Annotated in this window: 104 protein-coding genes, 1 other RNA gene and 1 pseudogene (1 of these 106 cut by a window edge); 52 read left to right on the top strand and 54 right to left on the bottom strand. The window is 66.8% G+C overall.

Annotation, left to right across the window (positions count from 1 at the left end; all coding sequences use genetic code 11):
* Positions 1–277: 277 nt before the first annotated feature.
* The gene (locus C0541_RS21795; protein ID WP_429001358.1) at positions 278–634 is read right to left on the bottom strand and encodes a hypothetical protein; all 357 of its coding nucleotides are present in this window, start codon (positions 632–634) and stop codon (positions 278–280) included.
* Positions 635–1,045: 411 nt separating this feature from the next.
* Between C0541_RS21795 and C0541_RS18445 the strand changes: the two genes are divergently transcribed.
* From C0541_RS18445 to C0541_RS18425, 3 genes are all read left to right on the top strand, one after another.
* Entirely contained in the window at positions 1,046–1,300 is a 255-nt protein-coding gene (locus C0541_RS18445) for a type II toxin-antitoxin system Phd/YefM family antitoxin (RefSeq protein ID WP_039421286.1), read from the top strand.
* Positions 1,297–1,725 carry a type II toxin-antitoxin system VapC family toxin gene (locus tag C0541_RS18440; protein ID WP_238601369.1) on the top strand — a complete coding sequence of 143 codons (429 nt, stop codon included), beginning with the start codon at positions 1,297–1,299 and terminating at the stop codon, positions 1,723–1,725. The genes C0541_RS18445 and C0541_RS18440 overlap by 4 nt, the downstream gene beginning before the upstream one ends.
* Positions 1,726–2,405: 680 nt before the next feature.
* Positions 2,406–3,203: a YopJ family acetyltransferase gene (locus tag C0541_RS18425; protein ID WP_115051155.1), complete on the top strand. Its 798-nt coding sequence runs from the start codon at positions 2,406–2,408 to the stop codon at positions 3,201–3,203.
* Between the two features lie 1,120 nt (positions 3,204–4,323).
* Here the strand turns inward: C0541_RS18425 and C0541_RS18415 are convergent.
* From C0541_RS18415 to C0541_RS18395, 5 genes are all read right to left on the bottom strand, one after another.
* Positions 4,324–4,530, bottom strand: coding sequence for a hypothetical protein (locus C0541_RS18415; protein ID WP_115051153.1), 207 nt, complete (start codon positions 4,528–4,530; stop codon positions 4,324–4,326).
* Between the two features lie 982 nt (positions 4,531–5,512).
* A complete protein-coding gene (locus C0541_RS21445) occupies positions 5,513–5,932 on the bottom strand; it encodes a hypothetical protein (RefSeq protein ID WP_238601367.1) in 420 nt (139 codons plus the stop codon).
* Between the two features lie 137 nt (positions 5,933–6,069).
* Entirely contained in the window at positions 6,070–6,315 is a 246-nt protein-coding gene (locus C0541_RS21115; RefSeq protein WP_193725979.1) for a hypothetical protein, read from the bottom strand.
* Between the two features lie 643 nt (positions 6,316–6,958).
* A complete protein-coding gene (locus C0541_RS18400; RefSeq protein ID WP_153065002.1) occupies positions 6,959–7,231 on the bottom strand; it encodes a hypothetical protein in 273 nt (90 codons plus the stop codon).
* Between the two features lie 383 nt (positions 7,232–7,614).
* Positions 7,615–7,977, bottom strand: a complete 363-nt coding sequence (locus C0541_RS18395; RefSeq protein WP_161960153.1) for a hypothetical protein — start codon at positions 7,975–7,977, stop codon at positions 7,615–7,617.
* Between the two features lie 1,648 nt (positions 7,978–9,625).
* On the opposite strand from C0541_RS18395, the gene C0541_RS21510 reads away from it, so the two are divergent.
* Complete coding sequence (locus C0541_RS21510; protein WP_115050799.1) at positions 9,626–12,259, top strand: methyl-accepting chemotaxis protein; 2,634 nt, start codon at positions 9,626–9,628, stop codon at positions 12,257–12,259.
* Positions 12,260–12,531: 272 nt separating this feature from the next.
* Here C0541_RS21510 and C0541_RS18375 read toward each other — a convergent pair whose 3' ends face one another.
* From C0541_RS18375 to C0541_RS21110, 3 genes are all read right to left on the bottom strand, one after another.
* On the bottom strand, positions 12,532–13,278 hold the full coding sequence (locus C0541_RS18375; protein WP_115050797.1) for a glucose 1-dehydrogenase: 747 nt from the start codon (positions 13,276–13,278) through the stop codon (positions 12,532–12,534).
* A 306-nt stretch (positions 13,279–13,584) separates the two neighbouring features.
* Positions 13,585–14,445, bottom strand: coding sequence for an alpha/beta fold hydrolase (locus C0541_RS18370; protein WP_115050796.1), 861 nt, complete (start codon positions 14,443–14,445; stop codon positions 13,585–13,587).
* A complete protein-coding gene (locus C0541_RS21110) occupies positions 14,442–14,660 on the bottom strand; it encodes a hypothetical protein (RefSeq protein WP_193725963.1) in 219 nt (72 codons plus the stop codon). Before C0541_RS21110 ends, C0541_RS18370 begins: the two co-directional genes overlap by 4 nt.
* Positions 14,661–14,811: 151 nt before the next feature.
* Here C0541_RS21110 and C0541_RS18360 point away from each other — a divergent pair, with 151 nt between their 5' ends.
* A complete protein-coding gene (locus C0541_RS18360) occupies positions 14,812–15,459 on the top strand; it encodes a TetR/AcrR family transcriptional regulator (RefSeq protein WP_115050795.1) in 648 nt (215 codons plus the stop codon).
* A gap of 442 nt (positions 15,460–15,901) precedes the next feature.
* Complete coding sequence (locus C0541_RS18355) at positions 15,902–17,701, top strand: chloride channel protein (RefSeq protein WP_115050793.1); 1,800 nt, start codon at positions 15,902–15,904, stop codon at positions 17,699–17,701.
* 136 nt (positions 17,702–17,837) lie between these two features.
* Here the strand turns inward: C0541_RS18355 and C0541_RS18345 are convergent, their stop codons facing one another.
* Positions 17,838–18,083: a hypothetical protein gene (locus tag C0541_RS18345; protein ID WP_115050791.1), complete on the bottom strand. Its 246-nt coding sequence runs from the start codon at positions 18,081–18,083 to the stop codon at positions 17,838–17,840.
* 176 nt (positions 18,084–18,259) lie between these two features.
* On the opposite strand from C0541_RS18345, the gene C0541_RS21105 reads away from it, so the two are divergent.
* The 4 genes from C0541_RS21105 (at position 18,260) to C0541_RS18325 (ending at position 19,469) form a co-directional block, all read left to right on the top strand.
* Positions 18,260–18,484, top strand: a complete 225-nt coding sequence (locus tag C0541_RS21105) for a hypothetical protein (RefSeq protein WP_193725962.1) — start codon at positions 18,260–18,262, stop codon at positions 18,482–18,484.
* Positions 18,485–18,608: 124 nt separating this feature from the next.
* A complete protein-coding gene (locus tag C0541_RS18335; RefSeq protein ID WP_115050789.1) occupies positions 18,609–18,842 on the top strand; it encodes a DUF1653 domain-containing protein in 234 nt (77 codons plus the stop codon).
* Between the two features lie 54 nt (positions 18,843–18,896).
* Positions 18,897–19,235 carry a hypothetical protein gene (locus C0541_RS18330; protein ID WP_115051152.1) on the top strand — a complete coding sequence of 113 codons (339 nt, stop codon included), beginning with the start codon at positions 18,897–18,899 and terminating at the stop codon, positions 19,233–19,235.
* A gap of 157 nt (positions 19,236–19,392) precedes the next feature.
* Positions 19,393–19,469: non-coding RNA, sX9 sRNA (locus tag C0541_RS18325), on the top strand.
* A gap of 39 nt (positions 19,470–19,508) precedes the next feature.
* On the opposite strand, the gene C0541_RS18320 is transcribed toward C0541_RS18325, so the two are convergent.
* The 5 genes from C0541_RS18320 to C0541_RS18300 form a co-directional block, all read right to left on the bottom strand.
* Positions 19,509–20,246, bottom strand: a complete 738-nt coding sequence (locus C0541_RS18320) for a DNA/RNA non-specific endonuclease (protein WP_115050787.1) — start codon at positions 20,244–20,246, stop codon at positions 19,509–19,511.
* Positions 20,247–20,837: 591 nt separating this feature from the next.
* Positions 20,838–22,970 carry a methyl-accepting chemotaxis protein gene (locus C0541_RS18315; protein WP_115050786.1) on the bottom strand — a complete coding sequence of 711 codons (2,133 nt, stop codon included), beginning with the start codon at positions 22,968–22,970 and terminating at the stop codon, positions 20,838–20,840.
* A complete protein-coding gene (locus C0541_RS18310) occupies positions 22,967–23,395 on the bottom strand; it encodes a substrate-binding domain-containing protein (protein WP_115050784.1) in 429 nt (142 codons plus the stop codon). Before C0541_RS18310 ends, C0541_RS18315 begins: the two co-directional genes overlap by 4 nt.
* A gap of 11 nt (positions 23,396–23,406) precedes the next feature.
* On the bottom strand, positions 23,407–24,576 hold the full coding sequence (locus tag C0541_RS18305; RefSeq protein ID WP_115050781.1) for a hypothetical protein: 1,170 nt from the start codon (positions 24,574–24,576) through the stop codon (positions 23,407–23,409).
* Between the two features lie 504 nt (positions 24,577–25,080).
* A complete protein-coding gene (locus tag C0541_RS18300; protein WP_115051151.1) occupies positions 25,081–25,491 on the bottom strand; it encodes a Rid family hydrolase in 411 nt (136 codons plus the stop codon).
* 152 nt (positions 25,492–25,643) lie between these two features.
* Here C0541_RS18300 and C0541_RS18295 point away from each other — a divergent pair.
* Together C0541_RS18295 and C0541_RS18290 are read left to right on the top strand one after the other, a co-directional pair.
* Positions 25,644–26,141, top strand: a pseudogene (locus tag C0541_RS18295) (LysR substrate-binding domain-containing protein); the annotation flags it as partial.
* 159 nt (positions 26,142–26,300) lie between these two features.
* On the top strand, positions 26,301–27,359 hold the full coding sequence (locus C0541_RS18290; RefSeq protein WP_238601365.1) for a trypsin-like serine peptidase: 1,059 nt from the start codon (positions 26,301–26,303) through the stop codon (positions 27,357–27,359).
* A gap of 100 nt (positions 27,360–27,459) precedes the next feature.
* Here C0541_RS18290 and C0541_RS18285 read toward each other — a convergent pair whose 3' ends face one another.
* On the bottom strand, positions 27,460–29,310 hold the full coding sequence (locus C0541_RS18285; protein ID WP_115050778.1) for a M14 family metallopeptidase: 1,851 nt from the start codon (positions 29,308–29,310) through the stop codon (positions 27,460–27,462).
* Between the two features lie 314 nt (positions 29,311–29,624).
* On the opposite strand from C0541_RS18285, the gene C0541_RS21505 reads away from it, so the two are divergent.
* The 5 genes from C0541_RS21505 to C0541_RS18265 all read left to right on the top strand — a co-directional run bounded on the left by C0541_RS21505 (position 29,625) and on the right by C0541_RS18265 (position 35,542).
* A complete protein-coding gene (locus tag C0541_RS21505; protein ID WP_274519105.1) occupies positions 29,625–29,747 on the top strand; it encodes a hypothetical protein in 123 nt (40 codons plus the stop codon).
* Between the two features lie 131 nt (positions 29,748–29,878).
* Positions 29,879–30,619 (top strand): ABC transporter ATP-binding protein, encoded by a 741-nt coding sequence (locus C0541_RS18280; RefSeq protein WP_115050775.1) that lies wholly within the window; start codon positions 29,879–29,881, stop codon positions 30,617–30,619.
* On the top strand, positions 30,616–32,052 hold the full coding sequence (locus C0541_RS18275; RefSeq protein WP_115050773.1) for an ABC transporter permease: 1,437 nt from the start codon (positions 30,616–30,618) through the stop codon (positions 32,050–32,052). The genes C0541_RS18280 and C0541_RS18275 overlap by 4 nt, the downstream gene beginning before the upstream one ends.
* Positions 32,052–33,320, top strand: coding sequence for a DUF3526 domain-containing protein (locus tag C0541_RS18270; RefSeq protein WP_115050771.1), 1,269 nt, complete (start codon positions 32,052–32,054; stop codon positions 33,318–33,320). The genes C0541_RS18275 and C0541_RS18270 overlap by 1 nt, the downstream gene beginning before the upstream one ends.
* An 83-nt stretch (positions 33,321–33,403) precedes the next feature.
* On the top strand, positions 33,404–35,542 hold the full coding sequence (locus C0541_RS18265; RefSeq protein WP_115050769.1) for a TonB-dependent siderophore receptor: 2,139 nt from the start codon (positions 33,404–33,406) through the stop codon (positions 35,540–35,542).
* A 191-nt stretch (positions 35,543–35,733) separates the two neighbouring features.
* Here C0541_RS18265 and C0541_RS18260 read toward each other — a convergent pair whose 3' ends face one another.
* The 4 genes from C0541_RS18260 to C0541_RS18245 are packed head-to-tail and all read right to left on the bottom strand — an operon-like array spanning position 35,734 to position 40,496.
* Complete coding sequence (locus C0541_RS18260) at positions 35,734–36,384, bottom strand: DUF2894 domain-containing protein (protein WP_115050768.1); 651 nt, start codon at positions 36,382–36,384, stop codon at positions 35,734–35,736.
* A complete protein-coding gene (locus tag C0541_RS18255) occupies positions 36,381–37,055 on the bottom strand; it encodes an OmpA family protein (protein WP_115050767.1) in 675 nt (224 codons plus the stop codon). The genes C0541_RS18260 and C0541_RS18255 overlap by 4 nt, the downstream gene beginning before the upstream one ends.
* Positions 37,052–39,724 carry a DUF802 domain-containing protein gene (locus C0541_RS18250; RefSeq protein ID WP_115050764.1) on the bottom strand — a complete coding sequence of 891 codons (2,673 nt, stop codon included), beginning with the start codon at positions 39,722–39,724 and terminating at the stop codon, positions 37,052–37,054. The genes C0541_RS18255 and C0541_RS18250 overlap by 4 nt, the downstream gene beginning before the upstream one ends.
* A 10-nt stretch (positions 39,725–39,734) precedes the next feature.
* Positions 39,735–40,496: a DUF3348 domain-containing protein gene (locus tag C0541_RS18245; RefSeq protein WP_161960152.1), complete on the bottom strand. Its 762-nt coding sequence runs from the start codon at positions 40,494–40,496 to the stop codon at positions 39,735–39,737.
* A gap of 346 nt (positions 40,497–40,842) precedes the next feature.
* Between C0541_RS18245 and C0541_RS18240 the strand changes: the two genes are divergently transcribed.
* Complete coding sequence (locus tag C0541_RS18240; RefSeq protein ID WP_115050760.1) at positions 40,843–41,055, top strand: hypothetical protein; 213 nt, start codon at positions 40,843–40,845, stop codon at positions 41,053–41,055.
* Positions 41,056–41,106: 51 nt separating this feature from the next.
* Here the strand turns inward: C0541_RS18240 and C0541_RS18235 are convergent, their stop codons facing one another.
* On the bottom strand, positions 41,107–41,325 hold the full coding sequence (locus C0541_RS18235; protein WP_115050758.1) for a hypothetical protein: 219 nt from the start codon (positions 41,323–41,325) through the stop codon (positions 41,107–41,109).
* 10 nt (positions 41,326–41,335) lie between these two features.
* On the bottom strand, positions 41,336–41,752 hold the full coding sequence (locus tag C0541_RS18230) for a YkgJ family cysteine cluster protein (RefSeq protein WP_115051149.1): 417 nt from the start codon (positions 41,750–41,752) through the stop codon (positions 41,336–41,338).
* Positions 41,753–41,969: 217 nt separating this feature from the next.
* Between C0541_RS18230 and C0541_RS21100 the strand changes: the two genes are divergently transcribed.
* Complete coding sequence (locus tag C0541_RS21100) at positions 41,970–42,137, top strand: hypothetical protein (protein ID WP_193725961.1); 168 nt, start codon at positions 41,970–41,972, stop codon at positions 42,135–42,137.
* A 77-nt stretch (positions 42,138–42,214) separates the two neighbouring features.
* Here the strand turns inward: C0541_RS21100 and C0541_RS18220 are convergent, their stop codons facing one another.
* Positions 42,215–43,378, bottom strand: coding sequence for a zinc-dependent alcohol dehydrogenase (locus C0541_RS18220; protein WP_115050756.1), 1,164 nt, complete (start codon positions 43,376–43,378; stop codon positions 42,215–42,217).
* 263 nt (positions 43,379–43,641) lie between these two features.
* On the opposite strand from C0541_RS18220, the gene C0541_RS18215 reads away from it, so the two are divergent.
* A complete protein-coding gene (locus C0541_RS18215) occupies positions 43,642–44,286 on the top strand; it encodes a DUF4142 domain-containing protein (protein WP_115050754.1) in 645 nt (214 codons plus the stop codon).
* A 271-nt stretch (positions 44,287–44,557) separates the two neighbouring features.
* On the opposite strand, the gene C0541_RS18210 is transcribed toward C0541_RS18215, so the two are convergent.
* From C0541_RS18210 to C0541_RS18190, 5 genes are all read right to left on the bottom strand, one after another.
* Positions 44,558–45,709: a beta-glucosidase gene (locus tag C0541_RS18210; RefSeq protein ID WP_115050752.1), complete on the bottom strand. Its 1,152-nt coding sequence runs from the start codon at positions 45,707–45,709 to the stop codon at positions 44,558–44,560.
* A 126-nt stretch (positions 45,710–45,835) separates the two neighbouring features.
* A complete protein-coding gene (gene glf / locus C0541_RS18205; protein WP_429001357.1) occupies positions 45,836–47,023 on the bottom strand; it encodes a UDP-galactopyranose mutase in 1,188 nt (395 codons plus the stop codon).
* The gene (locus C0541_RS18200; protein ID WP_115050748.1) at positions 47,020–48,204 is read right to left on the bottom strand and encodes a glycosyltransferase family 1 protein; all 1,185 of its coding nucleotides are present in this window, start codon (positions 48,202–48,204) and stop codon (positions 47,020–47,022) included. The genes glf and C0541_RS18200 overlap by 4 nt, the downstream gene beginning before the upstream one ends.
* 37 nt (positions 48,205–48,241) lie before the next feature.
* Complete coding sequence (gene galE / locus C0541_RS18195; RefSeq protein ID WP_115050746.1) at positions 48,242–49,411, bottom strand: UDP-glucose 4-epimerase GalE; 1,170 nt, start codon at positions 49,409–49,411, stop codon at positions 48,242–48,244.
* Between the two features lie 428 nt (positions 49,412–49,839).
* The gene (locus tag C0541_RS18190; protein ID WP_115050744.1) at positions 49,840–50,706 is read right to left on the bottom strand and encodes an SDR family oxidoreductase; all 867 of its coding nucleotides are present in this window, start codon (positions 50,704–50,706) and stop codon (positions 49,840–49,842) included.
* 211 nt (positions 50,707–50,917) lie between these two features.
* Between C0541_RS18190 and C0541_RS18185 the strand changes: the two genes are divergently transcribed.
* The 3 genes from C0541_RS18185 to C0541_RS18175 all read left to right on the top strand — a co-directional run bounded on the left by C0541_RS18185 (position 50,918) and on the right by C0541_RS18175 (position 53,192).
* Positions 50,918–51,103, top strand: a complete 186-nt coding sequence (locus C0541_RS18185; protein WP_115050742.1) for a hypothetical protein — start codon at positions 50,918–50,920, stop codon at positions 51,101–51,103.
* Between the two features lie 580 nt (positions 51,104–51,683).
* Positions 51,684–52,964 (top strand): sigma-54-dependent transcriptional regulator, encoded by a 1,281-nt coding sequence (locus C0541_RS18180; RefSeq protein WP_161960151.1) that lies wholly within the window; start codon positions 51,684–51,686, stop codon positions 52,962–52,964.
* Positions 52,965–53,192, top strand: a complete 228-nt coding sequence (locus tag C0541_RS18175; protein ID WP_161960150.1) for a hypothetical protein — start codon at positions 52,965–52,967, stop codon at positions 53,190–53,192. It abuts the gene before it with no gap.
* Here the strand turns inward: C0541_RS18175 and C0541_RS18170 are convergent.
* Positions 53,186–53,569 (bottom strand): response regulator, encoded by a 384-nt coding sequence (locus tag C0541_RS18170; protein ID WP_115050738.1) that lies wholly within the window; start codon positions 53,567–53,569, stop codon positions 53,186–53,188. The genes C0541_RS18175 and C0541_RS18170 overlap by 7 nt on opposite strands.
* Before the next feature lie 207 nt (positions 53,570–53,776).
* Between C0541_RS18170 and C0541_RS18165 the strand changes: the two genes are divergently transcribed.
* Complete coding sequence (locus C0541_RS18165) at positions 53,777–57,331, top strand: CheR family methyltransferase (protein WP_161960149.1); 3,555 nt, start codon at positions 53,777–53,779, stop codon at positions 57,329–57,331.
* Between the two features lie 269 nt (positions 57,332–57,600).
* The gene (locus C0541_RS18160; protein WP_115050737.1) at positions 57,601–58,173 is read left to right on the top strand and encodes a hypothetical protein; all 573 of its coding nucleotides are present in this window, start codon (positions 57,601–57,603) and stop codon (positions 58,171–58,173) included.
* Between the two features lie 60 nt (positions 58,174–58,233).
* Here the strand turns inward: C0541_RS18160 and C0541_RS18155 are convergent, their stop codons facing one another.
* Complete coding sequence (locus C0541_RS18155) at positions 58,234–59,133, bottom strand: manganese catalase family protein (RefSeq protein WP_115050735.1); 900 nt, start codon at positions 59,131–59,133, stop codon at positions 58,234–58,236.
* A gap of 130 nt (positions 59,134–59,263) precedes the next feature.
* Complete coding sequence (locus tag C0541_RS18150) at positions 59,264–59,770, bottom strand: ferritin-like domain-containing protein (RefSeq protein ID WP_115050732.1); 507 nt, start codon at positions 59,768–59,770, stop codon at positions 59,264–59,266.
* 551 nt (positions 59,771–60,321) lie between these two features.
* On the opposite strand from C0541_RS18150, the gene C0541_RS18145 reads away from it, so the two are divergent.
* Positions 60,322–60,513, top strand: coding sequence for a hypothetical protein (locus C0541_RS18145; RefSeq protein ID WP_115050730.1), 192 nt, complete (start codon positions 60,322–60,324; stop codon positions 60,511–60,513).
* Positions 60,514–60,536: 23 nt separating this feature from the next.
* Here C0541_RS18145 and C0541_RS18140 read toward each other — a convergent pair whose 3' ends face one another.
* Positions 60,537–61,751, bottom strand: coding sequence for an FAD-dependent oxidoreductase (locus C0541_RS18140; RefSeq protein WP_115050728.1), 1,215 nt, complete (start codon positions 61,749–61,751; stop codon positions 60,537–60,539).
* A gap of 320 nt (positions 61,752–62,071) precedes the next feature.
* Between C0541_RS18140 and C0541_RS18135 the strand changes: the two genes are divergently transcribed.
* The 4 genes from C0541_RS18135 (at position 62,072) to C0541_RS18120 (ending at position 66,377) form a co-directional block, all read left to right on the top strand.
* Positions 62,072–63,367: a sensor histidine kinase gene (locus tag C0541_RS18135; RefSeq protein ID WP_115051146.1), complete on the top strand. Its 1,296-nt coding sequence runs from the start codon at positions 62,072–62,074 to the stop codon at positions 63,365–63,367.
* The gene (locus C0541_RS18130) at positions 63,364–64,137 is read left to right on the top strand and encodes a LytR/AlgR family response regulator transcription factor (RefSeq protein ID WP_115050726.1); all 774 of its coding nucleotides are present in this window, start codon (positions 63,364–63,366) and stop codon (positions 64,135–64,137) included. Before C0541_RS18135 ends, C0541_RS18130 begins: the two co-directional genes overlap by 4 nt.
* Positions 64,138–64,172: 35 nt before the next feature.
* Positions 64,173–64,538: a hypothetical protein gene (locus C0541_RS18125; RefSeq protein WP_115050724.1), complete on the top strand. Its 366-nt coding sequence runs from the start codon at positions 64,173–64,175 to the stop codon at positions 64,536–64,538.
* Between the two features lie 243 nt (positions 64,539–64,781).
* Positions 64,782–66,377 carry an APC family permease gene (locus C0541_RS18120; RefSeq protein WP_115050722.1) on the top strand — a complete coding sequence of 532 codons (1,596 nt, stop codon included), beginning with the start codon at positions 64,782–64,784 and terminating at the stop codon, positions 66,375–66,377.
* A gap of 240 nt (positions 66,378–66,617) precedes the next feature.
* On the opposite strand, the gene C0541_RS18115 is transcribed toward C0541_RS18120, so the two are convergent.
* Positions 66,618–67,247 (bottom strand): hypothetical protein, encoded by a 630-nt coding sequence (locus C0541_RS18115; protein WP_238601364.1) that lies wholly within the window; start codon positions 67,245–67,247, stop codon positions 66,618–66,620.
* A 532-nt stretch (positions 67,248–67,779) separates the two neighbouring features.
* Between C0541_RS18115 and C0541_RS18110 the strand changes: the two genes are divergently transcribed.
* Positions 67,780–68,706 (top strand): oxygenase MpaB family protein, encoded by a 927-nt coding sequence (locus C0541_RS18110; RefSeq protein WP_115051145.1) that lies wholly within the window; start codon positions 67,780–67,782, stop codon positions 68,704–68,706.
* A gap of 110 nt (positions 68,707–68,816) precedes the next feature.
* Here the strand turns inward: C0541_RS18110 and C0541_RS18105 are convergent, their stop codons facing one another.
* From C0541_RS18105 to C0541_RS18085, 5 genes are all read right to left on the bottom strand, one after another.
* Entirely contained in the window at positions 68,817–70,886 is a 2,070-nt protein-coding gene (locus C0541_RS18105) for a M13 family metallopeptidase (protein ID WP_161960184.1), read from the bottom strand.
* Positions 70,887–71,037: 151 nt separating this feature from the next.
* Positions 71,038–71,733 (bottom strand): glycosyltransferase, encoded by a 696-nt coding sequence (locus C0541_RS18100; RefSeq protein ID WP_115050716.1) that lies wholly within the window; start codon positions 71,731–71,733, stop codon positions 71,038–71,040.
* Between the two features lie 118 nt (positions 71,734–71,851).
* On the bottom strand, positions 71,852–72,847 hold the full coding sequence (locus tag C0541_RS18095; protein WP_115050714.1) for an aldo/keto reductase: 996 nt from the start codon (positions 72,845–72,847) through the stop codon (positions 71,852–71,854).
* A 223-nt stretch (positions 72,848–73,070) separates the two neighbouring features.
* Positions 73,071–73,640 carry a flavodoxin family protein gene (locus C0541_RS18090; protein ID WP_115050712.1) on the bottom strand — a complete coding sequence of 190 codons (570 nt, stop codon included), beginning with the start codon at positions 73,638–73,640 and terminating at the stop codon, positions 73,071–73,073.
* 93 nt (positions 73,641–73,733) lie between these two features.
* The gene (locus tag C0541_RS18085; RefSeq protein WP_115050710.1) at positions 73,734–74,627 is read right to left on the bottom strand and encodes a LysR family transcriptional regulator; all 894 of its coding nucleotides are present in this window, start codon (positions 74,625–74,627) and stop codon (positions 73,734–73,736) included.
* Between the two features lie 105 nt (positions 74,628–74,732).
* Between C0541_RS18085 and C0541_RS18080 the strand changes: the two genes are divergently transcribed.
* The 4 genes from C0541_RS18080 (at position 74,733) to C0541_RS18065 (ending at position 78,998) form a co-directional block, all read left to right on the top strand.
* Entirely contained in the window at positions 74,733–75,149 is a 417-nt protein-coding gene (locus tag C0541_RS18080) for a DoxX family protein (RefSeq protein ID WP_115050708.1), read from the top strand.
* 25 nt (positions 75,150–75,174) lie between these two features.
* Positions 75,175–76,005 carry a DODA-type extradiol aromatic ring-opening family dioxygenase gene (locus C0541_RS18075; RefSeq protein WP_115050706.1) on the top strand — a complete coding sequence of 277 codons (831 nt, stop codon included), beginning with the start codon at positions 75,175–75,177 and terminating at the stop codon, positions 76,003–76,005.
* Between the two features lie 116 nt (positions 76,006–76,121).
* A complete protein-coding gene (locus tag C0541_RS18070; RefSeq protein WP_115050704.1) occupies positions 76,122–77,366 on the top strand; it encodes a putative DNA modification/repair radical SAM protein in 1,245 nt (414 codons plus the stop codon).
* A gap of 192 nt (positions 77,367–77,558) precedes the next feature.
* Entirely contained in the window at positions 77,559–78,998 is a 1,440-nt protein-coding gene (locus C0541_RS18065) for a UdgX family uracil-DNA binding protein (protein ID WP_115050702.1), read from the top strand.
* A gap of 482 nt (positions 78,999–79,480) precedes the next feature.
* On the opposite strand, the gene C0541_RS18060 is transcribed toward C0541_RS18065, so the two are convergent.
* Positions 79,481–80,038, bottom strand: coding sequence for a fasciclin domain-containing protein (locus C0541_RS18060; RefSeq protein WP_161960148.1), 558 nt, complete (start codon positions 80,036–80,038; stop codon positions 79,481–79,483).
* A 555-nt stretch (positions 80,039–80,593) separates the two neighbouring features.
* Here C0541_RS18060 and C0541_RS18055 point away from each other — a divergent pair.
* The 3 genes from C0541_RS18055 to C0541_RS18045 all read left to right on the top strand — a co-directional run bounded on the left by C0541_RS18055 (position 80,594) and on the right by C0541_RS18045 (position 84,331).
* A complete protein-coding gene (locus C0541_RS18055) occupies positions 80,594–82,231 on the top strand; it encodes a Na+/H+ antiporter (RefSeq protein ID WP_115050700.1) in 1,638 nt (545 codons plus the stop codon).
* Between the two features lie 397 nt (positions 82,232–82,628).
* On the top strand, positions 82,629–83,573 hold the full coding sequence (locus C0541_RS18050; protein WP_115050698.1) for an ABC transporter ATP-binding protein: 945 nt from the start codon (positions 82,629–82,631) through the stop codon (positions 83,571–83,573).
* The gene (locus tag C0541_RS18045) at positions 83,570–84,331 is read left to right on the top strand and encodes an ABC transporter permease (protein ID WP_115050695.1); all 762 of its coding nucleotides are present in this window, start codon (positions 83,570–83,572) and stop codon (positions 84,329–84,331) included. The genes C0541_RS18050 and C0541_RS18045 overlap by 4 nt, the downstream gene beginning before the upstream one ends.
* Positions 84,332–84,931: 600 nt before the next feature.
* Here C0541_RS18045 and C0541_RS18035 read toward each other — a convergent pair.
* Positions 84,932–85,198 (bottom strand): DUF3297 family protein, encoded by a 267-nt coding sequence (locus tag C0541_RS18035; protein ID WP_115050692.1) that lies wholly within the window; start codon positions 85,196–85,198, stop codon positions 84,932–84,934.
* A 166-nt stretch (positions 85,199–85,364) separates the two neighbouring features.
* Here C0541_RS18035 and C0541_RS18030 point away from each other — a divergent pair, with 166 nt between their 5' ends.
* Positions 85,365–85,916 (top strand): DUF6630 family protein, encoded by a 552-nt coding sequence (locus C0541_RS18030; protein WP_115050690.1) that lies wholly within the window; start codon positions 85,365–85,367, stop codon positions 85,914–85,916.
* Positions 85,917–87,052: 1,136 nt separating this feature from the next.
* Here the strand turns inward: C0541_RS18030 and C0541_RS18025 are convergent.
* From C0541_RS18025 to msrB, 5 genes are all read right to left on the bottom strand, one after another.
* Positions 87,053–87,337 carry a DUF4031 domain-containing protein gene (locus C0541_RS18025; protein WP_115050688.1) on the bottom strand — a complete coding sequence of 95 codons (285 nt, stop codon included), beginning with the start codon at positions 87,335–87,337 and terminating at the stop codon, positions 87,053–87,055.
* A 10-nt stretch (positions 87,338–87,347) separates the two neighbouring features.
* On the bottom strand, positions 87,348–87,932 hold the full coding sequence (locus C0541_RS18020; RefSeq protein WP_115050686.1) for a hypothetical protein: 585 nt from the start codon (positions 87,930–87,932) through the stop codon (positions 87,348–87,350).
* Positions 87,933–88,552: 620 nt separating this feature from the next.
* Positions 88,553–89,755, bottom strand: a complete 1,203-nt coding sequence (motB, locus tag C0541_RS18015) for a flagellar motor protein MotB (protein WP_115050684.1) — start codon at positions 89,753–89,755, stop codon at positions 88,553–88,555.
* A gap of 10 nt (positions 89,756–89,765) precedes the next feature.
* Positions 89,766–90,620 (bottom strand): flagellar motor stator protein MotA, encoded by an 855-nt coding sequence (motA, locus tag C0541_RS18010; RefSeq protein WP_115050682.1) that lies wholly within the window; start codon positions 90,618–90,620, stop codon positions 89,766–89,768.
* Between the two features lie 416 nt (positions 90,621–91,036).
* Entirely contained in the window at positions 91,037–91,501 is a 465-nt protein-coding gene (gene msrB, locus C0541_RS18005) for a peptide-methionine (R)-S-oxide reductase MsrB (RefSeq protein WP_115050680.1), read from the bottom strand.
* A 367-nt stretch (positions 91,502–91,868) separates the two neighbouring features.
* On the opposite strand from msrB, the gene C0541_RS18000 reads away from it, so the two are divergent.
* A complete protein-coding gene (locus C0541_RS18000) occupies positions 91,869–92,300 on the top strand; it encodes a hypothetical protein (protein ID WP_115050678.1) in 432 nt (143 codons plus the stop codon).
* A 39-nt stretch (positions 92,301–92,339) separates the two neighbouring features.
* Here the strand turns inward: C0541_RS18000 and C0541_RS17995 are convergent, their stop codons facing one another.
* The gene (locus C0541_RS17995; RefSeq protein WP_115050676.1) at positions 92,340–92,819 is read right to left on the bottom strand and encodes an Lrp/AsnC ligand binding domain-containing protein; all 480 of its coding nucleotides are present in this window, start codon (positions 92,817–92,819) and stop codon (positions 92,340–92,342) included.
* Between the two features lie 148 nt (positions 92,820–92,967).
* Between C0541_RS17995 and C0541_RS17990 the strand changes: the two genes are divergently transcribed.
* Positions 92,968–94,257, top strand: coding sequence for a D-amino acid dehydrogenase (locus C0541_RS17990; protein WP_115050674.1), 1,290 nt, complete (start codon positions 92,968–92,970; stop codon positions 94,255–94,257).
* A complete protein-coding gene (gene alr, locus C0541_RS17985) occupies positions 94,257–95,357 on the top strand; it encodes an alanine racemase (protein ID WP_115050672.1) in 1,101 nt (366 codons plus the stop codon). Before C0541_RS17990 ends, alr begins: the two co-directional genes overlap by 1 nt.
* A 180-nt stretch (positions 95,358–95,537) precedes the next feature.
* Here alr and C0541_RS17980 read toward each other — a convergent pair whose 3' ends face one another.
* Complete coding sequence (locus tag C0541_RS17980; protein WP_115050670.1) at positions 95,538–96,113, bottom strand: DUF3016 domain-containing protein; 576 nt, start codon at positions 96,111–96,113, stop codon at positions 95,538–95,540.
* A gap of 249 nt (positions 96,114–96,362) precedes the next feature.
* Here C0541_RS17980 and C0541_RS17975 point away from each other — a divergent pair, with 249 nt between their 5' ends.
* From C0541_RS17975 to C0541_RS17955, 5 genes are all read left to right on the top strand, one after another.
* Positions 96,363–96,809 (top strand): hypothetical protein, encoded by a 447-nt coding sequence (locus C0541_RS17975; RefSeq protein ID WP_161960147.1) that lies wholly within the window; start codon positions 96,363–96,365, stop codon positions 96,807–96,809.
* A complete protein-coding gene (locus C0541_RS17970) occupies positions 96,796–97,086 on the top strand; it encodes a hypothetical protein (protein WP_115050666.1) in 291 nt (96 codons plus the stop codon). Before C0541_RS17975 ends, C0541_RS17970 begins: the two co-directional genes overlap by 14 nt.
* Positions 97,087–97,193: 107 nt before the next feature.
* Positions 97,194–99,227: a hybrid sensor histidine kinase/response regulator gene (locus tag C0541_RS17965; RefSeq protein WP_161960183.1), complete on the top strand. Its 2,034-nt coding sequence runs from the start codon at positions 97,194–97,196 to the stop codon at positions 99,225–99,227.
* 127 nt (positions 99,228–99,354) lie between these two features.
* The gene (locus C0541_RS17960; protein ID WP_115050664.1) at positions 99,355–99,663 is read left to right on the top strand and encodes a DUF3247 family protein; all 309 of its coding nucleotides are present in this window, start codon (positions 99,355–99,357) and stop codon (positions 99,661–99,663) included.
* A gap of 87 nt (positions 99,664–99,750) precedes the next feature.
* Positions 99,751–101,085: a PQQ-dependent sugar dehydrogenase gene (locus C0541_RS17955; protein WP_115050662.1), complete on the top strand. Its 1,335-nt coding sequence runs from the start codon at positions 99,751–99,753 to the stop codon at positions 101,083–101,085.
* 89 nt (positions 101,086–101,174) lie between these two features.
* Here C0541_RS17955 and C0541_RS17950 read toward each other — a convergent pair whose 3' ends face one another.
* Positions 101,175–101,435: a hypothetical protein gene (locus C0541_RS17950; RefSeq protein ID WP_115050660.1), complete on the bottom strand. Its 261-nt coding sequence runs from the start codon at positions 101,433–101,435 to the stop codon at positions 101,175–101,177.
* Positions 101,436–101,660: 225 nt separating this feature from the next.
* On the opposite strand from C0541_RS17950, the gene C0541_RS17945 reads away from it, so the two are divergent.
* Complete coding sequence (locus C0541_RS17945) at positions 101,661–102,728, top strand: class I SAM-dependent methyltransferase (protein ID WP_115050658.1); 1,068 nt, start codon at positions 101,661–101,663, stop codon at positions 102,726–102,728.
* Entirely contained in the window at positions 102,725–103,438 is a 714-nt protein-coding gene (locus tag C0541_RS17940; protein ID WP_115050656.1) for a pseudouridine synthase, read from the top strand. The genes C0541_RS17945 and C0541_RS17940 overlap by 4 nt, the downstream gene beginning before the upstream one ends.
* Positions 103,439–103,513: 75 nt before the next feature.
* Here the strand turns inward: C0541_RS17940 and C0541_RS17935 are convergent, their stop codons facing one another.
* The 6 genes from C0541_RS17935 to C0541_RS17910 form a co-directional block, all read right to left on the bottom strand.
* The gene (locus C0541_RS17935) at positions 103,514–104,320 is read right to left on the bottom strand and encodes an SDR family oxidoreductase (RefSeq protein ID WP_115051142.1); all 807 of its coding nucleotides are present in this window, start codon (positions 104,318–104,320) and stop codon (positions 103,514–103,516) included.
* A gap of 216 nt (positions 104,321–104,536) precedes the next feature.
* Positions 104,537–105,097: a DUF1415 domain-containing protein gene (locus C0541_RS17930; RefSeq protein ID WP_115050654.1), complete on the bottom strand. Its 561-nt coding sequence runs from the start codon at positions 105,095–105,097 to the stop codon at positions 104,537–104,539.
* A gap of 144 nt (positions 105,098–105,241) precedes the next feature.
* Positions 105,242–106,063, bottom strand: a complete 822-nt coding sequence (locus C0541_RS17925; protein ID WP_115050652.1) for an alpha/beta hydrolase — start codon at positions 106,061–106,063, stop codon at positions 105,242–105,244.
* Positions 106,050–107,789 carry an ATP-binding response regulator gene (locus C0541_RS17920; protein ID WP_115050650.1) on the bottom strand — a complete coding sequence of 580 codons (1,740 nt, stop codon included), beginning with the start codon at positions 107,787–107,789 and terminating at the stop codon, positions 106,050–106,052. The genes C0541_RS17925 and C0541_RS17920 overlap by 14 nt, the downstream gene beginning before the upstream one ends.
* Complete coding sequence (locus C0541_RS17915; protein WP_115050648.1) at positions 107,782–108,246, bottom strand: hypothetical protein; 465 nt, start codon at positions 108,244–108,246, stop codon at positions 107,782–107,784. The genes C0541_RS17920 and C0541_RS17915 overlap by 8 nt, the downstream gene beginning before the upstream one ends.
* 133 nt (positions 108,247–108,379) lie before the next feature.
* The gene (locus C0541_RS17910) at positions 108,380–108,865 is read right to left on the bottom strand and encodes a YajQ family cyclic di-GMP-binding protein (RefSeq protein ID WP_016903460.1); all 486 of its coding nucleotides are present in this window, start codon (positions 108,863–108,865) and stop codon (positions 108,380–108,382) included.
* Positions 108,866–108,971: 106 nt separating this feature from the next.
* Between C0541_RS17910 and C0541_RS17905 the strand changes: the two genes are divergently transcribed.
* From C0541_RS17905 to C0541_RS17895, 3 genes are all read left to right on the top strand, one after another.
* Positions 108,972–109,868 carry a DMT family transporter gene (locus tag C0541_RS17905; RefSeq protein WP_115050646.1) on the top strand — a complete coding sequence of 299 codons (897 nt, stop codon included), beginning with the start codon at positions 108,972–108,974 and terminating at the stop codon, positions 109,866–109,868.
* Between the two features lie 275 nt (positions 109,869–110,143).
* The gene (locus C0541_RS17900; protein ID WP_115050644.1) at positions 110,144–111,151 is read left to right on the top strand and encodes a methionine ABC transporter ATP-binding protein; all 1,008 of its coding nucleotides are present in this window, start codon (positions 110,144–110,146) and stop codon (positions 111,149–111,151) included.
* Positions 111,148–111,482: the start of a methionine ABC transporter permease gene (locus C0541_RS17895; protein ID WP_115050642.1), read on the top strand. It continues 361 nt past the right edge of the window; the window shows 335 of its 696 coding nt (coding positions 1–335); it begins with the start codon at positions 111,148–111,150; its stop codon lies beyond the right edge, outside the window. Before C0541_RS17900 ends, C0541_RS17895 begins: the two co-directional genes overlap by 4 nt.

Here is a 111,482-nt window from a genome sequence, read left to right as displayed (position 1 = left end):
TTCAGTTGCTTACGTTGCCTTACGATTGATTTTCTTAGGCATGGCGCGTTGACGTCAAACTCATAATCCTTTGGGTCCAAGCTCGAATCCTGGTGGGCCCACCAATTCAAAGCAGGCACTTGGACGCGCGTCCAAGTGCCTTTTTTGTGACTCGGTAACTACCGGGAAACGTCGTGTTCTTCTTCGCTGATCGCGTAGTCGGCGTCTTTTGGATAAGCAATTGCGTGTGCGGTATTCATCGNACGCGCGTCCAAGTGCCTTTTTTGTGACTCGGTAACTACCGGGAAACGTCGTGTTCTTCTTCGCTGATCGCGTAGTCGGCGTCTTTTGGATAAGCAATTGCGTGTGCGGTATTCATCGTGCCGCTCCGTTGCGCTTGCTTGCGTAGCCAGGTGAGGACATCAACTGCCGGGTCTTCATGCATGCAGACATGCAACCGGCCCAGCACCACGCTCTGCGCATCGCTGCCCGGCAAGACATCATCGAAGCCGGTGGCTTCGCAGGCGATCAGGACCGGCGGCAGATTGGGCTGCGCGTGGGAATGNGAATGCAGCATGGCCAGCACATAGCCCTGCATCATTTCGAAGCTGAGAGTGACGCCGGTGCAGACGCGGAACTGTTTGCTAGTGCTCATCGCCGCACCTGCGCGCACAAGGGATCGACTGCAGCGATTGCTGCATCGCTGTCGGCAAACGTGAAGGTGTGGATGGCTTTGCGTGCGCTTGCGAGGTGCGCCATCAGACTCAGCCATGCCGCATGACTGCATACGAGAGCGTTGGCGATCAGGGCGATCAGGTGCGCCGCAGACGCGGGCGCTACTTGGGTGTTGTAGGACCGACGTCCCCCCATCCTGAGTAGCGGGCGGGTCACACTTTATTCAGGGTGCGATGCTGTCCTTGGGAGTTTCAAGGCCTTCTTGGCCTGAAATGGCCTTCGATCACGCTTTTCGTTAATTAGTGAAGGACGTCGATGTCTTGAGCAGCCTCTTTCTCCCCCATCAATTTTGTAGTAACGTTACTACATCGTGGTGATTTCGGGAGCGTGCATGACCATCACAACCCTATCCAGTCGCGAGCTGAACCAGGACGTGACGCGAGCAAAGAAGGCCACCAAGAGCGGTCCGGTGTTCATCACGGATCGCGGCAAGCCTGCGCACGTGCTGTTGAGCTTCGAGGACTATCAGCGGCTCACGAAGCAGCGGCGCAATATTGCCGATGCGCTAGCGATGCCAGGCGTCGCGGAGATCGAGTTCGAGCCACCGCGCGTGACTATTGGAGCCCTGCCGGCTGATCTGGAATGATGTACGTGCTCGATACAAACGTGCTGTCGGAGCTGCGAAAAGTAAGTCTCGGCAAGGCCGATGCCAATGTGGCGGCGTGGGCGGAACGTGTTGACGCCGCCGACCTATTCGTATCCGTCATCACAGTTATGGAGCTGGAGCTTGGGGTTCTGTCGATTGAACGCAGGGACCCGGCCCAGGGGGCCACACTGCGCTCCTGGCTGGAGCAGCATGTATTACCCGAGTTCTATGGGCGAACATTGCCTATCGATACCGCTGTGGCGCAACGCTGTGCTCGGCTGCACGTACCAGACAAGCGCGGCGAGCGCGACGCGCTCATCGCGGCGACGGCCCTGGTGCACGGTATGGCGGTGGTCACGCGCAACGCGGCCGATTTCCAGCCGACAGGTGTGACCGTCGTCAACCCGTGGGAGCAGTCGTCATGAACGTCTACGGGTTTAAGATTGTTTCCGATAGCGGTACTCAAGCAGTACAGAGCTGAGTTTTGTCCGTCTTCGCCAAGCNACTACAACCAGCAGATCCCGCACGACAGCCTGGGCGGGCTAACGCCCGCCGAGTTCCGTGATCAACATCAACCGCAGACCTCTAGTTTTGGCTGGCATTGAATTGTGGGGAGTCGACACGAATCGACCATTTTCCATGGCCATGAGATTTCTAGGAAACCCTGGGCGTATCAGGCTGATGCTCAGCCTGTTAGGAAAGGCATGGGTCATCCTCCGCGTCAATGCCTTCGCCGTCCCGGCCAAGTCTTCGGTGAGGCGAAGCGAATCGGAGAACTACTCACCAAACTTGCATTCTAAAGTCACTGCAGGAGATCAACATGGGACTATGCAATTCAAAGAGCGTGGCAGGCTCAGTGGCAGGCTCACCTATAGCAACTTCAACTGAGCATTATCCAACCAGCGCCACAGAGCAGACCACGCCTTTTAGGCCTTCATCTCCCGAGACGTCGATGTCACCCAGCCTGCACGACTTGGCGGCACTCGGCTCTCCCCGAGCAAGGCGGGCCCGCTCGGGGAGAGCCGCCAGTCCCTCCGGCACCGGCAGCATGGCAGGGCGAGTGTCCTTTCCTTCTTCGTCGTCCGGACCTACGCTCGCGGCTCAATTGCAGGACTTCATTGAAGCGCTGGAGCACGCCGAGCTTCAAGGAAAACAATATCCGGCGGCCGAACTCGATCAGAAGTTCCAGCCACAGGTGGTGGCGGCCCAGAATCACATCCACCCCAATCTCGATGTGAAGGTCTTCGATGCGTCGGCATCCGAGCCTAATGCCTTGCGGCAAGCTATTGTCAATACCGGGCGGGGTCAGCGGTGGCGCGCCGTCGTTAATGTGGAGCGGATCCATGGAAAGGGAGCGCCAAGCCATGGCATCGCGGTGGACGTGTCGGGAGGTCGTGGCAAGGTGTCCGTCGTGGCGGTCGACAGCGTATGGGGATGCAACGACACGCTGTCTGTCATGACTGCTGCGTTGAAGGGCGTGAAGAACGCGACGCTGACCATCCTCAACACGGGCACGCAGAAGGATGTCATCAACTGCAAGACCTTCGCCCTGGCGAATGCGAAGGCGATGGCGGATAACGATGACTTGATGGTGGATCTCCACAAGAAGAATTTTAGAGGGAAGATCGTCGGGACGGGCGATACCATGAATGACGTGGACGTCACGATCGCGCGCGGCTCCGACGTGCTCAATGCGAGCTTCTTCCAGCACACGACGTCGAAGGACGTTTTCGACGATCTTCCCGAGCATATCCGGGAACCACTGCAGGAGAGCTTCGACCGGAACTTCCGGGAGATCAAGGCAGGAGGCAAGCGCAGGGCGTACAACACCTCCATCCAGCAGGAGAGGCTCAAGTACCTACGGGATGCGCTGCTTTTCGCTGACGCCGAGTACTGGAGCTAAGCACTCAAGGAACCCACTGGGTGTCCCTGAGATAATTGAGTGTCGGCAGGGATTCGTGTAAAAAACCTTTGTTGATAGCGAGTTAGCTCACTTTTTGCTTTTTTTACCCGAATCCCTGCCGAACCTTGTGTACCAATCCTTATGCGCTGAAGATGCTAGTGCAGGGCACGGCAGTGGTCACCCGCAACGCGCCCAATTTCAGCCGACAGGAGCGACTATCGTCAACCCGTGGGAGCAGTCGTCATGAACGTCTACGGGTTTAAGATTGTTTCCGATAGCGGTACTCAAGCAGTACAGAGCTGAGTTTTGTCNTCGTCAACCCGTGGGAGCAGTCGTCATGAACGTCTACGGGTTTAAGATTGTTTCCGATAGCGGTACTCAAGCAGTACAGAGCTGAGTTTTGTCCGTCTTCGCCAAGCTGCGCTAAGCTACTGTCGCAGCTTACTTTTTTTTTCAGTTGCTTACGTTGCCTTACGATTGATTTTCTTAGGCATGGCGCGTTGACGTCAAACTCATAATCCTTTGGGTCCAAGCTCGAATCCTGGTGGGCCNTTCTTAGGCATGGCGCGTTGACGTCAAACTCATAATCCTTTGGGTCCAAGCTCGAATCCTGGTGGGCCACCAATTCAAAGCGGGCACTTGAACGCGCGTCCAAGTGCCTTTTTTGTGACCCGGTAACTACCGGGAAACGTCGTGTTCTTCTTCGCTGATCGCGGAGTCGGCGTCTTTTGGATAAGCGATTGCGTGTGCGGTATTCATCGTGTCGCTCCGTTGCGGTGGGCTTGCTTGCGTAGCCAAGTGAGGACATCAACTGCCGGGTCTTCATGCATGCAGACATGCAGCCGGCCCAGCACCACGCTGTGCGCATCGCTGCCCGGCAAGACATCATCGAAGCCGGTGGCTTCGCAGGCGATCAGGACCGGCGGCAGATTGGGCTGCGCGTGCGAATGCAGCATGGCCAGCACATAGCCCTGCATCATTTCGAAGCTGAGAGTGACGCCGGTGCAGACGCGGAACTGTTTGCTAGTGCTCATNGAATGCAGCATGGCCAGCACATAGCCCTGCATCATTTCGAAGCTGAGAGTGACGCCGGTGCAGACGCGGAACTGTTTGCTAGTGCTCATGGCCGCACCTGCGCGCACAAGGGATCGACTGCAGCGATTGCTGCATCACTGTCGGCAAACGTGAAGGTGTGGATTGCTTTGCGTGCGCTTGCGAGGTGCGCCATCAGACTCAGCCACGCGGTATGGCTGCATTCGAGAGCGTTGGCGATCAGGGCGATCAGGTGCGCCGCAGACGCGGGCGCTACTTGGGTGTTGTAGGACATACGGGTCTCCTCAGGTTTTGGAAATCCGTCACCCCGACGCCAATCCGGGTGACGGACGGTACGCGGTTGGCGTGCCGGCCTGAGGACCGGTGGGCCTTGCGGCCCCCGCGCACCGCCCGCCATAAAGCTGGCCGGCATGCGCCCGCGACGATGCGGGCGATAAAAAAGCGCCGTGCATCGATCGATGGGCGCTGGTGCGCCTCAGGTTACGGGACGCCAATCCCGGTCGCCGAATGTGCCGCGACGCACGCATGCTCGCTCCGGCCCCTGGTGCGTGTCAACGGGAAAGTGCGGGGGGAGCGTAGCGCATTCACGACGCACGGAATGAGGGGGCGAATCGGAACACCGGTAGGCCCAGAAAATCCGGACCCACTTCGGCTGGGTCAAAACTCCGGCCAACCTGCGCCGTCTGTCGAGCCAGTGACGGACGCGCGCTTGCGCGATGGGTGGGGCGGGACAGCTTTCGCGGCTGTCTTCAACGGCGCTGCCGTCTTTTTGCTGTTGAGCCAGCCATGATTGATGTAGCAGGAGCTGACGGCGACGCCGATCGAGGTTTACACCGTCGACCAGTTGGCGGCATGGAACGCTCGCATCAAGCGCTGCTTTCCACGGACGAGGAAGCAGTCGTAGTCCTGCCCATTGCTAGGCTGCGCTAAGCGAACCTGTACTTGATACGTTGCACGCAGCCATCCAGCGTTTGGCGTAGTCATACGCGGCGCGTTGGTCGGCAAAGGCGACACTGCGACGTTGGTATCGGTGCAACGTGATGCCGCCGGGCTTGGAAATCAGAAGCTCCGGAACGAACGTTCCATCACTGGGAACGATGTGCGCCGTGAGCAGATAATCGCCCACGTGCCGAATTGCGGTAACGCCCAATAGCAATCCTCCTTGATGGGCAGGCACCTGTCTTCGTCCAATATCGATGTCAGACGATTGGCCGTCGATGCTTGCCGGGTGACACGGCATCATTGAAGAAAATGGCTCAATTCGCTATCGGCAATAGGCGAACGTAACTGTAAGTATTTTCCTGACCTGCCGAGGTGGTGCCGCTACCAGTGCCAGGCGTGTTCTCGGCCTCAAGGCTTGGCTTGGTCTTGGGGGGCTTGGCGAGGTGCTCGAATTCCTGCAGGTCGGGGGCAACCTGAGGCCCGCCTGTCGCCATCATGCTGCGGCAGGCCGACTCGGCAGACGGGCGCGCCGCTTTCTGCCGTCGACATGACTGGACGGAGGTGCTGCTGCGGAAGCGCTCGCGGTAATCGCTTGGTGCCACCCCCGGTGAGCGCAGGAAGGCACGACGCGGGGTCTGTTCGTCGGACAGACCTGTCAGCGTCGCAACGCGCTTGATCGGCAACGTGCAGGACTCCAGCAGGCGCCGTGCTGCTTCCAGCCAAAGCGTTTCCACTGCCCTGGCCTGTGCAGATCGAGCACAGCCGGCGCACGGTCGGGCCACGTGCTGCCACCCACGCCACCAGTCCTGCGGAGGCTGGGTACACGTCACCGCGGCACCCGCGCGGCGCCATCAGCGTATCGATCGGGGTGTCATCCAGACTGGCCAGCGCCACAGACATGACCTGCAGCCCGGCGCTGGTGGTCACCAGGCCACCGTGCCCGGATGCGACGGTGATCAGGCGAGTCGGACATGGGCGCCTTGTACCTACAATGCGGAAAATCGGGATATTCGAACGCCAGCGCGACGCCCTTGGCCGTCGCGCGGCCATAACGATGCGTGATGCCATCGAGCACAGTATCCAGCGCCATCACGGGCATCAGATCGGCGGCGATCAACAGCGGAGCGGCACTCCCGCCTTATGTGCGCGATCGGGCAGGATGCGCAACCCTTGACGGTTCACAACGGGTTCGCCAGTGGCAGAGACCAGATACGCCTGGCTGCGGCCTGTCGTCGAGTACGCATCGATCATCAACGCAAGCGTGCCCTCATCGATTCCCTTCACCCCAGGCACATCGCTCTGCCCGCAGCCGTGCAGCCACCGATTGGTGTACAGCACCTTTGCCAGTGGCAGCGCCGTCGTGCCTAGCCGCGGTGCGAGGGCTTCGCTGTCGTGCTGGGCCGACCACGCGATGGCACCAACGCTGCGGACAACTTCCTGCCATGCAGGCTCAATGCGGCTTTGGTCGCTGACAGTCAGGCCGCCAGGTCCGGTCGCCGATCGTGCGACGACGTTGGAATACGCACTCCGCTATTCGAAGCGTGTCTACATTCGAAGCGTGTCTACGAAAGCATGCGCAGGGCTGTGCCTCGCGTCGTCGGGCGCAGCGCTTGTGGTTGCCGCGACTGCAGGGGACAACTGCCCGTGTGCCTGCCTGGTCCTGCGCCTCGCCGGCCTTTGTCAGGCCCGCGAGGGACAGCCTGGCATGGGGTAACGGTTCCCGTTACCCGCGGTCGATCATGGCAGGCAGCAGCGGGTCGTCAGGGAGTGCTGCACAAGCGGGAGCCGTCTTCCTTGGTCAGCGGCTGCTGCTGACGCTTGCCATCCGGAGCAGTGCCTTCGTACACCGCGCAGTTGCTGGCATCCCACTCAAACCGTGCGTCCTTGTACTGATAACGCGCCTGGGCACGCTCAAACGCTTTGACCTCTGCGCTGGGCAGGGCGCCATCATCGATCTTGTGTTCCTTCGCGACCGGGGCGCTCGTGCACGCAGCAAGTGAAAACGCGAGAGCTGACAGGATACCTAGCTTCATAACCACTCCAAATGTGGACGCTGACGTCGGGATGGACGGGAAGCCGGTGCCCCCGTCGCGGCAGCAGACTGTAAGCAGGCCAGGATGAAATTTGTGTGCGAGAAAGATTGCTGAAAAGCGGCTGGCCAAACACGGCCAGCGCTCGTCGGCAAGGCGCGCACGGCGCGCAGGAGCCGGCGTAGACGACGGGTGCCGATTCCAGGCACCGGCCCGGCCCGACGGCTGCGCAGGCAGTTGCCAGAAGCGTTGTACGCGATCCCGACCTGGCGGCGCCTTGCCCGGGCCGGTGGGTTGGACACTGTCCACGACAGGGCCGCGCATTCGACTTGCGTCGCTTGCTGGCGACTTGCGCCCCTGTCGTGCGGATGCAGGACGTTGCCGGCCTACTTCCTGGCGCCACTGGTGCCGCGGTGGATCATCTGCTCGGCGTCGTCCAGGGCCCTGTTGTAGCTGGCGCTCTCACCGGCACTGATGAATCCCTGCTGCTTCGCCCTGGTCGCGGAGTCGGTGCGGACCCAGTTGAGTTTCTTCTCGATCCCTGCCGCTTCGGCACCGGACAGCGTGCCTGCCTTCCGCGCTTCGGCAAGCTTTGCCTTGATCGCCTGGTAACGTGCCGACACCCTGGCGTGCAGCGGATCGGGCGCATGACTCACCGGCTGCCCGGCAAGTGCGAGGTTGACGGGAATGGTTGCCGCGAAAACGGCAAAACAGGCGGCCAACTTCATGATCATTAACTTTTTCTTCATTTTAACGTTTCACCTGTCAGAAAATCGAAAGACGGTTTATTTAACCGGAAAAACCACGCCGCGCCGATTGTAGTCCATCGCCATTGGCCGATGATCTTCCGAAACGTCGGCGCTTCGACACGCCATTGTCTGGACGCGGCCAGGGTGTGGGCGCCAGGTCGCAGGACCTGGATGCGCCCTCAGAAATAGAAGCCGATGTTGAGGTTGAAGCGCGAGTGCCAGCGCGACCGTTCGCCGTCGTCGATGCCGATGCCGTTGCCACCTGCAAACCACATGTCCTTGCCTGCAATCCAATCCAGATAGGTCAGCATGACTCCCTTCTTGATGCTGCAGCCGGTGACGTTCTGTACGGAGGAGCGAACGCCAGGCCCATCGCTGTAGGGCATCGTCTTGCTGAAGTTGTTGTAGCAGGTGACGTCTTCGAGCCATCCTGCCTTGCCGAAGGAATATGCAATGTTGGCGGTGGGCACGTCTGCTTCGGCAGCGATCTCGAACGGGAACAGGAAGGCCGACATCGCGATCCGGTCTCCGGGCACGTCATAGCGGTAACGCGCCCACTGCAGCTGGCTGGTCCAACGGCCGGCGGTCCATTGCGCGTGCACCGCTGCACTTCCGTATCCGTGACGACTGCGGTCCCTGGTGTTCAGGATGTGGCCGTAGAACGCCGAGACACCGAGGGCCGCGGTTCCATGGGTCATCGCATAGCGATGTTCATAGCGCAGATTGATGCGGTGGCGTTCGCGGTATGGATGCGCCGCCGTATCAGCGACGTCGAACGAATAGCGATCGTAACGGGCGCCGTCTCCATATTCGTCGCCCAGGACCCAGCCGATGTGCAGGGTGGTGCTTTCGTCAGTCCGGGTCACAACGACGCCCGGGTCGTAGTCGTCCTCAATGCCGAGGTAGTAACCCNGCATAGCGATGTTCATAGCGCATATTGATGCGGTGGCGTTCGCGGTATGGATGCGCCGCCGTATCAGCGACGTCGAACGAATAGCGATCGTAACGGGCGCCGTCTCCATATTCGTCGCCCAGGAACCAGCCGATGTGCAGGGTGGTGCTTTCGTCAGTCCGGGTCACAACGACGCCCGGGTCGTAGTCGTCCTCAATGCCGAGGTAGTAACCCGATCCGAACCAGAAGCTGTTCGATGCGGTCGGCAGCAAGCCGAATGGCACCTGCTGGATTCCCGCCTTGACGGCGACACGGTCGCTCACGTTCCAACCGACAAATGCATGGTGCACGGCATCGAATCCGTCGTACCAGCGATGCTGGATGGACACGAAGACCGGTCCGGTGCCTGCGTTGAAGTCCACCCTGAGCAGTTCAAGGTCCAGCGGTTGGGACGGCGCGTAGTCCCGCCACCCGTAGTTGAAGCGCACCGCACCACCGAGCTTGGCATAGGGTTCGTTGACTGCTGCGTCCTGGGCAGTTGCGTTGCTGGATGCTGCGATAGGCGCAAGCAATAGCAATAGCTTGAAAAATAGTTTCATCGCGATGTCTGTGGCCGACATTGTTGGGCATATCCCTATCGGCCGTAACCGCTGCGGCCTGAGGACCGCGTAGCGCTCAAGTTCGGGTTTTGAATGTCGATATCCAGCGGAGCAGGGGTGCCGAGCACGGCACGCCAACGTCATTTCGGGAGCATCGATGAGCAGGCCGTTGATTCATCGCAACAGTGTCGCCAGTCGCTTGATGATTGGAACGGGGATCTTGGCGTTGGTGTGCTTTGGCTTGACCGCCGCTATCAGCTACTGGCGCAGTAGCGAGGCGTTGCTTGGATCATCCCGGGAGATGCTGCGCGAAGTGGCGCGTCACGAGGCCAGCGAAATTTCATTGGACGTTGGATCCGCCTTCAACACGGGCGCGACCCTGGCCAATACGTTTCGCATCGAGCGCCAGGCCGATGGTGTGAGCCGCGCATCGGCCGCGTCCGTGTTGCGCGAGCAATTGCGACTGCAAAAGAACTGGCTGGGCATCAGCACGCTGTGGGAGCCCGAGGCGTTCGATGGCCGCGACTCCGCCAATACCAACGCGCCATTTCATGACGCGACCGGACGCTTCATGGTGTATTGGTCGTACCAGAAGGGGGAGCTGGTGCGGGAGGCCCTGCATAGCTACGACAAGCCGGGAGAAGGCGACTGGTACCTGGCCGCCCGCAAGCGCCATGCGCCGGTGGTCCTTGAGCCGTACTACTATCCGGTGGCCGGCGTGGACACGCTCATGACCACCTTGAGCACGCCGATCATGGAGGATGGCCGTTTCCTCGGCACGGTCAACATCACCATCTCTCTGGATGCGTTGCAGAAGCGGGTTGCGACGCTACGCCCGCTTGACGTCGGACAAGCGATCCTGCTGTCGCCGACTGGCGCGGTGATGGCGAGCGCCGACACCAAGCAGGTCGGCAAGAAGATGACCGATGCCCACACCCAGGCCATGCTCGCCCAGGTGCGCTCGGGGCAAGTGAGTAGCGACGAGGCACAGGTGGCCGGCGCTGACTGGCTGCGGGTGTTCGTGCCCTTGCGTCTGGGGGATGCGCCGGAAGTCTTTGCTCTCGGCATCATGGTTCCCAAGCACCACGTCATGGCGCAGGCGCGCTCCCTGCTTCTGGTGATCATCGTGGTGGGCCTGCTCTCGGCTGGCTTGCTCAGCGCCGCGCTGTATGTGTTGTTGCGCCGCCAGGTGCTGGCGCCGCTCGCCGAGGCGGTGCGTGTATCGGCCGCAGTGTCGTCCGGTGAGCTCAATAGCCGGATCGCGCCGCGTCGCCAGGATGAGATGGGCCAGCTGCTGCTGTCGATGGGCACGATGCAGGCGCAGCTACGCGCGGTCATCGAGGCCCAGGACGACATGGCCACCCGACACGATGCCGGCGAGATGAGCTACCGCATGAATGCGGAGCGCTTTCCAGGCGAGTACGGCCGGATGGTGGCCGGCACCAACGACCTGGTCGATGCGCATGTGCAGGTCCAGCGGCAACTCGTAACGGTCATGTCGCGTTACGCGGTAGGGGACATGCAGGCGGATATGCCGCAATTGCCGGGTGAGAAGGCGGCGCTGAGCGATGCGATGGCGGCGACCAAGCGCAACCTGCAGGCGATCAACCGTCAGATTCTCGCGTTGGCGCAGGCTGCAGAGTCCGGGGACTTCTCGACGCGGGGCAATGCCGCTGCGTTCGATCACGATTTCCGCGGCATGGTGGAGGGTCTGAACAATCTGATGCAGACCACCGACATCAACCTTGCCGAACTCTCCCGGCTGATGCAGTCCATTGCTGCCGGCGATCTTACCGCGCGGATGAGCGGCGACTTCCGCGGCGTCTTTGCCCGGATGCGCGACGATGCCAATGCCACTGCCAGCCAGTTGGCGACGATCGTGAGCAGCATCCAGACCTCGGCGGTTTCCATCAAGGGCGCCGCCAGCGAAATCGCTGCGGGCAACCAGGATCTGTCGCAACGTACCGAGCAGCAGGCGGCGAATCTTGAAGAGACGGCCGCATCGATGGAGGAGCTCACCTCCACCGTCAAGCAGAATGCCGAGGGCGCGCGCCAGGCGAACCAGCTCGCCATCGGCGCTGCCAGCGTGGCTGCCCAGGGCGGGCAGGTGGTGAATCAGGTGGTCGAGACGATGAGCGGTATCGAGGCCTCTTCCCGGAAGATTGCCGACATCATCTCGGTCATCGACGGCATCGCCTTCCAGACCAACATCCTGGCCTTGAATGCTGCGGTGGAGGCGGCGCGTGCGGGCGAACAAGGGCGTGGCTTTGCGGTGGTCGCCTCCGAGGTACGTACCCTTGCACAGCGCTCCTCCGGTGCGGCCAAGGAGATCAAGGACCTCATCGACGACTCGGTGCAGCGTGTCGCAGAAGGCTCCGTCCTGGTGCACAGCGCCGGCAGGACCATGAGCGACGTGGTGGCGAGCGTGCAGCGCGTGACCGACATCATGGGCGAGATCTCCGCGGCATCGCAGGAGCAGTCGGCCGGCATCGAACAGGTCAACCAGACCATTACCCACATGGATGAGGCCACCCAGCAAAACGCAGCGCTGGTGGAAGAAGCCACGGCGGCTGCACGCTCGCTCGAGGACCAGGCGGTGCAGCTCACCGATGCGGTTGCCGTGTTCAAGATCGAAGGCAGTGCCGTGGTTGCGGCCGGCCGACGTGCGCCTGCCCCGGTGGTCCAGCACCGTGCACCTGTGCGCGGCAGGCCAGGTGTGGCAACGGCGCGACCAACGGTTCGACCGGTGGACAGCACGTCCAGCGGCGACGGCCGGTGGCAACAGTTCTAGTGCCGGTGGTCCCGATACTGCCTGGGCGGTTGCCAGCGGCTGCAGGAGTCGGGTCCGGAAGACGATCGCAGCCGGGGCGCGGCCCCTGATCGCCCGGAGGGCGTGGCTACTTCGCACAAGGCCCGGCAGTGTCCGGGCCTTGTGCGTGCCTGCCATCGACACTGCTGGTCGCCACGACGCCCTGCAGGCACTGGCGGCAGGTCCAGGCATCTTCCCGGGAGGAGAATGTGCACCCGCTCCCTGCCAGCGCGCAGGCCCGCGCGGGGCACGCGTTACTGGGCGAGCAATCCGCCATCGACGACGTGCTCGTGTCCGGTGATGTAGGACGATTCGTCGGACGCCAGGAACAGGACCAGATGGCTGACTTCGCTGGCCCTGGCGATGCGCCCGAGCGGAATCAGGGCGACGGCATCGCCGCCGCTTTCGTCGGTGCCTTCCACCATCATCGGAGTCTGGATGAAACCTGGATGGACCGAGTTCACACGAATATTGTCTGCGCCATATTCGATTGCCGTCGCCTTGCTCATCCCTCGCACGGCGAACTTGCTGCCGACATAGGCCAGGCTCGGGAAGCCGTAATTGGCTGCGATGCCGGCGATCGATGAAATGTTGACGATCGATCCCACCTTCGCCTTCAGCATGGAGGGGATGACCGCCTTCATGCCAAGGTAGACGGCAGTCTGGTTGATCGCACAGACCTTGAGGAAATCCTCTTCGGCGATGTCCGCAGTCCTGGCGATGGGACCCAGGATCCCGGCGTTGTTGACCAGAATGCTCACGTTGCCGAATGCGCGCTCCGTTTCGGCCACCACGTTCTGCCAGGCGTCCCAACGGGTGACGTCCTGCTGGATGAAGCGAACCCGCTCGCCCAGCTCCGAGGCCAGCGCACGGCCTCCCTCTGCATTCACGTCGGTAAACACCACGTGTGCACCCTCCTCGACGAAGTTGCGCACATGGGACGCGCCCATGCCCTGTGCGGCACCGGTGACGATTGCCACTTTGCCTTGCAGTCTGCCCATCGTTCATCTCCTGCGGTCGTGTGGCCCTGCGGCCTCCAGTGCGCCAGTCCGTGGAAATATAGATGATGCGTCAACTAAGTGGTGGTGCGAAGGCGAGCGGCATCAGGCGTCGAGGCGAAGCGGGAGTTGGCTCAAGACCCCGGGGCACGGCGAGGCTGCAGGCGCCGACGCGTCCGGAATCGCCACCTGCCGATGGCCCCTCAGCCGCTGGGGCATAGTCAGCCCGCGGGGCGGGAGGGGCCGCTCCGCTCGCAGCGCGCCGATCCCGCCGGGCGCCTCGTCAACAAACGCTGTACCCGGGCAGTGTCATCCGCCGGGGGCCTGCCCGGCCCATGCCGCGATCCGTTGTGCGATCGCCTCGGGAGCCTCGAGGTGGAGGAAGTGACCCAGGTCCGGCACGACGTCCATCACGCGCTGCGCGGCGAAGCGCTGCCGGTCGTCCACCTGCGCAGGCAGAATGCAGCCGTCGTTGGCGCCGTGCAGCTGCAACATGGGCACCGTGATCGGCCTGGACATGCGGCGCGTTGCCCCAAGCATGCCGGGGCGCGCCATGGCGCGGTAGTACTTCAGCGGCGCGGGCATGCTTGCCCGCAGGTGCTCGTGCAACTCGGCCTTGAGCGCAGGCGCAAGCGAGAAGTCCGGCGACCACCGACGCCAGAGGCGGTCGATGAAGGCAAGATCGTCCGCGGTGGCGATCCAGCCGCTGCCCGGCAGTTGGAAGAGCCCCATGTACGCGCTCATGCGCAGCTGGGTGAGGTTGGTCAGCTGGCGCATGAAGGTGAGCGGGTGCGGGATCGCGAGTGCGACCGCACGCGCGATCCTCGCCGGCGCAGTGGCGCAGGCGTCGTACGTGATCAGGGCGCCCCAGTCGTGGCCAATCAACTCGACGGGCCGTCCGGGAGACCAGCGGTCGATCAGTGCGAGCACGTCGCCGGTGAGTGCTGCGAAGTCGAACGGCCCGTTGGTTGGAGACGGCGCGTAACCGCGAAGCCAGGGGGCGAGGACGCGACGTCCCCGGCGGCCAAGCTCGGCAAGAAAGGGCCTGGCGGTCGGTGGATGATCCGGGAAGCCGTGCAGGACGATGGTCGGTTGGCCATCGGGGTCTCCCCCCTGCAATGCGTGGAAGCGGCCGTGTGGCAGGTCGAAGGTGACGGATTCGAAGTTCATCGGTGTCTCTCGGAGGCGCATGGATGGCTGGCGGAGATGCCCGTCGTCGCGCCCTGCCACGCTGCGGTGGTGACCGGGGACATGCCGGGATGGGCCGGGTCGCCTGCGGTGTAGCCGCCGGGCCTGCTGGATTGCTGGCGGACGGCGACCTTGCGGCGGTGCCGTGCGGCGGCGAGACCTGCGAAGCTGCCGGCAACGAGGATGACGTCATCCATGGAGCGGGGTTCCGGATTGCGGACGGGAGGGGCTGCCGGGCCGGGCGAGGCCGGTGGATCCTGGAACCCGGTCGGTGCGCGGCTTGTGATATACGGTACTTATTGGTATCCTAATTACAGAATTAGGATACTGTCAAGGACTTCAATTCACGTGAGCGAACCCAGCCGAGGCCGGCGCGGCCGGCCAGCCAACGAAGCGCTTGGCCAAACCATCGTCGACGCCGCCTACGAACTCTTCGTGGAACTGGGCTTCCAGGCGACGACGCTGGACAAGGTCGCCCAGCGGGCGAAGATCTCCAAGCTCAGCATCTACCGGCACTTCGAGAGCAAGGAGGCGCTGTTCAGCGCGGCCATCGCAGACCGATGCCATCAGTTTGCCCCGCAGATGTTTTCTGAAAGCGTCGCTGGCTCGGCCGAAGATCAGTTGATGGCGGTTGGGTCGTCGCTGCTGCGCACCCTGTTGAGTCCGGACGTACGCAGCGTCGAGGCCATGGTCATGGCCGACAAGACGAACCAGGCCTCGCTGAGCAGGCTCCATTACGAAGGCGGCCCGGCGTATGTCATTGCCCAGATCGAGGCGCTGCTGCGTCGGTTGCACGACGACGCGGTACTGAGCGTGCCCGATCCTCACGGGTCGGCGCGCCTGTTTGCCGCGCTTTTCAAGGGATGCGACCTGCTGATCGTCGCGCGCTTCGATGCGCTCAAAGCAGAAGACAGCCATGAAATCGAGTCCTACTGCCGGTCGGCTGTCGGAATGTTCATTGCCGCCCATGGCGGCAAGGGCCATGCGGCTGGATAGGCTGGCTCTACGCTCTGTAGGCGTTTGACTTGAAGCTGCCGGGAACCTGCGGGGAAATCAGCTGCGCCCTGGCGGTTCTGCCGTCGGCAGCGCATGGTCGTGGCGGTCGTCGTTGCCAGGGTCACGAGCCACCCGGCGTTTGTCGCCGGGTTCCCACGCTGTGTGCATGCGGTACTGCAGGTCGATAACGCGTCGCCGGCGATCGCGTGTACCGCCCGCTCACGGACGACGCGTCACTCGCGTACACCTCCATGCGCGCTGCAGCGCCGCGCGGGAGCACGCCGCTGCGTGCTGCGCTATCCCCATGGAGGCGACTGCGCAGAGGCGCAGCGGCAGCGGCCGGCCCAGACTGCGGCAGGTCAGCATGCCTGCTGCACACTAGGCGGTATCGCTGGCGTCTCCCGTGCGCCGGCACCCTGATCCGGCGGATCGCTGGTCTTCCATGCAGCCACTTCCCCACAACCCCGCACATGTCCCGCACCCGGCGGCCGCACCCTGGCGACGGCCGCTGGAGGGGGTGCGCCGGCGGTTGCGTGCCAACGATCTGTGGTTCATCGGGCTGGCGGCGCTGGTCGGGCTGATCGCGGCGGCACTGATGGTGGTGCAGGCCGGCATCGCGCATGCGCTGCAGGCCTGGCTGTATGCACTTGCGCCGGGCGAGCGGCTCAGTACCGCCGAATCGATCACCTTCACCCAGCTGCTGGCGTTGCCGCTGGGCGGGCTGTTGGTGGGGCTGGTGGCCTTGCTGGCGCGGCGGCGCAAGCGGCCGCTGGTGGATGCGGTGGAAGCCAATGCCCTGCACGGTGGGCGCATGTCGATGCGCGACAACCTGATCGTCGCAGTGCAGACGCTGCTGTCCAATGGCTTCGGCGCGTCGGTGGGGCTGGAGGCGACCTATACGCAGATGGGCGCGGGTGCGGGCTCGCAACTGGGCCGTGTGTTGCGGGTGCGCCGGGCCGACATGCGCACGCTGGTCGGCGCCGGCGCGGCCGGCGCAATCGCCGGTGCGTTCGGGGCGCCGCTGGCCGGTGCGTTCTACGCGTTCGAGATCGTGATCGGCGCCTATACGCCCTCGGCGCTGGCGCCGGTGGCGGCGGCGGCATTGGCCGGTGCGTTCATGGCCAACGCGCTCGGTGCCGCGCCGTATTCGTTGCCGGCGGCGGTGGCCTATCAATTGCAGCCACGCGACTATGCGATCTACATCGCGCTGGGGCTGACCTGCGCGTTGATCGGCATCGCGGTGATGCGGCTGGTGGCCGGCATCGAACGCGCGGCGGGGCGGATCGCGCTGCCGATCTGGGGCCGCCCGGTGGTGGGCGGCTTGCTGTTGATCCCGTTGGCGATGTACTCGCCGCAAGTGCTGTCGTCGGGACATGGTGCCCTGCATCTGGACCTGACCAACAGCAGCACGCTGCAGGTACTGGCCGGCTTGCTGGTGCTCAAATGCATCGCGTCGGGTGTCTCGCTGGGCTTCGGCTTCCGTGGCGGCCTGTTCTTCGCCTCGTTGTTCATGGGCTCATTGGTGGGCAGCCTGTTTGCGGTGTTCCTGAACCTGCTGGTTGGCGCCGCGGCGGTGGACATCACCAGTGCCTCGTTGGTCGGCATGGCCGCGTTGGCGGCGGCCATCGTCGGTGCGCCGATGACGATGGCCATGCTGATCCTGGAAGGCACGCACGACTTTGTGCTGGCGAGCGCGGTGATGGTGGCGGTGCTGGTGGCCAATACCGTGGTGCGCCAGGTGTTCGGCTATTCGTTCTCCACCTGGCGCCTGCATCTGCGTGGCGAGAACATCCGCAGCGCACGCGACGTGGGCTGGGTGCGCAACCTGTCGGCCGGCAAGATGATGCGCAAGGATGCCAACCACACTGCGCACGACACCACGGTCAGTGAGTTCCGCCGGCGGTTCCCGTTGGGGTCCACGCAACGCGTGGTGCTGGAAGACGCCGCCGGCCACTACGCCGGCGTGGTGCCGCTGGCGGTGCTGTATGCCGACAACGTGCAGGCCGATGCACCGGTAAGCGACTACGCCAGCCACCGCGACGCGGCGTTGCTGGCCGATACCGACATCGTGGCGGTGATGAAGGTCTTCGACGCCACGCAGGCCGACGAGCTGGCGGTGATCGATGCTCAACGCAAGGTGCTGGGGGTGTTGTCGGAAAGCTTCGTGCGCAAGCGCTATGCCGAAGAACTGGAAAAGCGCGAGCGCGAACTGATGGGCGAGCGGGTGGTGGGCGATGACTGAGCCACGCGCTGCCGGCAGCGGCTGAAGCGACCGGCCGCGTGGCGCCCGGCATGGCAGTGCGTAAAGGCAGCGGGCGCAGGGCGCCGAGGTTGCGGCCGCCGGCGTGACTCACACCGGCGACACGCCGATCGCCCCCCTAGGAACCCATCGGCACGATGGCGCGCGCCTGCAGCGGGGTCGCCGCGCTCTGCTGCTCGTGCGCGACCAGCTCGGCCATTGGCGTGGCCGTGTGGCGTGCATGCTCGTCCAGCAACGCGGACAGACGGCGATGGCAGTCGCGGAAGGCCAGCGCGGAGGCCGGCATGTCGCAGGCATCGAAGGTTCTGGCCTCGGCCTTCCAGGCGGCGAGCAGGTCTTCCAGGTTGCGGATCAAGCTCGGCATGCGGGTGACTCCGTGGGCGTTTTCGTCAGTACGGCCACAGGCGCCGGCCGGATGCGGTGGCGCCCGTTGGGCGCATGCGTGGCCGCCATGGGGCGTTGCGATCGTGCAGGACACACGTGCGCGTCACATCGGCCGGAGGAGGGTGGCCGTGCGGTCTTTCACCGCTGGAGCTGACCATGAGCAATGACGAAAACGGCAATCGTGGCGTGGACGATCCGACTCCGCCCAATGGCGTCAAGGCGCCGGGCAGGGAGCATGCGCCGATCCAGGAAGGGCCCGCGCAGGACAGCGAGATCGATGACGACGATGGCATCGAAGACCCGGTAAAGGACGATGACGACCTGGGCGACGAAGACGGAGAAGACGACGAGGATGACGAGGACGAGGACGACGACCAGTAAGCGCGTGGTCGCATTGCATGCGGCCGTGCAGCGTTGACCCCGGCATGCGGCCGGTCATGCGGCATGCGCTGGCCTCGGCCGGCCATGCTGCCTAGACTGCAGGATTGCCCTTCCTGTGACCTCCATGGACACCGCGTTGCCGCCATTGCCCCATATTGCGCTGGGCCAGTACCGCCATTTCAAGGGCGGCCGTTATGAAGTGCTCGGCGTCGTGCGCTGCAGCGAAACGCTGGCCCCAATGGTGCTCTATCGCCCGTTGGACAGCGACGTCGGTCTGTGGGTGCGGCCGTATGCGATGTTCGTCGAGCAGGTCGAGGTGGAGGGTGTTGCGCGTCCCCGCTTTGCGCAGGTGGAATAGGCGCCGCTTGGCCTGTCCGACGCGATGCGCCTGTCCGCAGCCGCCGCGATGGCAATGACGGCCGCCGCCAAGCCCGTCACTACGCCCGATGGCCGGTATCTGATCGTACGTGGTCGCCTGTGGCGCACCGCCAACCCGCAGCTGCGCGAGGACGTGCGGGCCGGGCTGGTCGGCGCGTTGATGGACGCGCGACGCGCGGTCAAGGCGGCCAGGCGCGATGACGACGCCGGGCGGCTGGCCGCGGCGCGAGCGGCGGTGGACCGCGCCAAGACGGCGCTGGGAGAGCGCGGCCCGGTGTGGTGGAGCGATGGCGCAAAGGACTTCAATCGGCATCTGGTCAGGAACACGCCATACGCCGACTGGTTTGCGGCGCTTGCCACGGCCGATGCCTGAGTGCGCGCTGCTGCGGGCCAGGCGTGGCGCTGCCTGCAACGACAAGGCCCGGCAATCCCGGGCCTTGTCTGCCGGATCACCTGCCCAGCGATGGAGTGCGGCTGAGCAGGCTGCTGCGCTCAGCGCCAGGTGGGTACGGCCGGTGCCCGGCATCGGCAAGGGCCATTCGGACACTCCGGTGCCGGATGCGCCGTCCGTACCCACCTGAGGACTGCTCGCAACATGGTGTCAGCCGCTCTTGATCGACGTGGCTGGAGAAGCGGGCAGCCGCCCTCAACCCAGGTCGCAATTGCTCGGCTGCGGCCAGGTGGTGGCGGGCAGCATGGCCTTGACGGCGGCCGGTGCGGTGATGCCGATGGTGCTGGCGCCATAGAGGTCTTCCAGTTCGTCGATGCTGACGATGTAGCTGTCCAGCGAACCGAGGTTGGCGCTGTTGGGAATCAGCCAGCTGATCGCGCGGGTGCCGCCGCCCGGGTTGGCGGTGATGATCGTCTTCCAGAAGAAATCCGGGGTGCGGATGCCGTGGCTGCTCAGGAAGTAATCGTTGGTGGTGTCGCTGTAGATCACCCCGCCGTAGACCTGCACGCTGGCGATGTCGCGGTAACACTCGGCCACGTTTTCGGCGCGCACCCAGATGCCCTGGTTGAAGCTGGCCACCTGCGGCACGATGTTGGACATGAGATTGGCGCGACGGATGTAGGTCGCGTTGTAGTCCATGTGGTTGGAGGTCACCAGGTGGCCGCGGTCGTAGCCGGTGCGCACGCTGGCGTAGGAGGCGGTGGAGGTCTGGCCGGCGCAGCCGCTGGGCAGTTCGGTATCCAGGTTGAAGCCGGACGGACGCGCCGCCGAGCCGGTATCGGCCTGCAGGACGTACTCATAGCGCAATGCGGTGTGGTTGGTGCAGTCGTAGCGCAAGGTGTAGCCGCCCTTGTTGAGGGTGACGACCTGGGCGTTTGCGGTGGCACTGACCGCGGTGAACAGCAGAACGGCGAAGAAAGTCCGGAAGCGCATGGGTGTGAATCTCCTGGAAATCGATCGGACGCACGAGGCCACCGCCGGCTGCCGGGGGGCAGATCGACGCTCAGCGGAACGTGCGCTGGAAGGGGGACGATTGGCTCGCTGTCTAGCGAGCGCGACAGCTATCGCATGCAAATGTTGCTTGGTGGTGACGTAGGCGTGAGGAATGTGCAGTCGCGCCATTTTTTCCGGCTAAACCGTGACCGGTTACACGCATTCGGTGGCTGAAAGCCGGCCGGCGATAAGTGCCCGGTTATGCCAGGCGTGCGCGGACGCCGCCATGGCCCAGGTCGTTTGTATCGGCGCGCCGCTGCGCCATCGGGCACCGGGCGGTAGCCGGGGTCGGACAACCACCCACGTGCAGGTCGGGACATGCCGGCCTCCGGCCTCCGAAGCAGGCGCACGCCACCGGCCACGCAGTGGCGAGCATCGGCCTGCGCGGCCGCGGCGCCGCAGACGCGCGGCGGGTCTTGCGCCGCTGCCGGACCGCCATCGGCCGGGCTGCCGGCCGACACGAACAGCCCCCTTCTGCAGTCCATGCAGAAGAGGGCTTCGGGCGCGTCGCGGGACGATCCAGTCGGTCGACTATGCGGCGTCGCGTTCCAGCTGCTGCGCGCTGGCGGGCTCCAGCTGGAACAGCGAGACCAGCTGGGTCAGGGTGCTGGATTGCTTCTCCATCGCCCGGGCCGCGGCCATGGCTTCTTCCACCAGCGCTGCATTCTGCTGGGTGGTTTCGTCCATCTGGATCACGGTCTGGTTGACCTGCTCGATGCCGGCCGACTGCTCGGTGGAGGCGGCGGTGATCTGCCCCATGATGTCGGTGACCCGGTTCACGCTGGCGACGATCTCGGTCATGGTGGTGCCGGCCTTGTGCACCAGCACCGAGCCTTCGGCCACCTTGCCCACCGAGGCGTCGATCAGCTCCTTGATCTCCCTGGCCGCAGCGGACGAACGCTGCGCGAGCGTGCGCACTTCCGAGGCGACCACCGCAAAGCCGCGGCCCTGTTCGCCGGCACGCGCTGCTTCCACTGCCGCGTTCAGGGCCAGGATATTGGTCTGGAAGGCGATGCCATCGATGACGCTGATGATTTCGGCGATTTTCTTCGAGGAGGTTTCGATGCCCGACATGGTGCCGACGACCTGGCTGACCACTTCGCCGCCCTTGGAAGCCACACTGGCCGCACTGCGTGCCAGTTCGTTGGCCTGCAGCGCATGTTCGGCGTTCTGCCTGACGGTGGAGGTGAGTTCCTCCATCGAGGCGGCAGTCTCTTCCAGGTTGGCCGCCTGCTGTTCGGTACGCCGCGACAGGTCCTGATTGCCGGCGGCAATTTCGCCGGCCGCGGTATCGATCTCCGACGAGGAATGCTGGATACGCCCGACGATGTCGGTCAGGCGATCCACCGTGGTGTTGGCATCGTCGCGCATGCGCGCGAACACGCCGGCAAAGTCGCCGTGCATGCGCGTGGTCAGATCGCCGCCGGCAATCGCCTGCAGCACCTGCGACACCGCACCCAGGCTCTTGTCAGAGCTGCTCATCAGGTGATTGAGGTCCACCACGATCTGGCGGAAGTCGTGCTCGAACGCGGTCTCGTCGCCACGTGCGCTGAAGTCGCCGGCCGCCGCCGCCGATGCCAGGCGCTTGATCTCGCCGTTGATCGACAACAGGCTGGCCCGCACATCGTTGATCGACTGACTGATCACCGCCTTCTCGCCCGGCAGCGGCTCCAGCTGCTGCGACAGGTCGCCGGCGGCATAGCGTTCGGTCAATGCGACGATCTGCATCGTCACCGCGATATGGCTGGACACCAGCGCGTTGCTGGCACGCACCATGCTGCCGAATTCGCCGGGAAATTCCTGCTCGGCGATGCGGTGGCTGACCATGCCGGCCTCGTGCCTGTCGCCCATGTCGGTCTGCGCCTGGATCACCCGACGCAGCTGGCGCTGCATGCTGTCCATCGCCTGCAGCAGCTGGCCGACCTCGTCGTTGCGGTCGATCGAGATGCTGTTGTCCAGCTTGCCCGAGGACACTGCATGCGCAATGCCCACCGCACGGTGCAGCGGTTGGGTGATGGCGCGTGCCACGATCCAGCCGAAGGCGATGCACAGCAGCGCACCGACCACGCCCAGCACCAGCCCGCCGATGCTTGCCGCCACCGAGCTGTCCACCGCTTCCTGCACGGTGCCGCGGAAGCGTGCGTCGGCGCGCTTCTGCATGGCGGTCAGGGTGGAGCGGTAGGTCTCCAGTGCCGGTGCCATGGCGCTCATCTGCGCGGCGTCGGGTTCGCGCTGCTCCACGAACGCGGCGGCCACGCCCTGGGCCAGGCGGTAGTAGTCGTCGAACTGCTTGCCCAGCCGGGCAAGCTCCCCGGCATTGGCCGGATCGGCCTTCTGCAGTTTCACGTAGGAAGCGTGGATCTCTTCGGCCACCGGTTTGGTGGCCGCCAACATGTCGGCATCGCCGGCGGCCGCTGCGCCATTGAGCCCGTTGATGAGCTTGTCCAGCGCCGCCACATTGCGCGTCATCGCATCGAGCATGGGGAAATGCACGTCGCGCACCGCTTCCAGGCGGTCGTTGTTGCGGTGAAATACCAGCGTACTGAAGGCCACATAGCTCGATAGGCAAACGATCGCCACCGCGGCCGGCATCAGGATTTTCCAGAACAACGGTAGCGACAGAATACGTTTCATGACGTGAGTCTCGAGCAGGTGGCGGGTCACGGCTTCAGGACGACCTTGACGCTGGCGTCGACTGCGCTGGCACTGATGTAACCGATGGCGCCCGGTGTGGCAGCGACAGCCTTCTTGACCGCGTCGTCGCCGCTGACACGCTTGGGACGCTGCGCCTTGCCGGTGAACATCAACTGCGACCAGTACGACTTCAGCTGCGCCGCGTCGCGCGAGGCCACTTTCTTGTAGAACTCATCGCGGGTGGCGACGCCTTCTTCCTGGTCGATCGGCACCGCGGCGCCGCCACCGGGCAGGCTGTTGGATTTGGCCAGGAAGATCTGCGACACCTGCGCGGCGCTGAGGCTGTCCGGGCCGCCCTTGGCCGCCATCACCACCACGACATCGGCATTGGCGCCGAACGCGGTCAGCGACAACGCGGCAAGCAGGGAGACTGCAAAACACTTGGAAATGGTCATGGGAGGCCCTCTTAGAACACGAAGTCGACGGAGGCCGACAGCAGGTTGTAGCTGCCGCCCGGACGGAAGCCCGGCTGGATGTTGTTCAACGAGCCGAACGAGCCGGCGTTGTTGCTGATGTGGCTGGCCTGCAGCTTGAACGCAACGCTCTCGCGCGCGTCCCAACGCAGCGCGGCGGTGAAGCTGTGACGGCCGTTCTCGGCCTGCGCCAGTGCGCGCGTCATCACGCCGACCGGATCCTGGCCGGCAGCGATGTTCGGACCCTTGCGATCGACATTGGCATAGGTGATCGACGGCGTCAGCGTGCCGAAGCGACCGCCCACGCTGAGATAGCCGGAGGTGGTCTTGCCGTTGAGCGACGGCGAGTAATCGGCGCGGATCACTTCGCTGCGCAGGAACCAGTTGCCCGGATCGTAGGCGTAGCCCACGCTGGCAAAGCTGCCATCCACGCCATAGGTGGTCAGGCGATCGGCCAGCGCGGGATTGATGCGCTGGTAGACCGAGAACAGGCGATCCAGCGCGGGGGTGTCGAAATCGGTGGTGCCCACGATGTAGGCGGCACGGAACGTCGACGCACCCGATTCCAGGCCCAGCGCCAGGCCACGCATGGCGTACACATCGGCCTTCTTCGAATTGATGCGGCCATAGAAGCCCTGCACGCTGACCACGCTCTCGCCTGCGTTGATGGTGTACACGCCTTCGACGCCGTCCATCGGCAGCAGGTAGTTGTAGACCTCGTACGGCGGGCGCACCCACGGGGTGGCATAACCCACGCGCTGGTATTCGGAGAGCATGTACAGCGGCGCGGTGATGCGGCCCAGGCGTGCGGCGAACTGCGGGCCGAACTGGTACTTCACATGCGCCAGCGTGACCTTCGGGTCGTAATCGCCGCGCTCGGCGTACTCACTGGTCACCTGCAACACACCGGTGAACTTCTCGGTGAAGTTGGCATTGACCTGGCCGGCGATGCGCGAGTCCGGGCGGGCCGAGGTGGAGTGGCTGGCGCCGGCGCCTTCTTCGGTCTGGATGTCGGGCGTGAAGTCGGCCTGGTCCTCGCTCGAATGCACCACGCCCAGCGTGCCGAAGCCGCTGAAGGAAAACATCGAGTCCTGCTGCGCGTAGGCGCAGGTCGACGACGCCAGGGCGATGGCGCCACTGAGAAGCTTGACGGTCAATTTCATTGAAAATCTCGGCTGAGTGGTGATGGACCCAGCGCCATCGAAGGCGCGCAGGCAGAACAGTGATGGGCGTCGCAACGTCCTGACTTGCGGTAACGGCCGCCTGCAACGTTGCTTTAGCAAGATTTTTACAACCTGGATTGACCGATTAAGAATCCGCGGCGGTGCAACACGTATGCGATAGTTCAGTCCTATCGGAGCAAGTGATCTGCGCATTTGAAGCAGCTGGCATGGATGATTGCGGACACGATCGTCCGCATCGGTGGGCCGGTGGCGTGTCGGCGCAAAGGTGAGGCAGCAATGCGGGCCAGGGCCGGTTGCATGCGCCCGGAACAGGCATTGCGGCGCCAGGCGCGCGCGCAAGCAAACGCCACGCAACGGCAGGCCGGGCGTGGCGTTCTTGATGGACCTTCAGGGGTGTGGCAGTGACCGATCGCCGGGGGGCTGTTGCCATCGACCGCGGTGTCGGCCGCATGCGCGCGCAGGCAGGCGCGCGACCGGAAACGGTTACTGCTGCGGCACCGGCAGCTTGACCACCACCTTGATCTCGAACCGGAAACCGGCCAGCCAGGTCACGCCCACGGCGGTGACGGCGGTGACGGCGGGGTAGGGCGCCGCGCCCCAGTAGCTCACCCACGTGTTCCACATGGCGTCGAAGACCACTTCCGGGTCGACCATGAACAAGGTGACGTCGACGACATCCTGCGAGGTGCAGCCGGCCGCTGCGAGGACCGCATCGAGATTGTCGAAAGCACGGGCGATCTCTGCGGCCAGCTCCGGTTCCGGCGAGCCGTCCTCGCGGCTGCCGACCTGGCCTGCGACGAAGAGCAGGCCGTCGGCGCGGACCGCCGGCGAATAGCGATGGCGCTCATACAAGGCGTGGCGGCCCGGCGGCAAAACAACGTCACGTGTGGCCATGGAGGTCTCCTTCAAAGTACGACAGAACCGAGCTCCACCCTAAACGCGTGGCCGCGTGCGATAAATCCGCAGCCTTGACCAACACTGTTTGTAGAATCCAAACAATCTGGGTGCGGGAGTGGCGATGGATCGGTTCGATGCGATGCAGGTGCCAGTCGTTGATCGCGCGCCACGTGGCCGACCTGCAGGCCGGCGTCTACGCCGCGCCCGCGTATCTGCAGCGGCTGGGCATGCCCACCCATCCGTCCGAGCTGGAAAACACCCGGCATCGCTGCGTCGGCTTCATGCGCTGGGGCACTACCACGACGGTGCCCTATGTGATGCAGCGGGGCGACGATGCGGTGCGCGTCCATGGGCGGCATGTTGTGGCCGCCGACGATGGCAATGCGTACCTCGCCGCCGGGCTGGCGGGAATGGGCGTGCTGTGGCTGCCGGTGTACATGGCCAACGCGCATGTCGCCAGCGGCGAGCTGGTCCCGGTCTTTGCAGACGGGCAACTGGAGCCGATGCCCTTGTCGATTGCGTTCCCGCCCAACCGCCACGTCAGCGCAAAGTTGCGGGTGTTCATCGATTGGGTTGTTGCCTTGATGGCCGAGCATGCGCCATTGATGCCGCCTTCGCCGCACGCACATGGCAAAACAGTCGCCTGAGCGCATTGGCCAGCGTTTTATACAACGTGTGGCGCGCCATCCATTGCGCTGGCGTTGCGCGGGTTATAAAAAAACAATGAAAAACGGTAGATGACCGTCTGGCTAGATAAAGTACTTTGGCTCGAATCCAGGTATTACCAGGATTAAAGTGCGGTTTTAATGATTGTTTTGTTATGTGATGCGAATTCGGAAAAGGGCAGTGGAAACATGAAACATTCCAGCCGCTGTGCTGGTTGTATCCGACGCCTGACATTGTATTGGGCGAATAAAAACTATCTGGAATTGGATGTGATGAAATTAAAAAGTATATGGCGCCGCGCGATACAGTGCGTGTTTGCCGCATTGGCTGTCGTGTCCATGCATTCGGTTGCCGCAGAGAAACACGAGGTCGTGGTGAGCTCGGTCAGCGATGAGGAGCAGCGTGCTGCCATCGCCTACTGGACACCTGCACGGATTGCCGAGACCTTGGCGCAGGAGGGTGATGCGTCGCGGGGCAGTTCGCCGCGCACTGGTAGGCTGGTGCCGCAACGCGTTGACCCGGCCGGTGGAGTTGAAATGATGTCTACTGGGCACCTGTTTTTTCTGGCCAACGGCAGGAATTCGCTGTGCACAGCCAATGCGGTCGAGTCGGCGACGAAAAGCGTTATCGCAACCGCCGGGCATTGCGTGCAGACGCCCACCAATCGTCCCGGCGGCCCACGTATCGAGCATCTGGTCTTTCTGGCGCATTATCGCAACGGGGAATGGGCTGGCCGCTTTCCTGTCCGCAACATTTTTACGGTGACAGGATGGAGTGCCCGGGGTGAGGCTGGATTCGACTTCGCCTTCCTGAGCCTTGCACATGACAATGACGGCTCGCGCGTCGGTGATCTAGTTTTGGCGTCGCCGATCCGCTTCGCACCGCCGCCGACGCTCGGAAATTTTTATCTCTACGGTTATCCAAACGCGATCGCCGGCGGCGAGCTTCCGCAGAAATGTTCTGGCGGCGCGATTGAAAGCCCGTTGTTCGAGCCCGGTCCGGAACTGCGCATCGTGCGCGACTGCCTGAATTTCTCGGGCGGCGCGTCGGGTGGCCCGGTCATGCAGACATTGCCGGACGGCACCTACCAGACCGGCAATGTCAAAGGCTACAGCCCAAGCGCGGGCGGTACCGTGACCTTTACGTACTGGGAAAACGCGGCGCATGGCGCATGGGATCGTGCACAACACGACCAATAGCCTACTGCGCGATCCATGAGGTCAGGCGACGTGCCGGGTTCAGTCTGGTTGCTTCGGTCGGAAGTACCTGCTGCGCCAGGCTGCACTCGGCAACGTCGCTTCATTGGTCCACTTCGCGTCGCACCGGATAACGCCATCCGGTGATCGCCGCGAACGGCGAGCGCGCATAGATCCATTGCAGCCGCGCATCGCCATCGGCGCGGAAGGCGGCATCGTCTGCGAGCTTGCGTTCGAAGGCGGCGCGCAGGCCGGCGTCGCTGCGCAGCATGCGCTCGCTGAAGTCCACCAGCTCGGTGCCGTACAAGCCGCTATCGGGGCTGCCGGCATTGCGGAAACGTCCGCTGGCCAGCAACGAGTCGCTGCTGGCCGGCTCCAGCAACGCGGCCGCCAGCATGCGCATCGGTTGGTCGGCAGGCACGCGGCTGCTGCCGGCGGCGAAGGTTTCGTCGGCTTCGTCGGGCTGCGGTATCTGGGCGTGGCCCTGTTTCACCACGCGGATCTGCTGCACCTTGAGCTGACGCGGCTGCTGCAGGCGCTCGTAGGCGATGCCGTGGGCCTGCAGCAGTGCGACCACATCGTCGTTGCCGGGCGGAATCCACCACGCCAGCGGGTAGCGTACCGCCTGGGTCTGGCGATAGCCGATCACCGGCATGGTCCAGGTTTCGTCGCGGCCTTCCCAGCGCAGTTCCTGCCGGCCGGTTACCGGCGAGAACGCGCGGGTGTAGGTCACGCCCTGGAACGGTACCTGGGCGATCGGCTGCGGCAGGCGTTCCCAGGCCACCATCAATTCCTGCGGGCGGGCGGCGCGATCGGCGTGCTTGGCCGCGTCGATCTTTCTTGCATCGCGGGCAACCACGCGCAGTGCCGCTTCCAGCAGCACATAGTCGCCCAGCACGCGCTGCCGGTACGACTTCAGGCGGTGGTTCTCCACCAGCACGGTCGGGATGCCGGCGAAGTCGCCATATCCGGTGGAATAGCGCGGGCCTTCCGGCGCGTAACGCAGGCCCGAGCGCGGCGCGTCTTCGTCGATGAGGCTGGGATAGATCGCAGGTGCATGGCCCTGGCTGCGCAGCGCGGTGTTCACCGCCGGCGTGAAGCGTTGTTGCAGCCAGTCGGCGGTGGCACGCGAGCGTGCGTAGGTGCCCCAACCGGCGAAGGTGAAGGTGATGTCGTACTGATGATCCAGCCCGCCGCTGACATGCAGGTCGACATACAGCGCCGGATCGAGGCTGTGCAGCAACGCGACCATCGCGCGGGTTTCCGGCGCTTCCAGGGTGAGGTAGTCGCGGTTGAGATTGATGCCGCGCGTGGTGGTGTTCCAGCCCATCTGTTGCGGGCCGCGCAATGCTGCGCCGATCAGCGGGCCGCGTTGCTCGTGGCCATCGGGATTGAGGATCGGCACGAACACCAGATCCACCTGGTCGAGCAAGGTGTGCTTGCCGCGTTGGGCGATATCGCGCAGCAACATCAGGCCGGCATCCTTGCCATCGATCTCGCCGGCGTGGATGCCGGCCTGCGCCAGCACCACCGGCTTGCCGGGCGCGCCCTTGTGCGCGCGGACCAGCAGCAGGTCGCGGCCCTCGCTGCTCTTGCCGAACACCTCCAACGACAGCAGCGGCGAGGCGGCGACCAGGCGTTCCAGCCAGGCGCGGGTTTCGTCGTAACCGGGCGTGCTGGCGAAATCGCTGCGCTCCGCCGGCGTGCTCCACGGATCGTCCGGCGTGGCGATCAATGCCTCGCTGGCGCCATGCCAGGCGCGCACCGGCGGTAGCGGCGCGCTGCTGTCGATGGAGTGCGCGCTGACCTGTGCGGCGCTGAACAGGGTTGCGGCGAGCAGGCCGGCCACGGCACGCGGGGTGCCGCGGGCCGTGGCCCCGGCCAGGGTGTTGTCGGATGCGCGTGCGGCAATGCGCGAAGCGTGCGGGGCAGAAGGGGGCGTATCGGAAGTCATGTGGGACGTACGGGATCTCGGTGGAGGGGGAAGACGTAGCAAGGCTTGCTGATCCTGGAGGGCTGCGCCGGCACGGCGGCGTCGCTTGAAGAGCGCTGTGCCGCATCGAGGTTCCAGCTGCGCGCGTGCGTCCGGGTGCGGGTAAGGGCGCAGCTGCGCATGGCTAGGGATGACCCCAACAACTGCAGCAAGCAGTAGCGTGTTTGCGTAATACAGTAACATTTGGGCGGCGACGCTCGCGCGGCCGCATCCGGCAGCCCTTGTCTCATGGTGATTGCTGCCGGGGCTGCAGCGGCTGACAAGGCCGACCCTCGATGGACGCCATTGCGCAGCCGCCCGCCGCGCTGCCAGCTTCGATGCAGCAGGCGATGGACCCGCTGCACATGTCGATCGCGGTGGTTGCGGGGCCGCAGTGGTGCGCGCCGCCGTCGCGATAGCGGTCGCCAAGAAAGGATGGCGGTCGCCACAGAAGGAATGGCGGCGTCCGCCCGCCGCTGCGGGCTGGCGCGCATTCCAGGCACCAATCGCAATGTGATAACGTATCATTTCATTGAACTGCTGCCTTCCCATGCTTTCCAGTCCCCACGCCGCTCCGGCGATCTCGATCAGCAATCTCCATGTGGCCTATCGCGGCCGCGCCGTGCTGCAGGGGCTGGACCTGCAGGTCGCCCCCGGCAGCGTCTACGCCTTGCTGGGCGGCAATGGCGCCGGCAAGTCCTCCACGCTTGCCAGCCTGCTCGGTTTCGTCAAACCCGGCGCCGGCAGCCTGCGCATCGATGGCATCGACCCGGTCGCCGACCCTGGCGCCGCGCGTGCGCGGCTGGCCTATCTGCCGGAAAACGTCGCGCTCTACGAGCATCTGAGCGCGTTGGAAAATGCCGACTACCTGCTCGCCCTGGCCGGCCAGCGCCGCAGCCAGGCCGAGATCGGCCAGGCGCTGGCCGCTGCCGGTCTGCAGGGCGAGGCCTGGCGCCAGCGGCTGGCGGGGTTTTCCAAGGGCATGCGCCAGAAGGTGGCGATCGCGGTGGCCACGCTGCGCCGGGTGCCGGTGTTGCTGCTGGACGAGCCCACCTCCGGCCTGGACCCGCGCGCCATCGCCGACTTCAACCGGCTGGTGGGCAGCGTGCGCGAGCGTGGCGGCGCGGTGCTGATGGTCACCCACGACCTGCTCGGCGCAGTGGAGGTGGCCGACCGGATCGGGTTCCTGGAACACGGGCGTATCGCCGAAGAGACCGGCGCCGGCGACAGCGGCTTCGACGTACGCACCTTGCATGCGCGCTTTGCGCGTGCGCCGGATCGCGCTGCATGAGTGCGGTGCTGCTGGTCGCGCGCGAAGAACTGCGTTACATGGCGCGCAACCGTTCCGCTGCCATCGGTGTGGTGTTGCTGATGCTGCTCACGCTGGTGGCGGCATTGACCGCTGCGCATCATCAGCGCGAGGTGGCCGCGCTCCGCGCGCGCCAGCAGCTGGCCGCGCAGCAGGCCTTCGAGGCGCAGCCGGACCGCCACCCGCATCGGGTGGTGCATTACGGCCATTTCATCTATCGCCCGCTGCCTGCATTGGCTGCGTTCGATGCCGGCGTGGACGCGTTCACCGGCAACAGCATGTTCCTGGAAGGCCATCGCCAGAACACCGCCAACTTCGGCGATGTGCGCCAGAGTTCGTTGCTGGTGCGCTTCGGCCAACTGACGCCTGCGTTCGTGCTGCAGGTACTGGCGCCGCTGCTGCTGGTGTTCCTGGGCTATGGCGCGGTGGCGCGCGAGCAGGAGACCGGCACCTTGCGTGCGCTGTTGTTGCAGGGCGCCACGCGCCGGCAATTGTTCGGCGGCAAATACCTGGGGCTTGCCGCGGTGGCGGCGGCCTGTCTGTTGCCGGCACTGGCCGGGCTGCTGCCGGTTGCGTCGGTGCCGGGCCAGGCGCTGCGGGTCGCACTGCTGGTGCTGGCGTATGCGGTGTATCTGCTGGCGTGGTGCGCGCTGGTGCTGTCGGTGTCGATGCTGTGCCGGCGCGGCCGCGATGCGCTGCTGGTGTCGCTGGCGATGTGGGTGTGGCTGGCGCTGCTGGTGCCGCGCCTGGCACCGGACGTGGCCAGTGCGGCGTATCGCCTTCCGACGCGGCTGGAAACCGATGTGGCGATCCAGCGCGACCTGCGCACGCTCGGCGACAGCCACAACCCGGATGACCCGCACTTTGCGCAGTTCAGGCAGCAGACGCTGGCGCGCTATGGCGTGCAGCGGGTGGAAGAGCTGCCGGTGAACTACAAGGGCCTGCTGGCGCTGGAAGGCGAACGGCTCACCGCGAGCCTGTTCGAGCGCTATGCCGCGCGCGATTCGGCCATCCAGCAGCAACAGAATCTGCTGGTGCGCACCTTCGCCCTGCTGAGCCCCACGGTGGCGCTGCGCACGTTGTCGATGACACTGGCAGAAACCGACCTGCGCGCGCACGAGCGGTTTCTTGCGCAGGCCGAGCATTACCGCTACACGCTGGTGCAGCAGCTCAACCAGCTGCAGGCCGATGCGGTGAGCATGGCCGACGACACCGCGCAGGATGCCGGCGCCGACCGACGCAAGCGCATCTCCTCCGCGCACTGGCAACGGATCCCGGTGTTCGCGTTCCGGCCGCCGGCCACCACGGAAGTGCTGCGCAACGCAGGCGCCGCGCTCGGCCTGGTCGCTGCCTGGCTGCTGGCTGCGCTGTGCATGCTGGTCGCCACCGGCCGACGTGTGGGAGTGACGCGCTGATGCTGCTGTGGAAATACGAACTGCTGTTGCTGCTGCGTGCACGCGCCGCCGTGGCCGGACTGGTGTTGCTCGCGGTATTGACCGTGTGCAGCCTGCTCTCCGGCCAGCATGTCGTCGCCGCGCAGCGCGCCAACATCGCGCGCATCGCGGCGCTGCAGCAGGAGGACATCGCCGCAGTGCAGGACTATGTGGCGCGCTCCAACGACGCCGGCAGCGCGGCCTACTACAGCTTCCACCCGACCTGGGACCTGCCCGCGCCGTTGGCATTTGCCGCGGTGGGCATGCGCGATGTCTCGCCCTACATCCTGCGTGTGCGCGCGCTGGGCCTGGAAGCGCAGATCCACGATGGCGACAGCTACAACCCGGAGCTGGCACTGGCCGGGCGCTTCGACTACGCCTTCGTGCTGGTGTTCCTGCTGCCCTTGTTCGTGATCGCACTGTTGTTCGATCTGCGCTCGGGCGAGCGCGAAGCCGGACGCGCGCGCATGCTGGCGGCGCTGCCGGGTGCGGGCACGGCGTTGCTGGTGCGGCGCGTGGTGGTGCGTGCGGCTGCCGTGCTGATGTGCCTGAGCGTGCCGTTCGTGATCGCGGCAAGCGTCAATGCGGTGCCGCCGTTGCAACAACTGGCGGTGCTGGCACTGACCTGCGCCTATCTGTTGTTCTGGGTGCTGCTGTCGGTGCTGGTCGGGCGCATCCATTGGCGCCCGGCCGCGCATGCCACCGCCCTGGCGACCTGCTGGGTGGTGCTGGCGCTGGTGGCACCGGCACTGGCGCATGTGGCGATCAACCAGGCGGTGCCGGTCAATCAAGGCAGCGAGATCGCGCGGCTGCAGCGCGAGGCGGTCAACCATGCCTGGGATATTCCACGCCAGGACACCATGCGGGCCTTCTACGCGCAGAATCCGCAGTGGGCCGATTCGGCACCGCTGACCGCGGCGTTCCACTACAAGTGGTATTTCGCCTTCCACGAAAACGGCGATCAGCAGGTGGCACCGCAGGTCGCGGCGTATCGCCAGGGCCTGCAGCGCCGCGAAGCGCTGGCGCAGCGCGTGGCCAGCGTCTTGCCGCCGGTGGCGCTGCAGGCCGCGCTGACGCGCCTGGCAGCCACCGACATGCGTGCGCAAGTGGCGTATCAGGATCGCATCCGCGCCTATCACCGTGCGCTGCGGACGTTCTATTACGGCTATCTGTTCCGCGACCGGCCATTCACGCGCGAGGACTTCGGGCGCGCGCCAGGTTTCGATGCGAGTGCCGATCCCGCGCCATAGCGGCTGCGTTTCACCCCTCAACCTTCGTTGTCTCACGTGCGACCCGGGCCCAGCGTGCCCGGGTGCTTCAGGAGTCCTGCCCGATGTCCACGCCGCGCCGCCGTCTGTCCAACACGCTGCCCTTGCTCGGTGCACTGAGCTGCGCAGGCGTCAGTCCATTCGCCGAGGCTACCGAGCCGCAGGCGCGCGACCTGGATACGGTGCAGGTGCGCAGCCAGTACACGCCGTACCGTGCCTTGAGCGTGACCGGTGCCACCAAGACCGATGCGCCGCTGCGCGATCTGCCGATCAGTGCGCGCGTGCTCGATCAGACCTTGCTGGAAGATGCCGGCATCACCGATCTGGCCGGTGCGCTGGAGCTGGCCAGCGGCATCACCAAGGCCAACAACCTGGGCGGGTTGTGGGACAGCTACTCGATGCGCGGCTTCACCGGCGACCCGAACTTCAGCTCGGACTACATGGTCAACGGCTTCAATGCCAGCCGCGGCTACAACGGCCTGCGCGACGGCGCCAACACGCAGAGCATCGAGGTGATCAAGGGCCCGGCCTCGGCGTTGTACGGACGCGGCGAGCCGGGCGGGGTGGTCAACATCGTCACCAAGAAGCCGCTGTTCCAGCCGCAGCACAGCGTGGACCTGTCGGCGGGGCGCTTTGACAGTTATCGCGCTGCGCTCGACAGCACCGGCGCGCTGGGCGAGAACCTGGCCTATCGGCTGAATGCGATGCACAAGGACCAGCACAGTTTCCGCGACACCGTCGACAGCGACAACACGCTGCTGGCGCCCTCGCTGCTGTGGATGCCGACGCCCGATACCACGGTGTCCTACGAGCTGGAGTTCGTGCGCATCCATGCGCCGTTCGATCGCGGCGTCACCGCCATCGATGGCGATGCCAATCGGCTACCGGCCGGGCGCTTCCTGGGCGAGCCGCGCGATGGCGCTATCGACCTGCATTCCACCGGGCACCAGGTATTCGTGGTGCATGGCGTGAACCAGACCTGGTCGCTGCAGGGCGGGGCGACCTATCGCGACAGCGGCATGCGCGGGTTTTCCACCGAGCCGTGGACGCTGCAGGCCGACGAGCGCACGCTGCGCCGCGAGCGCCGCTACCGCGATTACCAGGGCCGCGACATCGCCGCGCGTGCCGAATTGCTTGGCAGCTTGCAGATGGGTGGCGTCACCCACAATGTGTTGTTCGGCGTGGATGGCAATCGCTTCGACGACAGCCGCTTCCAGCAGCGCGCCCGCTCTGCGGCCACGCCATACAGCATCGACGTGCTTGCGCCGCAGTACGGCGTTGCGCAGCCGGGGCGGCTGGCCACGATCACCGACACCGAAGAGCGCCAGCAGGTGTGGGGCGTCTATGCGCAGGACCAGCTCGATCTGGGCGCGCGCTGGAAGGCCTTGCTCGGCCTGCGCTACGACCACTACCGGCAGGATCTCGACAACCACTTGCGCGGCGCCACGCAGCGCGCCTCCGACGGTGTGGTCAGCCCGCGTGCCGGCGTGATCTTCCATGTCGACGCGGCGCTGTCGTTGTATGCGAGTGCTGCGGCCGGCTTTCGTCCCAACAGCGGCGTGGGTGCGGACGGGCAGAGCTTTGCGCCGGAGAAAAGCCGCTCGCTGGAAACCGGCCTGAAATACGTGCAGCCCGGCGATGGCCTGGAAGCAACGCTGGCCGCGTTCCGCATCGACAAGAAGAACGTGCTGAGCCTGGATCCGGCCGACACCAGTTTTTCGTTGCCGGTGGGCCAGATGCGCAGCCAGGGCGTGGAGCTGGATCTGCTCGGGCGGCTGACCCCGCGCCTGGCCGCCTCGGTCGGCCTGGCCTATACCGACTCGCAGGTCACGCGCAGCAGTGAGGCCGCCGCCGGCACCGGCCTGGCCGAGGGGCGCCGCTTTCCGAACGTGCCACGCTTCAGCGGCAATGCCTTCGTCAACTACGCGCAGCCGTTGACCGGCAAGCGCACTGCGGCGGTGGGCCTGGGCGTGTCGCATACCGGTGAGCGGCTGGGCTCGGTGGATAGCAATACCGGCTTCGTGCTGCCTGCGTACACGGTGTGGCGCCTGGTCGGCCATTACGACCTGAGCGAGCGCCTGCGCCTGTATGCCAAGGTCGAGAACCTCAGCGACCGCCGCTACGCCGCGTTCTCCTACAGCGAGCAGTGGGTGTATCCCGGCGCGCCGCGCAGCTGGACGGTGGGGGTGCGGCTGCGGTTTTGATCCGCGCCCGCAGGTGATCGACACCAACTGGCGATGTCCGGGCATGCGTGCTCGATGGACCATTCCAGCGCCGGTCGGCGGATGCGGACGAGGCCGACCAGCGCACTGGCCGCGATCGTGCTGGACAGGTGCGCCATGCCGGTTTCAGCCAGCGGCGCGCGCGTGCAACACAGCGTGCGTGGTGGGTCGCGCTAGCTGCGCCGCGTGGACGGACGCTTGCTGCGTTTCTTGCCCGGCGCCACGGCTGCGGTGTCCTCGCTGGCCAACGCGCCGCCGTTGTGCAGCTGTTCCAGCCACGACAGCGCATCGACATAGCCGAGGAAGTGCTGCAGATAGCCCGGCGAGCACTCGCGCATCAGGCTGATGCAGCGGTGCACCAGCACGCTGGAATTGAGCGGGCCGGCGTCCTTGGGGGCGTCCTGCAGCGACTGCCGCACCTGGCTGGCGGTGCGCACCGTGGTCCAGGTGCGACGGAAATCCTCCAGCGCCGGCAGCTCGGGAAACGGCGTGGCGTCGGCCGTGGCGGTCTTTCTGCTGTCCACTTCCATCAACGCGGCATGGCCTGCCATCTGCTCGGCCAATGCGCCCAGCGCGCTGCGTTGCAGTGGCTGCGCGGGATCGCCGGCCACAGGACGACGCGCAGCCTGCTTCACCGTTGCCGCATACGCATCGACCAGCGTGCCCAGCCTTTCTTCCAGCACCTGGCGCACTGCCTCGGCCTGGGTGCCGGCCCGCGCGGCCAGCGTCTCCATCAGGTGGAAACGCACCGGGTCCAGCTGGTCGGCACCCTGGCTGCGCCAATGCTGCAGGCGCGCGTGCGCGGAGGTCGCCTGCGTGCTCATCGCGTGCCTGCGGCCGCCGTGGGCTTGGCGGCAGAAGACGCACGCGACGTGGCAGGGCGCGCGATCGGTGCGATCTCCACGCGGCGGTTCCTGGCGCGGCGTGTTTCGTCGGCATTGGAATCCACCGGCTGCTGCGAGCCGAAGGCCGCGGCGAACACCGATCCGGCCGGCACGCCTTCGGCGATCAAGGCACGGGTCACGGTGAGCGCGCGTTGCGCGGAGAGTTCCCAGTTGTCGGCGTAGCGACGGTTGCCGCCCAGCACCGGGCGGTCGTCGGTGAAGCCGCTGACCATCAGGATCTCCTCGCGCGCGGCCAGGTACTCGGTCAACGGCGCGGCCAGCGTCTTCAGCACCTCGCGGCCTTCCGGCTGCAACTGATCGGAATTGAAGGCGAACAGCACATTGCCGCGGATGCCGATGCGGCCATCGACCAGGGTGACGCGGCCGGCGGCCAGGGGCGCGGCCAGCGCCTGCTCCAGCGTCTTGCGGCGCTGCGCTTCGGCCTGGCGTTGCCTGACCTCTTCGTCCAGGCGGCTGGACAGCTGCAGCTGCACACCGATCACCCCGACCAGGATCAGCACGAACGCGCCCAGCAGCACCGACATCAGGTCGCCGAAGGCGGCCCAGATCGGTGTGCCGGATTCGCCGTCGATGTCGATCTCGTCGCTCATGCCGCGCTGGCCTCGCCGGCAGCGGCCTCACCGGCATCGCCGCGGCCGCGGTCGAGCTGGCGCAGTTCTTCGATGATCTGCTTCTGCGACAGCATGCTGAGGTCCACCACCTCGCGCGCCTGCGCCACGTAGTACGCCAGTTGGTCGTCGCTGCGCGCCAGCGAGGCATCCAGGGCGCTGGCGACGTGCTGCAGGCGTGCGTTGAGCTCGCTGGTGGAGCCGCTGAACAGCTGCACCGCCACGCCGAAGGCTTCGCCCAGGCTGGCCACTTCCACCGCGCTGCCGCTGACATGCGCGGCCACCGCGCCGAGCTTGCCGGTCTCGCTGCCGATCTGCTCGGTGAGCTGGGTGCCCACGCGTTGCAGCAGGTCGGCCGAGGTGGTGACCAGCGCATCCACCGCTGCGCGTTGTTCGGTGGAGGCGTGATTGACCGCGTTGAGCAGGGTGTCCAGGGTGGCGAGCAGCTTGCTGCGTTCTTCCAGCATGGCGGTGTCGCGCACCATGCTCTCGGACAGGTTCTGGCGCAGCTCGGCCACCACATCGGCGGCGGCCTTGGGTGCTTCGGAAGCGATCTGCATCAGGCGCGCCACCTCGCTGATGGTGGCGCTGGCCTGTGCCTGCGCCTGCGTGGACAGCTCGCTGGCGGTGCTGGCCAGGGTGTCGCAGATCGCCTGCTGCTGCTGGGTGACGCGTTCGCCGGTGCGTTCCCACTGGGTGGTCAGCTCCGCGCTCATCGCGGTGAAGCGCTCGCTCCACAGCGCCAGGCGCTGGGTGTCGCGCGCTTCCAGCGCGGCCTGCAGGTCGGTGTGCGATTGCTGCAGCGTGCCGACCAGGGCGGCGGCATGCGTGTCGAAGCTGGCGGTGGCGGCCGCCAGCGCGCCCTGGTGCTGGCTCGCCAGGGCGGCGCTGGCGTCGCGTTGTTGCGCCAGCGCGTCGTTCCAGGCATTGGCCGTCTCGCTGCTGGACTGATCCATGCGCCTGGACACCGCATCGACCAGGGCGCTGGAGCGTGCGTCGAAGGTGCTTGCGAACTGGCTCAGCGTGCCCTGCAACTCCTGCGTCAGCAGGTGATTTGCGCGCTGCTGTTCGGCCACTGCCGCGGTCCAGGTGGCGGCTGCCGCCGCAGTGCTGTTCTCCAGCCCGCTGCTCAGGCCGTCGAGTTGTTGCTGCACGGCCTGCTGCACGCCGTCCTGCAGCGCGGTGGTCTGCTGGGCGAGCTGTGCGAGCGTGGCGTGCAACTGCGCACTCAACGCTGCGCCTGCGCGCTGCTGCTCGGCGAGCACTGCTGCCCAGTGCTCGGCAGCGGCGGCGGTGCTGCGTTCGAACCCGTCATTGAGCGCGGCCAACTGCTGCTGCACCGCGTGGGTCACGCCATCCTGCACCGCGATGCTGCGCTGATCGATCTGCGCCAGCGTGGTCTGCAACTGCTCGGTCAACGCGTGCTGCGCATGTTCCTGTGCAGCCAGCACGGCCTGCCAGTGCTCGGCGGCCGTCTGCGCACTGTGCTGGAAGCCGTCGTTGAGCGCGTGCAACTGCTGCTGCACGGCGGTGCCGACGCCGTCCTGCACGGCAGTGGTCTGCTGTGTGATCTGCTCCAGCGTGGTCTGCAGCCGCGTGTCGAGCGCTTGCTGCGCGCGTTCCTGTGCGGCGAGCGCGCTGGTCCAGTGCGCGGCTGCGGCACTGGCGCTGTGCTGGAAGCCGCTGGTGATGCCGTCCAGTTGCTGCTGCACGGCGTGGGTGAGGCGCTCGTGCAGGGCGGCAGTGTCGCGCGCGATGCTGGTCATGGTCGCTTCCATTGCCGGCTGCAAGGCCGCGCCCACCGCGCGTGCGCTTTCTGCCACGCCGCTCTGCAGCGATTGCTCCATCGCCGTGGCCAGGCGTGCGTAGGCCGCCTCGCTTCGGGCGTGGAATTCGGCCTGCTGCGCGGCCAGGCGTTCGTCGGCGGCAATGCTCTGCTGCTCGATGCTGTGCATCAGCGTCTGCAGGCGATCGATCAGCGTCGGCATCAGTGCGCTTTGCTGCTGCTGCAACTTGAACACTTCGCCACGCTGGTGCGCGTCCGAGTGCGGATGCAGCTCGGAGGCGATCTTCAGATCCAGCCGCTGCACTGCCTGCAACCGCTCGCGCCGGCACAGCGCCGACAACAGCCCCAGCATCGCGGAGGTCGCCACGCCGGCGATCGAGGTGCCGAACGCAAACGCCAGGCCTTCCACCGGTGCGGCCAGCGAGCCGCGGATGGCCTGCAGGTCGGTGGCGCTCTGCAATGCAAAGCCGGTGCCCTTGAGCGTGGCCATCATGCCGAGCAGGGTGCCGAGCATGCCCAGCAACACCAGCAGGCCGACCAGGTACGGTGTCAGCACCGGTGCCGGCAACGCCACGCGCTCGCCCTTGATGCGCAGGCGCACCGCGTTGCGCAGGCTTGGATGCAGGCGCTCCAGCCACTCGCCCAGCGCCGCCGGTGCGGTGGTCAACGCGGCAACGGCATCGTCCAGCGTGGCGCTGGCCTGGCGATAGCGATACAGCTCCAGCGCGCCGGCCACATAGCAGGCGCCGATCACCGCTGCGACGCAGGCGCCCAGCGGATTGGAGCCCAGATAACCGATGCCGACCCAGCAAACCGCCAACAGGCCGACGACAAACACACACAGGTGAACGAGAGTTCTGAACATGAGGTCCCAGTTAGCGGGTACGAAGCGCTGCGAGCAGGCCTTCGATCGGGTGAAAACGGACATCCAGCTCGGCGAGCAACACGCTCTGCATGTCTTTGCGAAACACATCCAGCCAGCCGTCGGAGACCGCGCGTGGCGCGGCGTCGCCGTCGGGTGGCGGGTTTGGCGCCTGCGCGGCATCGCGCAGACGCTCGAAATGCGCACCGAGCAGGGTCGGCACATGATTCAGCAGGGTCTGCTCGCGCGGGCTCAAGGTCAGCTCCATCACCGCATCCACCTCGGCCAGCCGCGCCATCTGCCCGGACTCAAGGGCCAGCATGTCGCGCAGGCGGCCACGCAGGTCGCCGGTGGCGGTGCGCATTGCGCGTTGCATGGCCAGGTAGTGGTGGCGGAACGGGGCATAGTCGGGTGCAGGTGCAGGTGCAGGTGCCGCTGTCGCGGCGTCGCTGTCGGCAGCGGCGGCGCTGCGCGCATCGCGCCGCACGCGCGCGACCACGGCATCCAGATCGACCACGCTGCTGGTCGCCAACCCGGTGCGTACGCGTGCGCAGGCCTCGACGTCGAGCCGGCGCGTCTCGGGCAGCGGTTCGATCTCCGGCAGCTTGCCATCCAGCGCCCTGGACACGGCGACCGCGCGCGTCCAGTCGATCCATTGGCTGAGCCGGTCGGCGAGCGCATGGTTGGACTGGGCAACGTGGGCATCGGTGAGGCGAGCGAGCAGGCGAATGAACGCCGGGCCCGACAAGGGCGCCCGTGGAGCAGCTTTCGCCATTGGTCCGGTCAAAGACCGCGCATTTTACACGGGAATGTGCGTGGTTCGGCGACCGGGCCAGGGCGCGGGAGCGCCTGCCCGCAGGTGGGGCTGGCGGCATTCAGCCGTGCTGGTGTGGGGTGGGCGGGCGCCTGTCCACAACCGCTGGCGGCGATTTGGTGCTGCCAGGGGGCGCCAACGGCACGCGCGCACGACCGCGCCGCAGCCGCGGGATGGCACGCATCTGTCGCCTGGGTGGCCCTCGCTAACCAATTCAGCTTCAAATCCCCGGTCGTCCGGTCGCGCCGGTTTCGCCAGGTGAACAGGTATAAGCTGCGGGCCGGGGAAAACCCAACGAGGTAACACGATGGACCGCTCCGACATGCAAGTGTCCGATCTGCTGGTCCAGGAGCTGCAAGGGTTCCACGATGCCTATGGCAGTGGACCGGACTTCTGGGATGCGTATCAACGCATCATGGCCATCGCAGCACAGGCCGGCGGCAACATGATCAACCTGGCCAACGAGATGGCATCGCTGGCGCAAGGGCTCGGCGCGATCGATCGCGCGCAGCTGCTATAGAACCCAAGGCTGCGGGGTGCGGCGGGCCGGCTGCACCGGCAGGCGCCGCGCTTATTCGGCGTCGGCAGCTGCCGGTTTGACCGCGACCGCAGGCGTGGCCTCGGGCTCGCCACGCTTCTTGTCGCGCCGCAGCGGGGTATCGCCCAGCCGCTCGATCGCACCACCGGATTGCTGGAACGCTTCCAGGTCGGCGGCCAGCCGTTGCTCGGACAACCGCGGCTTGCCTGGCTGATTGCTCACGGTCATCGACTGACGGCGGGAGTTGTTCATGGCGAAATCCTCATGCGTTGTACAGCGTCAAGGGAATGCCCCGCCGGCGTTGGTCGTCGTAGGTGGCACGCACGTCGCGGCAATACGGCCCGGACATGACGAAACGCCGGCAGATCGCCGGCCGCGTCTCGTAGATCGAACAGCACATGCGCGCCGCATCGATGGCCACGCACCAGCCTTCCTCGTCACGCGCCATCACGTGCCAGCCTTGCGGTGTCACGCTGGTCAAGTGTTGGGGGATGCGGTCGGTTGGATCGACCATGACGGTGAGCCGGCAACAGACGGCATCGCAGCGTTCGCAGAGATTCTTGATGGAAAAGGCCAGATAGAGTGAGGGCGACACCGGAGTCCGGCCGCACTTGCACCATACACCCTGGGCGTGCCGGGGTGTGAACCGGCCCCTGCCGTGTTGCTGCAGGTTGGCCACCGCAGCAGCGCAGAACGTCGGCGAGCGCGTGCCCGGCCTCGCCAAGCGGCGCGCTGTGCCGTTGCCTGTGCACGCGAGCGCAGCGCGCATCGGCCGGTTGCCGCTGGTGCCGTCGTTGCGGTTGCCGATGTCGTGCCGATGCGAAGACCGCGCTCACCTGCGCCGCCGCCCGGCTGCCGTAGCGTGGGGTGCGTGCATCAGCGCGACAGGAGATTCCATGACGACTTCCCAGCACCAGACATCTGCGCCCGATCAGAACGATGATCACCACGACCAGCGCAGCGCGCAGGAAAAGCAGGACGCCTTGCAGGACGATGCGCTGGAAGAAACCTTTCCGGCCAGCGATCCGGTGTCGCCGTTCGTGCCGGCCAAGCCGCTGGACTGACCGGGCCGCACAGCGACGAGCAATGCAAACGGCGCGGTCATCGACCGCGCCGTTTGCGTTTGCAGCGCTGCCGTGGGTTACGGCGTCAACACCACCTTGCGGCAATCGTCCTGCTTCTTGTCGAACAACTCATAGCCGCGCGCGGCGTCGGCCAGCGGCATGCGGTGCGAGATGATCGCGCTGGGCTTGAGGTCACCATTGCCGATGCATTCCAGCAAGTACGGCATATGCTTCTGCACATGGGTCTGGCCCATCTTGAAGCTCAGGCCCTTGTCGAAGGCGTCGCCGAACATGAAGGCATGGATGAAGCCGGCATACACGCCCGGCACGCTGACCACGCCGCAGCGGCGCGTTGCCGCGATGCACTGACGAATCGCCACACCGCTGCTGCCTTCCAGCTTCAGGTTGGTCAGTGCGGTTTCGATCGCGCTGCCTTCGGCCTCGAAGCCTACGGCCTCGATGCTGGCGTCCACGCCGCGGCCATCGGTCTGCGACACGATCACATCGGCCGGGTCATCGACCTCGTCGAAATTGATCGGGATGATGCCGTAGGCCCTGGACGCGAAGTCCAGCCGGTACGCATGCCGGTCGACCATGAAGATGCGCTCGGCGCCCAGCATGCGGCAGCATGCCGCGGCCATCAGGCCCACCGGGCCAGCGCCGAAGATCGCCACCGTCGAGCCCTGCTTGACCCCGGCATCGACGACCGCCTGGTAGCCGGTCGGCAGGATGTCGGACAGGAACAGCACCTGCTCGTCGTGCAATGCGTCGGGCACCACCAATGGCCCGACGTTGGCCTTGGGCACGCGCACGTACTCGGCCTGCCCGCCGGACAGGCCGCCATACAGATGGCTGAAGCCGAACAGCGCTGCCGGTGGGCGCATGTCCTTGTGGTTGAGCGCAGCGCCCTTGCCGGTGTTGGTGGTTTCGCAGGCGGAGAACTCCTGCAGCATGCAGTGGAAGCAGCGCCCGCAGGCCACCACGAACGGAATCACCACACGGTCGCCGGGTTTGACCGCGGTGACGTCGGGGCCGACGTCCTCGACGATGCCCATGAACTCATGGCCGAGAATATCGCCATGCCGCAGGTCCGGAATCTTGCCGCGGTACAGATGCAGGTCCGAGCCGCAGATGGCGGTGGCGGTGACGCGCAGGATCAGGTCGTCGCGTTCGACAAGGGTCGGATCCGGCACGGTTTCGACCCGGACATCGCGTGAGCCATGGTAGTTGAGGGCAAGCATGGAGATCTCCCGTAAGGCCGTCGGTATGCGGCAACGCCATGCAGTGTTGGCGGCGCGCCGTTAAGTCCATCAGCACGGCACGTGCGCACGGTGTGGACGCGTCCGATTGGCGACGCGGTGTTGATGCGTGTGTCACGTCTGGATAACCCGGGCGCTCGCACTCTCGGGCCACAGGCTGGATCGCCTGCAGCTGACAGCTGCAGCAACCATGCGACCCCGACAATCAACGACCGTGCCCTGCACGATCAATCAAGGAGACAACGATGGGAATTCTCAAGATGGTGACCGCCGGTGCGGTGGGCTACGTGGCGTACAAGGCGTGGCAGCGTCGTCAGAGCGACGCCAGCGAAACGGCCAGCCCGAACAACAGCGACCGCGACATTCAACGGCAGACACTCAGTGCGCCGGCCACCGCCGGCAGCACGCCGCCGCACGGTGATCCGCTGCGTGCAGCCGCCACGCTTTCCAGCGACCGCAAGCAGGCCCTCGGTGCGCTGGTCGTGTTCAACGAGCAGGAGCGCACGCTTGCGCAGCTGGCGGTCGTCAAGGGCCTGGACGGCGAGACGCTGCAATTCGCCCGCAAGATGGACGAGGCGCATAGCGCGGCATTGACCGACCTCAGCCGTTTTGCGCCCGATCGCAGCGGCACGCTGGCGCAGGCCGCGTCCAGCCGCGCCGATGGCACCCGCAAGCGTCTGGAAGGCCTGGACGGCAAGGAGTTCGAAACGCAGTACCTGCAGGCCAGCGTGAGCAGCCACGAGCAGGCGCTGACGTTGCTGGACGCCCAGCTGGCCAGCGAGCCGGGATCGAGCGATCTGGGCAAGGAACTGCAGCGCGCCCGCGAGACCATTGCCCAGCACCTGGAGCATGCCAGGTCGCTGCGGGCCAAGGCGAACCAGGCGCAGTGATCGACCGCAATCGCTGATCGAACATCGCAGCGTGTGCGTTGGAACGCAGACAACAGGCAGCTTCGGCTGCCTGTTGTCGTGACGGGCTGCCGGGCGCGTGTCGAGCATCCTTGATGCGCACATGCCGCACGCTCCGTCGATGAGACCGCGCAGCCGGCGGCGCCGACGATCAACAGCAGCAACCCGGTAAAGTGCCAGGGCCGCTGGCGAATGTAGTGCCAGAGAACGCGCGCAGGCATGTCCGGCAACAGCGCGGGCTGCGCGACGGTGTTCACGTATCGCTGTCGGCCAGCGCTTGCTGCGGGACGCGCAGGCCGAAGCGTGCGTGTTCGCGGCCTAGCTGCCCGGCCAGGCCGCTGTCCAGCGGGCGCCGGCCGTGGTCGTCGGCATAGCCGAACAGGCCGGTGGGGCAATGGCGGTAGTTGTCCCAGCCCGGATAGTCGAGCACCGGATACAGGCAGATCCCTTCCATCGGCACGCCCTGCTGCATGGCCAGTGCCACTTCGCTGCCGACGTGCGCGAGCCAGCCGGCGCGCTTGTCGCCTTCGGCGCCGGTTTCGGAGACGATCAGCGGACGCTGATAGCGGCGCCAGCATTCGTCGATGATCGCCGAAAACGGGCGGTGGTCGGCGCAGGTCCGCGGAATCGTTGCACCGCCCAGGTACCACTGATTGTCCGCGTAGTAGTTCAGGCCGACGATGTCCAGGTACTGCGGCGCGCCGCCCAGCCCGGGCCACTGCCTGCCGCAGATCATGTCCCAGGCCTCGAATTGCGCCATCCGCAGACGCTCCGCTTCCCGGCGCGGGCCGGGGCGGTCCTTGGCGGCGGCCACGTGGATGGCCGGGTCCACCTGCACGAAGCGCGCACGCGGTTCCACCTGGCGCACCGCATCGGTCGCGGCGATGGTGGCGCGTACCAGTTGATGCTTGAGCTCGAAGCCGCGTCCGCGCGCTTTGGGATGCATGCGCGCGTGGTCGCCGCCGTTCCAGGCCCAGAACGAGATCTCGTTGAGCGGCGCGTAGAACGGCACCGCATCGGTTTCGTTCCTGATGCATTGCGCCGCGGCGGCGGCAAAACGCGCGAAGCGATCGACGAACTGCGGGCGCCAGATATCCACATCGTCCGGCCAGCCGTAGTGGCACAGGTCCCAGATCACCTGGGTGCCGGCGGCATTGGCGGCATGCAGCATCGGCAGGAAACTGGACCAGTCGTAATGCTCGGGCCGCTGCTCGATCAGGTGCCAGCGCAGACCGTCGCGCACCGTGCGCATGCCGTGTGCGGCGACGGCGCGATAGTCGTCCGCGGCCCAGCGGTCGTGCCGGGTGCCGGCGATCAGATCGAGCCGACGGCCATCGCGACGGCGATGGGTCGAACATTCGAAGCCCGCCATGAAGAAACTGTCGAACACTGTGGGGCTGTGCACCTGGGGTCCTGCTGCATCTTCGCCGCACTGCCGGCGGAACAATGAAATGTGATTGACACGCCACGCCGGCCTGGAACGCCGCTTCGCATCACGGCCGCGCAATTCTGCCGGGTGACATCCGGCCGCTCAGGCCATCAGTTCGGCGCGGCGTTGGTGCTCGGCGTCTTCGATGCGCTTGAACAAGGCCAGCGCCTGGCCGACCACCTGATCCATGTTGTAGTACCTGTAGGTGCCCAGTCGCCCCAGGAAGGTGACATTGGGCGTCTCGGCGGCCAGTCGCTCGTAGCGCCGGTACAGCTCGGCGTTCTCCGCACGCGGAATCGGATAATACGGGTCGCCCTCGGCCGAGGGATACTCGTAGGTGAGGCTGGTCTTGGCATGCTGCTGGCCGGTGAGGTGCTTGTACTCGGTGATGCGCGTGTGGGCCACCGTTTCGGCCGGGTAGTTGACCGTGGCCACCGACTGGAAATATTCCTGCTCCACGGTGCTGTGTTCGAACCTGAGCGAGCGATACGGCAGCTTGCCGTAGCAATAGTCGAAGTACTCGTCCACCGGGCCGCTGTAGACCAGCTGGTCGTAGTCCAGGTCGTCGCGGATCTCGCGGTAGTCGGTATTGAGCATCAGCTTGATGTTGGGGTGATCGAGCATGCGTTCGAACATGCGCGTGTAGCCGTGCAGCGGCATTTGCTGGAAGCTGTCGGTGAAGTAGCGGTCGTCGTCGTTGGTGCGGGTGGGCACGCGCGCGGTTACCGACTTGTCCAGCTGCGACGGATCCAGGCCCCATTGCTTGCGCGTATAGCCCTGGAAGAAGGTCTGGTACAGCGCGCGGCCCACCTGGTTGATCACCACATCCTCGCTGGTCTGGATGTCGGCCACCGGCTCGGCGCGGCCGGCCAGGAACGCGGCGGCGTCCTCCTCGGTGGTCAGCTGCAGGCCGTAGAGCCGGTTCAGGGTGGTCATGTTGATCGGGATCGGTAGCTGCTGCTCGCCCACCTGCGCCAGCACGCGGTGCTCGTAGGGCCGCCACCGGGTGAAGCCGGACAGGTAATCCACGATGCGCTGCGCATTGGTGTGGAAGATATGCGGACCATAGCGATGGATCAGCACCCCGGCGTCGTCGTGGAAGTCGTAGGCATTGCCGCCGATATGCGGACGGCGGTCGACCACCAGCACGCGCTTGCCCAGGCCGGCCGCCAGCCGCTCGGCCAGCACGCTGCCGGCAAAGCCCGCGCCGATGATCAGGTAGTCGAATCCGCGCCGGGTGCCGCCGAGCACGCGCGTGCTCGCCAGCGGGACGGCACCGGTCGGTGTCATTGCTTCCATGTGAGTTTCTCCTTCATCGAGGCGTAGGTGCGGTCCCAGGACATGTCGCCCAGCACCTGGTCGGCGGTCTCCAGCAGTTGCTCGCGCTCGCTGCCGTCGCGCAGCGCGGCCTCGCAGGCGGCCACGAAGGCCGCGGCGCTGTCGGCAATGCGCACCACGCCGGTGTCGCCGTAGCTGCGCACCACATCGTGGATCGGCGTGGACACCACCGGGCAGCCGCCGGCCAGGTATTCGGGCGTCTTGGTCGGGCTGATGAAGCGGGTCGATGCGTTCATTGCGAACGGCATCAGCGCCACTTCCCAGCCGGACAGGTAGCCGGGCAGCGCGTCATACGTCCTGCTGCCGAGATAGTGGATGTTGTCGGCCTGCGGCAGCTCGGACGCGGCGATCTTGACCACCGGCCCGATCATCACGAGCTGCCACTGTGGCCGTTGCGCGGCGAGATCGTGCAGCAGGGCCACGTCGAGGCGCTCGTCGATCACGCCATAGAAGCCCAGGCGCGGATGCGGAATGGCGGCCTGATCGGCCGGCTCCTGTTGCGGCTGGCGTGCGGCAGCGAAATGCGCCACGTCCACACTGCTGGGGAAGGCATGCGTGTTGGCATGCAGCGCACGCTTGGCGTCCCAGATGCTGTAGCCACCGGTGAACACCACGTCGGCGCGTTGCAGCAACTCGCGCTCGCGCTGCACCAGCTCGGGCGGCGCACCGGCAAAGGCCGACAGCTCGTCCATGCAGTCGTACACGATCGCGCGCGCAGGCAGATGCGCGCTGAAGCTCAGGCTCATCGGCGTGTAGTACCACAGCAGCAGGTCGCCCACGCCAAGCTCGGCCAGGTAGCCATCCAGCAACCGGCGCTGCACCAGCACTGCATCCTCGCCGGTACACCCGGCCGGCAGGCGTGGCACCAGCACATGCAGGCCGCCTGCTTCGCCGCGCAGCTGCAGCCAGGGCGCGGACTCATCGCAGGCGATCGGCTCTTCCCAGAACAGCACATTGCAGTCGCCGGCAAAGCGCGACATCAGATGCTGCGGGCGCTGGTAGACGAAGCTCCAGCGCAGATGCGACAGGCACAACAGGGTGGTGCGCGCCGGATCGAATTGCGGCGTGCTGCCGGAGGAAACGGCGCGGCGGCCGTTGCCGATGTCGTTGTGGAACTGACCAGCCCAACTCATGTGATGACCTCATTGGAAGAAAAAGGGCGCGCGCCGATCAGGCGCGCGAAAGGCGGTCGCTCAGCAGTGGCGGGCGCGCCGGCTCGCTGCGTCGACGGGAATCGGCAGCCGGCAGCAGACGGCGTAGCGGCGCCGCTGCGTCGTGGACAGGCGCGGTCTCCGGCACGGGTGCCGGGATGCGCAGCGTGCCCAGGCGCGAGGTGGCATAGCCATCCGGATGCATGGACTGCCAGCGCCAGGTGTCGCGGCACATGCGGTCCAGGTCGTGTTCGGCCTTCCAGCCGAGCAGGCGATGGGCAAGCGTGGCATTGGCGTAGTACACCGCCACATCGCCGGCGCGACGCGGCGCAATGCGCAGCGGAATGCGCCGGCCGCTGGCGCATTCGAACGCGGCGGCCACCTCGCGCACGCTGTGGCCGCGCCCGGTGCCGAGATTGGCCACCAGGCCGGTGCGTTCGCGCTGCAGGTAGTCGATGGCATCCACGTGCGCGCGCGCCAGATCCATCACATGCAGGTAATCGCGCACGCCGGTGCCGTCGGCGGTGGGATAGTCGTCGCCAAACACCTGCAGCGCATCGCGGCGGCCGACCGCCACCTGCGCGATATAGGGCATCAGGTTGTTCGGCACGCCACTCGGGTCTTCGCCCAGGTAGCCGCTGGGATGCGCACCGACCGGGTTGAAGTACCGCAGCAGCGCGGCATTGAACGCCGGCCAGGCCGCGCTGAGGTCGGCGATCATCTCCTCCATCATCAGCTTGGTGCGTCCGTAGGGATTGACCGCCTTCAATGGCGCGTCTTCCCGGATCGGGCTGGTGTTGGCGTCTCCATAGACGGTGGCCGAGGAGCTGAACACCAGCGAGGTCACCTCGGCGGTGCGCATCGCGCGCAGCAGCGCCAGCGTGCCGGTCACGTTGTTGTTGAAGTACAGCAACGGCTCGCGCACCGATTCGCCCACGGCCTTGAGCGCGGCAAAATGCAGCACCGCGTCGATCTTCCTGGCAACCAGCAGCTCGGCCAGCGCGGGGGCGCGCACATCCATGCGATGGAAGTCCGGACGAGCGCCCGTCAGGTGCTGCAGATGGTCCAGGACGCGTCCGGAAGAGTTGCTCAAATTATCGACGATGCACACCGCGTGGCCACGTCGCGCCAACTCGACGCAGGTATGTGAGCCGATGTAGCCGGTGCCGCCAGTGACCAGAATTCTCATGGATTGCCTGCCTTGTGGAGGGCGCTGACGCGCCGGCCTCGCAATGGCGCGGATGCACCACCTCGCACGTATCGATGCGTGTTGCGTGATGTCATCGCGTCGGCAGGGCGCTGCGCCTGCACCACGCGTGGGTGGCGGGCAGCTCCGGGCGACAAGGAGGGGACATGCATCACGATCCAGCACCGCCTACGGTAGGAACCCGGCCGTGAGAGCAGGCACAGTGGTGGGTGCGTGGCGCGCGAGCGTGGTCTTGACCGAAGCCTCACCGGCACTGTGGATGTGCAGGAGTGCACAACATGCCGGGCACGGCTGTGGTGCAGGGAGGGGCGAGTCCGCCTGCGCACTGCGCGCGCGCTGCAGAAACGCAAAGGCCCGCCTGGCTGGGGAAGCAAGGCGGGCCTGGTGCCGGGGTGCGGCGCGGGTTGGCGTTACAGCGTGACGGCGCCGCCGGCGATGGTCAGCAAGGTGCCGGAGGTGTAGCTGGCGGTATCGGCTGCCAGCATCACGTACGCCGATGCCAGCTCGACCGGTTGCCCGGGACGGCCCATCGGCGTCTGACCGCCGAAGTTTTCCACCGAGTCCTCATCCATGCCGGCGGGAATGAACGGTGTCCAGATCGGACCCGGCAGCACCGCATTGACGCGGATGTGCCTGTCGGCCAGCACGCCAGCCAGGCCGATGGTCAAATTGGCCAGCGCGCCCTTGGTGGCGGCGTACGGCAGGATGTTCGGGGTCGGTTTCTTGGACTGCACCGAGGCGGTGTTGATGATGGAGCCACCCTGCTTCATCAGCGGCACCGACAGCTGCACCAGATGGAACGCCGCATGCACATTGGTATCGAAGGTCTTGCGCCATTCGTCCAGAGTGATGTCCTCGAACTTCTCGAAGTACTGCTGGTAGGCGGCATTGTTGACCAGGATGTCCAGGCCGCCGAACTGGCTGTGGACCTGCTCGATCAGCGCAGCGGCCTGCTTGGGGTCGCTGATGTCGCAGCCCACCAGCAACGCCTTGACGCCGGCCTTCTCGATCAACGCGCCGATCTTGGCGGCATCTTCCTGCTCGTCGGGCAGGTACGCGATCGCCACATCGGCACCTTCGCGCGCGTATGCAATCGCCACCGCCGCACCGATGCCGCTGTCACCGCCGGTGATCAACGCCCGTTTGCCGGTGAGCTGTCCGTGGCCGACGTAGCTCTCCTCGCCGTGGTCCGGGCGCGGATCCATCTTTTCGGTGCGTCCGGGAAAGCTCTGCTGCTGCGGCTTGAATGGCGGGCGTGGGTAATTGGGTACGGGCATCCTGGTCTCCTGGCGGTGTGACGCATCACGGTGGACTGCAGTGTGCGTGCGCAAACGTAAACATGCGGACTAGGCGATGTCGGCGGCGCGTGTGGTGATACCGCTGCTGCCTGCGCGGCGGCGGCTTCACGCCATCGCACAGCGTTGTTCACCGCTGTGCAATGCGCACCGGCCTAGCGTCGGGTCACCACCACCACCCGGGAGAAGCACGATGGGTCGCGAACCGAAAAAGCCGTGGGGTCCGGATACCGACCAGAACAAGCCGTTTACGCCGCAGGAGCAGCGCAACGAGGATGCCGACTGGAAGGTCCACGACATGCCCGACGACGATCGCGACGTGAACAAGGCCGATCCGGAACACGACTACGAACGGCCGGACGGCTCCGAGAAGCGCTGAGTCGCCGCTGGCGGCGCAGATCCGGCACGCGCACGGCGGGCGCGTGCCGCGCTTCACTTCGCCGGTGCTCCGGCTGCGTCGCCGTGTCGCCGGGCGGGCAGGACCATGCACACCGTCTGCACGGCCACCGCGTAGGCTGTCGACAACACCTCGCACCCGCTGCCCTTGCAGCCGGGCCTGCGCAACGCCTCCGGCGGCGTTGGTCCACATCAGCGTGAGCTGACATCCCGATCACGCGGCGGCGCATGCCAGGCGAGCTGGTCCCCAGGGCCGGCCCGGCGGTAGCCCTGCCGGGGCCGCCTTCCACCCCCTGCAAACCTTGCGCTTCTTGGCGTTTCGGCCAATTCGACGCGCGGACCGACCCCAACCATGACGCTTGGCACTGGCGCAATCCAGCGTCGCCATGCGTACTTCGGTCCGGACTTCAGCGGCGAGCTCGACTTGGGGGAAACGAGCGCCGCATGGCCGAACGGCCGTGACAGCGATGTGCCCTCCCGTGGTGATGTGCAGGCGTGTTTTTTCGCGCCGCCGTCACAATTCTCAACTGAACATGTACTAGTCATTGCGGACAGAAGCGCTCATGGACCGTCTTTCCTGCGCCATCATCGACGACGACGTGGAGTTCTGCGATCAGGTGGTCGAGCTAGCCACCGATAGCGGCTTCCGTGCCAAGGGCATCCATACCCTTGGCGAAGCCAGCCGTTGGCTGGACAGCAACTTCCCCGACCTGTTGGTGGTGGACGTTGGCCTGCCCGACGGCAGCGGTTTCGATCTCATCGAACGCCTCGATCCGGATCACACCCCGCAGATCGTGGTGGTTTCCGGCGACTACGCCCACGAAACCCAGGGCCGCGCGCAGCAGTTCGGCGTCAGCGCGTTCCTCACCAAGCCGTTCGCGCCCGAACGGCTGGAACGCGTGCTCGGCGGCATGCGCGAAGCGCAGCAGGGCAACCTGGGCATCATCGGCAACAGCGACAGCATCGTGCTGTTGCGCAAGGACATCGTGCGCGTGGCGCCGACCGACCTGAACGTGCTGGTGACCGGCGAGACCGGCACCGGCAAGGACCTGGTGGCGCGCGCGATCCATCGGGTCTCCGGCCGTCGTGGTCGCTTCGTGCCGGTCAACTGCGGTGCCATCCCCGAGGAACTGCTGGCCAGCCAGTTGTTCGGCCACGAGCGTGGCAGCTTCACCGGTGCCGATCGTCGGCATGCCGGCTTCCTGGAACAGGCCGCCGATGGCACCTTGTTCCTGGACGAGATCGGCGAGATGCCGACCCGGTTGCAGGTCTACCTGCTGCGCGCGATCGAGTCACGCAGCTTCATGCGCGTGGGTGGCAGCGAGGAAATTCCATTGGACGCGCGCGTGATCGCCGCCACGCACCAGCATGTGCAACGCGAGCACGGCGTGCTGCGCGAGGATCTGTACTACCGGCTCAACGAGTATCCGATCCAGGTGCCGCCACTGCGCGAGCGTCGCGGCGATGCGCGCCTGCTGGGCCTGCGCGTGATCGACGAGCTCAACCTCAAGTACGGCACCCGCAAGCTGCCGACCAAATCCCTGCTGCGCTACCTGGCGTACCACACCTGGCCAGGCAACGTGCGCGAGTTGCGCTCGTTCATCCGCTACCTGTACCTGCGCTCGGACGGCGACCTGTTGAGCGCACCGGATGTGGTGCAGACCGTGCCGCAGGCCGACCAGGACGGCCTGCTGATTCCGGCAGGCTGGACCATGCGCCAGGCCGAGGACGCCATGATCGAGGCGGCGTTGGCGCGCACGCGTTTCAACAAGAAGGCGGCGGCGCGCGAGTTGGGGATCAGCGTGCGCACCCTGCACAACCGGCTCAGCGACAAGGACGCGTAGGTGAGCGACCCGACCCACGAACGGCGGCGCGAGCTGCTGCATCAGCTGCGCAATCGCCTCAACGTGATGGGCTTTGCGTTGTACGCCTTGCGCAACGAGGCCTCCAAGCCGATGGAAACCCTGCGCACCACCCATCAATCGGCCGTGGAGTTGCTCAATCAACTGGGCGAAGAAGAACGCGCGCTGCGCCAGGACGCTGCGGTGTCCACCGACGGCACCGATCAGTAGTGCTCGGTCGGCTGGGTCTGGTTGCCGAGCAGGGCAGTAATGGTGCGCGGGTTGTATGGCTTCATGCAGTAGGACAGGTGCGCAAACCGCGGCGGTAGCGTGTAGCGGTCGTAGCCGGAACAGAACGAGAAAGGCACGCCGCGCGCGAGCAGCGCATCGGCCACCGGGAACACCGGTTGGCCACGCACATTGACGTCGAGCAAGGCACCGTCGATGGTCTGCCCGGAGGTCACCAGCGACAGCGCTTCCGGCACATTGCCCACCGGCCCGAGCACGCAGACGCCGGCCTCCACCAACAGGTCGTTGAGCGATTCGGCCAGCAGGTAATCGTCCTCGACCACGAGGATGCGAAGCCCGTTGAGTGGATTGTCCAGCATGGGAACTCCTCGCGCGGTGGCGCCGTCCGACGCAGCGCAGGCCATAGTGCGCGCCGCGTCGGTTAACGCCGCGCGTAAGCAGGCGCTTCCACAACCCGTGCGCGCGTTGCACCTGTATCGCTCAGACGCTGCGTAGCGGTAGAGGCGGGTTTGCGCCATCATTGACGATTGCGCCTCCCACCCGGCGCCGTTGATGCGATGGCTGCAATGACCGACGACGACACTTCCTGCGACGACCCGGCAGCGACCACTGCGCACGACGCCGTGGCGCCATCACCGTTGTTCATTCTCGGTGTCGGTGCCGATGGCCTGGATGCCACGCGTCTGGCCGAACTGCTCGACGCAATCGCCGGGGCGCCCAATCTGGTCATCATGCTGTTGCTGCGCGATCGCCACCTGCTGGACGAGCCGCGCCTGCGCGAGTTGCTCGGCACGCAATCCAGTCTGCTGCTGGCGCCCGAGGATGGCGATGCGCTGCATCCCGGGCACATTTACCTGCCCCCCAGCCATACGCTGGTGACCCTGGAAGAAGGCCGGCTGCGGCTGCGGCCGTTGGAGGAAGCCGGCGATCACGGCTTGATCGACAGCTTCTTCGTCTCGATGGCGCACGACCAGGACGGCAATGTGATCGGCCTGATCATGGGCCGCTTCGATGGCGACGGCACCCTGGGCACTGCGGCCATCAAGGAGTGCGGCGGTCTGGCATTGGCGGTGGACGAGCCGTCCTTGCACGGCATGGACCTGCGCAATGCCGGCAACCCGGCCGCCATCAGCGACGACATCCTGCCGCTGCCGCGCGTGGCCGCTCGCATCGCCGCGCATATGCAGCGCCATCATCGCTTCGGCCATCCGGCCCCGGTGGGCGTGCGCAACGGCAGCGAGAACGATCAGCTCAGCCAGGTCGCCAGCATCCTGCGCAATGCCACCGGCCACGATTTCCACGGCTACAAGCGCGCCACGTTCCTGCGCCGCGTGCAGCGGCGCATGCAGGTGGTGCAGGTGGACACGCTGGAACAGTATCTGGAGCAGCTGCGCAGCCGCTTCGACGAACCGCTGCTGCTGTTCAACGATCTGCTGATCGGCGTGACCCAGTTCTTCCGCGACCGCCGCGAGTTCGAGTTCCTGGAGCAGCAGGTGATCCCGCGCCTGTTCCAGGGCAAGCAGGCGGGCGACCACCTGCGCGTGTGGGTGCTGGGCTGTTCCACCGGTGAAGAGGCGTACTCGCTGGCGATGCTGTTGCGCGAGCACGCGCAGACGCTGGACGTGGCGCCACGCATCCAGATCTTCGCCAGCGACATCGACGGGCGGGCACTGGCCATTGCGCGGGTGGGGCGTTATTCGTCCGGCATCGTCGCCGACGTGGGGCCGGAGCGCCTGCAGCGCTGGTTCGTCAAGGAAGGCGACACCTATGTGGTGAGCAAGCAGCTGCGCGAGCTGTGCGTGTTCTCGCAGCACAGCATCGTCAAGGACCCGCCGTTCTCGCGGCTGGATCTGGTGTCGTGCCGCAACCTGCTGATCTACCTGGATGCCGAATTGCAGAACCGGGTGATCCCGGTGTTTCACTTCGCGCTCAAGCCGGGCGGCTACCTGTTCCTGGGCAACGCCGAAAACGTCTCGCGGCACGCCAAGTTGTTCGCACCGGTGGAGCGCAGCTTCCGCGTGTTCCAGAAGATCGATGCCGACAGCCGCATGCACGCGACCTTTCCGTCGTCCTCGCTCGGACTGGACGGCCATGTCCCGGTGGCAAGCCGTCAGCAGCGCAGTGCCAGCAATGCGCTGGTGCTTGCCGGCGAGCGCATCGCCGACCGCTATGCGCCGGCCTATGCGGTGCTGGACGAACATTTCGACGTGCTGCATTTCTCCTCGCAGGCCGGCCGTTTCATCCGTCCCGGCGGCGGCGCGCCCAGCTTGAACCTGCTCAACCTCGTCCACCGCGACCTGCGGCTGGAGTTGCGCAGCGCGCTTGGCCGCGCCGAGGCGGACATGACGCCGGTGCAGGCCAAGGGCATCCAGATGCACGAGGATGCGGCGACCCTGGCAGTGGACCTGTTCGTGGAGCCGACGCTGGATTCGGAGGTGCCGCGCGGCTACGTGGTGTTGTTCCAGGAAGTGGAAGCGCGCGAACTGGCCGAGCTGGCGCCGCCCAAGGACACCGTGTCCGACAACGCACACGTGCAGGCGCTGGAGAACGAACTGCGCATGACCCGCGAGCGGCTGCAGTCGATGATCGAGGAGCTGGAGAGCACCAACGAGGAGCTCAAGTCCTCCAACGAGGAATACCAGTCGCTCAACGAAGAGCTGCAGAGCGCCAACGAAGAGCTGGAAACCTCCAAGGAGGAACTGCAGTCGGTCAACGAGGAAGTCACCACGGTCAACGGCGAGCTGGCCCATCGCGTGCAGGAGCTGGCGCATGCCAACAGCGACCTGAAGAACCTGCTGGAAAGCACCCAGATCGCCACCGTGTTCCTGGACAACGAGCTGCGCGTCACCAACTTCACCCCCGCGGTGACCGACATCCTGCCGTTGGTGGAAAGCGATATCCACCGGCCGATCAGCAACATCAAGCTGCACGTGACCTACGACGAGCTGCAGGACGACGTGCGGCGGGTGATCCGCACGCTGGCGGTGCTGGACCGCGAAGTGGAAAACCCCGCCACCCGCGCCCGCTACATGGTGCGGGTGCTGCCGTACCGCACTGTCAACAACTTCATCGGCGGCGCGGTGTTGACCTTCATGGACGTGACCCCGCTGACGCGCGCCGAGCGCGCCTTGCGCAGCAGCGAGCAGCGCCTGCGCACCCTGATGGAAGGCATTCCGCAGCTGGTGTGGCGTTCACTCGATGGCGGTCGCTGGACCTGGTCCAGCCCGCAATGGTCCAGCTATACCGGGCAGGGCGATGGCGAAAGCCTGGAGCTGGGCTGGTTGCAGGCGGTGCATCCGGACGAGCGCGAGCTGACCTTGAATGCCTGGCACGACAGTGCGCGTACCGGCGGGCTGGACGTGGAGCATCGCCTGTTCAATGCCGCCGAGGATCGCTACCGCTGGTTCCACACGCGCAGCGCGCCGGTGCTGGACGAGCGCGGCCAGGTGCTGGAGTGGCTGGGAACCTCGACCGAATCGGACAATCTGCGCCGCCTGCAGGACGAGCAGCGCGTGCTGGTCAGCGAATTGCAGCACCGCACCCGCAACCTGATCACCGTGGTGCAGTCGGTCGCCAAGCAGACCGTGCAGACCAGCCACAGCATGCCGGAATTCGCCGGCAGGTTCGACGACCGGCTGTCTGCGTTGTCGCGCGTGCAAGGGCTGTTGTCGCAGTCCGACAATGTGCCCACCACCATCGGCGCCCTGCTGCGCATGGAGCTGGATGCGCTCGGTGCCGAACCCGATCAACAGCGCATCGTGGTGGAGGGACCGGATGTGGCGCTGCGCAAGTCCACCGTGCAGACGCTGGCGCTGGCGCTGCACGAGCTGGCAACCAATGCACTCAAGCATGGCGCGCTGGCGGTGGAGACCGGCACCTTGTCGGTGCGCTGGGATGTGGTGTCCGACGACGACGCCTCTGCGCGCCTGGTGCTGTCGTGGATCGAAGAAGGCGCCAGCCAGCAGCGACGCGGCGATCGCGACCAGGCGGGCGGATTCGGCCGCCGCCTGATCGAAAAGGCCCTGCCGTACAGCCACGGCGCGCAGACCCGTTACGAGCTCAGCGATACGCGCCTGGAATGCGAGATCCAGTTGCCGCTGACCTCGCTGCACGACCAGTAGCGCCGGCTCACTGCACGCGCGCGTGCAGTCTCTGCGCACTCGGGCAGGCGCTGCCATGCCGATGTGCGAAAGGCTGTGCATCCCGGCGCGCCCTCACGGAAAATCCTGCGCGTGCGTGCAGATGTTGCGACGGATTCGCACCTCGCAGCGCCGCTGATGCCACCGCTGTCATGCAAGAGCGTTGCAGCGCGCCCGTGTGCAGCAGCAAAAAACTTGGCGCGTATTGTGCGTAGCTCCTTGCTGTCATCAGGCAGCACAGTGGACTCAACATGCTTACGCGCATTCTTCAGTTGTCAGGCCGCGTTGCGAGCAATGCCTGGGTCGAGATCGGTGTCGGTGCCGATGCCGACATTCTGGTTGCCGACCGCGGCGGCAGACGCGAGGAACGTGCAACCTTCGGTCGACGCGCGCCGGGACAGCAGCGCTCGATCACTACCCAGGAGCCGGAATGGCTGGGGCGCGTGGACCTGGCCATCTGGGAAACCCAGCGCTGCCTGGTCCCGCTGTGCGGCTTCGTCGGCACCGCATCGACAGACGGCGCCACCGCGGCCACCTGGCTGAGCCAGGACGGTGGCGCGCTGTACGCCGCAGGCCTGCGCAATGTCATGGATATCGGCGGCCGCCTGCAGATGGGGTTCTCGTTGCTGGTCGCCTCCTCGGCCAGCCTGCCGACGCAGCGTCCCCTATGCATCGAAGGCGATGCCACGCGCTGGCTGCAGGTCAGTGGCGAGGAGGCGATGCGTCAGCTCCTGCCATGGCGGCTGGAGCGTTGCACCACTGCAGCAGGCGTGCGGCCGGAGTGGGCAACCGACGCGCAGGCCAAGCAGGCCGCGCCCATCTGAAAAAAAAGCCCGGGTCGCAAAGCGACCCGGGCCGGTTTCAGCAACCGCCGTCAGTGACGGTCAGCGCTGGATGTCGCCGGTGGTGGAGCCGGCCCCCGGGCCCGCGCCCAGGTCTGCACCGGTGACACGGTCCAGTTCCGGATTGGACAACAGGCGCAGCGACATCGCATCCAGTGCTTCGGTCTGGGTTGCATCCAGCGCCACCGTGGCCGAGCCATCGCCACCGTCGACGGCGGACTGCAGCGCACGGTCTGCCACCACGTCCCATTGTTCGCCGGCATTCCACGGGCCGACCGTATCGCCATCGCCCTGCGACATGTTGTAGTAGATGTCGGTAAAGCGCGGGTCGCCCGGCAGCTTGCCCGGCGGGAAGTTCGGTTCGATCGCGTACAACGCCTTTTCGAACGACTTCTGGTGCGCCACCTCGCGCGTCATCAAGAAGCGCAGCGCGTCCACGATGCCCGGATCGTCGGTGACGGTGATCAGGCGTTCGTAGACCAGCTTGGCGCGCGCTTCGGCAGCGATGTTGGAACGCATGTCCGAGGTCGGGCAACCGATCGAATCGACATAGGCCGAAGTCCACGGCACGCCGCTGGAATTGACCAGCGCCGGGCCACCGCCGTACAGGATCTGCTGGGTGTGGCTGGTGCTGTTCTGGGTCATGGAGCGCATCTCCATGGCCTCTTCCATGCCTTCGGACAACACCGCCTTCGGGCCCTTGTTGAGCATGGCGATGATCGAGCCGATGATTTCCAGGTGGCTCAGTTCCTCGGTGGCGATATCGAACAACAGGTCCTTGCGGCCCGGATCGTCCTCGCCCAATGCCTGGGTGAAGTACTGCATCGCCGCGGCAAGTTCGCCTTGCGGTCCGCCGAACTGTTCGAGCATCAACGTGGCCAGATCCGGATTGGGTTCGGCGACGCGGACGGTGTACATCAGACGCTTGTTATGCATGAACATGGGTCGTGTTTCCTGGCTGGCGCCCGACGACGACTGCAACGCGGCATGCGCGCAGAAACCTGAGGCTGGCGATGGGAGTTGCCCGCGGGACGCGGGCGAACGCAGGCGGCGGGGCCGCCTGCGCGCTGCATCAGGCCGCTTTGCTGGCCTTGGATGCCTTTTGGTTACCGCCCTGCTCGGCGAGCAGGGTCAGCTTTTCATCGGTGGCCTTTTCTTCTTCCAGCGTCGACAGCAGCAGGCCGACCGCATCGGTGTAGCCCAGCTGTTTGGCGATCGCCGCGATGGTGCCGTACGAGGCGATCTCGTAATGCTCCACCTTCTGTGCGCCGCCGATCAGCGCCGCATCGCGGACCGGGCCTTCCTCGATCTCGTCGATCACCTCGCGGCTTTCCTCGACCAGGCCTTCCATCGCGGCACACTTGATGCGCTTGAGCTTGATGCCGAGCAGTTCGACGATCTGGTCGATACGCTCGATCTGGCCCTGGGTTTCTTCCAGGTGCAGCTTGAACGCTTCCACCAGCTTGGGTTCGGTGGCCGCGCGTGCCAGGCGCGGCAGCGACTTGGTCAGCTGCTTTTCTGCACTGTAGATGTCCGACAGCTCGTGGACGAAAAGCTCTTCAATTGTCTTGATCGCCATGGGCGGCTCCTAGGAATGGATGGATAGATGGAGAAACGGTGCGCTGCACCGCGCCTACGGATTGCAGTGGATTACGTGCGAGACAGCTGCAGCATCATCGCGACATCGCAGTACCCGACACGGCGCCGGGCTGGTGAGGCAGCGGTGCCGTCGTGCCGGCTCGCCCTGTCTCGCATGGTCGCTACGCTAGTCGTCGGCGTGTTAGCGGGATCGGTGGATGCGGTGAGTCCGATGCGATAACGACCTGTGCCGCAGGAGAAGATGAGGCGCCGGCGATCGATGCCGGCGCGCCGAGCCAGGGCAGTCGCGCTGACATCGACCGGGGCCGATACCGCCGTGCAGGAATGCGGTGTGCAACGCGCATGACCCATGCCGTGCAGGTGCCGCACCGGTGTGCCGGTGTCCGTTCCACCTGCGCGGCTGTGGATGCTGATGCACGGCGGTTGCGCCGGCACCGCGCGGCACCGCGCGGCCTGCGCGATGCGCCAATGCACGTCGTTGCAGATCGATGCGCTACAACCGACCGCTCTTCCTTGTTACTGGGAGCCGCCATGACGCCGTTGGACAAACCGCTACGCCGAAAGCTGCAGATCGGAGAGCAGGCCTACACCCTGATCATCGATCCGCAGGGACTGAAGCTGGTGGAAAAAGGCCGTCGCAACGGCGTGACCTTGCGCTGGGACGAGCTGGTCAGCGGCGATGCCGCACTGGCCCGCGCACTGCAGGCCTCACTCGAGTCCTGACGGCAGCGCGCGGGCAAGCGGATTCAGCTCGAAGGAAACAACCGCGCCAGTTCGCGCACCGCGGCTGCGGAGGCGGCAGGATCCGGCGTGGCGTCGGGGTTGTTGAAATCGTTGGCACCCTGCGCCTGCACCAGCAGGCCATCGCGACGCGGCACCACGTTGAGATTGTGGCCGCGCCACACCAGCCCGTAGCTCACTTCCGGTTGCGGAATCAGGCGCGCGGTCTGCCCGCGCACCGGGATGACGCTGTCGTCGCCAAGCAACGCGCGTGCGCCGTAGCCGGTGGCATTGACCAGGATCCTTTCGCGCAACTGCCCGAACTGGCGCGGATGCTCGAAGCTGCGTGTGTACAGTTCGCCGCCAGCCTGCAGAAAGTCGTCCATCAACAATCGCGCATAAGCGCTGAGGTTGAAGGTCAGTTGGCTGTAGCGGCGCACGAACGGCACCGGGAATGGATGACTGCCGGCAGCGACCGGCTGCGAGCGCGGGCCGAGATCATGGATCAAGTCGCGCTCCAGTGGCGGGTAATCCGGCTCGTGCGCTTCGGCCGATGCAATCGGCTGGTCGAACGGCACATCCGACAACGCATAGCCATCGCGCCATTCGATCGGCTCGCCCGGCAGGCCCAGCAGGGTCTGGTAGCGGCGGAACGAAATGCGCGCCATCTCTTCCCAGCGCGTCTTGAAATCGGCAGTGGCGTGCTCGCTGGTGCACACCCGCGAGTCCGGCGACCACACGCCGGTGGCGTAGAACGAGCGCACGTCCGGCAGGCGCTCGCGCGCATAGATGCGCACGCGCAGGCCCGCGCGTTGCGCCACCAGCGCGGTGGTCAGCCCGATCGCACCGCAGCCGATCACCGCCAGCTCGCGCGCATCCGTATCGGCCGCGCGCACCAGCCGCAGCGCGTGCTCGGCCGCGCCCCACGACAGCGACCATCCACTGCCGCCATGCCCGTAGTTATGTACCACCGTCTTGCGACCGATGCGCTCGGCCTCGATCCGTGGACCCTGCGCACGGAACGGGCGGGTGCAGCCGTTGATCGCGATGATGCGATCGACCGCCGCACGGATCGGCGCCAGCGGCAGCGCTGCGGCGAACTGCTGGGGCAGGGCACCCGGCGGCATGGCCGGCAGTGGCGACGACGGTGCAGCGGCCGCCTTGCCGGTCGCGGCCCAGCTTGCGGTGGAAGCGGCCGCAAGCGCAAGGCCGGCGCTGTGCAGGAAATGACGACGGTGCATGCGACTCCTGAGCGGTGTGGAGGGAGATGATCGGGACCACGGCGCCTGCGCCGTCGGCCGCGCGCGCCGCGCAGCATCGGTAGAAGCCAGGCCCTGCGCTGCGTGGCCGCGCGCGCCGCCCGACGCCTGATGGCCCAGGTCGCCGGTCGCAGACCTGGAGCATACCGCGCACGTCAGCGCCTGCCATCGCCGACCGTGCCGGATTTCGCACCGCGATCCGGGCGATTGGGGCCGCGCCGGCGGCCATTCGTCGCCCGGGGCTTTCGTCCGATCGCTTGCCGGCTATGCTCGCCGCGTCCCAACCCGACGAGTCGCCACCCGTGTCTGCCAGCGTCTTCCTGATCGTACGTATCGTGTTCGCCTGGGCCGCCGCATTGGTGGTGGCCGGGATCATGTGGGCGCAGCTGTTCGGTTCCACCGGCGCGTTCTTCGGGCTGATCTGCGTGGTGCTGCTGACACTGGCCCTGATGAGTGCGATCACCCACGTGCGGCGGGTGCGCCTGATTGCCGGGCGGCTGGATCACGACACCTTGTCGACCCGCCAGCGGCGCCAGATCGAAGTGCCGCTGGACGTGCAGGCCAGTTTCGCCGTGGTCGAAGAGGCCGTGCGCGTGCTGCCACGCGTACAGGACATCGAGTGCGCGCCCGGCAGCCTGCTGATCCGTGCCAAGGTGCGCCGCATCGACCCCTACGAAGGACGCCAGCCTTCGCGCTGGAACCTGTTCGCGCGCTTTGCGATCAAGTGCAACCAGGTGCTGGTGACGATCGCGCCGGGGCAGGGCACCAGCAGTGTCACCGTATTGTGCGAGCCCGATGCCGGCGCCTGGGTGGACCTGTTTGCGGTGGACGAAGGCAGCAATTACGAGAACGCCGAGGCGATCAATCGTGCGGTGGTGCGCCGGGTCGGCGAACAGCGTCGCGACGAGCAGGCCGCGGCCGAGCAATCGGTGATGGAAAAGGAGCTGGCCGTGGCCCGCCTGAATCTGCTGCATGCCCAGGTGGAGCCGCACTTTCTCTACAACACGCTGGCCAGCGCGCAGGTACTGGCACGCACCGACCCGCCGCGCGCCGACATCATGATCGGCCATCTGATCCAGTACCTGCGCAGCTCGCTGCCCAGCGCCGACGGGGCCATCTCCACCCTGGGCGAGGAACTCGAACGCACCCAGGCCTATCTGGAGATCCTGCGCATCCGCATGGGCACGCGGCTGGGCCTGCAGGTGGAAGTGCCGTACGAGCTGCGCGCACTGCAACTGCCGTCGATGATGCTGCAGACCCTGGTGGAGAACGCGATCAAGCACGGGCTGGAACCCAAGCCCGGCGGCGGCACGATATGGATCCTGGCGCGTCGCGTCGACGACCATGCCACGCTCACAGTGGCCGACGACGGCCAGGGCTTCAACGCCCACACGCAAGGTACCGGCATCGGCCTGAAGAACCTGCGCGAGCGCCTGCAGCTGATCTACGCCGGCAGGGCCAGCTTTGCCATCGTGTCCAATTTCCCCAGCGGTGTGGCCGCCACGATCAGCCTGCCGCTGCCGGCACAGATGCTGGCCACGCGCATGCCGCCGCCGTTGCCCGACGCGCACACCCATACCGCACAGGTGCAGGCATGAGCGCGCTGCGTGCGGTGATCGCCGAGGACGAAGCGTTGCTGCGGCAGTCCTTGTTCGCGCTGCTGGCCGAGGTGTGTCCTCAGCTGCAGATCGTGGGCGAATGCGAGGACGGCGCCAGCGCGCTGGAAACCATCGCCACCCAGCAACCGGATGTGGTGTTTCTGGATATCCGCATGCCCGGGCTGACCGGCATCGAGGTGGCGCGTGCGCTGCGCGAAGTCAGCCCGCGCACGCAGGTGGTGTTCGTCACCGCCTACGACCAGTACGCCATCGATGCGTTCGAACACGGCGCGGTGGACTACCTGCTCAAGCCGATCGGCCGCGAGCGCCTGCAGGCCACCTGGCAGCGCGTGCAACAGCGTGCCGCCGCCGGCCAGCCGGACGGCCAGCTGCTGGAGGCCTTGTTGCAGCGCCTGTCCGCGCGCCCTGCCGCCGCCGCCGCGCCACCGCTGGCCTGGCTCACCGCCAGCAGCGGGCGCGAAACGCGCCTGATCGCGCTGGACGAGGTGGCGTATTTCCAGGCAGATCAGAAATACACCACGGTGATGACCGCCGCCGGCGAGGCGATCCTGCGCACGCCGCTGCGCGAGTTGCTCGACGTGCTGGACCCGCAGGTGTTCAAGCAGATCCACCGCTCCACCATCGTCAACATGAAGGCGGTCGCCTCGGTGGTGCGCGAGGACACCGGCAAGGGCCGGCTGGCGCTGCGCGGGCGCAGCGAAACGCTCACTGTCAGCCAGCCCTTCATGACCCTGTTCCGCGGCATGTAATTCCCCCGATCGCATCGACTGAAAGGATTGCTGATATGCGCCTGATCGCCTCCCTCGTGTATTGCCTGCTGGCATTGGCCGGTTGCCACGACCGCAACGGCACCACCTCCATCACCCGCGCCACCAGCAATGGCCAGGACATGCTCTTCAGCAAGACGCTGGCCACTGCCACCGAGACCAAGGTGCATTGCCTGGCCAGCAGCAGCGGCCACTGCCATTACCTGATCTATGAAGAACACTGCGCCGCGCCGGCGGCTGCGTCGGCCACGCCGGCCTGCGCACGCAAGACCCTGGACAGCTTTGCGCTGGCGCCCGGGCAGATGCGCCAGGTGCGCGGCCTTCCGCGTCAGGCGCAGACCTGCGTGGATCGCACTGCACCAGGCGCCGATTGCCGCGGCTAGCAGCGACGGTTTCGCCGCTTGCCCAGACCGCATGCATGCCCCGCTCGCAAGCGCACTGGCGGGTGAGGGCGGCTTTCGGCAATGCCCGTGGGAGCGCAAACGGGCACATCCACACCGGCACTCGGTCAGCGGCGCAGGGATTCCGGACGGCGCAAGCCTGAATACGCACTGACGATCAGCGGCCGCTTCTGCGATCATTGCCGGCTTGTTGCCGGTTCACGGCGTCCTCACAGTCAGGCTCTCATGTCCGAACAATCGCTACGCCGCGACGTTGGCCCCTTCGCCCTCATGCTCACCGGCCTGGGCTCGATCATCGGTTCCGGCTGGCTGTTCGGCGCCTGGCGCGCTGCGGGGTTGGCTGGCCCCGGCGCGATCTGGGCCTGGATCCTGGGCGCGGCGATCATCACCACCATCGCGCTGTCCTACGCCGAACTGGGCGCGATGTTCCCCGAGTCCGGCGGCATGGTGCGCTACAGCCATTACTCGCACGGCTCGCTGGTGGGCTTCATCGCCGGCTGGGCCAACTGGATCGCGATCGTCTCGGTGATCCCGGTCGAGGCCGAGGCCTCGGTGCAGTACATGGCCTCCTGGCCGTGGGCCTGGGCGCAGGGCCTGTATGTGCAGGCACCCGGCGGAGCGGGGGAGTTGTCGGTGCCCGGCCTGCTGATCTCGGCGGTGCTGGTGCTGGTGTATTTCTTCCTCAACTTCTGGAGCGTCAAGCTGTTTGCGCGCTCCAATACCCTGATCACCGTGTTCAAGCTGGTGGTGCCGGCGGCGACCGGCGTGGCCCTGATCGCCAGCGGCTTCCACAGCGAGAACTTCAGCGTCGGCATCCACGGCGATGCGCATGTGCTCGACCTGGCCGCGGTGCTCACCGCGGTGGCCACCGCCGGCATCGTCTTTAGCTTCAACGGCTTCCAGAGCCCGGTGAACCTGGCCGGCGAGGCGCGCAACCCGGGCCGCAGCATCCCGTTCGCGGTGCTGGGTTCGATCGCGCTGGCCACGGTGGTCTACGTGATCCTGCAGGTGGCCTACATCGGCGCGGTGCCGCCGGACCTGCTGGCCAAGGCCGGCTGGCACGGCATCGACTTCCGTTCGCCGTTCGCCGAGCTGGCCATCATCGTCAACCTGCACTGGCTGGCGATGCTGCTGTACATCGATGCGTTCGTCAGCCCCAGCGGCACCGGCATCACCTATACCGCCACCACCGCGCGCATGGTCTACGGCATGGAAAAGAACGGCACCATGCCGTCGGTGCTGGGCAAGCTGCACCCGGTCTGGGGCGTGCCGCGCATGGCGATGTTCTTCAACCTGGCGGTGTCGTTCGTGTTCCTGTTCTTCTTCCGCGGCTGGGGCACGCTGGCGGCGGTGATCTCGGTGGCGACGATCATCTCCTACCTCACCGGCCCGATCAGCGCGATGGCGCTGCGTCGCCACGCACCGGAGCTGCATCGTCCGCTGCGCATCGCCGCGCTGCCGGTGCTGGCCGGCGTGGCCTTCGTGATGGCCACCGAGCTGCTGTACTGGGCGCGCTGGCCGCTGACCGGCGAGATCATCCTGCTGATGGTGGTGGCGCTGCCGGTGTACTGCTACTACCAGGCCAAGCAGGGCTGGCCGGATCTTGGCCGTAACCTCAAGGGCGCGGCCTGGATGATCTGCTACCTGCCGACCATCGCACTGCTGTCCTGGGCCGGCAGCAGCGACTTCGGCGGGCATGGCTATCTCAGCTACGGCACCGACCTGGCGGTGGTCGCGGTGGTCGGGGCGGTGTTCTACATCTGGGGCGTGCGCAGCGGTTGGCGCACGCCGTCGGTGGAGAAGGCCGTCGCGCAGGCCTAGGCGCCTGCTTGCTGACAACGGATCGACCGGGCGCCTGTCTGCGGGCGGCATGAACAACGAACGGCCGGTGCACTGCACCGGCCGTTCTTGTTGGTCGCCACGCACGCCATGATGCGCAGCGGCTGGCGCCGCCTGGCAGCGCCCGTCCTGGAGCGATCAGATAGCGGGCAGATCAATCCGTCTGCCTTCGCCCGGCGTTGCCGACACCTTGCGGCAGCCATCGCCTGCATCGCTTGACCGCTACGCCAGCGACCCTGCTGCGCTATGGGAATTGGTGTTGGCCACCAGCCGCGGCGCACCGTCGAAACGGTCCAGGTCGCGCAGCAATTCGGTGTAGCGGCGCAGCCGCCCCATCTCGCGCATGTTGACGATGTCCTCGTGGCGCAATTCGCGCCTGGAACTGACCTCCTGCTTGTAGCGCAGCACTTCCGGGTAGCGGCGTGTCATGTCCAGCGCGTCGGCCACGCACTCGACCGAGTCGGCATCCGGGGTCACCCGCGCGCGGCTGTTGAAGGCGCGCAACCACCGCTCGAAACCGGCGCTGTGGTCGAACAGGTCGGCGATGTACCACATGACGAACAGGATCGAGGCCCACGAGGTAAAGATGATCACCACGCGGCTGAAGGTGAGGTGGTAGTCGTTCTGCCACAGCTGATGGGTGATCACGCCCAGCAACACCAGCGAGATCGCCTGCCAGCCGATGATCGAGGCGATCACCCACTGTTTCTTGGCCACCTTGAGCAGATTGAGCTCCTGGTCGAGCTGGTCGTCGGTCTTCTCGCGCCAGTGCGCGACCTGCTCGTCGAAGGGGAGCCGATGGAGTGCGTTGTCCTGCAATAGCAGGCCCAAACCCTGGAACAAAGCGATCATGACAAGCTCCTGACGGATGGCTGGTACGAACGACTTGCTGCATCCGGCAACGCCGGTGCCCTGGAGCGACCGGGCAACGGCTGGCAATGCTGCAGGCCTGTGCGCGGACGGCCTAGTTCTAGCACTTTCGCTGTGCATGGCAATGCCTGCTGCGATCCGATGCGCGGCCAATCCTGAGTACCGGCGCACAAATCGCGGTATTCAGGCGCTTTGCAGCGTTTGCCGAACGACGGGAGCCGCCGTGCGTCGCCATTCTTGCTGCACTGCACACTCGCGTCTGCGTGAGTGCATCCGTAATCGAGGCGGGTGCGACCGGCGCGCAATCGATTCCGGCGTACAGATCGCGTGAGCGCCGCGCAAGCACCCATGCCGCGCAAGGTCAGGCGACGGGCGGGCAAGCACCCGTCGCGATGTCGATGCGCATGGGGACGCGCAGCGAACACAGGGCCGCCATTCACCAATCCCAACTCCCCAATCCCGGCCCCTCAGCGCCACGACGCGGCCTTGCAGCCGGCTCGGTATGCTTGCGCGCATGTCAGCCGTCCTGCGTACCCTTACCGCCCCTGCCGCCAGGCAGATCCATCGCTGGGTGCTGGGCGCGTTTCCGCGCGGCCAGAGCAGCATCGACTACGACCAGCCCCTCGGCGATCCCGGCATCTTCGGGCCCGACAGTGTCACCTGGCGGGTGCATTCGGAATTTCCCGGCATGCTGTCCGGCGGATTGTGCGCCCTGATGCTGCAACTGCTGCACCCACGCGCGCTGGCCGGGGTCTACGACCATTCCAACTTCCGCGCCGACCTGATCGGGCGGCTGCGGCGCACCACCAATTTCGTCGCCGGCACCACCTACGCCCCGCGCGCCGAGGCCGAGCAATTGATCGCCCGCGTGCGCAGCATCCATGCGCATGTCCACGGCCACACCGCCGACGGCCTGCCCTACGACGCCAACGACCCGCAGTTGCTGACCTGGGTGCACGTCACCGAGGCCTATGGTTTCCTGCAGGGCTGCCGACGTTATTGCCGCGACGTGCCGGTACGCATCGCCGACCGGTACTACGACGAAGCGCGACGTGTCGCCGAAGCGCTGGGCGCGGCCGATGTACCCGCCAGCGAGGCGCAGGTCGATGCGTATTTCGCCAGCGTGCGCGGGCAGTTGCGCATGGACACGCGCTCGCGCGAGGTGCTCGACATCCTGACCGGCATCCAGTTGCCGGTGCCGGCGGCCGGGCTGTCGCGCGGCGTATTCCTCGGTGCCGGGACCGCCTTGTTGCCCGGCTGGGCCAGCGACATGCTCGGCCGCACCACCACCCAGCGCGCACAGGCGCATGCGTCGGCGCGCTTGCTGCGCAGCCTGTCGCCCTTGTTCCGCACCGCGCTACGCGACGGACTGTCGGCACGCGCGTGCCGTCGCATGCAGCTGCCGCAGGCGATGTTGCTGGAGTGGCCAGTGGAGCGGTGAGCGCGCGTGCTTGTTCGGCATGCAGGGCGGTGTGTGACGCGGGGGATGGTGCGCCCTGTGGCCGTCCCCTCGCCCCAACCCCTCTCCCGAGAAGGTGAGGGGCCAGTGCGCTACCAGATCCGCACCCGCTGCGCGGGCGCCAGATACAACTGCTGGCCCGGCTGCACATCGAAGGCCGGATACCAGGCATCGAGGTTGCGCACGGTCTGCGTCCGGAAGCGCCCGGGGGCGTGCACGTCGGTGAGCACGGCATTGCGCAGCGCCGCGTCGCGGTACTTGCCGCGCCAGGCCTGCGCAAAGCCCAGGAAGAAGCGCTGGTCCGGGCTGAACCCGTCGATGGTCTGCGGCTGCTTGCCCTGCAGCGACAGCTGGTAGGCGTCGTAGGCAGTGGCCAGGCCGGCAACATCGGCGATGTTCTCGCCCAGCGTCAGCTTGCCGTTGACGCTCAGATCGTCGAACGGCTTGTAGGCGCTGAACTGCGCTGCGAGCGCATCGCCGGCGGCCGCGAATTTTTTCAGGTCCTGCGGCGTCCACCAGTTGTGCAGCTCGCCATGTTCGTCGAACTGCGCGCCCATGTTGTCGAAGCTGTGGCTGATCTCGTGGCCGATCACCGCGCCGATGGCGCCGTAGTTCACCGCGTCGTCGGCCGCCGGGTCGAAGAACGGCGGCTGCAGGATCGCCGCCGGAAACAGCAGGCGGTTTTCCAGCGGCACGTTCAGCGCGTTGACCTCCTGCGGCAGCAGGTACCACTCGCGGTGATCCACCGACTTGCCCAGCTTGGCCAGATTGCGCCGGTACTCGAACAGCTCCGAGCGCTGCACATTGCCCAGCGCATCGTCGCGGCGCACATCCAGCCCGCTGTAGTCGCGCCAGGTCTCCGGATAACCCACCGCCACGGTCAGCCCGGCGATCTTGGCCTTGGCATGCTGCTTGGTTTCCGGGCTCATCCACGCCAGCGCGTCGATGCGCTTGCCGAAGGCGGTGACGATGTTCCTGACCATCTCCTCGGCACGGGTCTTGGTCTGGGCGCTGACGTACTTGTGCACGTAACGCTCGCCCACCGCTTCGCCCAGGGCCGCGTTGGTGGCGTCGATGCCGCGTTTCCAGCGCTGGCGTTGCTGCGGCGTGCCTTCCAGTGTGGTGCCGTAGAACGCGAAGCGCTCGTCGGCAAAGGCCTTGGACAGATACGGCGAGGCGCGGTCCAGGGCACGAAAGCTCAGGTAATCCTTCCAGGCCTGCAGCGGTTCGGAGCGCACCAGCGCCGACAACCCGGTCACCGCACCGGGCTGCCAGACGATGAAATCCTGCTGTGCCTTCAGGCCGGCCGCTTCGAAGAACGGCGCCCAATCCAGGCCAGGCGCATTACGCGCGAAATCGGCCTGTTTCCAGGCATTGGCGCCGGCCTGCACGTCGTTGGTCTGTTCGGCGGTGGCGTGCACGCGTGCCATCGCGGTTTCCAGGGCCAGGATGCGCTCGGCCCTGGCCGCCGCATCGGCGATGCCGGCCAGTTCCAGCAGCTTGACGATGTGCGCGCGGTAGGCCTCGCGCATCTGCGTCATGCGTCCGTCGTCCAGATAGAAGCTGCGGTCCGGCATGCCCAGGCCGCCCTGCACCAGGTACGGCACGTAGCGGCCGGGGTGATGCAGGTCCTGCGAGATCCACAGGCCGAACAGCCGGTCGGTATAGAAGTTGGTGGAGTTGAGCAGATCCACGTCGGCGCGCAGCTGGCCGCCCAGGGTGCGCGCCAGCGCCTGTTTGTCGTCCAGCTGCGCGATCGCGTCCAGTTCCGGCTGTACCGGGCGCACGCCCTTGGCCTCGATCCCGGCTTCATCCATGTAGGCGGCGTAGTAGTCGCCGATCTGCTTGTCTTCGCCGGTGACGCGGTCGTTGGCGGCGGCGCCTTCGATGATGTCGCGGCTGTGCTGCTCGGTCTCGATCGCGATGCTGACGAAGCTGTTGAAGCTGGAGCGGTCGTCCGGAATCCGGGTGGTCTTGACCCAGTTGCCGCCGGCATAGCTGAAGAAGTCGTCGCCTGCGGCCACGCTGCGATCCATGCCCGCCGCATCGAAACCGAAATCGCCCAGCTTGGGCGTGGTGGGCGTGGGCTTGGCATGCGCCGTCGTTGCCGGCGAGGCGCCATCGCGGTGGCACGCGGCAGTGCTCAGCAAGGCCGCCGACAGGGCAGCGATCAGGACGGGACGGTGCAAAGGAGCCATGCGCGTGCAACTCGGAAACGAAAAACAGGCATACCAGTGTAAATTGCCGCCGTCGCCACGTCCCGACGCGCGGGCAGCGCGCGGCCGGCACCGCGGCCCTGCGGACACGCGCGGTTCAGCGCCGGCGCTGGTACCAGAAGCCCAGCGCATCGCGGGTCTGCAGCATGCCTCGCCCACGCCACAGGAAGCGCAGCAGCAGGCCCAGGTGCTCGCGCTTGGAAAAGCTGCGCAGCTTGCGGTCGGAGGTGTGCACGGTCTGGCGCAGGATCGCGAACCGCCCGCAGCGCGCCAGCGCGCGGCTCAAGGCCACGTCTTCGCCGGCGTAGTAACGCGTATCGAAGCCGCCGGCGCTGACGAATGCGGCGCGCGTGCAGAACAGGAAGCAGCCCGGTGCGATGCCGCCGACACGAAACAACCAACCGAACAGCGCCTGTACCGCGCGCTCGAACCACACGCGCCTGCCCTGCAGGTGCACCTGCGCGCCACCGCCGACCGCACCGGCATCCAGCGCCGCCAGCGCGGCGCCGAGCACCTGCGGGTTGACCAGCGTATCGGCGTCCAGGAACAGCAGGCGATCGCCTTGCGCCTGCTGCGCGCCGGCGTTGCGGGTGGCGGCGATATGGCGCAATTGCACCTCCAGCACCTGTGCACCGGCCGCGCGCGCGATGGCGGCGGTGGCGTCCTCGCAGGCATCGGCCACCACGACCACCTCGTAGTCCAGCTGCAGGGCCTGCGCACAGGCGTGCAGGCACTGCAGCGTCTGGCCGATCAGCGCAGCCTCGTCATGGGCGGGGATCACGAAGGACAGCATGGCAGGACGCGGCACTCGGATGGCGGTGAGGCCCAGTGTGCGAGCCATGCCGGTGCGATGGCGTGAGCGCACGCCATCGCCGGGCCACCGCGGCGGCGTGCGCTTCCACGCGTACCGCTCAGCGGCTGAGCGCGCCCATCATCGCTTCCGGATACCGCGTCCCGGACGCGGCCTGCTGCGGGAAGATCGCATCGATGCGTGCGAGCTCGTCCGGCATCAGCGCCACGTCGAGCGCGCCGAGGTTTTCTTCCAGGTAGGCCAGCCGCTTGGTGCCCGGGATCGGCACCAGGTCCTGGCCCTGCGCCAACACCCAGGCCAGCGCCAGTTGCCCCGGCGTGATGCCCTTGTCGGCGGCGATCGCCTTGACCTGCTCCACCAGTTGCAGGTTGCGGCTGAAGTTCTCGCCCTGGAAACGCGGCGAATGGCGACGGTAATCGTCGGCCTCGAAGTCGTCCGGGGACGCGAAGGCGCCAGTCAGGAAACCGCGGCCCAGCGGCGAATACGGAACGAAGCCGATCCCCAGCTCGCGCACGGTGTCGAAGACCCCATTGTCCTCGGGCTCGCGCGACCACAGCGAATACTCGGTCTGCACCGCGGTGATGGGATGCACCGCATGCGCGCGGCGGATGGTGGCTGCGGCGGCTTCCGACAGCCCGAGGAAACGCACCTTGCCTTGTTCGACCAGGCGCGACATCGCGCCCACGGTGTCTTCGATCGGCACGTTGGGGTCCACGCGGTGCTGGTAGTACAGGTCGATATGCTCCACGCCCAGGCGGCGCAGGCTGGCTTCGCAGGCCGCCTGCACATAGCCCGGGCTGCCGTCGATGCCGCGCACCGACGGGTCGGCGGGATCGAGCTTGATGCCGAACTTGGTGGCCAGGAACACCTCGTGCCGGCGCGCGGCGATGGCCTTGCCGACCAGGATTTCATTGGTGTGCGGGCCGTACATGTCGGCGGTGTCGAGCAGGCTGACGCCGCGATCGAGGGCGCGGTGGATCACCGCGATCGAGCCGGCCTCGTCGCTGCGATTGCCGTAGAACGCGCTCATGCCCATGCAGCCGAGGCCGAGCGCAGAGACGGTGGGGCCGGAACGGCCAAGCGTGCGGGTTTGCATGGTGGAGAAAAACTCCGTGCGGCGAAAACGTCAGGGGAGGATGCGGCGGCGCGCGTTAGCACGATGTGGCCCGTACGACGACGCGCGACAGGGCAGGCGTTCGGCGGCACATCACGCACACCGGACGCGCGCTGCGACTCGACGCAAGCCCCGCACATGGAAGCAGGCCAGGGGCCCACCGCCATGCACGGGTGTGGTTACGCGGGCGCCAGCAGCGGCCGGTTCAGCCCTTGAGCTTGCCGGCGAATTCGGCCACGCGCTTGCCGAGCAGCCTGGCGGTTTCCAGATCGCCGCTGCGCGGCGCTTCTTCCGGCGAGGCATCGGAGGGCGAGATCGCCAGCGCGCCTGCCGAGCCGGCAGTCCAGTTGATGTCCTGCGGACCGTGCGCCTTGGTGTTGGCCGGCAGCAGGCCGGTACCGACCCAGACCTGGCCGTGCTGCTGCGACAAGGTCCAGAAATACTGGATGGTGGCGTACTTGTCGCCGTTCACCGAGGCCGAGTTGGTGAAGCCGGCGGCGATCTTGTCCTTCCAGGCCTGCGCAAACCACGGCTTGGAGCTGGCATCGGCAAACTTCTTGAACTGCCACGCCGGCCCGCCCATGTAGGTGGGGCTGCCGTAGATGATGGCGTCGGCGGCGCCGATCGCCTCCCAGGCGTCGTCGGGCAGGTTGCCGTCCTGGTCGATGCGGTACAGCGTGGCCTCGCCGACACTGGCGGCACCGGCATGCACGGCTTCGGCCAGCTTGACGGTATGGCCGTAGCCGCTGAAATAGATGATGGCAATCTTGCTCATGGGCAATCCTGTGGGTCGAGGGGACCCGGATTGTGGGCACACATGCGGTGTCAGGTTAATGACCATCGACGGGACGTACTGTTGCCGGGCTCGTCAGCGCCCGCCAGCGCCCATGCGCTCGACCAGGTAATCGATGAAGCTGCGGACCTTCGGGGCCAGGTGGCTGCGGCTGGTATAGACGGCAAAGATGCCGATCTCCCCCAGTGCGTACTGCGGAAGGATGCGCACCAGCCGGCCGGTGGCCAGATGCTCGTCGGCCAGGAAGTCCGGCTGGATCGCGATGCCCAGCCCGGCCAGCGCCGCCGCGCTCAGCACATGCCCGTTGTTGGCGCGCAGGTTGCCGTGGAGGCGGACGTCGCTATCGCCATCGGGCCCATGGAAGCGCACCTCGTCGCCGTTGGGCGAGTAGTGGTACAGCAGGCAGTCGTGGCCGGCCAGGTCGGACGGATGCGTCGGGGTGCCGGCGCGGGCCAGGTAGGCCGGCGCCGCACAGGGCACCAGGCGCACCGTGCCCAGGCGCCGGGCGATCAGGGTCGGCGCCGGCTGGCGGGTGATGCGGATGGCCACATCGAAGCCTTCCTCGACCATGTCCACCAGCCGGTCCGACAGCGACAGGTCCAGTTCCACCTGCGGGTAGCGCGCGCAGAAGTCCGGCAGCAGCGCGGCCAGGCGCTCGATGCCATAACTTACCGGCGCGTTGACGCGCAGCACCCCGGCCGGCTCCAGCGCCTGCGCGCCGACCGTGGCCTCCAGATCGTCCAGGTCGGCCAGCAGTTGCAGGCAGCGCTGGTAGTACGCGGTGCCGGCACTGGTCAGGCTGACCCGCCGGGTGGTGCGGTTGAGCAGGCGGGTGCCCAGCCGTTGCTCGAGCGCGGCGACCTGCCGGGTCACGCTGGCGGTGGAGCGGTCCAGCGCATCGGCGGCGGCGCTGAAGCCGTTGCGTTCGGCCACTGCTGCGAACACGCGCATCGCATCGAGGGTGTCCATCGGTATCCGATTGTTGCTTCGAGTGCAATAAATTATCCGAAGTGAAGCTATTTATCAGGAATTTGTAGGTAATAGGCTGTGCAGGTCCTCACTGGAGTCCGTCCAATGTCCACGTCCCTCGCTTCTCCGCGTACCGCTGCCTATGGCGCGGCCTTGCTGCGCATCAGCCTGGGCGCGCTGTTCCTGGCGCATGGCCTGACCAAGTTGCTGGTGTTCACCCCGGCCGGCACCGTGGCCTATTTCCAGTCGCTCGGCCTGCCGGGCGCGCTGGCCTACCTCACCATTGCGCTGGAACTCGGCCTGGGCCTGTCCCTGCTGCTGGGCATCTACGCACGCTGGGTCGGGCTGCTGGGCGTGCCGCTGCTGCTGGGCACCATCGTCAGCGTGCATGGCGGCAACGGCTTCGGCTTCTCCAATCCGGGCGGCGGCTGGGAATACCCGGCGCTGTGGGCGGTGTTGCTGGTCGTGCAATCGCTGCTTGGCGAAGGCGCGTGGGCGCTGAAGCCGGCGCGTCGAGGCTGATGCTCGTTCTTCCTAGGAGTGCGCCATGACCCGTTTGCCTTCCCTGTACATCTCGCACGGTTCGCCGATGACCGCCCTGCAGCCGGGGCAGGTCGGCGAGCGCCTGGCCGAGCTGGCGCAGACCTTGCCGCGGCCGCGCGCGATCGTGGTGGCGTCCGCGCACTGGCTGGGCCGCCGCCCGCTGGTCAGCGGCGCGCTGCAGCCGCCGACCATCCATGACTTCGGCGGTTTCCCGGCACCGCTGTACGAGCTGGAGTATCCCGCACCCGGCGAGCCGGCGCTGGCGCAGCAGATCGTGCGCCGGCTGGAGCAGGCCGGCCTGCACCCGCACCTGGACCCGCAGCGCGGCTTCGATCACGGCGTGTGGGTGCCGCTGCGGCTGCTGTATCCGGCCGCCGACATCCCGGTGGTGTCGGTGTCGATCCAGCCCGAGCTGGGACCGGCGCACCAGTTTGCGGTTGGCCGCGCGCTGGCGCCGCTACGCGAGGATGGCGTGCTGGTGATCGGCTCCGGCAGCATCACCCATAACCTGCACGACTTCCGCCACGGCTACAGCGCCGAGCGCGAGGCGCCGTATGTGCGGCCCTTCATCGAATGGATCGAGCGCACGCTGGACCAGGACGACATCGCCGCGCTGCTGGACTATCGCCGGCAGGCGCCGCACGCCGCGCGGGCGCATCCCACCGACGAGCACCTGCTGCCGCTGTACGTGGCAATGGGCGCGGCCGGCGGGGACCGGCTCGGCGCACGGCGCATCGATGCCGGCATCGATGCGGGGTTTCTGGCGATGGACATCTACCGGTTCGATGGCGATCCCCATGCTGATCGCGCGCCTGCGGGCCCGGTCGCCGCCTGAGCCGCGCTCGCCGCGGCTCAGGCGGCATGGTGCCGGCAGCGCAGCGCTCTGAAGCATTCACGATGACGCGCGCTGCAGTCTCACAGGCTGAGACTGCAGCGCGACATGCTGCTTGCGTGAAAATCCTCGACAAACTCGCAGTACTGGCCGATGCAGCCAAATACGACGCGTCCTGCGCCTCCAGTGGCGCGAACAAGCGCAATTCGCTCGGGACCGGCGGGGTCGGCAGCACCGAGGGCATGGGGATCTGCCACTCGTACACGCCCGATGGCCGCTGCGTGTCGCTGTTGAAGATCCTGCTCACCAACTTCTGCGTGTTCGATTGCGCGTATTGCGTCAACCGCGTGTCCAGCAACGTGCGCCGCGCGCGCTTCACGCCGGAAGAAGTGGTCACGCTGACGCTGGACTTCTACAAGCGCAACTACATCGAAGGCCTGTTCCTGTCCAGCGGCATCATCCGCAACTCCGACTACACGATGGAGCAGCTGGTGGAAGTGGCGCGGCAGCTGCGCGAGGTGCATCACTTCGCCGGCTACATCCACCTCAAGACCATCCCCGATGCCACGCCGGAATTGCTGGCCGCCGCCGGCCGCTACGCCGACCGCCTGAGCATCAACGTGGAGCTGCCGACCGAGCAGGGATTGACGCTGCTGGCGCCGGAAAAAAGCGTCGGCGGCATCCGTTCGGCCATGGGCGAGTTGCGCTGGCGCATCGAGGAAAACCAGCTGGAGCGCAAGGCCGAGAAAGTCCGCCGCGCCAAGCCGCCACGGTTTGCGCCGGCCGGGCAGAGCACGCAGATGATCGTCGGCGCCGACGATGCCAACGACCGCAGCATCCTGGACACCAGCCACAATCTCTATGGCAATTACCGGATGCGCCGGGTGTATTACTCGGCCTTCAGCCCGATCCCGGATGCCTCATCCAAACTGCCGTTGCAGGCGCCGCCGCTGCAGCGCGAGCACCGGCTGTATCAGGCCGACTGGCTGCTGCGCTTCTACGAATTCAGCGTGGAGGAAATCGCGCCAACCCAGTCCAGCGGCATGCTCGATCTGGACGTGGACCCGAAGCTGGCCTGGGCGCTGCGCAATCCCGAGCGCTTTCCGGTGGACCTGAACGTGGCGCCGCGCGAGATGCTGTTGCGGGTGCCGGGCCTGGGCACCCGCAATGTGGAGCGCCTGTTGTTGTCGCGCCGGCATGCGCGCCTGCGGGTGGGCGATCTGGCGCGGTTGCGCGTGCCGATGAAGAAGCTGCTGCCGTTCGTGAGTGTGCTGGATCATCATCCGCGCCAGCGCCTGGACGATCCGGTGCGCTTGCGCGCGCAACTGGCGCCGGCGCCCAGGCAGGCGAGTCTGTTCGATTGACGCCGCAGCCCTCCGCCAGCGTTCGGCCCATCGCCGCTTCCACTGGCTTGTCCCCTGTTGCCGGCCAAGGCGCCCGAAGGGCGGATAAGGATGGCATCGAGCGCAAGGGCGCCACCGCGCGCCAGTGCTTGCCCAGGAACATGACGCTGTTGCCACTCCCCAATCCCTCAATCCCCAGTCCCGACCACCACGATGTTCAACGCTGACGTTGAGCCGGCGTGGAGCCTTGACGCCTGGCGTGCATTGGCGCGGGCGGGGTGGTGCGCGCAGGTGGAGCCGGACTCCATTGCGTGGAATGGCGGAGCGCAGGGCGGCCTGTTGATGGGACAGGGGCTGCTGGATCTGCCGGCGGTGGTTGCGCCACCGCGGGTGTCGGCCGCGTTCCTGCAGATGGCGGGGGCGGTGCTGTGTCATCGCGACCCGCAGCGCCATGCGGTGCTGTACCGCTTGTTGTGGCGGGTGGCGAGCGGCGAGCGCGCGCTGCTGGAGCGGGCCACCGATGTCGATGTGCATCGGGTGACGCAGTGGCAAAAGGCGGTGCAGCGCGATACGCACAAGATGAAGGCGTTCGTGCGCTTTCGGCGGTTGCCGGTGGAAGAGGAAGACTTCGTGGCGTGGTTCGAGCCCGAGCACTGGATCGTGGACCGGGTGGCGCCGTTCTTCGCGCGCCGCTTTGCCGGCATGCGCTGGGCCATCCTCACCCCGTATCGCAGCGTGCGCTGGGATGGCGAGGCGTTGACGTTCGGCGAGGGCGCCGTGCGCACCCAGGTGCCGGCCGACGATGCGCAGGAGACGCTCTGGCGCACCTATTACGCGCATATCTTCAATCCGGCGCGGCTCAACCCGACCATGATGCGGCAGGAAATGCCGCAGAAATACTGGAAGAACCTGCCCGAGGCGAGCCTGTTGCCGGAACTGATCCGCGAAGCCGGCGTGCGCGTGCGCGAGATGGCCGAGCGTGCGCCCGAACCGGTGCGGCGGCGGGTGCCGGTGGCGCCGGCGCCGATCCCGGAAGTGACCACGCAAAGCCTGGCGCAGTTGCGCGTGGCCGCGCGCGATTGCCGGCGCTGCGCGTTATGGCAACCGGCAACGCAGACGGTGTTCGGCGAAGGGCCGAGCGACGCCTCGGTGATGGTGATCGGCGAGCAGCCCGGCGACGAGGAGGATCTGAGCGGGCGTCCGTTCGTCGGGCCGGCCGGACGTCTGTTCAACAGGGCACTGGACGAGATCGGTCTCGATCGCGCCACGGTCTACGTGACCAATGCGGTCAAGCATTTCCGTTTCGAGCAACGCGGCAAGCGGCGTCTGCATCGCAGCCCCGAGCGCACGCATGTGCAGGCCTGCAGCGGCTGGTTGCAGGCCGAGCGCGCGCAGCTGCGTCCGGCACAGATCGTCTGCCTGGGGGCGACCGCCGCACAGGCGGTGCTGGGAAACAGCTTCCGCTTGATGCAGCAGCGTGGCCAGTGGCTGCGGCTGGACGACGGCACGCCGGTGCTGACCACCGTGCACCCCTCATGGGTCTTGCGGCAGGGCTCGGAGACCGCGCGCGAGGACGGCTACCGCGGATTTGTCGCCGACCTGCGCCAGTTGCTGGATGCACCGGACGCGGCAGACCGCGCGGCCCGGACATAAAAAATGCGCGTACAAATGCACGCGCACGGTGTCGGAGAATGATGACACCAAGTGGACCACTGGCGGGCCAGTGATCCTCACCGCCGCTTCGCGGTGTGGTGGCGCCACCTGGAGGCTGTTTCCAGGCGGCGCGGATGCAACACTGCAACAGCGTCTGCAGCTTGTCCTGTGCAGCCGATGCGCTGGCGTTGTGGTGCACCGCCAGCGCGGCCAGCCACGTCACGCCGGTGCGACCAACAGGGCTGCGGCATGGCCGCCAGGCAGGCGTGGTCGGTATTCGACATCGGCATGTACCGTCCGCACCTGCCGGTTTCGAGCACGTGGTCCGCGCCTACCGGAGTGCTTGCGACAATTCGGTCGCTCCGGACGGCGCTGGCTCGCGCAACAAAGTCGTCGCCGACCCACCGACGGAACCTGGCAGCGTTCCGCCGATGGACCCCATCGCGCATGCGACTGACGTTGCGTCGCGCCGCACGCTGCGCTTACGGCATCAACACCTTGTCGACCACATGGATCACGCCATTGCTCTGCATGACATCGGCAATGGTGACGTTGGCGGTGTTGCCCTTGGCGTCGGTGAGGGTGACCTTCTTGCCGTTGAGCTTTGCGGTCAGCGCCTCGCCCTGCACGGTGGTCAGCGTGGTGCTGCCGCCGCCGGCCTTGATCTTGGCGATCAACGAGGCAGCGTCGAGCTTGCCCGGGACCACGTGGTAGGTCAGCACCTTGGTCAGCGTGGGCCTGGATTCGGGCTTGAGCAGGGTGTCCACCGTACCGGCCGGCAGTGCGGCAAATGCGGCATTGGTCGGGGCGAACACGGTGAACGGGCCCGGGCCCTTCAGCGTGTCGACCAGGCCGGCGGCCTTGACTGCGGCGACCAGCGTGGTGTGGTCCTTGGAGTTGACGGCGTTGTCGACGATGTCCCTGGTCACCAGCATCGGCGCGCCGCCGACGGTGGGATTCGATGCGGCGTAGGCGGGCGCCATTGCGCTGGTCAGGGCAATGGCGGTGGCAACGGCAAGCGACTGCAATGAGGTCTTCATGAGGCATCGATCCTTTGGGTGGGCGACTGCCTGGATGGCAATCGTGTGCTCAGATACGCGGGGAGATGCAGCGTGGATGCATCACGCGGTCTTTACACCGCCTGCCCGGTACGGCATCGCTCGGCAGCGGCATGAAGGGACCATCGACGCCGCCTGTTGCGGCCGCTGCAGGCAGGCGGCCACTGCGCGCAAGGCGCGTTCGTGGCATTCATGCGGCAAGAGCGCCCGCGATGGCGTCCGGCCATGGCCTCGTTCCGTTGGCGGCAGCGCAACCGCTGACCGTCGCGCCAAGCGGTGGGCGTGGGCAAGGCATCAGCGCACTATCGGGGGGCGCCGTCCATTCGCTGGCGTATCCGACACTGTCGGTCGAGACCGACCGGCAACGGGTGTGGTCTCCAGGTACTCGTGGCGCATCTGCCGCGATCGCGGGCAAGCCGGGCGAGGTGGTGCAAAGGTTTCATCGCCGGGTGCAAACCGGTATGTTTCCGTTGGCGCGTGATGGTGCGTTGCACCCTGCGATGCCGCACGCGCACTGTTTCTCCTTCCGGGTTTTCCATGCATTCGATCGATGTCGTCCTCGCCATGTTGCTGGCGGTCGCGGCCAGCGGTTATCTGATCCGCATCCTGCCGTTCTCCTTGCCCCTGCCGTTGGTCCAGATAGCGCTTGGCGCGGTGGTCTCGGGTGTGTTCGATGCCGGGCATGAGCTGGAACCGGAGCTGTTCTTCCTGCTGTTCCTGCCGCCGCTGCTGTTTCTGGATGGCTGGCGCATTCCCAAACAAGGCCTGTTCCGCGACAAGGCGGCCATCCTCGAGCTGGCGCTGGGGCTGGTGGTGTTCACCGTGATCGGCGCGGGCCTGCTGATCCATTGGCTGATCCCGGCGATGCCGCTGGCGGTGGCCTTCGCGCTGGCGGCGATCATCTCGCCGACCGATCCGGTGGCGGTGTCCTCGATCGCCTCCAAGGTGCCGATTCCCAAGCGGCTGATGCACATCCTGGAAGGCGAGTCGCTGCTCAACGACGCCTCCGGGCTGGTGTGCTTCCAGTTTGCGGTGGCCGCAGTGCTGACCGGCAGCTTCTCGATCGCCACCGCCTCGCTGACCTTCCTGTGGGTGGCCTTGGCCGGGCTGGCGCTGGGCGTGGCCACCACCTTCGGCCTGAGCCGCATCCAGGCCTGGATCTGGCGCCACTTCGGCGAGGAGCCGGGGTCGGCGATCCTGGTCAACCTGCTGACCCCGTTCGCGGCGTATCTGCTGGCCGAGGCCTTTCATGCCTCCGGCATCCTGGCCGCAGTGGCGGCCGGGGTCACCATGAGCTACGTGGAAATGGCCGGCAACGCGCCGGGCAACATGCGGCTGCAGCGCTCGGCGGTGTGGGACACGGTGCAGTTCACCTTCAACGGCATCATCTTCGTGCTGCTGGGCGAGCAGTTGCCGGGCATCCTGGACGGGGCGGTGCGCAGCGTGCAGGAAGCCGGGCACCTCAATCCGTGGTGGCTGGCGGTGTACGTGGCCACCATCAGCGCCAGCCTGATGGCGCTGCGCTTCGTATGGGTATTCCTGTCGCTGCGCTGGAACATCTTCAAGGCACAGCGGCGCGGCGAGCAGCATGTCAGCCCGCCGTGGCGCATCGTGGTGGCGGTGTCGCTGGCCGGCGTGCGTGGCGCGATCACCCTGGCCGGCGTGCTCACGCTGCCATTGATGCTGGAAGACGGCTCGCCGTTTCCTGCGCGCCAGCTGGCGATCTTCCTGGCCGCCTCGGTGATCCTGGTGTCGTTGCTGGTGGCCAGCGTGGCCTTGCCGCGGCTGCTGCGCGGGCTGGAGCTGCCCGAAGAGGAAGACGAGCAGCTCAAGGAAGACCTGGCGGTGAAGGCCGCCTCGCAGGCCGCGCTGGAAGCGGTGGAGAAACTGCGCCAGCGCCTGGTGGAGGACAGCCGGCATGCCGAGCGCTACAACGCCGCCGCCAACCAGGTCAGCCAGCGCTATCAACGCAAGCTCGGTGCGGTGGACATGGCCGAGACCGATCCGGAAGAGGCCGGCGCCTACGAACAGGCGCTGCGCCAGTTCCGCCATGCCGCGCTGGTGGCCGAGCGCAACGAGCTGTTCAAGCTGGCCAGGCGCCGCGAGATTTCCGACGACCTGTCGCGCCGGCTGGTGCGCAACCTGGATCTGATCGAGTCGCGCAAGCGCGCTTGAGCGCGCTGGCGCGCGCGGGAATCGGGAATCGGGAATCGGGAATCGCAAAGGCGACGATGTGCAGTTGCGGTCGCGTAGGAGCGCGCTTGCGCGCGATGGGGCCTTCCCGATACGCATCATGGCGCAGCGGCTCGGGAAGAGTGAAGCGCAACGACCAGCACCGTCGTAGGAGCGCACCTGGGCGCGACAGGCCGTACCGATAACGCCTCCCGCGCCCAGGTGCGCTCCTACAGCTGCGCATGCCGGCGTGTTCGGGCGGCGCAGCCGCAGATCTTGTCCGGTGCCCAGGCACGCACCAGGCAAATCGCGCGTCGGGAGACACCATCCCACCAGACCCCCTCCCATCGTCACGGCACGCGGCCTACCCTGTGGCGCTTATCGTTGCCATGCACAGCCCATGACGCCCATCGTTTCCATCCAGGGATTGAGCAAGACCTACGCCGGCGGTTTCCAGGCGCTGAAACAGGTGGACCTTGAGATCCAGCGCGGCGAAATCTTCGCGCTGCTCGGTCCCAACGGCGCCGGCAAGACCACGCTGATCAGCATCATCTGCGGGCTGATCAACCCCAGCACCGGCACCGTGCTGGCCGACGGCCACGACATCGTGCGCGACTACCGCGCCGCACGTGCCAGCATCGGCCTGGTGCCGCAGGAGCTGGCCACCGACGCATTCGAAACCGTGTGGGCCACCGTGCGCTTCAGCCGCGGCCTGTTCGGCAAGCCGGCCAATGCGGCGTATCTGGAAACGGTGCTGCGCGAACTTTCGCTGTGGGACAAGCGCCACAACAAGATTTCCACGCTGTCCGGCGGCATGAAGCGGCGCGTGCTGATCGCCAAGGCGCTGGCGCACGAGCCGCGCATCCTGTTCCTGGACGAACCCACCGCCGGCGTGGACGTGGAGCTGCGTCACGACATGTGGCAGATGGTGCGGCGGCTGCGCGAGCAGGGCACCACGGTGATCCTGACCACCCACTACATCGAGGAAGCCGAAGACATGGCCGACCGGGTCGGGGTGATCAACCGCGGCGAGCTGGTGCTGGTGGAAGACAAGCACACGCTGATGCGCAAGCTCGGCAAGAAGCAGCTCACGCTGAGCCTGCAGGCGCCGTTGCAGGCCATCCCGGCCGCGCTGGGCGACCTGCCGCTGGAACTGTCGGCCGATCGCAACAGCCTGGTCTACACCTTCGACACCCAGGCCGAGCAGACCGGCATCGGCGCATTGCTGCGTCGGCTAAACGAGCAGGGCATCGACTTCAAGGACCTGCATTCCAGCGAAAGTTCGCTGGAGGAGATCTTCGTCAACCTGGTGCATGGCGCCCGCAACGGGGAGGTGCGCGCATGAACCTGCATGCGATCGGTGCGATCTACCGTTTCGAAATGGCGCGCGCCTTCCGCACGCTGACCCAGTCGATCGCCTCGCCGGTGTTGTCGACCTCGCTGTATTTCGTGGTGTTCGGCGCGGCGATCGGCTCGCGCATGGGCGACATCGACGGCATCAGCTACGGCGCCTTCATCATCCCCGGGCTGGTGATGCTGTCGCTGCTCAACGAGAGCATTTCCAATGCCTCGTTCGGCATCTACATGCCGCGCTGGGCCGGCACCATCTACGAGGTGTTGTCGGCGCCGGTGGCGTGGTGGGAGATCGTGATCGGCTATGTGGGCGCGGCGGCGACCAAGTCGGTGCTGCTCGGCTTGCTGATCCTGCTCACCGCGCGGCTGTTCGTGCCGTATGAGATCGCCCATCCGCTATGGATGCTGGGCTTCCTGGTGCTCACCGCGCTGACCTTCAGCCTGTTCGGTTTCATCATCGGCATCTGGGCCGACGGCTTCGAGAAGCTGCAGGTGATCCCGCTGATGGTGGTGACGCCGCTGACCTTCCTCGGCGGCAGTTTCTACTCGATCAACATGCTGCCGCCGCTGTGGCAGAAGGTCACCCTGTTCAATCCGGTGGTGTACCTGATCAGCGGGTTCCGCTGGAGTTTCTACGGCAAGGCCGACGTGCACATCGCAGTGAGCACCGGCATGACCTTCCTGTTCCTGCTGGTGTGCCTGGGCGTGGTGGAGGCGATCTTCCGCAGCGGTTACCGGCTCAAGGCCTGAGACGTGGATGCGGTGGTCTTGTCGGCCGCATCCTGGTGGATGCCGTCGGACGTCCAGGTCAAACGCGTCGGACGTCCAGATCAAACGCTGAGTGCGCGCTGCCCTCACCGCTTGCGGGACACGCCGTGAACCCATCCCTGGGGACCGTGTGGCGGCATCCATGCCGCACACGGTCCCGCAACCGGCGAGGACGCCGCACCAGACAGTTGGTCGGCGCTCTGTTGAAAAGCTGTCTGTCGTGCGGCGTGCATCTGACGTGGAGCCGATGCTCCATGACCGAACGAGGCGCATCCAGCACGGCTCTTCCATGCACACCGACCATCTCGACGGATCCTTGCCTGCCCACCGTCGCGGGACCTTACGCGGCATGGATGCCACGCAAGCGCTTACAAGAACGTGCTTGCAGCGTGTCCCGCGCGGGTGGGTGGGCAAGGGCTCTNCACCGTCGCGGGACCTTACGCGGCATGGATGCCACGCAAGCGCTTACAAGAACGTGCTTGCAGCGTGTCCCGCGCGGGTGGGTGGGCAAGGGCTCTGCAGCAAACTCGCCGCTCAGCAGCTCTGCGATGGAACAGCGTGAGGTAGTTCGGTCAGCCGCGCTTACTCGGCAGCAGCCTTGGCGTCGTCCTTGGTGTCCAGGAAGTAGGCCACCACCTCGCCCTTGATCTTCATGGTCATCGGGTTGCCGCGACGGTCGCGGGCCTTGCCGACCTGCACCTTGATCCAGCCTTCGCTGACCGAATACTCCTCCACGTTGTCGCGTTCGACACCGTTGAAGCGCACGCCGACGCCGCGGCCGAGCGCATCGGCGTTGTGGAACGGGCTGCGTGCATCGATGGCCAGATGATCGGGAGGGGTATCGCTCATGGGAAAGGCGTCATGGCGGCCGGGATGGCCGTCTTCGGCCGCACAGGATACGGGCCCGCGCCGCGAAGATCAGCCCCGGCGCTGCGTGCGCACGTGCCGGGCGGTTTGCGTGCGCGCCGCCAGGCCTCCACACTTCACGCCTGCATTCCTGAGAACCCTGACCGCCATGCCCGACAACAGCGCCGATTACGAAGACGACGAAGGCCTGCAGCCCGAGGGCGACGAAGACGATGTCGACGACCACCCGGCGCGGGTGTGGAACCTGCTGGTGCTGATCAATCCCGGCGACGAAGACACCGCCCTGGGCCAGTTCGATACCTGGCGCGAGGCGCAGGCCGACCTGGACGACGACGAGGGCGACGATGCCTGGTTGTGGGCCTTGAAGGATGCGATCGACTGGCGCTCGGGTTTTTTCGTGGACTGGAAGGACACCGACGCGTTCATTGCCGCCATCGACGAACTCAGCGCGCGCTGGAACCTGCGCATCGACTGGGGCGGCGACCTGGATGACGAGGAATTCTCCCAGGACCTCAGTGTGCCGGACCTGATGGCGGTGGCCTTCGATCGGCTGCGCGAACACGGCTACTCGCTGTGGAACTGGAACACCGGCGGCGACGCCTATGCCGGCTGGATCGCGCTCAGCCGCGACGACGACGCCATGCTGGCGCTGACCTCGTTGCTGGGAGTCGAGGTGCGGCTGGGGAACGAGGCGTTCTGAGGGCCGGGAGCGGGGAGTGGGGGAGTGGGGGAGTGGGGATGCGTAGCAGCGGTCTCCAGGTGTATGGATCTGGCAGGCATTGTCTGCAGCCAGGCGACTGCCCCGTAGGAGCGCGCTTGCGCGCGATCGGGCGTTACCGGGACAGCCCCTCGCGCGCAGGCGCGCTCCTACAAAAGGCGTGCCNCGACTGCCCCGTAGGAGCGCGCTTGCGCGCGATCGGGCGTTACCGGGACAGCCCCTCGCGCGCAGGCGCGCTCCTACAAAAGGCGTGCCGTCATGGTGCAGAGGCATGCCGTCATCGTGGGGCGCTGGGGTTGCGCGCCTCCAGGCCAGGACACATGCACGACCCACCGACTGCCCCGTAGGAGCGCGCTTGCGCGCGATCGGGCGTTACCGGGACAGCCCCTCGCGCNCGACTGCCCCGTAGGAGCGCGCTTGCGCGCGATCGGGCGTTACCGGGACAGCCCCTCGCGCGCAGGCGCGCTCCTACAAAAGGCGTGCCCTCATGGTGCAGAGGCATGCCGTCATCGTGGGGCGCTGTGGTTGCGCGTCTCCAGGCCAGGACACATGCACGACCCACCGACTGCCTCGTAGGAGCGCGCTTGCGCGCGATCGGGCGTTACCGGGACAGCCCCTCGCGCTCAGGCGCGCTCCTACAAAAACACATGCACGTCCAATCGACTGTCACGTAGGAGCGTGCCTGCGGGCGACAGGCGTCACCGAAAGAGCGTCATCACATGCAGGTGTCCCTACTCGGGCGATCCGTCTACCCGGTAGCTGCCCCTGCCGTTGCNCGTAGGAGCGCGCTTGCGCGCGATCGGGCGTTACCGGGACAGCCCCTCGCGCTCAGGCGCGCTCCTACAAAAACACATGCACGTCCAATCGACTGTCACGTAGGAGCGTGCCTGCGCGCGACAGGCGTCACCGAAAGAGCGTCATCACATGCAGGTGTCCCTACTCGGGCGATCCGTCTACCCGGTAGCTGCCACTGCCGTTGCGAATCCCCAACCGCCGAACCGCCGAACCCAACCCCCGAACTTCAAACTTCAAACTTCAAACTTCAAACTTCAAACTTCAAACTTCAAACTTCAAACTTCAAACTTCAAACTCCGAACTCCGAATCCCCAATCCCCACCTCAAGGCGCCTCGCCCCGTGCCTGCGCACGCGCATTGGCGATCAAGGCCTTGAGCAGGACGCGATCGGTGTGACGGGAGATGGCGATGGCACCGAGCGCGATCGCTTCGGCGCGTAATGGTGCGGGCACGTCGTAGTGCGCGCCGCTGGGTTTGTTCTGGAAGGCGCGGCGGGGAATGCCCAGCCGCGCCGCCATTGCATGCAGCTCGTCCAGCGTATCGCCGAGCAGGTGCGCCCAGCGCTGCTCGCGCCACGGATGCACCGCATCGTCGACGTAGACGGCCACCGGCAGGCCCTCAGGCCTTCTTGGTCTTCTTTTTCTTGGCGCCGTCGCTTGCGTCGTCGGCGTCGTCCTGCGACGCGTCGCCTGCGGTCTCCGCAGCGGCATCTTCGGCGCTGGCACCAGCATCGGCATCGGTGTCCGCGTCGGCATCTGCCTGGGCATCGCCTGCCTCGGCGTATTCGGCTTCAGCTTCGCCGTCGTCGCCCTCCGCATCGCTGTTCTCGAACTCGGACACCAGCGTGGTCAGGTATTCCTCGGCGGTCTTGCCGTCTTCGGCGGCCAGGTCGTCGATCATCTGCTGCAGCTGGGTGGAGTATTCCAGCGAGATGGTCTTGCCTTCCTTCTCCTGCAGATTGGCCAGGTGCTTGAGCATGGCCAGCATCGGCACCGGATTGTCGGCGCTGCCCATGGTCTGGCCGCCGATCGACAGCAGCCATTCGCTGTCGTTCTGCAAGCCGATCGCCGCGACCACGCGACCGTCAGCATCCTGCAGCACGGCATGGTTGGCGATCTGCGGCGCCTGGCCCAGACGGACGATCGGGCGCTTGGGTTGGGACTTCTTGCGCTTGTCGCGCTTGGCCTTGGAATTGCGGGACACGGTGTTCTCGACGCTGGGAATGGCCGACCATTCTAGGCGCTTGCGCGCGACCCGGCTCGCGTGCCGCGGCCGGGCCGGAAAAGTCGGCCGCGCCGCTTGACGCTCCTGTCGGCGCTCCCGGCGTACCCAAGGCCGCTGATGCCGGCATTTCGGACAGGCTGCAGCGGCCGGCGGCGCGCCCCTGCGTGCCGGCAGACGCCCGCTCCCGGTCGGGATCGGAATGCAGCCGGAGAGGCAGGCCGCAGGAGGGGGCGGATTCGGCCTGTACCGCACTTGGCCTGCACCATAACGTGCAGCTTCCAGTCGTCTCCAACCGTCTCCAACCTCCCGCAGCCGCCGGCAACCGCCAGGCCAGCTTCCCCCGGCCGCCGTCAGCGCCGCTGGGGTGTTTCGCCGACGGCGGTGTGCGGGCAGCCACGGCGCATCGGCCGCCTTGTCGAGTGCGGTCGTCAGGCCATCGCCAGACAACCGCCAGGCCCGCTTCCCCCGGCCGCTGTCAGCGCCGCTGGGGTGTTTCGCCGACGGCGGTGTGTGGGCAGCCACGGCGCATCGGCCGCCTTGTCCAGAGCGGTCGTCAGGCCATCGCCAGACAACCGCCAGGCCAGCTTCCCCGGCTGCCCTCAGCGCCGCTGGGGGGCTTCGCCGACCGCGGTGCGCGGTGCGGCCACGGCGGCTTCGGCCGCCTTGGCCAGCGCGGTGGCCGAGGCCAGCTGGGTGCGCGTGGAGACGCGCGGTGCCGCCGGGGCGGTACTGGCGGGTGTGGTCGCTGCCGCAGGCGATTCGGCGCTTGCCGCAGGCGCAGATCCGCCCGCCGCCGCCGCCGCCGCGGTGGGCCCTGCCGCAGGCAGCGGGGCGGGTGTCCCCACTGCCGTGGTGGCAGTGGTCGCCGTGGCACTCAGGTCCGGCACATGGGTGTCGGCATCGTGGGTAGGCGCGCCCAGCGCAATGCCCTGGTCGGCGCCGGCCAGCGCGGCCTGTTCGGCATCCTGGGTCATCACCACGATGCTGATGCGGCGGTTGATCGGGTTCTGCGGGTTGGTCCTGTCGAACAGCACCGACGAGGACAGCCCCACCACGCGCGTCACCTTGGTATCGGCCATGCCGCCGCCCACCAGTGCGCGGCGTGCGGCGTTGGCACGGTCGGCACTGAGCTCCCAGTTGGTGTAGCCGGCATCGCTGCTGTAGGCGGTGGTGTCGGTATGGCCGGTGATGCTGATGTGGTTGGGCACCTGGTTGATGAAGCTGGACAGCTCGCGCAGGATCGCCACGGTATACGGCTTGAGCTGGTCGCGGCCCATGTCGAACATCGGCCGGTTCTGCTTGTCCACGATCTGGATGCGCAGGCCGTCCGGGGTGAGGTCGAGCAGCAGCTGGTCCTTGAACGGCTCCAGCGCCTGGCTCTTGTCGATGGCTTCCTTCAGCTCCTGCATCAGCGCTTCCAGGCGCCGCTTGTCCTTGGCGCGGCTGTCCACGTCGGTATCGGCCGCGTTGTCGCGCTTGCGGCCCATTTCATCCTTCTGCCCCTTGGCCATGTCGGCGGTGCCGCCGAGCTTGATCATCGAGGTGCTGGCGCCGCCGGGCCCGTTCATGCCGGGCGAGGGCGCCGGCGACTTGCCCGACAGCGGGCTGGGATTGCGGAAGTATTCCGAAATCGCCGCGCGCTGCTCCTTGGTGGTGGCGGCCATCAGCCACAGCACCAGGAAGAACGCCATCATCGCGGTCACGAAGTCGGCGAACGCCACCTTCCAGGCGCCACCATGATGGCCGCCGCCCTGCACCTTCTTGACCCGTCGGATGACGACGGTGGATTTACCCTCGGCCATGACCGCGGTCCTACTTGATCGTCTTCAGGTGCGTTTCGAAATCCGCAAAGCTCGGACGCACGTTGGAGGGCAGCGTCTTGCGGGCGAATTCCAGCGCAATCTTCGGGTTGTAGCCACGCAGGCAGGCCAGCAGCGCGGTCTTGACCGCTTCGTAGATGCGCCCGTCCTGCTCGGCGCGCGCTTCCATCGCCGCCGACAACGGCGACACGAAGCCATACGCCAGCAGGATGCCGAGGAAGGTGCCCACCAGCGCGGCGCCCACGTGGTGGCCGATCTCCTCGATCGGCCCGCCGATCGAACCCATGGTGATCACGATGCCGAGCACCGCGGCCACGATGCCGAAGCCGGGCAGGCCGTCGGACACCTTGCTCAGCGCATGCGCCGGCGCCAGGGCTTCGTGATGATGCTTCTCCAGTTCCAGTTCGAGCAGCGGCTCCAGTTCGTGCGGCTCGATGTTGCTGCCGATCATCAGGCGCAGGCAGTCGGTGATGAAGTCCAGCAGGTGATGGTCGGCCACCACCTTGGGATAGTTGCCGAAGATGGTGCTGTCCTGCGGCTTCTCGACATGGTCTTCCAGCGCCATGAAGCCGTCGCGGCGCGCCTTGTTCAACAGCTCGTAGACCAGGCTCAGCGTGTCCTTGTAGTCGTCGGACTTGTACTGCGGGCCCTTGAACACGCCCATGATGCCGGTGAGCGTTTCCTTGACGATCTTGCCCGGCGTGCTGACCAGGAACGCGCCCAGCGCCGCGCCACCGATGATCATCAGCTCGTACGGCTGCCAGAGCGCGCCCAGCTTGCCGTGCGACAGCACATAGCCGCCGAGGACGCTGACGATGACGACGATGAAGCCGATGATGATGAGCATGGCGCAGCCAGAAGCAAACAGGGTTGCTGTTGTTTCGGCTTGCGCGGCGGATTCTTGAAGCGCGCAGCGTGAAGCTGTGCGGTGTAGCTGAACAATCAGCGGGAGACACAGGTCTTCACGTGGCAGGCCTGCGGCGGTGGCGCTGCCTGCGCCGGGCGGTTCCGGGGCAGTTGCAGCCCGTGATCGAGCGGACTCCCGGTGCCACCTGCCTGGCCCAGGCAGTGTCTGCCGTATGTGCCGGCGCAGCCCGGCTCAGGTGCATCGCACTTTGCTACCGGTCGGGATCAATGCCTGGTCGCGGTCGCCGCACGGCGCCAGCGATGCGGCAGTGCGTGCCGGTCCACGCATGAGAAGGCCCGGCAAACGCGCGACGGCGTCCGGCACGAATCATCCCGGGCCGGACGCCGGTACCCCGCTCAGGCCGGTTGCGCCTCGGCGCCCTCGCGCTGCAAGGGGTTGGGCAGGGCCTGGCCGTTTTCGGTAAACCCCAGCGAGACCGAGTTCAGGCAGTGGCGCTCGCCGGTCGGCGGCGGGCCGTCGGGGAAGACGTGGCCCAGGTGGCTGTCGCAGCGCGCGCAGACGATCTCGGTGCGGATCATGCCGTAGCTGGTGTCGCGGATCTCGCGCACGTGGGCGGCATCGTACGGGGCGAAGAAGCTCGGCCAGCCGGTACCGGAGTCGAACTTGGCGCTGGAGCGGAACAGCGGCAAGCCGCACAGGCGGCAGGTGTAGACGCCGTCGAGCTTGTTGTCCAGGAACACCCCGCAGAACGGCGCTTCGGTGCCGTGGTGCAGCAGCACGCGCTGTTCCTCGTCGCTGAGCCCGGCGATCAGGGCATCGCGCTGGGCAGGGGAGGGAGGGGTCAGATCGAACTGGCTCATGGGACTCTCGCGTGCGCGCGCTGGCAGGGGTGCCGCGCCTGTACCCGTGATGTGGGCAGCGTCGGCGTGGTTCAAGCGTGCGGGGGACCAAGCCCCTCTTCCGCCGGGGCGCCGCTGGCGCAGGCCGGGGCGCGGAGCGGGGTTGGGCCGAGGGTACGGCGGCGAGGCCATGGCCCCGTACTGATTGCCAGGCGTTGCACGCACCCTCATCCGGCGCTGCGCGCCACCTTCTCCCGCTGGGAGAAGGATGCTTTCGCGCCGCGCTCACCTCGCGAACGCGTTCATCCCGCAGCCAATCTCCCGCATTGCCGCAGCACGCCGGCGCCCCCATCCAGTCGGTACTCCTCGATCAAGCACGGTGTCCGTCATGGCGATCCCTTCCTCGATGCGCGGGCTGCTGCTGTGTGGCCTGCTGGCTGCTGCCGGTGCGGCGGCGGCGCAATCGGCCACCACCACGCGCGCGTCCAATACGCTGCAACCGATCACCCCCCCGGCGCCTGCCCGGCCCGCGCTGACCGCGCCGCGCGCAATGCAACCGGCGCCGGCCGCGGCTCCGCTGCCCTCGCAACTCGGCCAACGCCCGTCCGCCCGCACCATCCCGACCCGTGGCCCGGCGCAGACGCCGGTGGCACCGGCCGGCAGCCAGGTTCCGCCAGCCAGCATGCCGCTGGTCTACGACCGCAATGGCCGCTTGCTGCAGGGCATGCAGCCGGCCGGCGCCAACCGGGTGCTGGATACCAGGACCGGGCGCTACTACGACGCCGTCCCGGCCGGCGACGGCATGCGCGTGGTGCGCTGAGCCGCGCGGTTACCAATCCCTACTCCCGAATCCCAGATCTCAGCCCTCGATCGGCAACGCCAACGTCTCCTTGACCTCTTCCATCACGATATAGCTCTTGGATTCGCGCACATGCGGCATGGTCAGCAAGGTGCTGCCGAGCAGCTTGCGATACGACGCCATCTCGCTGATGCGCGCCTTGAGCAGGTAGTCGAAATCGCCCGAGACCAGATGGCATTCCAGCACGTTGGGCAGCTTGAGCGCGGCGCGGCGGAACTCCTCGAAGATGTCGCCGGACTTGTAGGCCAGGCTGATCTCGACGAACACCAGCAGGCTTGCCTTGAGATACTGCGGGTCCAGCCGCGCGTAGTAGCCGGTGATGGCGCCATCGCGCTCCAGCCGGCGTACGCGCTCGGTGCAGGGCGTGGTCGACAGGCCCACCCGCTCGCCCAGTTCGGTAAAGGAAATCCGCCCCTCCTGCTGCAGGATGCGCAGGATCTTGCGGTCGATCTTGTCCAGCTCGCGGGTGCGGGTGGTCATTGGGTCTGTCTCCACAGGGTTTGACAGGAGGATTCACTGCCAGGCTGGCCTGATTCCAGAAATGGCACTGCCTTGCTCGCAATATACTGCGTCTAACTGTCCCCCTCGGCGCCTGGTTGTGGGGGAATACCCTTTCCAGGAGAACGACATGCGGGTGCTCATTCTCGGTAGCGGCGTCATCGGTACCACCACGGCCTGGTATCTGGCGCAGGCCGGTTGCGAGGTCAGCGTGGTCGACCGCCAGCCGGCGGCGGCGCTGGAGACCAGCTATGCCAACGCCGGCCAGCTGTCGTTCGGCTACACCTCGCCATGGGCCGCGCCCGGCGTGCCCGGCAAGGCGATGAAGTGGCTGTTCGAGCAGCACGCACCGCTGTCGATCCGGCCCACCCGCGACCTGCGCCAGCTGGCCTGGCTCAGCCAGATGCTGCGCAACTGCACGGCCGAGCGCTATGCGGTGAACAAGGCGCGCATGGTGCGCATGTCCGACTACAGCCGCGATCGCCTGAACGCATTGCGTGCCAGCACCGGCATCGAATTCGAAGGCCGCCAGCTCGGCACCACCCAGCTGTTCCGCACCCAGCAGCAGCTGGATGCCGCCGCGCAGGACATCGAGGTACTGGCCCAGTACGGCGTGCCCTACGAGCTGCTGACCCCGGCGCAGATCGCCCAGTTCGAGCCTGGCCTGGCCGGCGGTGGCACGCAGATGGCCGGTGCCTTGCGCCTGCCCGAAGACCAGACCGGCGACTGCCGGCTGTTCACCCAGCGCCTGGCCGACCTGGCCGCCCAGGCAGGGGTGGAGTTCCGCTACGGCCAGCAGGTCGAGCATCTGCAGCACGCCGGCGGGCGCGTCACCGGCGTGCAGATCGATGGCCGCATCGAGACCGCCGACCGCTACGTGCTGGCGCTGGGCAGCTATTCGGCCGACCTGCTGCTCTCGCTCGGCCTGCATCTGCCGGTGTATCCGCTCAAGGGCTACTCGCTGACCATTCCGATCGTGGACGCGCAGCGCGCGCCGACCTCCACGGTGCTGGACGAGAGCTACAAGATCGCGCTGACCCGCTTCGACGAGCGCATCCGCGTCGGCGGCATGGCCGAGGTGGCCGGCTTCGACCTGTCGTTGAATCCGCGCCGTCGCGCCACCCTGGAGATGGTGGTCAACGACCTGTTCCCCGGCGCCGGCGACCTGGCCCAGGCCGAGTTCTGGACCGGCCTGCGCCCGGCCACGCCGGACGGCACGCCGGTGGTCGGCGCAACCCCGTATGCCAACCTGTTCCTCAATACCGGCCACGGCACCCTGGGCTGGACCATGGCCTGTGGCTCTGGCCGCTACCTGGCCGACCTGATGCAGGGCCGCACGCCCGACATCGACAGCGAAGGCCTGGACATCTTCCGTTACCTGTCGCCACGCAGCGTGCGCACGCACCGGGAGGCCGCGTAGTGCGTCCTGCGCAAGCGTCGATCGACCTGGACGCATTGCGTCACAACTACCGCCTGGCCAGGCGCCTGGGCGGCAGCAAGGCCCTGGCGGTGGTCAAGGCCGATGCCTACGGCCACGGCGCGGTGCGCTGCGCGCAGGCGCTGGACGGCGAGGCCGACGGCTTTGCGGTGGCCTGCATCGAAGAGGCGCTGGAGCTGCGTCAGGCCGGCATCCGTGCGCCGATCCTGCTGCTGGAAGGGTTCTTCGAACACGACGAACTGCGCCTGATTGCCGAGCACGATCTGTGGACGGTGGTGGCCACGCCGCAGCAGGTGCGCGCGCTGGCCGAGTTCCAGAGCCCGCGTCCGTTGCGGGTGTGGCTGAAGCTGGACAGCGGCATGCACCGGCTGGGCCTGTCGCCGGAAGATTTCCGGGCGGCGTGGTTGCGCCTGCGCGGCTTGCCGCAGATTGCCTCGCTGGTGCTGATGACCCATCTGGCGCGCGCCGACGAGCTGGAGTGCAGCCGCACCGACGAGCAGGCGGTGGCGTTCGCGCTGACCGCGGGCGGCATGCGCGCGGAAACCAGCATCCGCAATTCCCCCGGCCTGCTCGGCTGGCCGGCGCTGCGCAACGACTGGTCGCGTCCGGGGCTGATGCTGTACGGCGCAAACCCGTTCCCGCAGGACACCGAGCTCACCACCCAGCTGCGCCCGGTGATGACGCTGCGCTCGCGCATCATCTCCGTGCGCGAGCTGCCGGCCGGCGAGCCGGTGGGCTACGGCGCCCGCTTCGTCGCCGAGCGGCCGACCCGCGTCGGCGTGGTGGCGATGGGCTATGCCGACGGCTATCCGCAGTTCGCCCCCAACGGCACGCCGGTGCTGGTGGATGGCCAGGTCTGCCCGCTGATCGGCCGCGTGTCGATGGACATGCTGACCGTGGATCTCACCGAGCACCCGCAGGCCGACATTGGTGCGCCTGTGCAGCTATGGGGCGATGCGCCGCGCGTGAGCCCGCTGGCAAGCCAGTGCAATGTCAGCGCGTATCAGTTGCTGTGCGGACTCAAGCGCGTGCCGCGGGTGTACGTGGGCGAGCCGGCAGTGGGCGAGGGAGTCACGCGGTGAGGTGTGTCCCTTCTCCCGCCGGGAGAAGGGGCCCCGACGGGATCCTCATGGCATTGCGGATGCGTAATCACCTTGCGCGCCATGAATACACTTGCGCGTCATGAATAAAAACGGCGCGTCGCGACGCGCCGTTTTCACGCAAGGCCGAGTTGCTTTTCTGGCGCGGCCAGCACCAATCAGTCACAAGCCAGCCGTGCTCCGATCGCCGCGGAACTGCTTGCGCACCCAGTCGTCGATCATCGCCTTTTCGAAGCGCAGCGGGTCGCTGTCGGTCAGGCGCGGCCCGCTCATCAGGAATGCCGAATCCACCAGCTTGCGTGCGCCCTGGTCGAGCACCTGGCCGTTGGCGTCGGTCAGCGTGTAGTCGAAGCTCAGGCGCGGCGGGTAGATGTCCTTGACGATGCGCACGTCCTGCATGCGCGGCCCGTGCCAGGGCTCGTACTGGCCGGCGCGGCGGATGTCGGTGATGGTCACGCTCAGGCGCTGGCCGTCCGGAAGCCTGCGCGCGGCGCTCTGCTGGAAATAGGTCGCCAGCTGGGTCACCCAGTCGCCGCGCTGCGCTTCCCAGCGGTTGCCGCTGAAGCGCACTTCGGAAAATTGCGCCGGGTCGGTCCAGCGCACATCGACCTTGCCGTCGCCGCTCAGCGCGCGCGGCGCCTGCGGGTCGGTGACGTTGCGGACAGCCGCCTGCGCGCCGGTCGCCGCGAACAGTCCTGCCAGCAACAGGCTGGCGCCGCAAAGGCTGGAACGTTTCATGGAAAGTCTCCAAGCGGAAGGGACGTGGAAGTACCGGGCGTACCTGCAGTGTGGGGGCGCCCCCGCTCGCCGGCAACGCTTGCCGCGCAAGGGCTGGCGCGCCATTGCCACGCGGTTAATCCGCGGCATTGTCGCCATGACGGCGGGTTCACTGCGCCTGCGCCTGCGCTTCACGGCGCAGCCGGGAAGATCGCCAGCATGGACACCCACTCTTTCCGCACAAAATCAGCCTCTTCGGCGCCGGCACACATGCCGTCGGACGTGCGCCTGCAGTTCATCGACTGGGCGAAGCAGCACGGCCACAACCCCGCCACCGGGGCCGCCGCCTTCGTCGCACTGCAAAGCGATGTGGACCTGGATCTGGCGACGCGCACGCTGCGCCTGGCGCCGGGGGCCTCGCCGCGCGAGGCGCTGCGCGAGCACCTGGCCGCGTTGGCGCGCCAGGGCGATGTGGCGGTGCAGTTTCCGCCGGTCTACGCCTACACCGCGGCCAGCGGGCTGGAGTACCGCTACTCGCTGATGCTGGTGATTGCCGAGGATTGCGTGGAGTGGACCGGACGGGTCTGGCAGGACCTGGATTACCAGGGAATGCTCACCGGCCGGGGCCAGGGCCCGCGTGCCAATTACACCCAACTGGCGCGGATGGCGCTGGAACACGAGCTTGATCAGGAGCGTCCCCGTTATGTCCAGGCATGAATTCGAATTGCAGCTGCCGCTGGGCGCACAGGTCGCCAGCGGCGAGGATGGTTTCAGCGAGCGCTGCCGCAGCGAATGTGCCAGGCTTGGACTGTCGCGGGTCCGGTTGTTGTTGCTGGACGCCGAGTACGCACGCTCCACCGCCTGGCGCGAAGAAGCGCAGCGCTGGATGGACGAGCAGTTGCGCCGCGAAGGCGAGTGGGTGTTCCGCGGCGTGATCGCCGGGATCGTGGTGCTGGCGGCAGGCATCGCCCTGAGCGCGGCGCTGCTGTGGTGATCGCCGGGAAGCCGGCCGCACGCATGTGAACCGGGCTGGCCGGCTGTGCACCCGCTGACGACACCGGGCGTGGTTTCATCTGCTCGTCATCCGCCCTGGCATCACCCCTGGATCCCGATTTGAGCACCTCGACCACCAGTCCCGATCTGGCCACCGGTTTCCCGGCAGCACCCGCCGAGCCGTTCCTCGACCCGGGGATGTACCACGAGATCTTCCATAACCTGGACGCGGGGTTCTGCGTCATCGATCTGGTATTCGATGGCGACCAGGCCGTCGATTACGTGATTCGCATGACCAACGGCGCGTTCGAGCGCTATACCGGCCTGTCCAACGTCCTGAACGTCTCCATTCGCGGCCTGCTGGCCGGCCACGAGCAGGAGTGGTTCGACCGCTACGGCCATGTGGCCCGCACCGGCAACCGCATCCATTTCGAAATGCAGGCCAAGGCGCTGCGGCGCTGGTATTCGGTGGATGCGTTCCGGGTCGGGCAACCGGAGCAGGCGCGGGTGGCGGTGCTGTTCATGGACATCACCGAGCGCAAGCGGGTGGAGCGTGAGCTGGCCGAGAGCGAGGCCCGCTTCAGCGCCCTGGCCGATGGCCTGCCAATGCCGGTCTGGGTACTGGACGCACAGGGCGTGGTGCGCTTCGTCAACAGCGCCTATGGTGAATTCTTCGGCATCGACATCTCCAGCGGCACGGTGTCGGCCTGGAGCGAGTTGCTGCATCCGGACGACCTGTCGATCTTCCAGTTCGAACTCGCCACGGCGCTGGAGGAACAGCGCGGCCTGCACGCACTGGTGCGTGCGCGCCGCCATGACGGACAGTGGCGCTGGATCGAGATGACCGCCACGCCGCGCTATTCGGCCGACGGGCGTTTCATCGGCCTGGCCGGCAGCAGCCCGGACGTGACCGAGCAGCGCGAGATCGAACTGGCGCGCGAGCAACTGCTCGAATCCGAGCGCAGCGCACGCAACGAAGCCGAGAGCATGGCGCGGCTGAAGGACGAGTTCCTGGCCACCCTGTCGCATGAACTGCGCACGCCGCTGACCACCATCCTGGGCTGGAGCGAGTTGTTGCTGCAGCGGGTGGAGGAAGGCCATCCCAACTACAAGGGCCTGTCGGTGATCGCCAGCAGCGCCCGTGCGCAGAAACGCCTGATCTCGGACATGCTCGACCTCAGCAGCATGTTGCTGGGCAAGGTGCAGCTGGAGGTCGAGTCGCTGGACCTGGCCGAGCAGGTGCGCGAGGCCTTGAACACCCAGGAGCTGGCGGCCGAGGGCAAGGACCAGGTGCTGGAGGTGCATGCCCCGTCGACGCCGTGCCTGGTGCTCGGCGATGCCACGCGGCTGCAGCAGGTGCTGTGGAATCTGCTGTCCAACGCGATCAAGTTCACTCCGGCGCATGGCCGCATCGACGTCACCATCGAACGCGACGACGGCCACCTGCTGGTGTCGGTGCGCGATTCGGGCGACGGCATTGCTGCCGAATTCCTGCCGCACCTGTTCGGCCGCTTTCGTCAGGCCGACGGCACCACCACGCGCCAGCACGGCGGCCTGGGCCTGGGACTGGCGATCGTGCAGCAGCTGGTGGAAATGCATGGCGGCCAGGTCAGCGCCACCAGTGGCGGGCGCGGCAAGGGCGCCACGTTCACGGTGCGCCTGCCCGAGCATGTTCCCGACCAGGCCAGGCGTCCGCGGCGCGAGCTGCGTCGGCGGCTGATGTCCGAACAGATCATCGAAGCGCGTGCGCTCAACGGCCTACGCCTGCTGGCGGTGGAAGACCAGCCGGACATGCTCGACTACCTGCGCCGCCTGCTGGAAGAGCAGGGCGCCGAAGTGGTCACCGCCGGCAGCGCCACCGACGCGCTGGCGTTGATCGATCATCGCGGCCACGCACGCTTCGATCTGATGCTGACCGACATCGGCATGCCGGGCATGGACGGCTACGGGCTGATCCGCACCGTGCGCGACAACCTGGGGCTGGACGCGGCGGCGCTGCCGGCCGTGGCAGTGACCGCGCTGGCACGCGACGACGACCGCAAGCGCGCGCTGGACTCCGGCTTCCAGGAACATCTGGCCAAGCCCTACAGCGTCGCCCAGCTGGTCACCGCGGTGCGCGCGGCGCGCGAATCGGTGGAGTGAGGCCGAAGGCGGATCTGATGTCGCGCTGCCGCGGCGACAGCTCCGCAACCAGCTGATGAGCGCTGTTTGCTGCCTCTTTCACGGCGTGTGGCCTAGCGTGATGCATCCCTTCGATGGAGATGACGCCATGTCCAAGTACGCCCCGCACGTCTATTCGGAACAGGTGCAGATCGCCACGCTCGAGCACTGGGTATCGCTGCTCGGCGGCCAGGAGCGCGTGCGCGTCGAGCTCGACGATGGCAGCACGATCAGCGGCACCGTCGCGGTGCGCCCGAGTATCCAGACCTATCTGGACGACCAGCAGCGCGAAGGACTCAACGGCCAGCTGCGCATCGACCAGCTGGACGCCGCGCAGGAGCCGCACTGGATCTGGATGGACCGCATCGTGGCCGTGCATCCCTTGCCGCCGGGTGGCGATCCCCAGGCCGGCACCTGAGCCACGCATTGACGATGTGTTTACTTCTCGGGGGGGCGGTAACGGCATGATGGCCGATCGTCGCAACTGTTCAGGATCAATCGCGCAATGAATGCACCCGCGTTGAAGCTCGCCCGCTGGCCGCTGTCGTTACTGGCCGTCGCCGCCCTCGCCGCCTGCGGCGATACCGCCACGCTTGCCATCGAACAGGGGACCGGGCCGAACCCGCAGCTGCCCGATCCGGTCAAACGCCTGATCCCCACCGTCAAGGTGGCGCCGGTCAAGCGCTGGACCGAGAACGCCAAGCCGATCGCCGCAGACGACCTGCAGGTTGCCGCGTTCGCGCGCGATCTGGATCACCCGCGCTGGATCTATGTGCTGCCGAACGGCGACGTGCTGGTGGCCGAGACCGCCGAGCCGCCCAAGCCGGAAGAGGCCAAGGGCGGCGGCATTCGCAAGAAGGTGCAAGGCGCGATGATGAGCAAGGCCGGCGCGGTGGTGCCCAGCGCCAACCGCATCACCCTGCTGCGCGATGTCGATGGCGATGGCGTGGCCGAAGTGCGCACCCAGTTCATCAGCGGCCTGTTCTCGCCGTTCGGCATGGCCTTGGTCGGCGATCGTTTCTACGTGGCCAATGCCGATGCGCTGGTGAGCTTTCCGTACAAGCCCGGCGAGACGCATATCACCGCCAAGCCGACCTTCGTGGCCAATCTGCCCGGCGGGTTGAATCACCACTGGACCAAGTCGCTGCTGGCCAGCGCCGACGGCAGCAAGCTGTATGTCGGCGTCGGCTCCAACAGCAACGTGGCCGAAAACGGCATGGAGGCCGAACTCAACCGCGCCGCGATCCTGGAGATCGACCCGACAACCGGCAGCAGCCGCGTGTTCGCCAGCGGCCTGCGCAATCCGGTCGGTATCGCCTGGGAGCCGCAGAGCAAGTCGCTGTGGGTGGTGGTCAACGAGCGCGACGAGATCGGCAGCGATCTGGTACCCGATTACCTGACCTCGGTGCGCGACGGCGGCTTTTATGGCTGGCCGTACAGCTACTACGGCCAGCATGTGGACGAGCGGGTCAAGCCGCAGAATCCCGAGCTGGTGGCCAAGGCGCTCAAGCCCGACTACGCGCTGGGCCCGCATACCGCCTCGCTCGGCCTGAGCTTTGCCAGCGGAAGCCTGCTGCCGGAGCGCTTCCGGCAGGGCGCCTTCATCGGCCAGCATGGCTCGTGGAACCGCGATCCGCCCAGCGGCTACAAGGTGCTGTTCGTGCCGTTTGTCGACGGCAAGCCCAGCGGCACGCCGATCACCGTGCTGGACGGTTTTCTGGATGCCGAAGGCAATGCACAGGGGCGCCCGGTGGGCGTGAGCCCCGACAATACAGGCGCGCTGCTGGTGGCCGACGACGTCGGCAATGTGATCTGGCGGGGGACTCCCAAGACGCGCTGATCCAGGCGTTCAAGCATGAAAAAAACCGGGCCATGCCCGGTTTTTTTCATGTGCCGCCGGCAGCCGTGCGCGGTGTCGCGCCGCAGCGCTCAGCGCGGCGATTCCGGCGAGGCGCTGAAACGTCGCGCATAGCCACGTTCTTCGGTGATCCGGCTGATGTCGTCATCGGCCATCTCCGGCGCGCCATACACCGCATACGCCACGCTGCCGTCGTCGCGCTCGCCCACCTGGTGCAGGCGATAACGCGGCCGGCCGGCGCCGGTGTTCTCGGGATAATGCATCGGCGGCGGAGCGTCATCCAGATCCATTTCGCTGTTGTCGACCACTCCACCTACGAACAGGGCTCGCATCGCGTCTCTCCGGTATTGGTGTGATTCCAGCCTAGGTGGGCGGATGTTGCGTGCGCATCAATAGTCCGTATAGACATTGGAAGGGTTGCCGTCCGTAGGTCACGCAATTGAATGCCTGCCCCAACCAGCCCGGGGCGGGCGTCAACCAGCTCGGAGCGGGCGCCAGAGGCAGGCGGCAGGCAGGGCTCCCTTACAATGGCCGCCTGTTCCCGACCCGATGATCCGATGGCTGGCCCGCACGATGCTCCGCTTCAAGCCCTGTTCCTGCCCTTTGCCCAGGGCGTGCTGCCATGGCCCAGCGGCCCTGTGCTGTTCCTGCGCGCGCGCGACGGCTTTCCGCTGCGCGCGCATGCGGTGGCCGACGCACTGACCTGCGAGCAGAGCTTTCGCCCGTTCGCCGAGGCGCTGGAGCGCAATGGCTGGAGTGTGCGCGAAGAGGGCGCCATCGAAGCCGACAGCACCCGCTACGCCCTGGTGCTGGTGCTGCCGCCGCGGCAACGCGAGGAGGCGCGCGCGTTGTTTGCGCGTGCAGTGGCGCTGGCCGCGCCGGGCGGCCGGGTGGTGGCCTGCCAGTCCAACAACGAGGGCGCGCGCTCGGGCGAGGCCGACCTGCGTCAGCTCACCGGCCTGGCCGGCAGCCTGACCAAGCACCATTGCCGCACCTACTGGAGCCCGCCGCTGCCTGCCGACACCGATGCGGCGCTGCAGGCGCGCTGGGCCGCGCTGGATGCGCCGCGCCCGATCCTGGACGGGCGCTTCGTCAGCCGCCCCGGTGTGTTCGCCTGGGACCGCATCGATCCTGCCTCTGCGCTGCTGGTCGAACACCTGCCGGGCACGCTGGCCGGGCACGGTGCCGACCTGGGCGCGGGTTTTGGCTATCTGTCGGCCGAGGTGCTGGCGCGCTGCCCCAAGGTCACCGGGCTGGACCTGTACGAGGCCGAGGCGCGTGCACTCACCCTGGCGCAGCGGAATCTGCAGGGCAGTGGGCATCCGGCGCAGCTGCAGTACCACTGGCGCGACGTCACCGCCGGCCTGGTGGCGCAGTACGATTTCATCGTCAGCAACCCGCCGTTCCACACGCCTTCGCGCGCCGACCGTCCGGATATCGGTCAGCGCTTCATCGCCGTGGCCGCGCAGGCGCTGCGTCCGGGTGGGCAACTGCTGCTGGTGGCCAACCGGCACCTGCCCTACGAACACGTGCTCAACGAAAGCTTCGGGCAGGTACGCGTGGCCGCCGAACGCGACGGCTTCAAGCTGATTTCCGCCATCCGCGGCCGCGGAGCGCGCGCATGAAGCTGGTCAAGCACATCGCCAACCTCGGCTACGGCAGCCGCAAGCAGGTGACCCAGCTGTTTCGCCAGGGCGCGGTCACCGACGCCGCCGGCGAGGTGCTGTATGCCGACGACCAGGTGGAGCACGATGCGATCCGCATCGATGGCGAGCCGCTGGATCCGCCACCGGGTCTGAGCCTGTTGCTGCACAAGCCCGGCGGCTACACCTGCTCGACCAAGGACACCGGCCGGCTGATCTACGAACTGCTGCCGCCGCGCTTCCGCTCGCGCGCCCCGGTGCTGGCGCCGGTGGGGCGGCTGGATCGCGAGACCAGCGGCATGCTGCTGATGACCGACGACGGCGCGCTGCTGCATCGGATCATTTCGCCCAAGTCGGCGCTGGACAAGGTCTACGACGTCACCCTGGCCGAGGACCTGCGCGGCGACGAAGCGGCGCTGTTTGCCAGCGGCACGCTCCTGCTGGAAGGCGAAACCAAGCCGCTGCTGCCGGCCGAACTGGAGGTGCTCGGCCCACGCCAGGCACGCCTGACCTTGCACGAAGGCCGCTATCACCAGGTGCGGCGCATGTTCGCTGCCGCCGGCAATCACGTGGTGGCCTTGCACCGCAGCCGCATCGGTGGCTTGTCGCTGGATGGCCTGCCGTCCGGGCAATGGCGCACGCTGGCGGCAGAGGATCTTGCGGTGTTGTTCGGCCGCGACGCGCAGGCCTGAGCCTCGCCGCCGCTGGTTGCGCATGCGCAGATTCCGGCATCTGCAGCCTGCTGCAAGCCGCCTGCGCGGCACTCCCTAGACGTACTGCATCTTGCGCGACATGCCGCCGTCGACGATGAAGTCCTGCCCGGTCACGAAGCCGGACAGCTGCGGCGACAGCAGGTAGACCGCCAGTTGCGCGATGTCCTCCGGCGTGCCGACCCGCCCGGCCGGATGCTGGGCATGGTCGCGCCGCGACAGCTTCGGGGTGCGCCTGCGTGCCGGCGCGCGCCAGGCGTCGGTGCTGATCCAGCCCGGGCTGATGCTGTTGACGCGCACCTGCGGGCCTTCGCTCAGCGCCAAGGCGTGGGTGAAGGCCACCAGCCCGCCCTTGGCGGCGGCATAGGCTTCGCTATGCGGCTCCGATTGCCAGGCGCGGGTGGAGGCGATGTTGACGATCGCGCCGCCGCTCGGGGCCTGCGCCAAGGCGGGCAAGGCCTGCTTGCTGCACAGGAATGCGCCATGCAGGCTGGCCAGCCGGCGATTCCACTCCTGCCAGTCCAGTTGCGGCAAGGGCGCCACATGCGGATCGGCCACGCCGGCGTTGTTGACCAGGCCATCCAGGCGCCCGAAGCGTTTGAGCGCGGTGACGACCAGGCGTGCTGCCTGCGGTCCGCGTGCGGCATCGCAGCGCACGAAGGCACTGCGTCGCGGCAATGCCCACTCCTGCAGGCAGGCCTTGCCGGCATCGGCATCCAGGTCGCCGATCACCACGCTGCCGCCGGCGCCCAGCACCGCCTGTGCGATGCCACGGCCGATGCCTTGGGCACCACCGGTGATCACCACCACGCGGTCCTGCAACGGGGAGGGATTCCATGCGGAGACGGCGGGGGTCAGCGGCATCGGGCGCACCATGGCAGTGAGGTCGCGCGCACTGTAACGCGGGCGCCGTGGTGGCCGTAGCAACGCGATCGTCGCGTGCGGCGCAGGCACGCTGGTGCCTTTGGGTACCTTGCCGCGCCGTCATCGGGGTGCCGAGCGATGGCGCGCCGGCACGGCGCTACGTGTCTCCGACGCGGCCGTCCGGCACCGCTGGTGCCGCCGCACGCGCTGCGGCGGTCAGTGCTGCGATGCGCCCAACAACCGTTCCCAGCCGTCCTGGCCCAGGCGTTCCAGCGTCTGGATATTGCGTTCGACGATCACGTCCGGGTCCGGGAACGCGGCCACCGCGCGCTCCACGCTGTCTTCGCGCAGCAGGTGCAAGGTGGGGAAGGGCGAGCGGTTGGTGAAGTTGGCCACGTCATCCACCGCCGCGCCTGCGAACTGGTAGTCCGGATGGAAGCTGGCCACCTGCAGCACGCCGTCCAGGTCCAGCGCGTCCACCGCCGCGTCGGCGTTGTCGAGGAAGTCGTTGTAGTCCAGGAAATCGGTGAGCACGTCCGGATGCACGATCAAGGTGGTGTCGATCTGCTCGGCCGGCGTGTCGCGCAGCAGCACCAGCTCCTCGGCCAGTTGTTCGAGCAGCGCCTCGGGCGTGCTGGCATCGCTGAGCACCAGCCGCACCTGCTCCTTGACGTAGACCGCCTTGGCGAACGGACACAGGTTCAGGCCGATCACCGCGCGCTCGATCCACTGGCGGGTGGCGGTCAACGGATCAAGCGAGGCAGGCGTGGGCGTCATCGTGGCGGCGGCGTGATGGTGGGCCAGTGTATGCGATCGCTGCCGGCGCGGCCGCCGGTGCCGGTGCCGCTGTCGCGCCGCGCAGGCGCGACGGACACGGTGGGCAAGGTGCGGGAAAACCCGCAGCCGCCGCAGTCCCGGGCGTTATCGGCCTGCGCCACCGACGCCGACATGCGCGCGCACAAATGCAATCGATGCCTGCGCCACCTGATCGGCGTGCGGGGTCTTGTGCGGCGAGCCGATCGCATGCGCGCCGCTGTCGAAGGCCATCGCACAGGTGTGCGCCGGCGCGCTGCCGAGCGCGGCGAACATCGCCAGCATCGCCGGCACCGAGGCGGTTGCATCCTCGTCGCCGTTGGCCGCGCGGTAATAGCCCAGAAACACCGGGCAGCGCACGCGTGGCCACGGTGGATCGGCGGCAACCGCGTCGAACAGGCTGCGCAGCGCGCGGAAGCCGTCCGGGTGGATGGTGCTCGACCAGAACGCCCGGGATGCGGCGGTGCGCGGGCGCGGGTCGGTCAATGGGCCCTGCGCGGCGCAGACCTGATCCAGCAGCGCCGGGTCGGCCGGCCGGATACCCGGTGACCAGGCGATCACTGCGGCCACCGCGTCGGGCCGTTGCGCCGCCAGCCACAAGCCCAGCGTGGCGCCCATGGACGAGCCGACGATCGCCACGCGCGCGCCCATGCGCCGTGCCTGCGCCAGCGCATCCAGGGCCGAGGCCTGCAACAGCGCCGGCGTCAGCCCCTGCATCGCATCGGCGGCGCTGCGGCCATGCCCGGGCCAGCGGTGCACGTACAGGTTGGCGGCCAGCGCATCGGCGATCTGCTCGGGCAGCTCGCCGGCCTCACCCGGGCTGGCGGTGAAGCCGTGCAGGTACAGCAGCGCCAGCGGCGTGCGCGTCTGCGCGCCGGCATGCCAGTGGCGGCGTGCCGCGTTGCCGGGTTTGAGGTCAGCCGGTTGCATGGGGGGCATGCGCGGCGAGGATGGCCAGCAATTCGTGCGCGTTGATCGGCTTGGACAGATAGCCGGCCACGCCGGCAGCAGTGGCCTCGCGCATCGACTCGGTGCGGGTGTCGGCGGTCAGCACGATGATCGGCGGCAGCGCGGCGATCGCCGCGTGCGCCTCGCGCAGCGCGTCCCAGCCCGAGGTGCCGGGCATGTGCAGGTCGAGGAATACCAGGTCCGGCGCGGCCTCGCGGATGCGCTGCACCGCATTGCTGCCATCGCTGTGAAAGCTCACCCGATGCCCGGCGCGGGTGAGCAGGTTGCCGATCACCAGCCGGTTGGTGTCCATGTCCTCGAACACCAGGCAATGCAGCGGCGGCACCGTCTCGGCATGCCGTTGCAGGGCCTCGCGCAGCGCCGGCGGCCGGCAGCCCTGCGCCGCGGCGGCGGCCAGTTCGAAGGTCCAGCGAAACACGCTGCCGCCGCCGGGGTTGTCGCGCACGCTCAGGTTGCCACCCATCGCATCGGACACCGACAGCGCAATGAACAGGCCCAGGCCGACCCCGCCCTCGGTGCGGCTGAAGCCGGTGCTGAGCTGGGTGAAGGGGGTGAAGATGTAGGCCTTCTGGTCGTCGGCAATGCCGATGCCGGTGTCGGTCACGGTCACCGCGATCGCCCAGCGCTGCTGCACCTGCGTGGCGGCGATCAGCACGTCGACCGACCCACCGGCCGGGGTGAACTTGATCGCATTGACGACCAGGTTGGTGATGACCTGTTCGATGCGCCCCTCGTCGCCGATGAGGTGAGGCATCTGCGCCGCCTCGCTGCGCAGTTCCAGCGCCACGCCCTTGCTGGACGCAGCGCTCGTGCACACCGCTTTGACCGTGGTCAGCACGTCGAGCAGGCTCAGCGGCTTGCTGTGCAGCTGCAGCCGGCCACCGTCGATGCTGGCGACGTCGATCACTTCGTTCACGCGGTGGCGCAGCGCGATCGCATTGACCGTCATCGCCTGCATCAGTTCGCGTTGTTGCGCCGACAAGGTGTCGCCATCGATCAGCTGCGCGCAGTTGATGACCGCGTTCAACGGCGTGCGCAGTTCATGGTTCATGGTGCTGATGAAGCGGCTCTGCGCATCGCGCGAGGCCAGCGCCTGCAGGGCGATCTCCTGCATCGCGCTGACGATGCGCGCCACCAGCAGCGGCAACACCACGCTCAGCGCCACCGCATAGACGAAGTACGCAGGGCGCGAGAGCCAGTAGCCGGCCGGCGCGGTCAACAGCATCAGCACGAAGGTGCTGAGCAGCACCGGCAGCGTCGCCTTCTGCCCATAGCGTGCCACCGCGGCGATGGTGATGAAGGGCAGGAAGGCATTCAGCGACATCAGCAGGATGAAGGCCAGGCAGGTCTGGATGCCGATGAACAGCAGGTTCATCGCAAACCCGATCGCATCCAGCCACTCGCCCGGTGGAATGATCCTGCGCCGCACCAGCACCATCCAGACCACCGCCACCGCCCATAGCGTCGCCGCGGTGGGAAAGACCGCCTGCGCATCCCTGACCAGCACCGGCTGCGGCCCGTACAGCCAGCCGAAGCACCACAGCGCGACGATGGTCTGCACGAGCGCCCGGCCGACGCAGGCGCGGTATTCCAGGAACGATTCGAACAGCCGCACGAGCCGGTCGTTGCGCAGCTGCCGGGCGGCCAAAATCAGGCCGGGCGCTGCACGGGTGGATCCACTACGCATGGGGGCTGCTGTCGTCGTCGGGGAGGGCGCGCCGGTAATTCTTCACCAGCAGGCCGGCTGCAGTCGCAATGGCGGTATAGCGCTGCGCAAGCGCGCACCCGAGTTCGCCGCCGTCGACATCGGTGCGCAACTGGTCGCAGGCGTTGCGCAGTTCGGGAGAGCCGGTCAGCGAGACCGTGTTCTTGAGCGAATGGATCTGCTCCAGCGCCTGCGCCGGGGTGGTGCTGGCCTGGCCGAGCGAGCAACGGGCGATGGAATGCGCGATCTCGGCCGCGAAGGCATCGGCAAACGCCGCGGCCGCAACCGGGTCCAGCCCGGCCAGCGTATGCAGCGTCGAGCCGGTTTCGATGCGCGGCTGTGCGTGCGCCATGGCGCACGCCGCCGCGGCAGCGGGCGGCGCCCGGGGCGATGTGGCCGCGGGCGCGCGTTGCAACAACGTGGAAAACAGGCCGCGCATCGGCGCATCAGGCCCGTAACGCGCCGGGGCGACCGCGTCCGATGCCCGGGCGTCGCACGGCCGGCACGCCGCGCCGCGCGGTCCGCCTGCACAAGGCGGTACGCCAGGGCGCCGTGTCAGCCACCACGCAGGCTCAGTCGCGGAAGTTGTCGAACTGCAGCGGCAGCTCGAAATCGGCCTTCTTCAGCAGCGCCATCGCATCCTGCAGGTCGTCGCGCTTCTTGCCGCTCACGCGCAGCTTGTCGCCATTGATCTGCGCTTCGACCTTGAGCTTGGCCTCCTTGAGCTTGGCGACCAGTTGCTTGGCCTGCTTCTGCTCGATGCCCTGCTTGACGGTGACCTTCTGGCGCGCACCGGCCAGGTTGGTCTCCATGTCGCCGAACTCCAGGCAACGCACGTCGATGCCACGTGCCAGCAGGCGCGCGCGCAGGATGTCGGTCATCTGCTTGACCTGGAAATCGCTGGGCGCGGACTGGTTGATCGCCTTGCCGTCTTCCAGCTCGAACCTGGCCTCGACCCCCTTGAAGTCGAAGCGCGTATCCAGCTCGCGATTGGCCTGGTCCACCGCATTGGTCAGTTCGTGCTTGTCGACTTCGGACACCACGTCGAAGGAAGGCATGCAAAGCTCCTGCTCTCTATAAACAGCCGCCATTCTAGGGCATCGCGTCGGCGCCCCCGTCCACACGCGGTTGCCCGTCTGTGCGCAGGCGCAGCGATAATGGCCCATGCCCACTACCCGCTCTCCGCTTCCCGCCATCGCCTGGATGGTGGCCGCCGTGGCCTGTTTCTCGCTGATGGATGCGGGAATGAAGCTGCTGTCGGCGCATTACCCGCCGCTGCAGGTCACCTTGCTGCGTGGCGCCGCCTCGCTGCCGTTCGTGCTGGTGTGGGTGCTGGCCACCGCCGGCCCGCGCTCGATCGTGCCGGTACGCTGGGGCCTGCACCTGCTGCGCGGGGCGCTGGGCATGGTGATGATCGGCTGCTTCGTGTACGGCCTCAAGCGCATGCCGTTGTCCACCGCCTATACGCTGTATTTCGTCGCCCCGTTGCTGGTGGCGGCGCTGTCGGTGCCGCTGCTGGGCGAACGGGTCGGGCCACGGCGCTGGACGGCGATCGGGATCGGCCTGGTCGGGGTGGTCGTGGTGCTGCGCCCGGGCGTGGACGGGCTGATCTCGCTGCCGGGGCTGATGGTGCTGCTGGCGGCCACCGCCTACGCCATCGCGGCCATCACCGTGAGCCTGCTGACCCGCACCGACACCCCGCAGGCGATGGTGGTGTGGTTCCTGCTGTTCATGGCGATCGGCGCCGGTGTGCTGGCCGTTCCCGACTGGGTGCCGTTGCGGGGCGAGCACGCCTGGCTGATCGCCGGCATGGGCCTGGCCGGGGCGCTGGGGCAGATCGCGCTGACCCAGGCCTTCCTGCGCGGCGAGGCCTCGATGATCGCGCCGCTGGAATACACCGGCCTGGTCTGGGTGATCGGCTGGGACTGGCTGCTGTGGCAGACCCTGCCCGATGGCTGGACCTGGACCGGCGCCGGCATCATCGTCGCCAGCGGGCTGTATCTGCTGCGCCGGGAGCGGATTCGGAAGGCGGATCGGCCGGCGGCGTTGGATAGGCCGTGATTGGGGATTGGGGATTCGGGATTTGGGATTCGCAAAAGCCAGAGCACCTTGCCGTTGCTCTAACCAATCCCTAATCCCTAATCCCTAATCCCTANGTGATTGGGGATTGGGGATTCGGGATTTGGGATTCGCAAAAGCCAGAGCACCTTGCCGTTGCTCTAACCAATCCCTAATCCCTAATCCCTAATCCCTAATCCCCACCGTTAGAACCTAATGGAATGACGGCCGCAAACATTGACTGGTAGGCTTCACGACCCCCCAATCGGCCACGCGCGGTGATCCAGTTTCAGCGCCTGCACAAGTCTTATTCCGTTGACGGTCGCCAGATCGTGGCGCTGCATCCCCTCGACCTGCGGATCGGCCCCGGCGAGGTGTTCGGCATCATCGGCCACTCCGGTGCCGGCAAATCGACGCTGATCCGGCTGATCAACCGGCTGGAAGAACCCAGCGGCGGGCGGCTGCTGATCGGCGGGGAGGACGTCACCGCACTGGACAGCCAGGGCCTGCGCGCGCTGCGCCGGCGCATCGGCATGATCTTCCAGCACTTCAACCTGCTGTCCTCGCGCACCGTGGCCGGCAATGTGGCGTTTCCGCTGGAACTGGCCGGCACCCCGCGCGCCGAGATCGATGCGCGCGTGGCCGAGCTGCTGGCGCGGGTCGGGCTGGAGCAGCACGCCGGCAAATATCCGGCGCAGTTGTCCGGCGGGCAGAAGCAGCGCGTGGGCATTGCGCGCGCGCTGGCCACCCGGCCGCAGATCCTGCTGTGCGACGAGGCCACCAGCGCGCTGGACCCGCAGACCACCGCCTCGGTGCTGCAGCTGCTGGCACAGATCAACCGCGAGCTGGGCCTGACCATCGTGCTGATCACCCACGAGATGGACGTGATCCGCCGGGTCTGTGACCGCGTCGCGGTGCTCGATGCCGGCAAGCTGGTGGAAACCGGCCCGGTGACCGAGGTGTTCCTGCATCCGCAGCACCCCACCACCCGGCGCTTCGTGTCCGAGGCCGAACACGTGGACGAAGCCGAGCTGCATCGTGACTTCGCTGCGGTGGGCGGGCGCATCGTGCGGCTGACCTTCCTGGGCAACGGCACCTACGAACCGGTACTGGGCCGCATTGCCCGCGAGACCGGGGTGGACTACAACATCCTGTCCGGGCGCGTGGACCGCATCAAGGACACCCCGTACGGACAGCTCATCGTCGCCCTGACTGGCGGCGACCATAACGCGGCACGCGCCGGCTTCGTCGCCGCCGGCGTGCAGGTGGAGGATCTGCGCGCATGACCCTGTTGATTGCCACAACCAGTGGGTTTTTCCGCAATCTCGACGCCGCCAAGTGGGGCGACATCGGCCAGGCCACGCTCGATACCTTGCTGATGCTGGCCGGCGCGTTGCCGCTGACGCTGCTGATCGGCCTGCCGCTGGGCGTTGCGCTGTTCCTGTGCGGTGCCCCGCAGCTGCGCCGCCGCCCGGTGCTGTACGGCGCGCTCGCGGCAGTGATCAACCTGCTGCGCTCGGTGCCCTTCATCATCCTGATGATCGCGATGATTCCGCTCACGCTGATGCTGATGGGCACCTCGCTGGGCGTGCGCGGCGCGATCCTGCCGCTGGTGGT

Source organism: Xanthomonas arboricola, assembly GCF_003353015.1.
GTDB classification, from domain to species: domain Bacteria; phylum Pseudomonadota; class Gammaproteobacteria; order Xanthomonadales; family Xanthomonadaceae; genus Xanthomonas; species Xanthomonas arboricola_E.
This window is presented reverse-complemented; position numbering and strand designations above follow the sequence as displayed.

What these genes read in the sequence shown, in the direction of transcription:
- C0541_RS18445 (WP_039421286.1), top strand. Translation starts at nt 1,046, where the DNA reads ATGACCATCACAACCCTATCCAGTCGCGAGCTGAACCAGGACGTGACG.
- C0541_RS18440 (WP_238601369.1), top strand. Translation starts at nt 1,297, where the DNA reads ATGATGTACGTGCTCGATACAAACGTGCTGTCGGAGCTGCGAAAAGTA.
- C0541_RS18415 (WP_115051153.1), bottom strand. Translation starts at nt 4,530, where the DNA reads ATGTCCTACAACACCCAAGTAGCGCCCGCGTCTGCGGCGCACCTGATC.
- C0541_RS18400 (WP_153065002.1), bottom strand. Translation starts at nt 7,231, where the DNA reads ATGAAGCTAGGTATCCTGTCAGCTCTCGCGTTTTCACTTGCTGCGTGC.
- C0541_RS18395 (WP_161960153.1), bottom strand. Translation starts at nt 7,977, where the DNA reads ATGAAGAAAAAGTTAATGATCATGAAGTTGGCCGCCTGTTTTGCCGTT.
- C0541_RS21510 (WP_115050799.1), top strand. Translation starts at nt 9,626, where the DNA reads ATGAGCAGGCCGTTGATTCATCGCAACAGTGTCGCCAGTCGCTTGATG.
- C0541_RS18375 (WP_115050797.1), bottom strand. Translation starts at nt 13,278, where the DNA reads ATGGGCAGACTGCAAGGCAAAGTGGCAATCGTCACCGGTGCCGCACAG.
- C0541_RS18370 (WP_115050796.1), bottom strand. Translation starts at nt 14,445, where the DNA reads ATGAACTTCGAATCCGTCACCTTCGACCTGCCACACGGCCGCTTCCAC.
- C0541_RS21110 (WP_193725963.1), bottom strand. Translation starts at nt 14,660, where the DNA reads ATGGATGACGTCATCCTCGTTGCCGGCAGCTTCGCAGGTCTCGCCGCC.
- C0541_RS18355 (WP_115050793.1), top strand. Translation starts at nt 15,902, where the DNA reads ATGCAGCCACTTCCCCACAACCCCGCACATGTCCCGCACCCGGCGGCC.
- C0541_RS18345 (WP_115050791.1), bottom strand. Translation starts at nt 18,083, where the DNA reads ATGCCGAGCTTGATCCGCAACCTGGAAGACCTGCTCGCCGCCTGGAAG.
- C0541_RS21105 (WP_193725962.1), top strand. Translation starts at nt 18,260, where the DNA reads ATGAGCAATGACGAAAACGGCAATCGTGGCGTGGACGATCCGACTCCG.
- C0541_RS18335 (WP_115050789.1), top strand. Translation starts at nt 18,609, where the DNA reads ATGGACACCGCGTTGCCGCCATTGCCCCATATTGCGCTGGGCCAGTAC.
- C0541_RS18330 (WP_115051152.1), top strand. Translation starts at nt 18,897, where the DNA reads ATGACGGCCGCCGCCAAGCCCGTCACTACGCCCGATGGCCGGTATCTG.
- C0541_RS18320 (WP_115050787.1), bottom strand. Translation starts at nt 20,246, where the DNA reads ATGCGCTTCCGGACTTTCTTCGCCGTTCTGCTGTTCACCGCGGTCAGT.
- C0541_RS18310 (WP_115050784.1), bottom strand. Translation starts at nt 23,395, where the DNA reads ATGACCATTTCCAAGTGTTTTGCAGTCTCCCTGCTTGCCGCGTTGTCG.
- C0541_RS18305 (WP_115050781.1), bottom strand. Translation starts at nt 24,576, where the DNA reads ATGAAATTGACCGTCAAGCTTCTCAGTGGCGCCATCGCCCTGGCGTCG.
- C0541_RS18300 (WP_115051151.1), bottom strand. Translation starts at nt 25,491, where the DNA reads ATGGCCACACGTGACGTTGTTTTGCCGCCGGGCCGCCACGCCTTGTAT.
- C0541_RS18290 (WP_238601365.1), top strand. Translation starts at nt 26,301, where the DNA reads ATGATTGTTTTGTTATGTGATGCGAATTCGGAAAAGGGCAGTGGAAAC.
- C0541_RS18285 (WP_115050778.1), bottom strand. Translation starts at nt 29,310, where the DNA reads ATGACTTCCGATACGCCCCCTTCTGCCCCGCACGCTTCGCGCATTGCC.
- C0541_RS21505 (WP_274519105.1), top strand. Translation starts at nt 29,625, where the DNA reads ATGGACGCCATTGCGCAGCCGCCCGCCGCGCTGCCAGCTTCGATGCAG.
- C0541_RS18280 (WP_115050775.1), top strand. Translation starts at nt 29,879, where the DNA reads ATGCTTTCCAGTCCCCACGCCGCTCCGGCGATCTCGATCAGCAATCTC.
- C0541_RS18275 (WP_115050773.1), top strand. Translation starts at nt 30,616, where the DNA reads ATGAGTGCGGTGCTGCTGGTCGCGCGCGAAGAACTGCGTTACATGGCG.
- C0541_RS18270 (WP_115050771.1), top strand. Translation starts at nt 32,052, where the DNA reads ATGCTGCTGTGGAAATACGAACTGCTGTTGCTGCTGCGTGCACGCGCC.
- C0541_RS18265 (WP_115050769.1), top strand. Translation starts at nt 33,404, where the DNA reads ATGTCCACGCCGCGCCGCCGTCTGTCCAACACGCTGCCCTTGCTCGGT.
- C0541_RS18260 (WP_115050768.1), bottom strand. Translation starts at nt 36,384, where the DNA reads ATGAGCACGCAGGCGACCTCCGCGCACGCGCGCCTGCAGCATTGGCGC.
- C0541_RS18255 (WP_115050767.1), bottom strand. Translation starts at nt 37,055, where the DNA reads ATGAGCGACGAGATCGACATCGACGGCGAATCCGGCACACCGATCTGG.
- C0541_RS18250 (WP_115050764.1), bottom strand. Translation starts at nt 39,724, where the DNA reads ATGTTCAGAACTCTCGTTCACCTGTGTGTGTTTGTCGTCGGCCTGTTG.
- C0541_RS18245 (WP_161960152.1), bottom strand. Translation starts at nt 40,496, where the DNA reads ATGGCGAAAGCTGCTCCACGGGCGCCCTTGTCGGGCCCGGCGTTCATT.
- C0541_RS18240 (WP_115050760.1), top strand. Translation starts at nt 40,843, where the DNA reads ATGGACCGCTCCGACATGCAAGTGTCCGATCTGCTGGTCCAGGAGCTG.
- C0541_RS18235 (WP_115050758.1), bottom strand. Translation starts at nt 41,325, where the DNA reads ATGAACAACTCCCGCCGTCAGTCGATGACCGTGAGCAATCAGCCAGGC.
- C0541_RS21100 (WP_193725961.1), top strand. Translation starts at nt 41,970, where the DNA reads ATGACGACTTCCCAGCACCAGACATCTGCGCCCGATCAGAACGATGAT.
- C0541_RS18220 (WP_115050756.1), bottom strand. Translation starts at nt 43,378, where the DNA reads ATGCTTGCCCTCAACTACCATGGCTCACGCGATGTCCGGGTCGAAACC.
- C0541_RS18215 (WP_115050754.1), top strand. Translation starts at nt 43,642, where the DNA reads ATGGGAATTCTCAAGATGGTGACCGCCGGTGCGGTGGGCTACGTGGCG.
- glf (WP_429001357.1), bottom strand. Translation starts at nt 47,023, where the DNA reads ATGACACCGACCGGTGCCGTCCCGCTGGCGAGCACGCGCGTGCTCGGC.
- C0541_RS18200 (WP_115050748.1), bottom strand. Translation starts at nt 48,204, where the DNA reads ATGAGTTGGGCTGGTCAGTTCCACAACGACATCGGCAACGGCCGCCGC.
- galE (WP_115050746.1), bottom strand. Translation starts at nt 49,411, where the DNA reads ATGAGAATTCTGGTCACTGGCGGCACCGGCTACATCGGCTCACATACC.
- C0541_RS18190 (WP_115050744.1), bottom strand. Translation starts at nt 50,706, where the DNA reads ATGCCCGTACCCAATTACCCACGCCCGCCATTCAAGCCGCAGCAGCAG.
- C0541_RS18185 (WP_115050742.1), top strand. Translation starts at nt 50,918, where the DNA reads ATGGGTCGCGAACCGAAAAAGCCGTGGGGTCCGGATACCGACCAGAAC.
- C0541_RS18180 (WP_161960151.1), top strand. Translation starts at nt 51,684, where the DNA reads ATGGACCGTCTTTCCTGCGCCATCATCGACGACGACGTGGAGTTCTGC.
- C0541_RS18170 (WP_115050738.1), bottom strand. Translation starts at nt 53,569, where the DNA reads ATGCTGGACAATCCACTCAACGGGCTTCGCATCCTCGTGGTCGAGGAC.
- C0541_RS18165 (WP_161960149.1), top strand. Translation starts at nt 53,777, where the DNA reads ATGACCGACGACGACACTTCCTGCGACGACCCGGCAGCGACCACTGCG.
- C0541_RS18160 (WP_115050737.1), top strand. Translation starts at nt 57,601, where the DNA reads ATGCTTACGCGCATTCTTCAGTTGTCAGGCCGCGTTGCGAGCAATGCC.
- C0541_RS18155 (WP_115050735.1), bottom strand. Translation starts at nt 59,133, where the DNA reads ATGTTCATGCATAACAAGCGTCTGATGTACACCGTCCGCGTCGCCGAA.
- C0541_RS18150 (WP_115050732.1), bottom strand. Translation starts at nt 59,770, where the DNA reads ATGGCGATCAAGACAATTGAAGAGCTTTTCGTCCACGAGCTGTCGGAC.
- C0541_RS18145 (WP_115050730.1), top strand. Translation starts at nt 60,322, where the DNA reads ATGACGCCGTTGGACAAACCGCTACGCCGAAAGCTGCAGATCGGAGAG.
- C0541_RS18140 (WP_115050728.1), bottom strand. Translation starts at nt 61,751, where the DNA reads ATGCACCGTCGTCATTTCCTGCACAGCGCCGGCCTTGCGCTTGCGGCC.
- C0541_RS18130 (WP_115050726.1), top strand. Translation starts at nt 63,364, where the DNA reads ATGAGCGCGCTGCGTGCGGTGATCGCCGAGGACGAAGCGTTGCTGCGG.
- C0541_RS18125 (WP_115050724.1), top strand. Translation starts at nt 64,173, where the DNA reads ATGCGCCTGATCGCCTCCCTCGTGTATTGCCTGCTGGCATTGGCCGGT.
- C0541_RS18120 (WP_115050722.1), top strand. Translation starts at nt 64,782, where the DNA reads ATGTCCGAACAATCGCTACGCCGCGACGTTGGCCCCTTCGCCCTCATG.
- C0541_RS18115 (WP_238601364.1), bottom strand. Translation starts at nt 67,247, where the DNA reads ATGATCGCTTTGTTCCAGGGTTTGGGCCTGCTATTGCAGGACAACGCA.
- C0541_RS18110 (WP_115051145.1), top strand. Translation starts at nt 67,780, where the DNA reads ATGTCAGCCGTCCTGCGTACCCTTACCGCCCCTGCCGCCAGGCAGATC.
- C0541_RS18100 (WP_115050716.1), bottom strand. Translation starts at nt 71,733, where the DNA reads ATGCTGTCCTTCGTGATCCCCGCCCATGACGAGGCTGCGCTGATCGGC.
- C0541_RS18095 (WP_115050714.1), bottom strand. Translation starts at nt 72,847, where the DNA reads ATGCAAACCCGCACGCTTGGCCGTTCCGGCCCCACCGTCTCTGCGCTC.
- C0541_RS18090 (WP_115050712.1), bottom strand. Translation starts at nt 73,640, where the DNA reads ATGAGCAAGATTGCCATCATCTATTTCAGCGGCTACGGCCATACCGTC.
- C0541_RS18085 (WP_115050710.1), bottom strand. Translation starts at nt 74,627, where the DNA reads ATGGACACCCTCGATGCGATGCGCGTGTTCGCAGCAGTGGCCGAACGC.
- C0541_RS18080 (WP_115050708.1), top strand. Translation starts at nt 74,733, where the DNA reads ATGTCCACGTCCCTCGCTTCTCCGCGTACCGCTGCCTATGGCGCGGCC.
- C0541_RS18075 (WP_115050706.1), top strand. Translation starts at nt 75,175, where the DNA reads ATGACCCGTTTGCCTTCCCTGTACATCTCGCACGGTTCGCCGATGACC.
- C0541_RS18065 (WP_115050702.1), top strand. Translation starts at nt 77,559, where the DNA reads ATGTTCAACGCTGACGTTGAGCCGGCGTGGAGCCTTGACGCCTGGCGT.
- C0541_RS18060 (WP_161960148.1), bottom strand. Translation starts at nt 80,038, where the DNA reads ATGAAGACCTCATTGCAGTCGCTTGCCGTTGCCACCGCCATTGCCCTG.
- C0541_RS18055 (WP_115050700.1), top strand. Translation starts at nt 80,594, where the DNA reads ATGCATTCGATCGATGTCGTCCTCGCCATGTTGCTGGCGGTCGCGGCC.
- C0541_RS18050 (WP_115050698.1), top strand. Translation starts at nt 82,629, where the DNA reads ATGACGCCCATCGTTTCCATCCAGGGATTGAGCAAGACCTACGCCGGC.
- C0541_RS18045 (WP_115050695.1), top strand. Translation starts at nt 83,570, where the DNA reads ATGAACCTGCATGCGATCGGTGCGATCTACCGTTTCGAAATGGCGCGC.
- C0541_RS18035 (WP_115050692.1), bottom strand. Translation starts at nt 85,198, where the DNA reads ATGAGCGATACCCCTCCCGATCATCTGGCCATCGATGCACGCAGCCCG.
- C0541_RS18030 (WP_115050690.1), top strand. Translation starts at nt 85,365, where the DNA reads ATGCCCGACAACAGCGCCGATTACGAAGACGACGAAGGCCTGCAGCCC.
- motB (WP_115050684.1), bottom strand. Translation starts at nt 89,755, where the DNA reads ATGGCCGAGGGTAAATCCACCGTCGTCATCCGACGGGTCAAGAAGGTG.
- motA (WP_115050682.1), bottom strand. Translation starts at nt 90,620, where the DNA reads ATGCTCATCATCATCGGCTTCATCGTCGTCATCGTCAGCGTCCTCGGC.
- msrB (WP_115050680.1), bottom strand. Translation starts at nt 91,501, where the DNA reads ATGAGCCAGTTCGATCTGACCCCTCCCTCCCCTGCCCAGCGCGATGCC.
- C0541_RS18000 (WP_115050678.1), top strand. Translation starts at nt 91,869, where the DNA reads ATGGCGATCCCTTCCTCGATGCGCGGGCTGCTGCTGTGTGGCCTGCTG.
- C0541_RS17995 (WP_115050676.1), bottom strand. Translation starts at nt 92,819, where the DNA reads ATGACCACCCGCACCCGCGAGCTGGACAAGATCGACCGCAAGATCCTG.
- C0541_RS17990 (WP_115050674.1), top strand. Translation starts at nt 92,968, where the DNA reads ATGCGGGTGCTCATTCTCGGTAGCGGCGTCATCGGTACCACCACGGCC.
- C0541_RS17980 (WP_115050670.1), bottom strand. Translation starts at nt 96,113, where the DNA reads ATGAAACGTTCCAGCCTTTGCGGCGCCAGCCTGTTGCTGGCAGGACTG.
- C0541_RS17975 (WP_161960147.1), top strand. Translation starts at nt 96,363, where the DNA reads ATGCCGTCGGACGTGCGCCTGCAGTTCATCGACTGGGCGAAGCAGCAC.
- C0541_RS17970 (WP_115050666.1), top strand. Translation starts at nt 96,796, where the DNA reads ATGTCCAGGCATGAATTCGAATTGCAGCTGCCGCTGGGCGCACAGGTC.
- C0541_RS17960 (WP_115050664.1), top strand. Translation starts at nt 99,355, where the DNA reads ATGTCCAAGTACGCCCCGCACGTCTATTCGGAACAGGTGCAGATCGCC.
- C0541_RS17955 (WP_115050662.1), top strand. Translation starts at nt 99,751, where the DNA reads ATGAATGCACCCGCGTTGAAGCTCGCCCGCTGGCCGCTGTCGTTACTG.
- C0541_RS17950 (WP_115050660.1), bottom strand. Translation starts at nt 101,435, where the DNA reads ATGCGAGCCCTGTTCGTAGGTGGAGTGGTCGACAACAGCGAAATGGAT.
- C0541_RS17945 (WP_115050658.1), top strand. Translation starts at nt 101,661, where the DNA reads ATGGCTGGCCCGCACGATGCTCCGCTTCAAGCCCTGTTCCTGCCCTTT.
- C0541_RS17940 (WP_115050656.1), top strand. Translation starts at nt 102,725, where the DNA reads ATGAAGCTGGTCAAGCACATCGCCAACCTCGGCTACGGCAGCCGCAAG.
- C0541_RS17935 (WP_115051142.1), bottom strand. Translation starts at nt 104,320, where the DNA reads ATGCCGCTGACCCCCGCCGTCTCCGCATGGAATCCCTCCCCGTTGCAG.
- C0541_RS17930 (WP_115050654.1), bottom strand. Translation starts at nt 105,097, where the DNA reads ATGACGCCCACGCCTGCCTCGCTTGATCCGTTGACCGCCACCCGCCAG.
- C0541_RS17925 (WP_115050652.1), bottom strand. Translation starts at nt 106,063, where the DNA reads ATGCAACCGGCTGACCTCAAACCCGGCAACGCGGCACGCCGCCACTGG.
- C0541_RS17920 (WP_115050650.1), bottom strand. Translation starts at nt 107,789, where the DNA reads ATGCGTAGTGGATCCACCCGTGCAGCGCCCGGCCTGATTTTGGCCGCC.
- C0541_RS17915 (WP_115050648.1), bottom strand. Translation starts at nt 108,246, where the DNA reads ATGCGCGGCCTGTTTTCCACGTTGTTGCAACGCGCGCCCGCGGCCACA.
- C0541_RS17910 (WP_016903460.1), bottom strand. Translation starts at nt 108,865, where the DNA reads ATGCCTTCCTTCGACGTGGTGTCCGAAGTCGACAAGCACGAACTGACC.
- C0541_RS17905 (WP_115050646.1), top strand. Translation starts at nt 108,972, where the DNA reads ATGCCCACTACCCGCTCTCCGCTTCCCGCCATCGCCTGGATGGTGGCC.